92 protein-coding genes, 2 tRNA genes and 1 riboswitch (1 of these 95 only partly in view) are annotated in these 101,349 nt (G+C 64.4%); of the genes, 57 read left to right on the top strand and 37 right to left on the bottom strand.

Translation table 11 applies throughout. From position 1 onward, the window contains the following. Positions 1-198 precede the first annotated feature (198 nt). Positions 199-1,215: a UDP-glucose 4-epimerase GalE gene (gene galE, locus ACIQT2_RS03920; RefSeq protein WP_400329446.1), complete on the bottom strand. Its 1,017-nt coding sequence runs from the start codon at positions 1,213-1,215 to the stop codon at positions 199-201. A gap of 80 nt (positions 1,216-1,295) precedes the next feature. On the opposite strand from galE, the gene ACIQT2_RS03915 reads away from it, so the two are divergent. Next, positions 1,296-1,922 (top strand): TetR/AcrR family transcriptional regulator, encoded by a 627-nt coding sequence (locus tag ACIQT2_RS03915; RefSeq protein WP_402943748.1) that lies wholly within the window; start codon positions 1,296-1,298, stop codon positions 1,920-1,922. 90 nt (positions 1,923-2,012) lie between these two features. Then, positions 2,013-2,624: a hypothetical protein gene (locus ACIQT2_RS03910; RefSeq protein ID WP_402943746.1), complete on the top strand. Its 612-nt coding sequence runs from the start codon at positions 2,013-2,015 to the stop codon at positions 2,622-2,624. A gap of 7 nt (positions 2,625-2,631) precedes the next feature. Here ACIQT2_RS03910 and ACIQT2_RS03905 read toward each other — a convergent pair whose 3' ends face one another. Both ACIQT2_RS03905 and dapD read right to left on the bottom strand, forming a co-directional pair. Further along, on the bottom strand, positions 2,632-3,474 hold the full coding sequence (locus ACIQT2_RS03905; protein ID WP_402943744.1) for a hypothetical protein: 843 nt from the start codon (positions 3,472-3,474) through the stop codon (positions 2,632-2,634). 13 nt (positions 3,475-3,487) lie between these two features. Further along, a complete protein-coding gene (gene dapD / locus ACIQT2_RS03900; protein WP_402943742.1) occupies positions 3,488-4,513 on the bottom strand; it encodes a 2,3,4,5-tetrahydropyridine-2,6-dicarboxylate N-succinyltransferase in 1,026 nt (341 codons plus the stop codon). 107 nt (positions 4,514-4,620) lie between these two features. Here dapD and dapE point away from each other — a divergent pair, with 107 nt between their 5' ends. Continuing rightward, positions 4,621-5,745 (top strand): succinyl-diaminopimelate desuccinylase, encoded by a 1,125-nt coding sequence (gene dapE, locus ACIQT2_RS03895; protein WP_402943740.1) that lies wholly within the window; start codon positions 4,621-4,623, stop codon positions 5,743-5,745. A gap of 76 nt (positions 5,746-5,821) precedes the next feature. On the opposite strand, the gene ACIQT2_RS03890 is transcribed toward dapE, so the two are convergent. From ACIQT2_RS03890 to ACIQT2_RS03875, 4 genes are all read right to left on the bottom strand, one after another. Then, complete coding sequence (locus ACIQT2_RS03890) at positions 5,822-6,736, bottom strand: amino acid ABC transporter permease (RefSeq protein WP_402943738.1); 915 nt, start codon at positions 6,734-6,736, stop codon at positions 5,822-5,824. After that, a complete protein-coding gene (locus ACIQT2_RS03885; RefSeq protein WP_400329461.1) occupies positions 6,733-7,383 on the bottom strand; it encodes an amino acid ABC transporter permease in 651 nt (216 codons plus the stop codon). Before ACIQT2_RS03885 ends, ACIQT2_RS03890 begins: the two co-directional genes overlap by 4 nt. Positions 7,384-7,478: 95 nt before the next feature. Beyond that, positions 7,479-8,357 carry a glutamate ABC transporter substrate-binding protein gene (locus ACIQT2_RS03880; protein WP_397322182.1) on the bottom strand — a complete coding sequence of 293 codons (879 nt, stop codon included), beginning with the start codon at positions 8,355-8,357 and terminating at the stop codon, positions 7,479-7,481. A 75-nt stretch (positions 8,358-8,432) separates the two neighbouring features. After that, the gene (locus ACIQT2_RS03875; protein ID WP_397322184.1) at positions 8,433-9,188 is read right to left on the bottom strand and encodes an amino acid ABC transporter ATP-binding protein; all 756 of its coding nucleotides are present in this window, start codon (positions 9,186-9,188) and stop codon (positions 8,433-8,435) included. A gap of 163 nt (positions 9,189-9,351) precedes the next feature. Here ACIQT2_RS03875 and ACIQT2_RS03870 point away from each other — a divergent pair, with 163 nt between their 5' ends. From ACIQT2_RS03870 to ACIQT2_RS03855, 4 genes are all read left to right on the top strand, one after another. Then, positions 9,352-10,185: a TIGR00730 family Rossman fold protein gene (locus ACIQT2_RS03870; RefSeq protein WP_400329466.1), complete on the top strand. Its 834-nt coding sequence runs from the start codon at positions 9,352-9,354 to the stop codon at positions 10,183-10,185. Between the two features lie 18 nt (positions 10,186-10,203). Next, complete coding sequence (locus tag ACIQT2_RS03865) at positions 10,204-10,545, top strand: DivIVA domain-containing protein (protein WP_400329468.1); 342 nt, start codon at positions 10,204-10,206, stop codon at positions 10,543-10,545. Beyond that, positions 10,542-11,804: a hypothetical protein gene (locus tag ACIQT2_RS03860; RefSeq protein WP_402943734.1), complete on the top strand. Its 1,263-nt coding sequence runs from the start codon at positions 10,542-10,544 to the stop codon at positions 11,802-11,804. Before ACIQT2_RS03865 ends, ACIQT2_RS03860 begins: the two co-directional genes overlap by 4 nt. Positions 11,805-11,987: 183 nt before the next feature. Next, on the top strand, positions 11,988-12,155 hold the full coding sequence (locus ACIQT2_RS03855) for a DUF3117 domain-containing protein (RefSeq protein ID WP_064721643.1): 168 nt from the start codon (positions 11,988-11,990) through the stop codon (positions 12,153-12,155). Positions 12,156-12,257: 102 nt separating this feature from the next. Here ACIQT2_RS03855 and ACIQT2_RS03850 read toward each other — a convergent pair whose 3' ends face one another. Beyond that, complete coding sequence (locus ACIQT2_RS03850; RefSeq protein ID WP_400329474.1) at positions 12,258-12,890, bottom strand: O-methyltransferase; 633 nt, start codon at positions 12,888-12,890, stop codon at positions 12,258-12,260. Positions 12,891-13,139: 249 nt separating this feature from the next. On the opposite strand from ACIQT2_RS03850, the gene sigE reads away from it, so the two are divergent. The 3 genes from sigE to ACIQT2_RS03835 all read left to right on the top strand — a co-directional run bounded on the left by sigE (position 13,140) and on the right by ACIQT2_RS03835 (position 15,106). Beyond that, the gene (gene sigE, locus ACIQT2_RS03845) at positions 13,140-13,763 is read left to right on the top strand and encodes an RNA polymerase sigma factor SigE (protein ID WP_400269721.1); all 624 of its coding nucleotides are present in this window, start codon (positions 13,140-13,142) and stop codon (positions 13,761-13,763) included. A 163-nt stretch (positions 13,764-13,926) separates the two neighbouring features. After that, positions 13,927-14,676 (top strand): hypothetical protein, encoded by a 750-nt coding sequence (locus tag ACIQT2_RS03840; RefSeq protein ID WP_402943731.1) that lies wholly within the window; start codon positions 13,927-13,929, stop codon positions 14,674-14,676. A gap of 31 nt (positions 14,677-14,707) precedes the next feature. Next, complete coding sequence (locus tag ACIQT2_RS03835) at positions 14,708-15,106, top strand: Sec-independent protein translocase TatB (protein ID WP_400329480.1); 399 nt, start codon at positions 14,708-14,710, stop codon at positions 15,104-15,106. An 11-nt stretch (positions 15,107-15,117) separates the two neighbouring features. Here ACIQT2_RS03835 and ACIQT2_RS03830 read toward each other — a convergent pair whose 3' ends face one another. The 3 genes from ACIQT2_RS03830 to ACIQT2_RS03820 are packed head-to-tail and all read right to left on the bottom strand — an operon-like array spanning position 15,118 to position 18,242. Next, positions 15,118-16,245, bottom strand: a complete 1,128-nt coding sequence (locus ACIQT2_RS03830) for an Mrp/NBP35 family ATP-binding protein (RefSeq protein WP_400329482.1) — start codon at positions 16,243-16,245, stop codon at positions 15,118-15,120. Positions 16,246-16,249: 4 nt separating this feature from the next. After that, positions 16,250-16,966 carry a DUF1003 domain-containing protein gene (locus ACIQT2_RS03825; RefSeq protein ID WP_402943729.1) on the bottom strand — a complete coding sequence of 239 codons (717 nt, stop codon included), beginning with the start codon at positions 16,964-16,966 and terminating at the stop codon, positions 16,250-16,252. Next, the gene (locus ACIQT2_RS03820) at positions 16,959-18,242 is read right to left on the bottom strand and encodes a magnesium transporter MgtE N-terminal domain-containing protein (protein ID WP_400269726.1); all 1,284 of its coding nucleotides are present in this window, start codon (positions 18,240-18,242) and stop codon (positions 16,959-16,961) included. Before ACIQT2_RS03820 ends, ACIQT2_RS03825 begins: the two co-directional genes overlap by 8 nt. Positions 18,243-18,318: 76 nt before the next feature. Between ACIQT2_RS03820 and ACIQT2_RS03815 the strand changes: the two genes are divergently transcribed. Beyond that, positions 18,319-19,110, top strand: coding sequence for a general stress protein (locus ACIQT2_RS03815; protein WP_400329488.1), 792 nt, complete (start codon positions 18,319-18,321; stop codon positions 19,108-19,110). 65 nt (positions 19,111-19,175) lie between these two features. On the opposite strand, the gene ACIQT2_RS03810 is transcribed toward ACIQT2_RS03815, so the two are convergent. Next, positions 19,176-20,750 carry an aminopeptidase P family protein gene (locus ACIQT2_RS03810; protein ID WP_400329491.1) on the bottom strand — a complete coding sequence of 525 codons (1,575 nt, stop codon included), beginning with the start codon at positions 20,748-20,750 and terminating at the stop codon, positions 19,176-19,178. A gap of 80 nt (positions 20,751-20,830) precedes the next feature. On the opposite strand from ACIQT2_RS03810, the gene ACIQT2_RS03805 reads away from it, so the two are divergent. Next, positions 20,831-21,676 (top strand): PHP domain-containing protein, encoded by an 846-nt coding sequence (locus tag ACIQT2_RS03805; protein ID WP_400329494.1) that lies wholly within the window; start codon positions 20,831-20,833, stop codon positions 21,674-21,676. A 55-nt stretch (positions 21,677-21,731) separates the two neighbouring features. On the opposite strand, the gene ACIQT2_RS03800 is transcribed toward ACIQT2_RS03805, so the two are convergent. The 3 genes from ACIQT2_RS03800 to ACIQT2_RS03790 all read right to left on the bottom strand — a co-directional run bounded on the left by ACIQT2_RS03800 (position 21,732) and on the right by ACIQT2_RS03790 (position 26,096). Then, a complete protein-coding gene (locus ACIQT2_RS03800) occupies positions 21,732-22,655 on the bottom strand; it encodes a DNA-methyltransferase (protein WP_400329497.1) in 924 nt (307 codons plus the stop codon). A gap of 8 nt (positions 22,656-22,663) precedes the next feature. Then, entirely contained in the window at positions 22,664-24,352 is a 1,689-nt protein-coding gene (locus tag ACIQT2_RS03795) for a DEAD/DEAH box helicase (protein ID WP_400329500.1), read from the bottom strand. Positions 24,353-24,629: 277 nt separating this feature from the next. Further along, positions 24,630-26,096, bottom strand: a complete 1,467-nt coding sequence (locus tag ACIQT2_RS03790; RefSeq protein ID WP_402943724.1) for an RNB domain-containing ribonuclease — start codon at positions 26,094-26,096, stop codon at positions 24,630-24,632. Positions 26,097-26,137: 41 nt separating this feature from the next. On the opposite strand from ACIQT2_RS03790, the gene ACIQT2_RS03785 reads away from it, so the two are divergent. Then, on the top strand, positions 26,138-26,806 hold the full coding sequence (locus ACIQT2_RS03785; protein ID WP_400329505.1) for a ferritin-like fold-containing protein: 669 nt from the start codon (positions 26,138-26,140) through the stop codon (positions 26,804-26,806). On the opposite strand, the gene thiE is transcribed toward ACIQT2_RS03785, so the two are convergent. Continuing rightward, the gene (thiE, locus tag ACIQT2_RS03780) at positions 26,803-27,468 is read right to left on the bottom strand and encodes a thiamine phosphate synthase (protein ID WP_402943720.1); all 666 of its coding nucleotides are present in this window, start codon (positions 27,466-27,468) and stop codon (positions 26,803-26,805) included. The two genes, ACIQT2_RS03785 and thiE, sit on opposite strands and share 4 nt — an antisense overlap. Before the next feature lie 27 nt (positions 27,469-27,495). Beyond that, positions 27,496-27,615, top strand: a riboswitch (TPP riboswitch). Between thiE and thiO the strand changes: the two genes are divergently transcribed. The 3 genes from thiO to ACIQT2_RS03765 all read left to right on the top strand — a co-directional run bounded on the left by thiO (position 27,608) and on the right by ACIQT2_RS03765 (position 29,901). Continuing rightward, complete coding sequence (gene thiO, locus ACIQT2_RS03775) at positions 27,608-28,867, top strand: glycine oxidase ThiO (RefSeq protein ID WP_402943717.1); 1,260 nt, start codon at positions 27,608-27,610, stop codon at positions 28,865-28,867. (Overlaps the previous riboswitch by 8 nt.) Beyond that, positions 28,864-29,100 carry a sulfur carrier protein ThiS gene (gene thiS, locus ACIQT2_RS03770; protein WP_400329514.1) on the top strand — a complete coding sequence of 79 codons (237 nt, stop codon included), beginning with the start codon at positions 28,864-28,866 and terminating at the stop codon, positions 29,098-29,100. The genes thiO and thiS overlap by 4 nt, the downstream gene beginning before the upstream one ends. 3 nt (positions 29,101-29,103) lie before the next feature. Continuing rightward, positions 29,104-29,901 (top strand): thiazole synthase, encoded by a 798-nt coding sequence (locus ACIQT2_RS03765; protein ID WP_400329517.1) that lies wholly within the window; start codon positions 29,104-29,106, stop codon positions 29,899-29,901. A 90-nt stretch (positions 29,902-29,991) separates the two neighbouring features. Here the strand turns inward: ACIQT2_RS03765 and ACIQT2_RS03760 are convergent, their stop codons facing one another. From ACIQT2_RS03760 to ACIQT2_RS03750, 3 genes are read right to left on the bottom strand one after another with little or no spacing between them, the layout of a single operon-like run. Continuing rightward, positions 29,992-30,294 (bottom strand): hypothetical protein, encoded by a 303-nt coding sequence (locus ACIQT2_RS03760; protein ID WP_400269738.1) that lies wholly within the window; start codon positions 30,292-30,294, stop codon positions 29,992-29,994. A gap of 35 nt (positions 30,295-30,329) precedes the next feature. Next, complete coding sequence (locus tag ACIQT2_RS03755; RefSeq protein WP_397322213.1) at positions 30,330-30,554, bottom strand: DUF3107 domain-containing protein; 225 nt, start codon at positions 30,552-30,554, stop codon at positions 30,330-30,332. A gap of 50 nt (positions 30,555-30,604) precedes the next feature. Further along, a complete protein-coding gene (locus ACIQT2_RS03750; protein WP_400329521.1) occupies positions 30,605-31,339 on the bottom strand; it encodes a TetR/AcrR family transcriptional regulator in 735 nt (244 codons plus the stop codon). 6 nt (positions 31,340-31,345) lie between these two features. Here ACIQT2_RS03750 and moeB point away from each other — a divergent pair, with 6 nt between their 5' ends. Together moeB and ACIQT2_RS03740 are read left to right on the top strand one after the other, a co-directional pair. Continuing rightward, positions 31,346-32,545, top strand: coding sequence for a molybdopterin-synthase adenylyltransferase MoeB (gene moeB, locus ACIQT2_RS03745; RefSeq protein ID WP_402943713.1), 1,200 nt, complete (start codon positions 31,346-31,348; stop codon positions 32,543-32,545). 38 nt (positions 32,546-32,583) lie between these two features. Continuing rightward, positions 32,584-33,570 carry an SDR family NAD(P)-dependent oxidoreductase gene (locus ACIQT2_RS03740; protein WP_402943710.1) on the top strand — a complete coding sequence of 329 codons (987 nt, stop codon included), beginning with the start codon at positions 32,584-32,586 and terminating at the stop codon, positions 33,568-33,570. Positions 33,571-33,621: 51 nt separating this feature from the next. Here ACIQT2_RS03740 and ACIQT2_RS03735 read toward each other — a convergent pair whose 3' ends face one another. Further along, complete coding sequence (locus ACIQT2_RS03735; protein ID WP_400329530.1) at positions 33,622-34,944, bottom strand: glutamyl-tRNA reductase; 1,323 nt, start codon at positions 34,942-34,944, stop codon at positions 33,622-33,624. A 158-nt stretch (positions 34,945-35,102) separates the two neighbouring features. Here ACIQT2_RS03735 and hemE point away from each other — a divergent pair, with 158 nt between their 5' ends. The 10 genes from hemE to ACIQT2_RS03685 all read left to right on the top strand — a co-directional run bounded on the left by hemE (position 35,103) and on the right by ACIQT2_RS03685 (position 46,365). Continuing rightward, positions 35,103-36,218: a uroporphyrinogen decarboxylase gene (gene hemE / locus ACIQT2_RS03730; protein ID WP_402943706.1), complete on the top strand. Its 1,116-nt coding sequence runs from the start codon at positions 35,103-35,105 to the stop codon at positions 36,216-36,218. 6 nt (positions 36,219-36,224) lie between these two features. Beyond that, positions 36,225-37,679: a protoporphyrinogen oxidase gene (gene hemG, locus ACIQT2_RS03725; RefSeq protein ID WP_402943704.1), complete on the top strand. Its 1,455-nt coding sequence runs from the start codon at positions 36,225-36,227 to the stop codon at positions 37,677-37,679. A gap of 72 nt (positions 37,680-37,751) precedes the next feature. Further along, positions 37,752-38,453 carry a hydrogen peroxide-dependent heme synthase gene (gene hemQ / locus ACIQT2_RS03720; protein WP_400329538.1) on the top strand — a complete coding sequence of 234 codons (702 nt, stop codon included), beginning with the start codon at positions 37,752-37,754 and terminating at the stop codon, positions 38,451-38,453. Beyond that, the gene (locus tag ACIQT2_RS03715; protein WP_400329541.1) at positions 38,450-39,673 is read left to right on the top strand and encodes a ferrochelatase; all 1,224 of its coding nucleotides are present in this window, start codon (positions 38,450-38,452) and stop codon (positions 39,671-39,673) included. Before hemQ ends, ACIQT2_RS03715 begins: the two co-directional genes overlap by 4 nt. After that, positions 39,670-40,668, top strand: coding sequence for a hydroxymethylbilane synthase (hemC, locus tag ACIQT2_RS03710; protein ID WP_400329544.1), 999 nt, complete (start codon positions 39,670-39,672; stop codon positions 40,666-40,668). Before ACIQT2_RS03715 ends, hemC begins: the two co-directional genes overlap by 4 nt. Beyond that, a complete protein-coding gene (locus ACIQT2_RS03705; RefSeq protein WP_402943699.1) occupies positions 40,655-41,533 on the top strand; it encodes a uroporphyrinogen-III synthase in 879 nt (292 codons plus the stop codon). The genes hemC and ACIQT2_RS03705 overlap by 14 nt, the downstream gene beginning before the upstream one ends. Next, positions 41,530-42,510 (top strand): porphobilinogen synthase, encoded by a 981-nt coding sequence (gene hemB / locus ACIQT2_RS03700; RefSeq protein WP_400329550.1) that lies wholly within the window; start codon positions 41,530-41,532, stop codon positions 42,508-42,510. The genes ACIQT2_RS03705 and hemB overlap by 4 nt, the downstream gene beginning before the upstream one ends. Next, the gene (locus ACIQT2_RS03695; protein WP_402943696.1) at positions 42,510-43,601 is read left to right on the top strand and encodes an LLM class flavin-dependent oxidoreductase; all 1,092 of its coding nucleotides are present in this window, start codon (positions 42,510-42,512) and stop codon (positions 43,599-43,601) included. The genes hemB and ACIQT2_RS03695 overlap by 1 nt, the downstream gene beginning before the upstream one ends. 53 nt (positions 43,602-43,654) lie before the next feature. Next, the gene (gene hemL / locus ACIQT2_RS03690; RefSeq protein WP_400329556.1) at positions 43,655-44,974 is read left to right on the top strand and encodes a glutamate-1-semialdehyde 2,1-aminomutase; all 1,320 of its coding nucleotides are present in this window, start codon (positions 43,655-43,657) and stop codon (positions 44,972-44,974) included. Positions 44,975-45,087: 113 nt separating this feature from the next. After that, positions 45,088-46,365, top strand: a complete 1,278-nt coding sequence (locus ACIQT2_RS03685; RefSeq protein WP_402943693.1) for a glycoside hydrolase family 3 N-terminal domain-containing protein — start codon at positions 45,088-45,090, stop codon at positions 46,363-46,365. A 77-nt stretch (positions 46,366-46,442) separates the two neighbouring features. Here ACIQT2_RS03685 and ACIQT2_RS03680 read toward each other — a convergent pair whose 3' ends face one another. From ACIQT2_RS03680 to ACIQT2_RS03665, 4 genes are all read right to left on the bottom strand, one after another. Continuing rightward, the gene (locus ACIQT2_RS03680) at positions 46,443-47,180 is read right to left on the bottom strand and encodes an amino acid ABC transporter ATP-binding protein (protein ID WP_400329562.1); all 738 of its coding nucleotides are present in this window, start codon (positions 47,178-47,180) and stop codon (positions 46,443-46,445) included. Continuing rightward, positions 47,177-47,941 carry an amino acid ABC transporter permease gene (locus ACIQT2_RS03675; protein ID WP_400329565.1) on the bottom strand — a complete coding sequence of 255 codons (765 nt, stop codon included), beginning with the start codon at positions 47,939-47,941 and terminating at the stop codon, positions 47,177-47,179. The genes ACIQT2_RS03680 and ACIQT2_RS03675 overlap by 4 nt, the downstream gene beginning before the upstream one ends. A 12-nt stretch (positions 47,942-47,953) precedes the next feature. Continuing rightward, entirely contained in the window at positions 47,954-48,904 is a 951-nt protein-coding gene (locus tag ACIQT2_RS03670) for a substrate-binding periplasmic protein (RefSeq protein ID WP_400330593.1), read from the bottom strand. Positions 48,905-49,228: 324 nt separating this feature from the next. After that, a complete protein-coding gene (locus tag ACIQT2_RS03665) occupies positions 49,229-49,939 on the bottom strand; it encodes a 3'-5' exonuclease (protein WP_402943688.1) in 711 nt (236 codons plus the stop codon). A gap of 65 nt (positions 49,940-50,004) precedes the next feature. Here ACIQT2_RS03665 and ACIQT2_RS03660 point away from each other — a divergent pair, with 65 nt between their 5' ends. The 3 genes from ACIQT2_RS03660 to ACIQT2_RS03650 are packed head-to-tail and all read left to right on the top strand — an operon-like array spanning position 50,005 to position 57,253. Next, positions 50,005-50,421 carry an MGMT family protein gene (locus ACIQT2_RS03660; RefSeq protein WP_400329571.1) on the top strand — a complete coding sequence of 139 codons (417 nt, stop codon included), beginning with the start codon at positions 50,005-50,007 and terminating at the stop codon, positions 50,419-50,421. Further along, on the top strand, positions 50,418-53,747 hold the full coding sequence (locus ACIQT2_RS03655) for an ATP-dependent helicase (RefSeq protein ID WP_402943685.1): 3,330 nt from the start codon (positions 50,418-50,420) through the stop codon (positions 53,745-53,747). Before ACIQT2_RS03660 ends, ACIQT2_RS03655 begins: the two co-directional genes overlap by 4 nt. Then, positions 53,744-57,253: an ATP-dependent helicase gene (locus ACIQT2_RS03650; RefSeq protein ID WP_402943682.1), complete on the top strand. Its 3,510-nt coding sequence runs from the start codon at positions 53,744-53,746 to the stop codon at positions 57,251-57,253. Before ACIQT2_RS03655 ends, ACIQT2_RS03650 begins: the two co-directional genes overlap by 4 nt. A gap of 72 nt (positions 57,254-57,325) precedes the next feature. On the opposite strand, the gene ACIQT2_RS03645 is transcribed toward ACIQT2_RS03650, so the two are convergent. Continuing rightward, complete coding sequence (locus tag ACIQT2_RS03645) at positions 57,326-58,519, bottom strand: macrolide 2'-phosphotransferase (protein ID WP_402943679.1); 1,194 nt, start codon at positions 58,517-58,519, stop codon at positions 57,326-57,328. Positions 58,520-58,687: 168 nt separating this feature from the next. Between ACIQT2_RS03645 and nudC the strand changes: the two genes are divergently transcribed. The 3 genes from nudC to ACIQT2_RS03630 are packed head-to-tail and all read left to right on the top strand — an operon-like array spanning position 58,688 to position 62,399. Continuing rightward, a complete protein-coding gene (gene nudC / locus ACIQT2_RS03640; protein WP_402943677.1) occupies positions 58,688-59,677 on the top strand; it encodes an NAD(+) diphosphatase in 990 nt (329 codons plus the stop codon). 8 nt (positions 59,678-59,685) lie between these two features. Continuing rightward, positions 59,686-61,806 (top strand): ATP-dependent DNA helicase UvrD2, encoded by a 2,121-nt coding sequence (locus tag ACIQT2_RS03635; RefSeq protein ID WP_402943779.1) that lies wholly within the window; start codon positions 59,686-59,688, stop codon positions 61,804-61,806. After that, positions 61,806-62,399, top strand: a complete 594-nt coding sequence (locus ACIQT2_RS03630) for a M48 family metallopeptidase (RefSeq protein ID WP_402943674.1) — start codon at positions 61,806-61,808, stop codon at positions 62,397-62,399. Before ACIQT2_RS03635 ends, ACIQT2_RS03630 begins: the two co-directional genes overlap by 1 nt. A 44-nt stretch (positions 62,400-62,443) precedes the next feature. Here the strand turns inward: ACIQT2_RS03630 and ACIQT2_RS03625 are convergent, their stop codons facing one another. Next, positions 62,444-63,880 carry a zinc-dependent metalloprotease gene (locus ACIQT2_RS03625; protein WP_402943671.1) on the bottom strand — a complete coding sequence of 479 codons (1,437 nt, stop codon included), beginning with the start codon at positions 63,878-63,880 and terminating at the stop codon, positions 62,444-62,446. 211 nt (positions 63,881-64,091) lie between these two features. Between ACIQT2_RS03625 and ACIQT2_RS03620 the strand changes: the two genes are divergently transcribed. The 5 genes from ACIQT2_RS03620 to ACIQT2_RS03600 all read left to right on the top strand — a co-directional run bounded on the left by ACIQT2_RS03620 (position 64,092) and on the right by ACIQT2_RS03600 (position 69,712). Further along, positions 64,092-65,228, top strand: a complete 1,137-nt coding sequence (locus ACIQT2_RS03620; RefSeq protein ID WP_402943668.1) for a PDZ domain-containing protein — start codon at positions 64,092-64,094, stop codon at positions 65,226-65,228. A 129-nt stretch (positions 65,229-65,357) separates the two neighbouring features. Then, positions 65,358-68,354, top strand: coding sequence for a UPF0182 family protein (locus ACIQT2_RS03615; protein WP_400329594.1), 2,997 nt, complete (start codon positions 65,358-65,360; stop codon positions 68,352-68,354). Positions 68,355-68,485: 131 nt separating this feature from the next. After that, positions 68,486-68,559: transfer RNA gene (locus tag ACIQT2_RS03610), tRNA-Met, on the top strand. A gap of 165 nt (positions 68,560-68,724) precedes the next feature. After that, a tRNA-Met gene (locus ACIQT2_RS03605) sits at positions 68,725-68,798 on the top strand. A 116-nt stretch (positions 68,799-68,914) separates the two neighbouring features. Continuing rightward, positions 68,915-69,712: a GntR family transcriptional regulator gene (locus tag ACIQT2_RS03600; protein ID WP_402943665.1), complete on the top strand. Its 798-nt coding sequence runs from the start codon at positions 68,915-68,917 to the stop codon at positions 69,710-69,712. Between the two features lie 93 nt (positions 69,713-69,805). Here ACIQT2_RS03600 and ACIQT2_RS03595 read toward each other — a convergent pair whose 3' ends face one another. Together ACIQT2_RS03595 and ACIQT2_RS03590 are read right to left on the bottom strand one after the other, a co-directional pair. Next, a complete protein-coding gene (locus tag ACIQT2_RS03595) occupies positions 69,806-70,594 on the bottom strand; it encodes a PspA/IM30 family protein (protein ID WP_400269764.1) in 789 nt (262 codons plus the stop codon). A gap of 118 nt (positions 70,595-70,712) precedes the next feature. Continuing rightward, positions 70,713-72,767: a TPM domain-containing protein gene (locus ACIQT2_RS03590; RefSeq protein WP_402943663.1), complete on the bottom strand. Its 2,055-nt coding sequence runs from the start codon at positions 72,765-72,767 to the stop codon at positions 70,713-70,715. Between the two features lie 333 nt (positions 72,768-73,100). Here ACIQT2_RS03590 and ACIQT2_RS03585 point away from each other — a divergent pair, with 333 nt between their 5' ends. The 6 genes from ACIQT2_RS03585 to ACIQT2_RS03560 all read left to right on the top strand — a co-directional run bounded on the left by ACIQT2_RS03585 (position 73,101) and on the right by ACIQT2_RS03560 (position 79,695). Beyond that, complete coding sequence (locus tag ACIQT2_RS03585; protein ID WP_402943660.1) at positions 73,101-74,846, top strand: trypsin-like peptidase domain-containing protein; 1,746 nt, start codon at positions 73,101-73,103, stop codon at positions 74,844-74,846. Positions 74,847-75,094: 248 nt separating this feature from the next. Further along, entirely contained in the window at positions 75,095-75,910 is an 816-nt protein-coding gene (locus tag ACIQT2_RS03580; RefSeq protein ID WP_400329778.1) for an electron transfer flavoprotein subunit beta/FixA family protein, read from the top strand. 15 nt (positions 75,911-75,925) lie between these two features. After that, the gene (locus tag ACIQT2_RS03575; RefSeq protein ID WP_402943656.1) at positions 75,926-76,879 is read left to right on the top strand and encodes an electron transfer flavoprotein subunit alpha/FixB family protein; all 954 of its coding nucleotides are present in this window, start codon (positions 75,926-75,928) and stop codon (positions 76,877-76,879) included. A gap of 4 nt (positions 76,880-76,883) precedes the next feature. Next, on the top strand, positions 76,884-77,663 hold the full coding sequence (locus ACIQT2_RS03570) for a PIG-L deacetylase family protein (protein WP_400329783.1): 780 nt from the start codon (positions 76,884-76,886) through the stop codon (positions 77,661-77,663). Positions 77,664-77,737: 74 nt separating this feature from the next. After that, positions 77,738-78,283 carry a gluconokinase gene (locus ACIQT2_RS03565; RefSeq protein WP_402943653.1) on the top strand — a complete coding sequence of 182 codons (546 nt, stop codon included), beginning with the start codon at positions 77,738-77,740 and terminating at the stop codon, positions 78,281-78,283. Beyond that, the gene (locus tag ACIQT2_RS03560) at positions 78,280-79,695 is read left to right on the top strand and encodes a gluconate:H+ symporter (RefSeq protein WP_400329789.1); all 1,416 of its coding nucleotides are present in this window, start codon (positions 78,280-78,282) and stop codon (positions 79,693-79,695) included. The genes ACIQT2_RS03565 and ACIQT2_RS03560 overlap by 4 nt, the downstream gene beginning before the upstream one ends. An 81-nt stretch (positions 79,696-79,776) precedes the next feature. Here ACIQT2_RS03560 and ACIQT2_RS03555 read toward each other — a convergent pair whose 3' ends face one another. The 4 genes from ACIQT2_RS03555 to ACIQT2_RS03540 form a co-directional block, all read right to left on the bottom strand. Further along, positions 79,777-80,628 carry an anti-sigma factor domain-containing protein gene (locus ACIQT2_RS03555; protein ID WP_402943650.1) on the bottom strand — a complete coding sequence of 284 codons (852 nt, stop codon included), beginning with the start codon at positions 80,626-80,628 and terminating at the stop codon, positions 79,777-79,779. A 1-nt stretch (position 80,629) separates the two neighbouring features. After that, positions 80,630-81,235, bottom strand: a complete 606-nt coding sequence (gene sigK / locus ACIQT2_RS03550) for an ECF RNA polymerase sigma factor SigK (RefSeq protein ID WP_400329794.1) — start codon at positions 81,233-81,235, stop codon at positions 80,630-80,632. A gap of 187 nt (positions 81,236-81,422) precedes the next feature. Continuing rightward, positions 81,423-81,890, bottom strand: a complete 468-nt coding sequence (locus ACIQT2_RS03545) for a tRNA (cytidine(34)-2'-O)-methyltransferase (protein WP_397322269.1) — start codon at positions 81,888-81,890, stop codon at positions 81,423-81,425. 45 nt (positions 81,891-81,935) lie between these two features. After that, on the bottom strand, positions 81,936-82,871 hold the full coding sequence (locus ACIQT2_RS03540) for a J domain-containing protein (protein WP_402943647.1): 936 nt from the start codon (positions 82,869-82,871) through the stop codon (positions 81,936-81,938). A gap of 121 nt (positions 82,872-82,992) precedes the next feature. Between ACIQT2_RS03540 and ACIQT2_RS03535 the strand changes: the two genes are divergently transcribed. From ACIQT2_RS03535 to ACIQT2_RS03520, 4 genes are all read left to right on the top strand, one after another. Further along, positions 82,993-83,916, top strand: coding sequence for a diacylglycerol/lipid kinase family protein (locus tag ACIQT2_RS03535; RefSeq protein WP_402943644.1), 924 nt, complete (start codon positions 82,993-82,995; stop codon positions 83,914-83,916). 45 nt (positions 83,917-83,961) lie between these two features. Continuing rightward, entirely contained in the window at positions 83,962-84,639 is a 678-nt protein-coding gene (locus tag ACIQT2_RS03530) for a hypothetical protein (RefSeq protein ID WP_402943641.1), read from the top strand. A 63-nt stretch (positions 84,640-84,702) separates the two neighbouring features. Next, positions 84,703-85,383 (top strand): helix-turn-helix transcriptional regulator, encoded by a 681-nt coding sequence (locus ACIQT2_RS03525; RefSeq protein WP_402943638.1) that lies wholly within the window; start codon positions 84,703-84,705, stop codon positions 85,381-85,383. Between the two features lie 26 nt (positions 85,384-85,409). Beyond that, positions 85,410-86,633 carry a cysteine desulfurase family protein gene (locus ACIQT2_RS03520; protein WP_402943635.1) on the top strand — a complete coding sequence of 408 codons (1,224 nt, stop codon included), beginning with the start codon at positions 85,410-85,412 and terminating at the stop codon, positions 86,631-86,633. Positions 86,634-86,643: 10 nt separating this feature from the next. Here ACIQT2_RS03520 and ACIQT2_RS03515 read toward each other — a convergent pair whose 3' ends face one another. After that, entirely contained in the window at positions 86,644-87,897 is a 1,254-nt protein-coding gene (locus ACIQT2_RS03515) for an NAD(P)/FAD-dependent oxidoreductase (RefSeq protein WP_402943632.1), read from the bottom strand. 165 nt (positions 87,898-88,062) lie between these two features. Between ACIQT2_RS03515 and mnmA the strand changes: the two genes are divergently transcribed. Then, positions 88,063-89,202, top strand: a complete 1,140-nt coding sequence (gene mnmA / locus ACIQT2_RS03510; protein ID WP_402943629.1) for a tRNA 2-thiouridine(34) synthase MnmA — start codon at positions 88,063-88,065, stop codon at positions 89,200-89,202. 325 nt (positions 89,203-89,527) lie between these two features. After that, a complete protein-coding gene (locus ACIQT2_RS03505; protein WP_402943627.1) occupies positions 89,528-90,781 on the top strand; it encodes a hypothetical protein in 1,254 nt (417 codons plus the stop codon). Positions 90,782-90,805: 24 nt separating this feature from the next. Here the strand turns inward: ACIQT2_RS03505 and ACIQT2_RS03500 are convergent, their stop codons facing one another. Next, positions 90,806-91,633 (bottom strand): caspase domain-containing protein, encoded by an 828-nt coding sequence (locus tag ACIQT2_RS03500; protein WP_402943624.1) that lies wholly within the window; start codon positions 91,631-91,633, stop codon positions 90,806-90,808. 319 nt (positions 91,634-91,952) lie between these two features. Between ACIQT2_RS03500 and ACIQT2_RS03495 the strand changes: the two genes are divergently transcribed. The 4 genes from ACIQT2_RS03495 (at position 91,953) to ACIQT2_RS03480 (ending at position 97,484) form a co-directional block, all read left to right on the top strand. Then, entirely contained in the window at positions 91,953-93,581 is a 1,629-nt protein-coding gene (locus tag ACIQT2_RS03495; RefSeq protein ID WP_402943621.1) for an ABC transporter substrate-binding protein, read from the top strand. A 125-nt stretch (positions 93,582-93,706) separates the two neighbouring features. Beyond that, entirely contained in the window at positions 93,707-94,798 is a 1,092-nt protein-coding gene (locus tag ACIQT2_RS03490) for an ABC transporter permease (protein WP_402943618.1), read from the top strand. A 2-nt stretch (positions 94,799-94,800) separates the two neighbouring features. Further along, a complete protein-coding gene (locus ACIQT2_RS03485; protein WP_402943615.1) occupies positions 94,801-95,781 on the top strand; it encodes an ABC transporter permease in 981 nt (326 codons plus the stop codon). Next, positions 95,778-97,484, top strand: coding sequence for an ABC transporter ATP-binding protein (locus ACIQT2_RS03480; protein ID WP_402943612.1), 1,707 nt, complete (start codon positions 95,778-95,780; stop codon positions 97,482-97,484). Before ACIQT2_RS03485 ends, ACIQT2_RS03480 begins: the two co-directional genes overlap by 4 nt. 2 nt (positions 97,485-97,486) lie before the next feature. Here ACIQT2_RS03480 and ACIQT2_RS03475 read toward each other — a convergent pair whose 3' ends face one another. Then, entirely contained in the window at positions 97,487-98,143 is a 657-nt protein-coding gene (locus ACIQT2_RS03475) for an NADPH-dependent F420 reductase (protein ID WP_402943609.1), read from the bottom strand. Positions 98,144-98,291: 148 nt separating this feature from the next. Between ACIQT2_RS03475 and ACIQT2_RS03470 the strand changes: the two genes are divergently transcribed. Further along, positions 98,292-98,681 carry a chorismate mutase gene (locus tag ACIQT2_RS03470; protein WP_400329835.1) on the top strand — a complete coding sequence of 130 codons (390 nt, stop codon included), beginning with the start codon at positions 98,292-98,294 and terminating at the stop codon, positions 98,679-98,681. A 2-nt stretch (positions 98,682-98,683) separates the two neighbouring features. Beyond that, on the top strand, positions 98,684-99,712 hold the full coding sequence (locus ACIQT2_RS03465) for a hypothetical protein (protein ID WP_402943606.1): 1,029 nt from the start codon (positions 98,684-98,686) through the stop codon (positions 99,710-99,712). Here ACIQT2_RS03465 and ACIQT2_RS03460 read toward each other — a convergent pair. Together ACIQT2_RS03460 and ACIQT2_RS03455 are read right to left on the bottom strand one after the other, a co-directional pair. After that, positions 99,709-100,419, bottom strand: a complete 711-nt coding sequence (locus tag ACIQT2_RS03460; RefSeq protein ID WP_402943604.1) for a DUF4166 domain-containing protein — start codon at positions 100,417-100,419, stop codon at positions 99,709-99,711. The genes ACIQT2_RS03465 and ACIQT2_RS03460 overlap by 4 nt on opposite strands. A 15-nt stretch (positions 100,420-100,434) precedes the next feature. After that, positions 100,435-101,349: the 3' portion of a DUF58 domain-containing protein gene (locus ACIQT2_RS03455; protein WP_402943601.1), read on the bottom strand. The gene runs 378 nt beyond the window's last position; the window shows 915 of its 1,293 coding nt (coding positions 379-1,293); the start codon falls outside the window, past its right edge; the stop codon is at positions 100,435-100,437.

Raw genomic sequence — 101,349 nt, 5'->3', positions numbered from 1 at the left:
CCCCCCCCCCCCCCGCCCCCCCCCCCCCCCCCCCCCCCCCGCCCCCCCCCCCCCCCCCCCCCCCCCCCCCCCGGGGGGGGGGGGGGGGCCCCCCCACGTCGTTAATCGCCGCGGGGCAAAAGGCGCAGGACAAGCATCGCGAGGTCACTTAGCGCCATCAGGCGGCCCGTCATGGGCTCTAAGTGACCCCGCGTTGGCTTAGGACGCGTTGTACCCGTAGGGGTTGTTCTTCTGCCAACGCCAGTGGTCCTCGCACATCTGGTCCACGGTCTTGGTGGTGGACCATCCGAGGTCGGCCAGTGCCGAGGAAGCGTCGGCCCAGAAGGCAGGGAGGTCGCCTGCCCGGCGCCCGGTGATCTCGTAGGGGATCGGCTGCCCAACGGCCTTCTCGAAGGAGCGCAGGACTTCCAGTACGGAGGAACCCTTGCCCGAACCGAGGTTCCAGCGGCGCACACCGGCGCGGGTGGCGATGTGGTTCAGCGCTGCGACGTGTCCATCCGCGAGGTCCACCACGTGGATGTAGTCGCGCTGGGCGGTGCCATCCGGGGTGTCGTAGTCGCCGCCGAAGACCATGAGTTTCTCGCGGCGACCCACGGCTACCTGGGCGATGAACGGCACAAGGTTGTTCGGGATGCCCTGGGGGTCTTCGCCGATCCGGCCGGAGGGGTGCGCGCCAACCGGGTTGAAGTAGCGCAGCAGTGCTATGTGCCAGCGGTCGTCCGCGTTGCCAAGGTCGGAGAGGATGTCTTCGATCTGTTCCTTGGTGCGGCCGTAGGGGTTGTTGGCGCCGATCTCCATTTTTTCGATGTAGGGGATCGGGTTGTGCTCGCCGTAGACGGTGGCCGAGGAACTGAAGACGATGGAACGGACGTTGTGCTTGTCCATGGCGCGGAGCAGGTTCAGGGTGCCCACAATGTTGTTGTAGTAGTAGGCGAGCGGTTCCTGGACGGACTCACCGACGGCCTTGAGGCCGGCGAAGTGGATCACGGCGTCGATCTGGTGCTGGTCGAACACGGCCTCGACGGCGGGTTCGTCCACCAGGTCCACCTCGTGGAAGGCGGCGGTCTTGCCGGTCAACTCGGAGACCCGGCGCAGCGACTCTTCGCTGGAGTTCACGAGGTTGTCGAGGACGACGACGTCGTGGCCGGCTTCCTGGAGGGACAAAACGGTGTGCGAACCGATGTAGCCGGTGCCACCCGTGACAAGAATTTTCATGGTGTCTACGCTATCCGAAAGTAGAGGCACGCCGCTCAGTGTTGAGCGGTGTTGAAGCACGTTCGTGCTAGAAAATACTGGTGCCCAAAATTGTTGATGCCGAAGCCCGGCGCCAGGAAGTCGTCCAAGCAGTATTCCGCATCATAGCCAGCGACGGCTTGGAAAGGGCATCCCTCCGGGAAGTGGCCGACGAGGCAGGGCTGGCCGTGGGCTCCGTACGGCACTACTTTTCCAGCAGCGACGAACTCTTGGTGTTCTCTTTTGGAACCGTTATCGACCGCATCACGGCCCGCCTCGAGGCCGCGCTGGATACTGTCCGGGATCACGCCGCAGGCAGCCCGGAACGCCATGCCTCCGTACTCAATCTCTTGGGCCAGTTCCTTCCCCTGGACGAGGAATCCGCCGTCGACGCCTGCGTCTGGATGGCGTTCCGGCATGCCGCCCGCATCAACCCTGTGTTTGCCGCCGAGGCGGAACGCAGCCACCGGTCCGTCGCCGCCGTCGTGGGTCAACTCATTGTCCTCCTGAGCCCGGGGGAGGCCGGAGCGCCGCAAAACCTGGTGACCGAGGCCGAACGGCTGCTCGCCACCCTGGACGGACTGTGCATGCACGCGTTGCTGCAGCCGGAGTGGATGACGGCGGAAATGTGCAGTGACGTGTTGACGGCCCACCTGGCAGTCTTTGACGCTGTTCCTGCCGCCGGCTAGGCCAAAGCGGTTGCGCCTCCGCCGTTAACGTGGCGGCGCTTCGGGAATAGACTGGGACATGTCGGGAACCTGCCCAAGGGAGGAATTCGGATGCATGAGTCAGGCGGCCCGGGATGGCGCATCACCATGGACACGTCCGGGCCGATGCTCATCGCGTTGTACTTGCGTGATGTGGCCGGACTCGACGGTGCCGGAAAACCGATGCTCTCCCATGCTTCTCCCAAGGTCCGCCACGCCGACCACAGCCACCTCACCTCGGACGTTGGCGGCATCAGTGCGTTGAAGACAGAGTGGGAGGCCTGGTGGGAGAAGCTCGTGAAGTCTTATCCCAAACCCGCACTGGAGTTGGCGCCCCCGAGCTTCAAGGCCTTCGGAAATTCCCCTGCCCTCCAGCGCGTCCTGCAAGCCCATTTCGGTTCGGCCCTGGGTTGGGCCACCGACAGGATCGATGAATACGCGGACATGGAGGCTGCCCGCGAAGCGAACGGGATCACGAGCGTCCTCAACGAGATGGTGGAGGACCGGTTGCTGGAAGTCGGCCGGAGGTCGCGCGATTTCGATCTAACCATCATCGAGCTGCCCCTCAACGAGCCGCGCGCCTGGTACCTCGAACCCAGCACCATGATCATGAGCCACCGGCTGCTGTCGCAGCCCGACGTGTTCCGGAGCTACGTCCAACCGGTGGTTGAGCTGCTCGCCTGACCAGACGTTAGGTGGTGGGGGCCGAAACCGTGATGGTCAGCGTATCCGACGGCGCTGCCGCGTCGGTCCAGCCGTTGCGCTTCTCCCGATTCCAGGTGTGCCCGGCTACGTCCACTTGTGTGATGGACAGTTCCTTGGCATTCGCCACGGCCCAGTGCCCGATCGCCCAGGCCTGGGTCCCCGTCACGTCCACATGCACCGAGCGTCCCTCGACGCTGCTCGCCTGGGCGCCGAACGCCGTCGTGAGTTCATTGACGACGGCGGCAGGGTCACCTGCCGCGTCGGGCATCCGGAGTTCGCAACTCAAAGCGGACTCGGAATGGCCCGTCAGTGCAGAGGCAAAGGCGCGGCCCATGGGCTCATGCTGCGCGTAGGCGCGGGGGAACGCGGATCGCTGGACGGCCTGGGCAGCTTGGGTTACTTCCATGCTCTCGTAGCCCGGGATCTTTGCCAGTCCGTCGTAGAAGGCGTTGGCCGCATACACAGGGTCCATGACCTGCGCCTCGGTGCCCCAGCCCTGCGATGGCCGTTGTTGGAAGAGCCCTCGGGAATCAGGGCCCGCCTCGTCACCGTAGTTGATGTTGCGCAACCGGGATTCCTGCATGGCCGTGGCGAGGGCGATGCTCGCAGCACGAGGAGGCATGCCGCGGCGGACGGAGATGGCCGCGATAAGGGATGCGTTGGCGGATTGGTCGGTAGCGAGTTCGTAACTCTCAGACCCCACCACAGCGACGCAGCGCTCCGAGACAAGGGTCTCGGAGCGCTGCAGCACTGCGACTATTGCGTAGATGGCGCCTGCCACGAGGGCCAAGGCCAACACCGCCACGATGGCGCGGCGCAAGCGGCGCATGGTTTCTCTCCCCCTAGTTGGCGTGCAGAGCCTCGTTCAGTTCCACGGTCTGGCCTGCCCGCGGCAGGACCTCAACGCCACCGGTGGTGGAGTTACGGCGGAACAGGAGGTTTGGAACGCCGGAGAGTTCGACGGCCTTGATGATCTTGCTGGTGTCCTCGCCGTTCTCGTCCTTCGGGCCCGGAACACGGACGCGGGTGCCAGCCGTGACGTACAGTCCGGCTTCGACCACGGAATCGTCGCCGATGCTGATGCCAACGCCGGAGTTGGCGCCGAGCAGTACCCGCTCACCGAGGGCAATCTTTTCCTTGCCGCCACCGGAGAGCGTGCCCATGATGGACGCGCCACCGCCAACGTCCGTGCCGTCCCCTGCCACAACACCCGCGGAGATACGGCCTTCAACCATGGACGTGCCCAAGGTGCCGGCGTTGAAGTTCACAAAGCCCTCGTGCATCACGGTGGTGCCCTCGGCCAGGTGTGCACCCAAGCGGACGCGGTCTGCGTCGGCAATACGAACGCCGGTGGGAACCACATAGTCCACCATGCGCGGGAACTTGTCCACGCCGTAGACAACCACATTGCCGCGCTTGCGCAGGCGGGCGCGCGTCAGTTCGAAGCCTTCCACGGCTGCAGGGCCGAAGTTGGTCCACACGACGTTGGGCAGCTTGCCGAAGACGCCGTCCAGGTTGATGCTGTTCGGCTTGACCAGGCGGTGCGAGAGCAGGTGCAGGCGGAGGTAGGCGTCGGCGGTGTCTGCCGGGGCGGCGTCCAGATCGATCTGAGCAAAGACAACCTTCTGCTCCGTGCCCCGGTCGGCATCCTTGCCTTCTTCGGCAAGGGCGGTAAGGGAGGGGTCGGCGTTTTCAACGTCGCGAAGGGTTTCGGCGGCTACGCCCAGCGACGGGGCCGGGTACCAGACGTCCAGAACGGTGGCTTCCCCGGAGGCCGAGGTAGCGATCGTGGCGAGGCCGAATCCGTAGGCCGATCGGTCGTTAACGGGCGCGCTTGCGGGCACAGCAGAAGAAGCAGTTTCAGTCATGGGGCCAAGTGTATCGATCACGTGCAGCGCGGCTGAAACCCGTTCCACGGACTGGGAGGTCGCATTTCCCGTCGAAGGGGTGAACGCCATGGCGTTAAGGTGGAAGGGTGACCCCGAACCCTGCACCTGCCCTCCTTGACCTGCGCCAGGATGTCGCTTTGCTGACGGCCGCGCTCATCGACGTGAACAGCGTCTCCGGGAACGAAACCGAGCTCGCCGACGCCGTGGAATCCGCCCTGCGTGCGATTCCCCAGTACACCGTGGTGCGCGACGGCGACGCGATCATTGCCCGGACTGAACTGGGCCGCTCTGAGCGGGTCATCCTGGCTGGCCATCTGGACACGGTTCCGCTGCCCACCGTACCGGGCTCGCTGGGGACCGTTCCAGCCACCTGGGAGTCGGGCGTCCCGGGCGAGGGTGTGCTCTACGGCCGCGGGACCACGGACATGAAGGGCGGCGTCGCGGTCCAGCTTGCGCTGGCGGCGACACTGTTCGACGGCGGTCGGCAGCCGGACAAGGATGTCACCTTTGTCTTTTATGACCACGAGGAAGTGGAAGCGGTGAAGAGCGGTTTGGGCCGCTTGGTCCGCAACCATGGGGACCTGCTGGACGGCGATTTCGCAATCCTCCTGGAACCGACGCACGGAACCGTGGAGGGAGGCTGCAACGGAACCAGCCGTTTCGAGGCCACCACGGTGGGCGAGACGGCACACTCTGCCCGCGCCTGGATGGGCAGCAATGCGATCCACGCGGCGGCGCCCATCCTTGCCCGGCTGGCTGCCTATGAGCCACGGACCATCAATGTTGACGGCCTGGAATACCGCGAAAGCCTTAACGCCGTGAAGATTAACGGCGGTACTGCCGGCAATGTGATCCCTGACCGCTGCGTGGTGGAGATCAATTACCGCTTCGCACCGGACAAGACACCGGACCAGGCCGAGGCGCACGTCCGCGAACTCCTGGAGGGCTTCGACGTCGTCCGCACCGACGCCGCAGCCGGAGCGCGCCCTGGACTGAACCACCCTGCCGCGGCGTCCTTCGTTGCCGCAGTGGGAGCCGAGCCCAAGCCCAAATACGGCTGGACCGACGTCGCGCGTTTCAGCGAGTTGGGCATTCCGGCGGTGAATTTCGGACCGGGCGATCCGCTGCTGGCGCACAAAGACAACGAACACGTCGACGCCGACGCCATCCGTGAGTGCCTCCGCGCGCTGCGGACGTGGCTGGGACAGTAGACACCGAACGGCTGAAAGACGAGGAGGGGTCCCCAGCCATGCGGCTGGGGACCCCTCCTGATTGCCCGGGTGGCTGCTACTTGCTTGGGCCTGAAGTATCTTTGTGCTCCGGCGCCGGAACCACATTCTGGGCATCGGGATCGTTGCCGGTGCCTTCAAGGCCTGTGCGGATTGTTGCTGGGGCAACCCCTCCCGCCGCTTTCCTGGACCCGCGGCGTTCAATCCAGATGGCAATCCGGGACACCGTGAGGTTGATCAGGATGTAGATGGCGGCACCCACGAAGAACGCGGGGAACAGGAAATCGGGGCCAAGGAAGTCGGCCATGATCTGGATCTTGCGGAGCAGTTCCTCGTAGCCGACGATGTAGCCCAGTGAGGTGTCCTTGAGGAGCACCACGAGCTGGGCCACCAGGGACGGAAGCATCCGCCGGGTAGCCTGCGGGAACTCGATGATCATCCGCGACTGGAAGCTCCGCAGGCCGATCGCCAAACCGGCCTCACGCTGTCCCTTGGGAAGCGACTGGATACCGGCCCGGAGGATCTCCGCGAAGATGGCCGCGTTGTAAAGGACCAGGCCCGCGACGACTGCGACGAACTGGCCGGTGGCGAAAACCAGCAGCACGAACAACATCATGAGGACCACGGGCATGCCGCGGAGGAACTCCAGGACAACCTGCGTTGGAACCCGGATCCAGGAAATGAGCGAAATCCGGAGCAGGCAGAGGGCAATCCCGAGGGGGAACGCGATGACGGCGGCCACTGCGGCTGCCACCAGCGTGGACACGATGCCCTGGCCGATCAGGTTCCAGACGTCCGGAGCCATGGGGCCGTAGAAGATTTCCCAACGGTCGGCGTCGAAAATTCCCTGCTGCGCAAGAGTCGTGACCGCCAGGGCAAGGACGCCCAGGATGATCAGGATGCCGGCAGCGGATCCGAGCAGCGAATAGAGGCGGGCCTTGGGGCCGGGGACGTCGTACAGGACCGATGTCATCGGGCAATCGCCACCTTTCGTTCGACGAAGTGCGCAAGGAGACCAAGTGGCACGGTGATCAGCAGGTAGAAGAACGCGACGCCGAGCAGGATCCACAGGACCTGGTCGCCGTAGTCATTGGAGAGCTTGCGGCCGTAGCCGAAGAGTTCAAGGACAAAGAAGGCGCCGGCTACCGATGAGTTCTTCACCAGGGCGATCACAATGTTGATCAACGGCGGAACCACCGTCCTGAGGGCCTGCGGGAGGACGATGAAACCCAGGACCTGGGTGAAGGTCATTCCGATGCTTCGTGCCGCTTCGGCCTGGCCCACGGGAACGCTGTTCACACCGGAGCGGACGGCTTCGGCGACGAACGCTGCGGTGTACGAGCTCAGGGCAATGATGGCCGCGACCTCGAACTGGTCGAATTTGATGCCAAGCCGGGGAAGGACAATGGCGGAGAAGAAGAAGATGATCGTCAGCGGAGTGTTTCGGGCGACTTCCACGTAGAACATGCTGAAGCCGCGCAATGCAGCAACAGGCGAAACCCTCATGGCGGCGAGGATGGTGCCCACGATGAGGGCGATGACTCCGGAAATGACGGAGAGATAGAGGGTGCGGAGAAATCCGTCCCAGTATTGGGGGAGGCTTGCTATGACGGCGTCCATGGCTTCCTTTGGCTGCAGCTAATCACGGAACAGGGTCCTTGGTTTCAGTAACTGCCGCCGCCCTGTGAGGAGCGGCGGCAGTTACCGGACACCGACTAGTAGCGGTTGATGGCAGGAAGTTCAGGTGTGGTCTTGATGACCTTGCCTGCCGTTGCTTCCCAGGCCTTCTTGTAGTCGCCATCCTTCTGGAGGGCTTCCAGCTGGTCGTTGATCCAGTTGCGGAAGGTGGTGTCGTCCTTCTTCAGGCCGATGCCGTAGGGCTCCTTGGTGAAGGTCTCGTCCGAGGCGAGCTTGAAGGCGTCCGGTTCCTTGTCCACGTAACCGGCCAGGATCACGTTGTCCGTGGTCACTGCGACAACCTGCTTGTTGCGCAGCGGCTCCAGGCATGCGGTGTAAGTAGCGGCCGGAACAACTTCAGCACCGTACTTTTCGGCGATGGTCTTGGCAGGGGTGGAGCCGGTCACGGAGCATACCTTCTTGCCCTTGACGTCCTCCGGCTTGGTGATGGAGTTGTCATCCTTGTTCACCAGCAGCGCCTGGCCTGCCTCGTAGTACGGTCCGGCGAAGGAGACCTTTTCCTTGCGGGCGTCGTTGATGGTGTACGTGGCGATGACCAGATCCACACGGCCCTGCTCGATGAACGATTCGCGGTTCTGCGAAACGGTCTCGACCCATTCGATCTTGTCCGCGGGGATGCCCAGCTTGGCTGCAATGGCCTTGCCGATTTCAACGTCGAAACCAACAGGCTTGCCGTCCAGGCCCTTCTGGCCGAAGAGCGGCTGGTCGAACTTGGTGCCGATGGTGATCTTCTGGGCCTTGTTGAGCTTCTCCATGGTGGTGCCGGCTTCAAAGCTCGCCGAGGCAACCGGGGGAGTGGTGGAGCTCCCGCCACCACCGCAGGCGCTGAGCGAGAGGGCCAGCGCAGCTGATGCGGCGACCAGGAGGGACTTCCTCCGGGTGAACAGAGACTTCATGACGTTCCTTTCATTGATAGGCCGCTTTACGGCCGGGTGCGTTTCCTTGCGGCCTGGGTGCGGGCCGGCAGGGAGCTAGTGGGTCAGGAGTTTGGACAGGAAGTCCTTGGCGCGGCTGCTCTTCGGATTCGTGAAGAATTCCTCGGGCGCCGCGTCCTCGACGATTTGGCCGTCTGCCATGAACACCACGCGGTCAGCCGCTTTCCGGGCAAATCCCATCTCGTGGGTGACCACGATCATGGTCATGCCTTCCTTGGCGAGCTGGATCATGACGTCCAGGACCTCGTTGATCATTTCGGGGTCCAAGGCCGAGGTGGGTTCGTCGAAAAGCATCACCTTGGGCTTCATGGCCAGCGCGCGGGCGATTGCGACACGTTGCTGCTGGCCGCCTGAGAGCTGCGCGGGAAGCTTCGGTGCCTGATGCCCAACGCCTACACGCTCCAGGAGCGCCATGGCCTCGCGCTCCGCGGTGCCTTTGGCTACGCCCTTGACCTTGATGGGGCCCAGGGTGACGTTCTCCAGGATCGTCTTGTGGGCGAACAGGTTGAAGGACTGAAAGACCATTCCGACGTCGGCTCGCAGGTGGGCGAGTTCCTTGCCTTCTTCGGGAAGCTTCTTTCCGTCGATCGAGATGTCGCCGTCGTCGATCGTTTCCAAACGGTTGATGGCACGGCACAAAGTGGACTTACCGGAACCGGAGGGTCCGATGACCACTACAACCTCACCCTTCTTGACCTGAAGGTTGATGTCTTTGAGGACGTGCAATTGACCGTAGTGTTTGTTGACGCTGTTCAGGGAGACGAGCGCATCGCCGGACACTTGAGTAGTCATAGCTCGAATCTAGCGAACAAGTAAGTAAATATGACCACGGTCACGGCAAGTTCTTTCAGATCGTGACTGAACAGAAACCTGCTTTCCAGCGATATATCAGACTGCAATGCAAACACACGGGTCAACGGGCAGTGCACCCCTGCAATAGCGCTAGCCTTGGGCAATGAGTATCAGCCAGCACCCAGTTCCCAGCCCCGACGCGAACGGTCGCGTGGGGAGCAGCGCGCCACTTCCATCACCGGTTGCGCCAGCTAAACACAAAGGCCCACTGGAACTGCGACGGAAACAGGCTGACACCGGTATGTCCGACCAGCATTTGCTGGACACCAGCGGCGCCGGACAGTTCATTCATACGGACCCGTGGCGCGTGTTGCGCATTCAAAGCGAATTCGTCGAGGGCTTCGGTGCGTTGGCAGACATTGGTCCCGCGGTGAGCGTTTTTGGCTCTGCCCGGACACGCCCCGGAACCGAGTACTACGAAATGGCCGTGGATGTAGGCCGGAAATTGGCCGAAGCCGGGGTGGCTGTCATCACCGGTGGCGGACCGGGCTCCATGGAAGCGGCCAACAAGGGCGCCGTCGAAGGCAATGGCGTCTCAGTGGGCCTCGGCATTGAGCTGCCCTTCGAACAGGGACTCAACCAATGGGTGGACCTGGGTATCAACTTCCGTTACTTCTTCGCCCGGAAGACGATGTTCGTGAAGTACGCGCAAGGCTTCGTGGTTCTCCCCGGCGGACTCGGCACCCTCGACGAGCTCTTCGAGGCCATGGTCTTGGTCCAGACGCGAAAGGTCACGTCGTTCCCGATCGTGCTCCTGGGGGTCCGCTTCTGGGGTCCGATGATCGAATGGATCCGGGACACGCTGGTTGCCGAAGGCATGGTGTCTGAGAAGGACCTGGATCTCATCCAGCTCGTGGACGATCCTGCGGACGCCGTGCATCGGGTGCTCCACGGAACGCCTTTGCCGACGCCCACAGGGGAACAACGCCCGGAGTAGGGATTCCTTTCTGGCACGATGGTCCCTGTGAGCTTTTTCCTCGTGTTTCTCGCAATCGTCCTCGTCGGGGCGGCGTTGTTCTTTGGCGCAGGGATTGTCCGCGGCCGTTCCTTGGGAGCGGGCCTGGACGATCCCACGCCCAATCTGCCCCCGGTCCTCCTTCCGGGGCAGGCCGACGCCACCGACGTTGACGACCTGCGTTTTGCCCTTGGGCTGCGGGGATACCGCATGGACCAAGTGGACCAGGTACTCGACGAGCTCCGTGACCAGTTGCTCGCCAAGGACCGTGAGATTGAGCGGCTCAAAGGCCTCCTGCCCACGGATCCGGACGGCGATGGATCTGTGCGGGCAGCGCAATGAGTGTTCCCCTTCCGCCTGCGCCCGCCGCGGAGGGTGTCACAGCCCGTCTCGGCAAGGTCGTGTTGCGGGCCGGCAACCTGGTTGCCGGCTGGCCGTGGTGGGTCCAGGTGGCCTTGGTGTATCTGGCCGCAAGGCTAGTCAGCGCAGCGATCTTTGCGGCCGCCGCCATTCATCAAGGGACCAATCCGTGGTTCCCGCCGGCGCCGGATTACTGGAAATTCATCACCATCTGGGATGGTCGCTGGTACCAGCAGGCCGCCGACAACGGCTACCCCTCGGAGCTGCCCGTTGACCAGAACGGCGTGGTCAAGGAAAACGCCTGGGCGTTCTACGCACTGTTCCCTTTCCTGGCGCGGGGTGTTGGCGCCATCACCGGACTTGGCACACTGCAGTCCCTGACGGCGATCGCAATGGTTGCGGGGTTGTTCGCCGCTTTGGTGATTTTTAAGCTGTTCCGGGAAGTGACGGGCCGGCGTGCCGCCATGTGGGGTGTGGTTTTCGTTTCCACGTTTCCCATCTCTCCGATCCTCCAGGTCCCCTACGCGGAGTCGTTGAACCTGCTCTTGTTGGCAGCTTCGCTTTTGTTGGTGGTGCGGCGCCGCTACGTTGCGGCCATCCCGGTGGTAGTCCTCATGTGCTTTTCGCGGCCAACGGGTGTTCCCTTTGCTGCAATGCTTGGGCTGCTCCTGCTGTGGCGGCTATGGCGGCGGTTCGGCCCGGCACGGCAAAGCGACGCGGCCACGTCGAAGGGGTCGCTGTGGTCCCTGGCTGTCCTGGTGTGCATCACCGGAGCTGCCGCGCTGGCCTGGCCGGTGATTGCCTGGGCCGTGACGGGTGATCCCGCGGCTTATACGCGTACTGAGACCGCCTGGCGGGGCGATGAGCTGGTCCCCTTCAAGCCGTGGTTTGATACGGGACGCATGCTCTTCGGCCCTGTCCTGGGAGTCCTCGCCCCGTTCGTCTTTGCCGGCCTCTTTGTGTTGGCCATGGTGTCCAAGCCCGTCCGGGCCTTGGGAATGGAGCTGCGGCTTTGGTGCGCGTGCTACATGGGCTACCTGTTGGTATTCCTGCATCCGCAGACCAGTACGTTCCGGATGCTGCTGCCCCTTTTTCCGTTGGCCCTGGGTGCCGCACTGCTTTCGAAATCAAAGGCATACCGCGGCGCCGTGGTGGTCATGTTCCTGCTCCTCCAGATCGTCTGGGTGGTGTGGCTTTGGGCCTGGGCGCAATTGCCCGGAGGCGGGGACTACCCGCCGTGAATTAGTCCATTGATTCGCTACGGGCGGGTAAGTACGGGATAATGAAATACGAGCAAGGACAAAAGCACCGAAAAGTGCCCGGCCAAGGCGGCCTCCCAAGCGTTGCCGCCGGCTGCAATTGCGACGCGGATCCAGCCCGGCCGGGTTGGGCGTGACTTGGGACAAATGGAGGGGATTTTCCTAATGGCGGCTATGAAACCACGTACTGGCGACGGCCCTATGGAAGTGACCAAAGAGGGACGCAGCCTGATTATGCGTGTGCCGCTCGAAGGCGGTGGGCGGCTTGTCGTCGAGCTCAATGCCGCAGAAGCGGAGAACCTCAAGGAATGCCTGGTGGGCGTTACCGAATAGATGCACAAAAACATGGCCCGGCGCATGCCGGGCCTTGTTTTTGTTTAAGCATGGTCAGTTTGTTTTTGCCGGGCGGTAATCAACGCCCGGAAAGCCGAATTGCTATTTCTTGACCGCTACCAGAAGGCCGTCGCCGGTGGGAAGCATTGACGAGACCAGGCGGTCGTCATCGCGAATGGTCTTCCCAACCTGTCGCAGGACTGCCGTGGTGGCCTCCCGCGCAGCGGGATTGGAGACCCTGTCCTTGTCCAGGGCATCGTTGATCACCAGGGTGCCCCGCGACTTGAGGAGCCGCACGGCTTGGTCCACGTAGCGCGGAAAATTCGGCTTGTCGGCATCGATGAAGACCAGGTCATAGGCGTTGTCGGTCAGTCGGGGGAGGACATCGGCGGCCCGGCCGGAGATGGTGCGGATCCGGTTTGCGGGGGATCCGGACTCCAGGAAGGCCTCACGGGCGGCCTTGAGGTGTTCGACGTCGACGTCGATGGTGGTCAGCACAGCTTGCGGCCCCAGCCCGCGCAGGAGGCAAACACCGGAAACGCCGGCGCCCGAGCCAACTTCCACCACTGTCTGCGCTTTTGATGCCGCGGCCAGGACCGTGAGGACGGCGCCCACGCCCGGACTGACCGGGCTGACGCCCAGTTCAAAGGACCGTTCGCGGGCACGCAGCAAGACCTCGTCCTCAGCAGGCAGGTTTTCTGCATAGGACCAGCTGGTTGACTTGTCGGCACTCATGAAGGGATCCGCTTTCCGCGTGGAGGGGGTTTTCCCTACCAGACTACTGTGTTCCGGCCTGCAAACCGGGCGGTCGTGGTCCGGCGGAGGCTGTGTCCGCGCAGGAGGCCGGGCCCCGGATTGCGCTGTGCGGGGAATGTGCAGCCCGATCAGGAAATTCCCAGACAACCCTGACATGATATTTATCCGTTCACCCACGCGTTGAGCGGCACCGGACTCCGGTGAACCACAGTTTGAGGGGAGTGGACGATGCCGGCATCGCATGCTGCGCCAGTCCAAACATCGGAAAGCCACGAGGCCGCTGCTGAATGGGTTATGCCCAGCTGGGAGGAAGTGGTCACGAACCACTCCGCCAAGGTGTACCGCCTCGCCTATCGCCTGACCGGCAATAAGTTCGACGCCGAAGACCTCACCCAGGAAGTCTTCGTCAGGGTGTTCCGCTCGCTGGAGAACTTCAAGCCCGGAACCCTGGACGGTTGGCTGCACCGCATCACCACCAACCTGTTCCTCGACCAGGCCCGCCGCAAGAGCCGCATCCGCTTTGATGCCCTTGCCGAAGACGCTGAGTCACGGCTTCCCGGCCGCGAGCCGGGACCGGAGCAGAGCTTCGAGCACAACAACCTGGACCTGGATGTCCAGCGCGCCCTGGAGGAATTGCCGCCGGACTTCCGCGCCGCCGTCGTTCTTTGCGATCTTGAGGGTCTGTCCTACGACGAGGTGGCCGAGGCGCTGGGCGTGAAGCTGGGCACCGTCAGGTCTCGGATCCACCGCGGCCGTACCATGCTCCGCGAGAAGCTCGCCCACCGCGACCCGAGGTCGGCAGGGGCGCGCAAGCCGCGCTTGAAGATGCCCCGCATCGCCGGCATCCTCTAGGCAGTCGATGCCGGAACGCCACTCGGTACCGGGGCCTCCGCCCCGGCGCAAAATCGCTGACCTTCGCCATTCCCGGAACCCCGGGCACCTGGACCAATGCACGGATTGCCGCCTGGCCCTCAGGCGTGAGCAACAGTATCTGGAGCGCCTGCGGGACTCGGCTGTGCCCCAGGCCAGTGAGGACCTGACGCAGCGGCTCCTGCAGCGGACGCAGCACTTGGCCGGCGAGTCCGATTCACCTTTCGATGACCTGCGGCCGGCCTCCGCCAGCTGGAGGGGTCTGCGCCTTGCCGGTGTCGCGGCCGGCACGCTGGCCGTGAGCGCTGGTGCGTTGGCAATGTCCGCCTACGCGGTGGCCGGGGATCCCATTCCGGAGGCACGCGCTGCGGCCAGCGGCAGCGTCGCTTCGGTGGCAGGGGCCGTGACGGGTGGTCCCGCGGAACTCATGGTCGAGCAAGGGACCAAGACGGTCCGGGCCGTCAGCCTCGGGCCGGAGCAGCTCGCCTCGCTTCGTGAACAAGGATGGGCTTGCCCGGAGTTGTCCGCGATGGGCTTCCACGTGATATCCGCGGAGGCGACGCTCCACAACGGGCACCCAGCGGTGGAGCTCAAGCTGGAAAGCAACGGACATCACGCCACCGTCCTGGAAGAGCACTTGCCCACGGCATCCCAGCCAACAACGGCGCAGCTCACCCTGACCCAGGGAAGTCCCTGGGGTGCCGTGTACCGGACTCCCTCGGGGATCCTCAGCTATTCCTCGGACCTGCCCGCGGAGAAGGCCGATGACGCCGTCCCCGAACTGGTCCGTGCCGCCGATGCCATGGCGGCCAGTTCGGAAGTGCCAGCCGCAGAGACGTGGTCCGACAGGCTGCTGCGCGGCCTCAGGACCTTGCTGCGCCCTGCTGGTTTATGAGCGGCTTCACAGACAAGGTAATCTTCGTAGCGTGTTTGGAATCAACGGTCCGGAGTTCATAGTCCTCCTCATTATCGGCGTACTCGTCATCGGTCCCAGCCGTTTGCCCGAATACACTCAGAAGCTCGCCAACCTGGTGAAGGAAGTGCGCCGGATGGCCTCCGGGGCCAGGGAGCAAATCAAGGAAGAAGTCGGCATCGACATCGATGAAGTCGACTGGAAGAAATACGACCCCCGCCAGTACGATCCCCGCAGGATCATCAAGGACGCGCTCTTCGAAGAGGATTCCAAGCCCTTGAGCGCAGGTGCTCCCGCCGCCACTGCCGCGGTAGCGGCCGCAACTGCTGAAACAAGGCCCCAAGCGCCGGCCCGCGTCATCGAGCGCCTGGCCGAGGGCGAGGCCGCCCCGTTCGACACCGAGGCCACCTGACCCGTAGAGCGTCAGCGGGGCTGGATCCCGAGCGACATCCCCGAGAGTCCACGTGGACGGGCTGCGAGCTTGCCGGCAATGTCCTGCAAGGCTTTGGCAGCAGTGGTCTGCGCTTCAGCGAGGACTACCGGCTTGCCCTCGTCGCCGCCTTCCCGGAGCCGGATGTCCAAGGGTATCTGGCCAAGCAGGGGAACGTCGGCGCCGACGGCAGAACTCAGCCGCTCAGCGAGTGCAGCGCCACCGCCGCTTCCGAACAGTTCCATGCGGCCGCCGTCGGGCATGTCCAGGAAGGACATGTTCTCGATGACGCCGGCCACTTTCTGCCCCGTCTGGGTGGCGATGGTGCCGGCCCGTTCAGCGACGTCCGCCGCGGCTGCCTGCGGTGTGGTGACCACGAGGATTTCCGCGTTCGGCAGGAGTTGCGCCACGGAGATCGCGATATCACCGGTTCCCGGAGGCAAATCCAGGAACAAGGCGTCGAGGTCGCCAAAGTAGACATCCGTGAGGAATTGTTCCAGGGCGCGGTGCAGCATCGGCCCCCGCCAGGCGACGGGCTGGTTTCCCGCCACGAACATGCCGATCGAGATGACCTTCACACCGAAAGCCACCGGGGGAAGGATCATGTCGTCAACCTGCGTTGGCTTCTGGGTGATGCCCATTAGAGCCGGCACGGAGAAGCCATGGACGTCCGCGTCCACGATGCCCACGCGGAGGCCTTGCGCGGCCAGCGCGCTGGCCAGGTTGACCGTGACGGAGGACTTGCCCACGCCGCCCTTGCCGCTGGCCACGGCGTAGACCTTGGTGAGGGACTCCGGTTTGGTGAAAGGGATGCCGCGCTGCCCACCGGGACCGCGGAGCTGTTCCTTGAGGGCATCCCGCTGTTCCGGCGTCATGACCTTGAGTTCCACCTCGACGCCGGTGACTCCCTCCACGCTGGAGAGGGCCGCAGTGGCATCGCCGGTGATGGTTTCGCGCAGCGGGCAGCCGGCGATCGTCAGCAGGACCACCACGTGGACCACGCCGTCGCTGCCGGCGGAGACGGACTCGACCATGCCCAACTCGGTGATGGGGCGCCGGAGTTCGGGGTCGATGACAGTCGCCAGGGCAGCATGAAGCGACTCGGTGGATGCGGTACTCATGGGGTCAGGCTCGGCTCTCGGGGTGTTCAGGTGCTGATTTGCTGCTGGAGTGCTGCGGGCCGCTCCGTTGTGGGCGGACCTTGGGGATTTGCTGGGTCCGGGGTCCGCGCGACTTGTCACGTTTTTCCTTCAGCTTCTCCTTCACCCGTTCGCGTGGCGACTCGCCGTCCTCCGCGGCCGCTTCGCCTTCCCTCAGTTCCTCCTGGGCATCGATGATGTCCTCGAGGAGGCTGCGGAGCTCGGCGCGGACATAGTCGCGCGTGGCTACCTCGCGCAGCGCGATGCGCAGCGAAGCGAGTTCGCGGGTGAGGTACTCGGTGTCGGACAGGTTCCGTTCTGCCCGCTGGCGGTCCTGCTGCAGCGAGACGCGGTCCCGGTCATCCTGCCGGTTCTGGGCGAGGAGCAAGAGGGGAGCTGCGTAGGACGCCTGCAGGGAAAGCATGAGCGTCAGCAGCGTGAAGCCCAACTCCATGCGGTCGAACTGCCAGTCCGTGGGTGCGAACGTGTTCCAGGCCAGCCAAAACACACAGAAGATGGTCATGTAGACCAGGAATTGCGGCGTTCCCATGAAACGGGCGAAACCCTCTGTGGCGTTGCCGAACGCATCCGGATTGGGAGAGAACTTGGGCAGGATCCGCTGACGGCCGCTCAGGGGTGTGTCCAGGCTGCTTTCCGAACGTCCCGATGACTTGGTTGAACGGGTGGCGTTGTTATCAGCCAATGCGGCCTCCGAGTTTCCTTATAGGGGCGTCGTCCTCGTGGGCGCGCCAGTCATCCGGCAACAGGTGATCCAGCACGTCATCAACAGTCACCGCCCCCACAAGACGGCCGTCGTCGTCGACGACGGGAAGCGAGTTGAGGTTGTACGTGGCCAGGGTCCGGGCTACTTCGCTGATGTGGGCCTGGTCCGAGAGTGGTTCCAGGTTCTTGTCCACCAGGTTGCCCAGGGGCTCCGGGGGAGGGAAACGCAGGAGTTGCTGGATGTGCACGACGCCCAGGAAACGGCCGGTGGGCGTCTCCAATGGCGGACGGGCAATGAAGATGGAGGACGCCAGGGCGGGAGAGAGTTCCTCCCGGCGGACGTGCGCCAAGGCTTCGGCCACCGTTGCCTCAGGTGGAAGGATGACCGGAACGGGCGTCATCAGGCCACCGGCGGTGTCCTCGTCGTATTCCAGGAGACGGCGGACGTCCTCGGCTTCTTGGGGCTCCATGAGCTGAAGCAGTTCCTCGGCCTGCGCGGAGGGAAGCTCGGCCAGGAGGTCGGCGGCGTCGTCCGGGTCCATTTCTTCCAGGACATCGGCGGCACGCTCAACGTCCAGGGCGGAAAGGATCTCCACCTGATCGTCTTCCGGGAGTTCCTGGAGGACGTCGGCAAGGCGTTCGTCCTGCAGTTCGCTGGCCACCTCGAAGCGGCGCTTGTCGCTCATTTCCTGCAGCGCTTCCGCGAAGTCGGCCGGCTTGAGGTCCTCGTGGGTGGCAACGAACTGGGTTGCGGCCTGGGGTTCGTTGCGGGCACCCGTCTGCGCGTCGGCCCAGTCGATGATGAGGGTTTCGTTGCGGCGCAACCTGCTCAACGGGGACAGCGAGTGCCCGCGGCGGACGAAGAGCTTGCTGACGAACCAGTCCTTGGAACGGTGCTGGTCCATGGCGATGTCCTCGATGGTGGCGTCGCCGCTGCCATCGGCCAAAGTCACGCGGCGGTCGAACATTTCCGCCACCACCAAGGTTTCGGCGCCGCGTTGCTCGAAACGCCGAAGGTTCACCAGGCCCGTGCAGATGATCTGGGTCTGGTCGATCGAGGTAATGCGGGTCATGGGTACGAAAACGCGCTTCTTGCCCGGAACTTCAACCACGATGCCCACCACATGGGGTGCTCCGCGTGTTCCCCTCGCGAGCACCACCACATCACGCAATCGGCCCAGACGGTCGCCCAAGGGGTCGAAGACGTCCAAACCGAGCAGGCGCGCGACAAAGACGCGTGAGGGATGTGTGCTCATGTTTACAGGCTACCGAGTCTGCTCTCTTTTAGCTGAATTCCAGCCTCCGCACATGTCCATGCGACACAATGAAGCTATGTCAAACATTTTTGGTGGTCCAAAAGCCGTTGAGGAATCCCGGAGCGTCCCCCAAGGAGACACCGTGGGCTCATACACCTCCTACCTGGATGCCCAGAAGGCGGTGGACTATCTGGCCGACCAGCAGTTCCCTGTGCAGCTGGTGTCCATTGTTGGCAACGACCTCAAGATGGTGGAGCGGGTCACCGGCCGCCTGAGCTATCCAAGGGTTGCCCTTTCGGGTGCTTTGAGCGGCATGTGGTTTGGCTTGTTCGTTGGTGTCATGCTCTCTTTTTTCACGCCTGGGGGCGGTCCGTTCTCCATCATCACCTCGGTGCTGATGGGTGCGGCTTTCTTCATGCTGTTCGGCATCGTCACCTACGCCACGCAACGTGGAAAGCGCGACTTCACCTCGACCAGCCAGGTGGTGGCCACCAACTATGACGTGATCGTCGCCTTCGAAGCGGCCCACGAGGCACGGCGCCTCCTCCAGCAGCTGCCCATGAACCCGTCCCAGGCAGCCACCGGACAGGCCCGCAACTACAACCCCCAGAACACACCGTTCCAGCAGCCCGGGCAGGAGCCCGAGCGTCCGTCCACCTGGAACGACCCCTATGGCCAGCGTGCGCCGCAGCCGGGCGAACAGGAACCGCGTCCTGCGCAACCCGCGCAGAACCCTGCGCCTTCACCCATGCGCTACCCGGACCTTCCCGACGGCCGTCCGCAGTACGGCGTACGGGTCACGGAGGGGCAGAACGCGCCGGAACAGGGAGCGCAGCAGAACGGCGACGGCGATTCCGCCAAGCAGTAGCAGCCAAATACACAAGAAAAGGCCACCGGTTCTCCGGTGGCCTTTTCTTGTGTGCAGCGGAGTTCCTAGCTTTCGGTCTCCTGGTAGATACCGGCCATCCAGGACTCGACGTCGTCGGCCTTGCGGGGCAGCGCGGCGCTCAGGTTCACGGGCCCATCTGCGGTCATGAGGATGTCGTCCTCGATCCGAACGCCGATGCCGCGGTACTCGGCAGGGATGGCCAGGTCCTCTTCCTTGAAGTACAGGCCGGGCTCGATTGTGAACACCATGCCTTCGGCCAGCACGCCGTCCAGGTAGAGTTCCCGCTTTGCCTGGGCGCAGTCGTGGACATCCAGGCCGAGGTGGTGGCTGGTGCCGTGCGGCATCCACCGGCGGTGCTGCTGGCCCTCCGGGCTGATGGCCTCTTCGACCGATACGGGCAGCAGGCCCCACTCAGCAAGCCGCTCGGCCAGTACCGTGGTGGCCGCCGTGTGGATCTCACGGAACTTCACACCCGGCCGGGCCGCTGCGAACCCGGCATCGGCGGCGTCGAGCACGGCTTCATAGACCTTGCGCTGGATGTCGGAGAATGTGCCGTTGGCCGGCAAAGTACGCGTGACATCGGCGGTGTAGAGCGAATCGGCTTCAACACCGGCGTCGAGCAGGAGGAGGTCCCCGGCGTCGACCGTTCCGGTATTGCGGTTCCAGTGCAGCACTGTTGCGTTGTTGCCTGACGCGGCGATGGTGTCGTAGCCGAGTTCGTTGCCCTCTTCGCGGGCGCGGGCAAAGAAGGCACCTTCCACCACGCGTTCGCCGCGCTTGTGGGTCAATGCGCGGGGGAGGGCCCGGACAACGTCGGCAAAGCCCTCAACCGTGGCGGCCACAGCGATCCGCATCTGCTCGATCTCCCACTCGTCCTTGACCAGGCGGAGTTCGGAGAGGGCTTCACTGAGCTTCTCGTCCAGGGCATCGAGTTCGCCCAGGTCCAGGTTCTCCGGATCCTTGGCAGTGTTGTAGCGTGCGGTGTCCACCAGGGCGTCGATGTTCTCATCCACCTTGCGGACCAGCCGGATGGAGATGCCGCCGATTTCGGGTGCGCCGACGTTCTTGGTGATGGCCATTTCCAGTTCGGAGATGTGGGCCGTGGGCAGGCCGAGACGCGCCTGGAACTCGGCGAGGGTGGGACGTGCCCCAATCCAGAACTCGCCTGCGCGTGAGTCGGCGTAGAACTGTTCCGTGTCCCGGCCGGCGAGCGGACGGAAGTAGAGCGTGGCTGTGTGGTGTCCGCCGTCGTCGCCCTTGCCTTCGGCCACTGGCTCAAGGATCAGGACAGCGTCCGGCTCGTGGTCCAGGCCAAGGCCGGTCAGGTGCGCGAATCCGGAGTGCGGGCGGAAGCGGTAATCGCAGTCGTTGGAGCGGACCTTCAACGGTCCGGCCGGAACTACGAGCCGTTCGCCCTTGAACAGTTCGGAAATGGCACGACGGCGGCGCGCGGCGTGGTCGGCAACGGCGTCGCGCGCAGGGGTCACCTGCGGGGCGGGCGCCCAGTTGCTGGCCATGAACGCCTTGAAGGCATCGGAAGTGGGCCGCTGGGAGCGGTTGTTGACGCGCTCCTGCAACGGCTGGGACACAGAGTTCTGGGTGTTTTCGGCATCGTTCACCGTTACATCGTCCCACCAGTTCCGTGAGGAGGCCAACGCCGCAACCGGCCAAGCAAGCCCGCATCCCATAGGCTGGGAAAGTGAGGATAGACCTGCATGCGCACTCGAATGTTTCAGATGGAACAGAGACTCCGGCCGGGGTCATGGAATCGGCCGCGGAGGCGGGCCTCGACGCGGTGGCGTTGACGGACCACGACTCCACCGATGGCTGGGCGCAGGCGGCGGCCGCGGCCCGGGCGCAAGGTGTGGCGTTCGTTCCCGGCATGGAGATCTCGTGCCGGACTGAACTGGGCATCAGCGTGCACTTGCTGAGCTACTTGCACGATCCCGCACATCCCGGTCTCCTGGAGGAGATCACCAAGTCCCGGGATGCCAGGCTCACCCGTGCCGAGCGCATGGTGACGTTGTTGTCCGAGGACTATCCGCTCACGTGGGACGACGTGATCCACCACGTGGCACCGGGAGCCACTGTGGGCCGTCCGCACATCGCCGACGCCCTGGTGGCCGCCGGCGTGGTGGCGGACCGATCGGAAGCCTTCGCTTCCATCCTCACCTCGCATTCGCGCTACTTCGTCCAGCACTACGCACCCGACCCGGCCATCGCCGTCGAACTTGTCAGGGCGGCAGGAGGCGTTCCTGTCTTTGCGCATCCCGTAGCGGCGGCACGCGGCCGCATCGTGGGGGAGCAGACATACCGGGAAATGATCGACGCCGGGCTGCTGGGCCTCGAGATCGACCACCGGGACAACCCGGAGGAGGGACGGGCCTTCCTCCGCCGGCTGGCGGCACGGCATGACCTGCTCATCACGGGTTCCTCCGACTACCACGGCACGGGCAAACCAAACCTGTTGGGCGAGAATGTCACGGACCCGGGCGTTCTGGCACGGATCGAGGAACTGGCCACGGGCTGCGCGGTGGTCCGCTGACGGACCTTTGGTTGCTCGCGTCCGTGGTGGGGACGGGACTGCGAGCCTGCTGCTGTCAGCCCTTGCCGTGCAGATGATCGCCGACGCTGTGCAGGCCTTCGCCAAGGGAGCCGCCTGAACCCTCCGGAAACAGCGCCTTGCTGCCCAGTCGCTTGCGCATGACCTCGATCGCCTGCTCGTTCTGGTCCACGCACACGAACTTGCGCCCCATCTTGGCGGCTACGGCGCCAAGGGTTCCGGAGCCGGCAAAGAAATCCAGGCACCAGTCACCCTTGCGGCTGGAAGCGGCAACCACGCGGCGGACCAGGCCCTCCGGCTTCTGGGTGGGGTAACCGGTCTTTTCGCGGCCGGTGGGGGAAACGATGGTGTGCCACCAGACGTCCGTGGGAAGCTTGCCGCGCTCGCGCTTGGCCGGGGTGACCAGCCCGGGAGCCATGTAAGGTTCACGGTCCACTTCTTCGTTGTCGAAGTGGTACTTCGTGGGGTTCTTGACGTACACCAGGATGTTGTCGTGCTTGGTGGGCCAGCGGTTCTTGGCCCGTGCGCCGTAGTCGTAGGCCCAAATGATTTCGTTCAGGAAGCATTCGCGGCCGAAGATTGCATCCAGCATCACCTTGGCGTAGTGCACCTCGCGGTAGTCCAGGTGGAGGTACAGCGTGCCGTCATCGGCAAGGAGCCGCCACGCCTCCACGAGCTTGGGTTCCAGGAAGGACCAGTAGTCGCTGAAGGCGTCGTCGTAGCTGTGCAGGGCACCCTTGATGGTGTCGTAGGAGCGGCCCTTGAAGCCCACCCGGTCGCCGTCGCCGTCGGCGTTGCGCACCATGCGGGTTTCCTGGCGGCGCTGGACCCTGCCGGTGTTGAACGGCGGGTCCACATAGATCAGTGTGAAGGCGCCGTCCGGCAGCGTGGGGAGGAAGTCCGCGTTATCCGCGTGCACCACCAGGTTGCTGCCGTCCGGCGCCCAAACAGTTCCAGCCATCTGCCGTGTCAGGCCTCGGTGTTGGCGGGCGTGGTGCCGGACGCGTCGCCGGACACCACTTCGCCGTTGCGGCGGCGCGTGCGCGTACGGCGCGTCCGTGCGGGCTTCTCCGAGGTGCTGTCTGCTTCGTTGCCTGCCGGTGCGCTGGTGGACGTGTCGCCGTTTGAGGTACGACGGCGGCGGGTGCGGTTGCGTCCGCCCTCGCCCTTGGTTTCGGCCGACGCGGCATCGCCGGACTTGCCTTCGCCGGACTTGCCGGAGCGGCTGCGGTCCCGGCCACCTTCGCGGCCTTGGCCGCGGGAACGGGAGTTCTTCTTGCCGGTCTCGCCGAGGTCCTCCAGGACTTCAGCGTCGACGCCGGCCAGCGTCCGCTTGGCGCGGGGCAAGCGGCCCTTGGTGCCCTCGGGAATGTCCAGGTCCGTGTACAGGTGCGGCGAGGAGGAGTAAGTTTCCACCGGCTCGGGAACGTTCAGTCCCAGTGCCTTGTTGATCAATGCCCAGCGGGGTACGTCATCCCAGTCCACGAAGGTCACAGCGGTGCCCTTGTTGCCTGCGCGGCCGGTGCGGCCAACGCGGTGGAGGTAGATCTTCTCGTCTTCAACGCACTGGTAGTTGATCACGTGGGTGACGTCTTCCACGTCGATGCCACGGGCGGCAACGTCCGTTGCCACGAGGACGTCCACTTTGTTGTTGCGGAAGGCTCGCAGAGCCTGTTCGCGGGCGCCCTGTCCGAGGTCACCGTGGATGGCGGCGGCGGCGAAACCACGGTCGACGAGTTCCTCGGCAACCTTCGCGGCGGTGCGCTTGGTCTTGGTGAAGATGACCGTTCGGCCGCGCCCCTTGGCCTGGAGGATGCGGGCTACCACCTCGGTCTTGTCCATGCTGTGCGCACGGTAGATCAGTTGGCGGATGTCCCGCTTGGTCAGGCCCTCATCGTTGGGGTCCGCTGCCCGGATGTGCGTCGGCTGCGTCATGTAGCGGCGGGCCATGGCGATGACGGGGCCGGGCATCGTTGCGGAGAACAGCAGGGTCTGGCGTACTGCCGGAGTGCCGGCGATGATCGTTTCAACGTCCGGCAGGAAGCCGAGGTCCAGCATCTCGTCGGCCTCGTCCAGGACCACCATCTTGACGTTCTTCAGGCTGAGGTGGCGCTGCTTGTAGAGGTCGATCAGGCGGCCGGGGGTACCAACGACGACCTCGACGCCCTTCTGCAAGGCTTCGATCTGGGGCTCATAGGCACGGCCGCCATAGATGGTGGCGATGCGGGCGTTGCGCTTCCGGGAAGCCGTCTGGAGATCGTTGGCCACCTGGACCGCGAGTTCACGCGTCGGCACGATCACCAGGGCCTGGGGTGCGCCCGGAACTGCCAGCTTGGCGTATCCGGGATCTTCCTTGCCTTCGATCCGCTGCAGGACCGGGATGCCGAAGCCGAGGGTCTTGCCCGTACCGGTCTTTGCCTGGCCGATGATGTCGTGGCCCCCCAGCGCCACAGGCAGCGTCATGGCCTGGATGGGGAAGGGGTGGGTAATCCCGGCATCGGAGAGGGACTCCACAATGTCCGCACGCACATTGAAGTCGGCGAACGATTTTTCTTCGATCTCGTGGGGCGTCTCATCCGAGGTGATCGTTTCCTCGGGTTCGATTGATTCGGTTCCGGTGGAGTCCGTCAGGACTTCATGGGTGTGCAATTCACTCACAGGGAGTTTCCTTATTCATTTGGGCATTGGCGCTGCATGCTCAACGGCGGCGGCGAAGCCGTACCGGAGCACGAACGGGCGCGCAAGCAATTCCAGTGGAAGCCGATCGCGGGCTATCTAAGTACTGGCACTGGTGACCAGCGGGCACATCTCAAGATCGCGTAGGGGCGGGCTTGTTGAGTTCAAAAATTAACTGAATCAACGACCGGGCATCCATTACTACAGGCCAAGTCTATCCTCTGGCCGTCCCAAACCCCGGATCGGCACCGTGGCGGCTTCACGCGACCAGGGCGAAACGGATTTCCCTGCTGGCAATATCGGCCTTCACCAGCCTCACCCTGACCTGGGTGCCGGACTCAAGCTCACCGTCGCACCGGGCCGTGATGGCCGGTTCCTGGATCTGGATGGTGCCGTACGGTCCGTTGCCGTTCCCGTTGCCGTTTCCGTTGGATGGTTTGGATCCGGAGATCACCACGGCATCGAATTCTTCACCGATGTGGTTGGCCACCAGGGCAGCCTCCACCGTGTCCAGGGCCAGGCGTTCCAGCTTCCCGGCCAGTTGGTCCGAGGACGCCATGATCTCCGGGAGCGTAGGAAGTGCTTCGCGGGCCCATTGAGGGATGTCGTGTCCGCCGCTCAGCGCTTCGCAGATCACCAGGACAAAGCGGTCGATCAGGCGGCGAAGCGGAGCGGTGGTGTGTGCATACGGCGCCCCGATGGCCGATTGGATGACATCCTCCGGGACCTCGCCATCGAATGGCGTGTACCCGGCGCCCCGGAACAGCGTGCCTGCGGAGTGCAGGATGGCCAGTTGCTTGGGATCGGAAGCATCAAGGGTACGCAGGTACTCGCCATAGGTGATGTCGCCGTCCCACGGTTTGCCCAAGGCCTGGGTTTGCCGCTTGAAATGAAGCAAGGAGCGCTCGTCCGGCGCGGGCATGGTGCGCAGGATCCCTACCTTGCCGTCGAGCATCATGCGGGCCGCGGCCATGCCCGTCATGAGGGAGATCTGGGCGTTCCAATCCTCCACGGGAAGCGAAGGGGCAGCCACAATCCGGTACCCGCCGCCACCAGTCGCCTGGACGATCTCCTGCTCAGGCATGTTGAGGCTGGCACCACCACGCTTGCGTTCCAGCTCCACTCGTTTCAGTCCGACCTCCTTCAGCAGTTGGAGGACAGGAAGGGCCGAGCCGGAATCTATCTGCTCCTGGGCACCCTTGTAGCTCAGCTTCGCGCGGCTCCGGACCTTGGCGCGCGCGACGGAGACGGACACGACGTCCGCTTTTGCATCAAGGTCGAAGTCCCACACGAACGCCCCGCAATCCTGCCCGGCCAGCAGGCTGCCGGCATGCTCGCTGATCACCTCCGGGTGGAGGGGAATCCGGCCGTCGGGAGCGTAGTAGGTCTGGCCGCGCTGCCTGGTTTCCGCGTCCAAGGCTCCATCGGGCACAACAAAAGAGGGGACGTCCGCAATGGCGTAAAGGACTTTGTAGCCTTCGCCTGAATGGTCGATGAAAAGGGCCTGGTCCAAGTCGGTGGAAGTGGCGGGATCAATGGTGACGAAAGGAACGTCGAGCAAATCCCGGGCGGGGAGTTGATGGTGTTCAACGGCCGCGCGAGCCTCAGCCAACGCATCGCCGGGGTACTCGCCGGGCAGTTCCAGCTCGGTCCTGAGCGCAGCCAGGGACTCCGCGAGCTGGTCGGAAGAATCGTCGACGTTGGGCGCTATCCGATGATGTGACACGAAAGTCAGACTAGCCCGAATTCGACGGATAGTCTTGGAACATGGGCACCTCCACAGGCCGCAACGACTCCCCGGGACAGCTCGCCGCCGGGCTGCTGGGTGCCATGGCCTACGGGGAGTTGTCCGCCTTTGGCCGGTTGTCCTCCGACTCCCGGTTGGCACCGACGCTTCGCGAACGGGCCATGCTGGCGAAGATCGCTGTTGGCGCCTTCGGAAACTATGCCGTGATCAGTGGCAGGCTCACCGAAATGGGGAACGACCCTGAGGACGCCATGCTCCCGTTCCAGGGTTCGTTCGACCATTTCCACGAGCGGACCCCGCCGGGAGACTGGTTCGAGTCGGTGACGAAGGCTTATGTCATCGACACCGTATCGGCGGACTTTTACCGAACGGTCGCCGGGTTCCTCGATTCCGGGATCCAGCATTTCGTCCAGCAGGTTTGCTCGGCCGATCAAGCTACCGAAGCCCTGCGGATCCTGCTGCGCCGGGCCCTGCGGGATGACCCCCGGCTGGCTTCGCGGCTCTCGCTCTGGGGCCGCCGGATTGTGGGGGAGGCCCTCACCCAGGCCCAGCGGGTGGGCTTGGAGCACCCGGACCTGGGACCACTGTTGCGCGATGGACACGGATCCCGTGCCGCAGTCCATCAGCTCACCGCAGAGCTGGCCGAACGGCACGGGCGCCGCATGACGGGGCTTGGGCTGACGGCCTAGGCCGCGTCGAGCGCCGAAAGCAGCGCCCGCGCGGCCGCCGTCGGGTCCTCCGCCTCGGTGATGGCGCGGACCACCACGATGCGGCTGGCACCGGCGGCAACTACTTGCTCCACATTTCCAAGGTCAACCCCACCAATGGCGAACCAGGGCAGGTCCACCCCGGCTTGTTTTACGGCCTCCGCGGCATATGTGACCAAGTCCAGCCCCACAGCAGCGCGGCCCGGTTTGGTGGGTGTCGCCCAGAGCGGGCCTACGCAGAAGTAGTCCAGGCCACCAGGTCCCTGGGAAGCGGCCACAGCCGCGTCCACCTGCTCGGGCGAGTGGGTGGAGAGGCCGATTGTTTCCTCGACCGGGAGCAGCTCCCGGGCCGCCCCCAGAGGGATGTCCTTTTGGCCGATGTGGAACACCGGAGCCCCGGAAATACGGGCAACATCGGCGCGGTCGTTGACGGCCCAAAGGCGTCCGTGGCGGCTGGCAACCTTGTTCAGGACCTCCAGCAGTTCCAGTTCTTCGGCAGCCTCGAGCGTCTTGTCGCGGAGCTGGATAATGTCCACTCCGCCCTCGAACGCGGCGTCCACAAAGTCTTCGAAGTCGTCCTGCCGCCGGCGGGCGTCGGTGCACAAATACAGGCGGGCAGGGGAAAGGAGATCAGGCTGGGTCATGCAAACCAGAGTAGTTCCTCTAAACTGGGCACGTACTGCGGGAGCCGCGACGATCGTCTTTATGACTGTCCGGCTGAGAGGGCTTCAGCGCCGACCGCTTGACCTGATCCGGCTAGTACCGGCGTAGGGAAGGGAATCCATGGCACAAGCCATTCACGCAGACGTCGCCGTCATCGGCGGCGGCGTCATTGGACTCGGAATCGCGCATGAGGCGCGACGCCTGGGCCGTTCGGTGGTCCTCATCGATCCGGCACCGGCAAGTGGAGCAACCTTTGCCGCTGCCGGCATGCTGGCTCCCGTCAGCGAGCTCCATTACCAGGAGGAAGATCTCCTGGAACTCATGCTGGAATCGTCGCGGCGCTGGCCCGCCTTCGTGGACAGCCTCGCCGGGTCGAGGGAAGCCGCCGGATACCGCACGACGGCGACCATCGCCGTGGGTGCCGACGCCGCCGACCGCCGTGCGCTCGCGGACCTCCGGGCAGTCCAGGTGGCTGCGGGACTCCAGGTGGAGCCACTCCTGCTGAGGGATGCCCGTGGGCGGGAGCCGTTGTTGAGTCCGCAGGTATCCTGCGCGTTCCACATACCGGCGGACCATCAAGTGGATCCCCGCAAGCTGGCGGCGAGGCTTCTGGCCGGTTTGGCTGCCCACTGTCCCGCCGATACCAGTTGGATCGAGGGGACCGATTCCGGCTTCCACCTCCGGGAAACGGCCGTCCGCCTGCTCTGGGACGAAGGACGCGTAGCCGGCGTTGAATCCAGCAGCGGCAGGCGGGTCTCGGCCAAGGAAACAGTCCTTGCCAATGGCCTGGACGCTGCAACCGTCAACGGCCTCCCGGAGCAGCTCCATCTCCCGTTGCGGCCGGTCTACGGGGACATCCTCCGGCTCCGTGTCCCGGAATCCCTGCAGCCCCTTGTCACGTCGACCATCCGCGGAATGGTGCGGGGTGTGCCCGTCTACATCGTTCCCAGGGAGGACGGGACCGTGGTAGTCGGGGCCACCCAACGCGAAGACGGATTGTCTGCCAGTTCCAACGCCGTCTCGGCCGGCGGCGTCTACCAACTCCTGCGCGATGCCCAGGTCCTTGTGCCCGCCGTCGCAGAACTGGAACTCCTCGAAGCGACAGCCCGCGCCAGGCCGGGAACTCCGGACAATGCACCGTTGCTGGGACGGGTGGCCGGTGCCGGGGGGGAGGTCCAGGGCCTGATTGTCGCCACGGGCTTCTTCCGGCACGGAGTTCTCCTGACGCCCGTGGCTGCGGCCATCGTGGGCGGTTTGATGACCGGCCCGGCCGATCCCAGGTGGTCACGCTTCAGGCCGGACCGCTTTGCCCCGCAGGGAAGTGCACCCGCCATCCATACCTCCCCTCATACCGGACCATTCACCAAGGAATCAGCATGAACATCAAACTCAACGGAGCAGACCACGCAGTAGTGGACGGCGCCTCCGTCAGCACCCTCGTGACGTCCGTCACCGGCCGCGCACTGGACCACCGCGGACAGGCGGCCGACGGCGGCAAGCTGGGCGTCGCCGTCGCACGCAACTCGGAAGTGGTGCCGCGCAGCCAATGGGCCGCCACGGACCTCGCTGAAGGCGATGAACTGGAACTCGTTACCGCAGTCCAAGGAGGCTGAACCGTGACCACAACAAGCACTGAAACCCGGATTGACCCGTTGGTCATTGACGGTGTTGAGCTCTCGTCCCGTCTGATCATGGGAACGGGAGGCGCCCCCAGCCTTGAAGGCCTCGGAGCCGCGCTCCTGGCATCCGGGACGGAACTGACCACCGTGGCCATGCGGCGCTACTCTCCAGCGGAGGCAGGGTCGCTGTTCCAGCTCCTGGTGGACAACAACATCCGGGTGCTCCCCAACACTGCAGGCTGCTTTACGGCCAAGGACGCGGTGCTGACGGCCGAACTGGCCCGCGAGGCATTGGAGACCGACTGGGTCAAGCTTGAGGTCATCGCGGACGAACACACGCTCCTTCCCGACGCGGTGGAACTCGTGGAGGCCACGGAACAGTTGGTGAACCGGGGCTTCAAGGTCTTCGCGTACACCAACGACGATCCGGTGCTGGCCCTGCGCCTGGAGAACCTTGGTGCCACCGCCGTCATGCCGCTTGGCGCGCCGATCGGAACAGGCCTGGGTATCCTCAACCCGCACAACATTGAGGTCATCGTCTCCCGCGCTTCTGTTCCGGTAGTCCTGGACGCGGGCATCGGCACGGCCTCCGACGCGGCGCTTGCCATGGAGTTGGGGTGCGACGCCGTCCTCCTGGCCACCGCCGTGACCCGGGCCCAGAACCCGGCCCTGATGGGTGAGGCTTTCAAACACGCCGTCCTGTCCGGCCGGTTCGCCCGTCAGGCTGGACGGATTCCCCGGCGGGAGCATGCCCTGGCGTCCTCTGCCATGGAGGGCCGCGCAGAGTTCCTCTGACGTGGAAACTCGTGTGGCCACCGCCCAACGGCGGTGGCCACACGAGTTTAAGGAACCGGAACTTTATGGGACCGGAACGTCCGGGACTGCCTAGAGGCGCAGGGCCTTGGTCAGGGCCGTAGTATCCCGCGAGGTGCGCGTACGGCCCAGGTAGACCACAGCGCCTGCCGCGGCAGCTGTGCCCAGCACGATGGGCAGCACATAGGGAATCCACGTCAGCCCAGGCTGGTAGCCCAGGCCGGCCGCGATGAAAGCCACCCAGGCCAGTGCGCCGATGCCCAACGAAACTCCGGCCGGCAGGGCAATGCCGTACTTGCCGTGTCGTTTGTCATTTGCCCACACCAGGAAGCCGGTGGCGACAGTCGCAAACGCAACAACGACGAGTGAAAGCATGGGGACTCCTTAGCGGCAGTAGTCAGGGCAAAGTGTCAGAGGGCGCCGAAGCCCACGCGCCGGACTTCTTCGGCGCCGATTTCGACGTAGCCCAGGACGCTGCCGGGAACGATCACCTGGCGGCCCTTGTCGTCCGTCAGCCGCAACTCGGAACCCTTGGAGAGGGCGTCCGCAACGAGCTTGGCGACCGCGTCAGCGTCCAATGCGGATTCGAGCACAATTTCACGGCCGACGTTCTGAATGCCGATCTTTACTTCCACAGCAAGGCCTCCAAGCCAATCAAGAATTAGGTCAGTCCTTTATTTGTAGCCTAGGACTCTTTGGGGAATCGACTGATTCCGCGCCAAGCTAAACGATAGATCAGATCGCTGGCCACATCGAGGTCCAGGTTTCCGTCCGTTTCGAGCCAGTACCGTGCGCTGACCTGGGCCATTCCGGCCAGGCCGCGGCCCAGCAGTTGCGCTTCCAGTGGGGGGAGCTTGGTGTCTTCGGCAATGACATGGGCCACGGCATCCGCAAAGGTCTTGTTGAACGTTTCCAGGCGGGAACTGACATCGGGATCGTTGATCAGGTCCGACTCGAAAACCAGCCGGTGCGCTTGGTCGTCGTCCGCAATGAACTTGTAGTAGGCGCGCATGACGGCCTTGACGCGCTCCTTGTTGTCCGAGGTGGAATTCAAGGCGGTGAGCATCAGTTCGGTCAGCGCGGCGAGATGGCTGTCCAGGAGCGCCATGTACAGCTCCCGCTTGGAGGGGAAGTGCTGGTAGAGCACCGGCTTGCTCACATGGGCGGTCTCAGCGATCTCATCCATGGCGGCACCGTGGAAGCCGTTGGACACGAAAACTTCCAGGGCAGCGTTGAGCAATTGCGCGCGGCGTTCGTCCCGCGGCAACCTTGCTGAGCGCGGTGAACCAGTCCGTTCCTGCTTTGCTGGTGCCCCATCGTTTGCCCGTGCGCCGTCAGCCACAGTCTGCCGCCTTTCCTTTGCAGTTATGACCACTGTACCGGTGGGTAATATGACCGGGCGGCATCGGCAGGCATACATTGGGGTATGGCCTCAATTCTTGCCGCCCACACTGCGCCCGCGGTCCTGCCGCCCCTCGTTGAACCTGCCGCCGGACTGTCGCCGGCCGAGGTGGAACGGTACTCCCGGCATCTCATCATTCCGGAAATTGGAGCCGTGGGCCAACGCAGGCTTAAGAATGCGAAAGTTCTTGTCATAGGCGCCGGTGGGCTCGGTTCGCCGGCCCTCCTGTATTTGGCCGCAGCGGGCGTCGGTACGTTGGGAATTATCGACGACGACGTGGTGGACCTCAGCAATTTGCAACGCCAGGTGATCCACGGAGTCAAGGACGTTGGCATCCCCAAAATAGAATCGGCGCGTAACGCCATTGCCGAACTCAATCCGCTGGTCAAGGTAGTGCTGCACAATGACCGCCTTGATTCCTCGAATGCGTTGGACCTCTTTGCGCAATACGACCTCATCCTGGATGGCGCGGACAATTTCGCAACCAGGTACCTCGTTAATGACGCCGCCGCGATCCTGGGCAAGCCCTATGTGTGGGGTTCCATTTTCCGGTTCGACGGACAGGTAAGCGTCTTTTGGGGCGAGCACGGCCCTACCTACCGCGACCTGTACCCTGAAGCGCCGCCAGCGGGCTCCGTGCCGTCCTGCGGCGAAGGCGGTGTCTTCGGCATGCTCTGTGCAGCCGTTGGCTCCCTTATGGTCACCGAGGCAGTCAAGCTGATCACCGGCGTCGGGCGTTCCCTTCTGGGCCGCGTGGCGCTCTTTGACGCCCTGGGTGGCAGCTGGCGCGAAATCAAAGTGTCCAAGGACCCGGAAGCCGAGCCGATCACCGAACTGACCGACTACGAGGCTTTCTGCGGTGTTACCCCTCCGGCGCCCGCCGACCAGGCGCACACGGTGACGGCCACGGAATTGGCGCAGATGCTGGCCGACCGCGAGGCAGGTAAACGGGACTTCGATCTGGTGGATGTCCGGGAGTCCGGCGAATACAGCATCGTCAACATCGACGGCGCCGTACTGATCCCGCAGGGCCGCATCCTTTCGGGCGAAGCCTGGGTGGACCTGCCGCAGAACCGGGACATCGTGTTCCACTGCAAGGCAGGAACACGCTCCGCAACAGTCCTGGAGGCTGCCCGCAAGGCCGGGTACGACCGCGTCAGCCATCTCGACGGCGGTATCCTCGCCTGGGTTCGGGACGTCGAGCCGGAGAAGCCCGTCTACTGAGCATTGCCGGAGCGCTCCCATGTCTGGGAAGCTCAAGCATGGGCGAAGAAGCGACGCAGACGCAGCAACACCACCTCGGCTCGGGTTTCGGCCACTACTCCACCGCGGCAGAGGTGATTTCAGGGATCGACCTCTCGGGTAAGTCCGCCATCGTTACGGGAGGATACTCGGGACTCGGTCTGGAAACCGTACGGGCCCTGGTTTCGGCCGGCGCGCAGGTCACGGTCCCTGCCCGCCGGGTGGAACACGCCCGGTCGGTGCTCGCCGAGGCGGGCCTGGATGGCGTATCCGTTGCTCCTCTGGACCTTGCTGACCAAGAGAGCGTCAAGGCCTTCGCCAAGCACTACCTGGCAGATCACCACACTCTCGACATCCTCATAAACAACGCCGCGATCATGGCCAGCCCGGAGCAGCGCGTGGGACCCGGGTGGGAGGCGCAGTTCGCCACCAACCACTTGGGGCACTACACCCTGGTGAACCTCCTATGGCCGGCTCTGGCGGCAGCAGGATCTGCGCGGGTTGTCTCCTTGTCCTCAACGGGCCACAAGCTATCCCCTATCCGCTTCGATGACATGGACTTCGCCGGAGGCTATGACAAATGGAAGGCGTATGGCCAGGCGAAGACCGCGAACGCCCTCTTTGCCGTGGAACTGGACCGCTTGGGCCAGGCCTCCGGGGTGCGGGCGTTCGCTGTGCATCCGGGCGGGATCATGACAGAACTCCAGCGCCACTTGCCCAAGGAAGAGATGGTGGCGGCGGGCTGGATGGACGCCGAGGGGACCGTGCGCGAGGGATTCAAGACCCCTGAACAAGGCGCCGCCACCTCTGTGTGGGCAGCCACCTCACCCTTGCTGGCTGGGAAGGGTGGCGTGTACTGCGAGGACTGCGATGTGGCCGAGCCCACCGACCACCAATCGCCGCTGGCCCGGTACCAAGGTGTTGACGCGCATGCCGTGGACCGGGATGCTGCGCGGACGCTGTGGGAGAGGTCGGCCGGGTTGACCGGAGTCAACGCCTTCGCCTGATTCCGGAGAACCCGGGCGCGGCGGGGCCCTGTTAAGGCGCTTTCGGAACGTTCAGGCGCTTTCGGAGCGCAGTTGCTGGTGATCCACGGGGCACTCGGCCGCGGCCGGGGCGGCCTGCGGCTGCTCCACCTGGATGCCGTACAGGGCCTCCAGTGCGGCCACGTAATCATCCTGTTGGCCGTTGGCTGCCAATTCGCGGGCGCGGACCGTGGGAACGTGCAGCAGTTGCTTGACCATCCGACGGAGGGCGAACTCCACTTCCTCGGCTGCAGCTGTGCAACCGTGCCGGGCACGGACTTTCTCCATCTCGGAGTCGAGCACGTTCATGGTGTGGCGGCGGAGGGCGACAATGGCCGAATCGATGGAACGCGATTCACGTTCGGCTTCGAAAGCCTTGGCCGCTCCGCTGACAATCGCACTTGCCTGGGTCAGGGATTCGGCCTGTTCCTGGGGTGCTGCGAGACGGACCGATTCAAGCGTCAGGAGTTCCACGCCGTCGAGTTCACCCACAGCGGGATCGAAGTCATGGGTGAGGGCGAGGTCGATGGCGATCAAGGTTTTGCCGGAAGAGGCCCGGACCCTGGCGAGGTCGGCGGCCTCCACTCGGGTGTCCGAGCCGCTGCAGCCGATCATGACGTCCGCCGCCGCGACAGCAGCGGGGAGGGTGTCGGCGTCGAGCGCTGTTCCACCCCGGGTTGCCACGAAGCCTTCGGCGCGGCCGGAGGATGAGTAGACCGAAACGTCGGTACAACCACGTTCGCGAAGCAGGGACATGGTGGCGCCCGCGTAGGCTCCGGTACCGAAGACCACCACCTTCTTGGCTGTCCAGTCGTCGGTGTCGGAGAGATCAGTTGCGAGATCGAGGGCCACGGAGACGATCGAGAGCCCGCGCGAGCCAAGGGCAGTCTGCGCTCCGACGTCCTTGGCGGTCTTGGAGGCGGCCTGGAACAGGCGGACAAGGCCGGAACTTGCGGTGCCTTCCTGCTGGGCGGTGATCAGGGCGCGGCGGACCTGCCCGGCGATCTCGCGCTCGCCCACTACTGCCGAGTCAAGGCCCGCGCTCACCGCGAACAGGTGGCGCGTGACGTCAGGGCCGGCATGGGTGCTGAAAGAACGGGAGACGAGTTGCTCGTTGAGGCCACTGAGTTCGCTGATCTGCGAGACGAGGGCCGAGCGTGCGGCTTCGACGTCAGCACCATGGCTGGTTTCGCCGTAAATCTCATAGCGGTTGCAGGTAGCCAGGACTACGGCGCCGGACACAACGGGGGATCCGGTGAGCGCAGCGGAGGCAAGACCGGATGAACCGTTGCTCAACTGAGCGACGGTCTCAAGATCGATGTCGGCGTGTGTAGCCACCAATGAGAAAAGAACCACAGCAACCCAATCATAGCTTTTTCGTAGCCCGGTAGAACAATGTACCGCCGTGGCGATCCACACCATCAGGGGTGACTCCCGCCACTGTGGGGCGCAACGCTTGGGACATGACAGCCTGTCGTTATCTTTTGCCCCGGATTTTCGGCACAATCGAAGGCATGACTTCTAGCGCGGCAGCATCCAACAATACGGCCCTCAATGCTCCTGCGGGCAACCTCGGCCCCGGGCACCCGTTGAATGACGGCCGTACCTCAGACTCGCCGCTCATCACCGCCTACCGCGGCGGCACGCCGTCCCGCAGGCCGGTGTGGTTCATGCGCCAAGCCGGCCGATCGCTGCCCGAGTACCTGAAGGTCCGCGAAGGCGTGGCCATGCTGGACTCGTGCCTGCGGCCGGAACTCGCCGCCGAGATCACCCTGCAGCCCGTCCGCCGCCACGACGTGGACGCCGGCATCTTCTTCTCGGACATCGTGATTCCGCTCAAGCTCGCCGGCGTTGGCGTGGACATTGTTCCCGGCGTGGGTCCGGTCCTGGACAAGCCGGTCCGGACAGCCGAGGATGTCGCGGCCCTCCCGGAGCTGACATGGGAAGCCCTGGAGCCCATCCGCGAAGCCGTCCGCCTGACCGTCGCCGAACTGGGCAAGACCCCGTTGATCGGTTTTGCCGGCGCGCCGTTCACCCTTGCCGCCTACATGGTTGAAGGCCGCCCGTCCCGCGACCACCTCGGCCCGCGGACCATGATGCACGCGGACCCCGAGACCTGGCAGGCCTTGGCGAATTGGGCCGCCGACGCCTCGGGCCTGTTCCTCCAGGCCCAGCTCGAAGCCGGCGCTTCCGCCGGACAGCTGTTCGATTCCTGGGCCGGCTCCTTGGGCTTGGCCGATTATTCCAAATTCGTTGCTCCGGCATCCGCCCGGGCGCTGGACCACGTCCGGGGACTGGGTGCGCCGCTGGTGCACTTCGGAACGGGAACATCGGAACTCCTGGTGGCCATGCGGGACGTTGGCGTGGACGTGGTTGGCGTGGACTACCGCCTGCCGCTCGACGAGGCCAACCGCCGCCTCGGTGGCACGGTTCCCTTGCAGGGCAACATTGATCCCGCCCTTCTCTCCGCGCCGTGGGAGATCCTGGAAGCCCACGTCCGCGAGGTCATCGAGGCGGGCTCGCATGCGCCTGGCCATGTGCTGAACCTGGGCCACGGTGTTCCGCCCGAAACCGACCCCACCGTTCTGACGCGGTTGGTGGAACTCATCCATTCCATCCCGGCCAAGTAGCACCCCATGCGCGGGGGACACGCTAAATCCCTGGGCCCGTCCGCCGTCGTCGTTGGCGGCGGAATCTCAGGGCTGGTGGCCGCGAGGGAACTCGCCATGGCGGGGACTGCGGTCACCGTCCTTGAAGCTACTGTGTCGTGGGGTGGCTGCGTTGGTGGGCACATGGTGGCTGGCCTGTCGTTGGACAGCGGAGCCGAGTCCTTCGCCACACGCTCCACGGCCGTGGCGGATCTTGCGCGGGAGCTTGGCCTGGAATCGCGGATAGTCGCTCCCCATCCCGGGGGAGCCTGGGTGCAACTGCCCGAGGGTGCCCGTGAACTCCCCAAGACCGGTGTGCTGGGAATTCCCGCGAATCCGTGGGATCCCGAGGTCAGGCGTTCCCTTGGTTTCACAGGGGCGCTCCGTGCCTCCCTGGACCGGTGGATGCCCGCCTCGGTGGGAACTTCTTCCGATGTCACCAGCGTTTCGGAGTTGGTCCGTGCCCGCATGGGCAAGACGGTCCTCGAACGGCTGGTAGCGCCGGTGGTGGGTGGCGTGCACTCGGCAGACCCCGCGCTGCTGGACGTGGACATGGTGGCCCCGGGCCTGCGCGCCGGACTCCGGAAGCATGGTTCGTTGGCCGCCGCCGTGGCCAGCCAGCGCCAAGCCGCCCGTGGGACCGGTTCCGTGCCCGCCAAGGCGGGTTCCGCCGTCGGAGGCCTGACCGGTGGGATGCACACGTTGGTGACCGCGCTGGTCAAGGACCTCCGGGACCGTGGCGTGGACTTGCTTACGGACAAGCGCGTGGCCTCCGCCCGAAAAACCTCCCACGGTTGGCAGGTCACCGCGGGCGGGGAGGCGTACGACGCCGATCGGCTGGTGGTCGCCCTCGGTGGTCCGGCCGCCGTCGGGCTGCTGGAGGATTCATTGCCCGGCCTGACCGCCCTGCGCCCTGGGCCCGGGCCTTTGGTCAGCCTGGTGACGCTCGTGGTGGATCTCCCGGAACTGGATGGACGGCCAAGGGGCACGGGAATCCTGGTGGCACCGCAGACCGCGGGAATCCGTGCGAAAGCCCTCACCCATGCCACGGCGAAATGGGATTGGCTGGCTGAGGAGGCCGGCCCTGGAACCCACGTGGTGCGTCTCTCTTACGGCCGGATGGAGGATTCCGGGGCGCCGGAGGCGGCGCTGGATGACGAGAACCTGTTGTCGGCGGCCCTGGAGGATGCCTCAGCGCTTCTCACGGTTCCGGTGTCCCGCACGGACATCCTCGATTGGGATGTAGTGCGCTGGGCGGGCGCGCTGCCGTTTGCCGCCGTCGGTCATAAACAGCGCGTAGCCCAGGTGCGCAAAGTGGTTGGCTCTGTCGATGGATTGACGGTGGTTGGCGGCTGGCTGGCTGGCAACGGCCTCGCCGCGGTGGTCGCGGACACGCGCGCGCAGGTGGCGCCGCTGCGGGCCGAGGATCCCACTATTACGTGATTTATGTCACTTCTACGCCGTGTAGAACAAATCCATTTCGACTTAGCGGCCCGCGCGGGGCAAACTTGAACCATGAGCCACACTTCTGCCGAATCTGTCACTAAAACTTCTGAAAACGAAGAACAGTTCTTCACGCTCTGGACCGTCTTCAAGCGCTCAGCCGACGTCCTGCGCAGCGGCGATGCCGCGCAGGAATTCGAATCACTGGTCGAAAAGCTCGCGGTGGACGGCGTGGTCCTGCGGGGCAGCTACGACGTTTCCGCCATGCGCTCGGATGCGGACATCATGGTGTGGCTCCACGGTGCCAAGCCCGAAGACCTCCAGGCTGCAGTCCGCTCCATCCGGCGCAGCAAGCTGTTCGCTGGAACGGAGATCGTGTGGTCGGCCATGGGCGTGCACCGCGAGGCCGAGTTCGCCAAGAGCCACGTTCCTGCCTATGCCCGTGGCGTCGAGCCCAGCACCTGGCTGTGCGTCTACCCGTTCGTCCGCTCCTACGAGTGGTACCTCCTGCCCGCCGAAGAGCGGGGCAAGATGCTCCGCGACCACGGCCTCCTGGGCCGCGAATTCCCGCAGGTCATCTCCAACACCGTGTCCTCTTTCGCGCTGGGGGACTGGGAGTGGATCCTCGGCTTGGAGGCGCCCGAACTGGTTGACTTGGTGGACCTGATGCGCCACCTGCGCGCCACCGACGCCCGTAACCACGTGCGCGAAGAGATTCCCTTCTACACCGGCCGCCGCGTCACGGCTGCCGAGATCGCCGAGGTCCTCGCATGAGCGGGCTGTCCGTCTCCACCGAACTGAACCAGGTCACCGAACGCGGCCGCCAGGAAGCGAAGCACTACGACGCCGTCCTGCTCGCATCCTTCGGTGGGCCCGAAGGCCAGGAAGACGTCATTCCCTTCCTGCGCAACGTCACCCGCGGGCGCGGCATCCCCGACGAGCGCCTGGAAGAGGTGTCGCACCACTACCGGGCCTTCGGCGGCATCAGCCCCATCAACCAGCAGAACCGCGAGTTGAAGGCAGCCATTGAAGCCGAACTCGCCAAGCGCGGCATCGAGCTGCCGGTACTGTGGGGCAACCGCAACTGGGACCCGTACATCGCGCCGGTTTTGCAGGACGCCTACGACGCCGGCCACCGCCGGATCCTGATGCTCACTACCAGCATCTACTCCTGTTACTCCAGCTGCCGCCAGTACCGCGAAGATATCGGCATCGCCCTGACGGAAACAGGCCTGGACGGAAAACTGGAAGTGGACAAGATCCGCCAGTACTTCGACCACCCCGGAGTGGTGCAGCCATTCCTGGAGGGGACGGCCGCCGGCCTCGAGGAAATCCGTGCCAAGCTTTCCGCTGCAGGCGTTGCCGATCCCGACTCCGGCATCCGTGTCCTGTTCGCCACGCACTCCATTCCTACCAGGGACGCGGAGGCCGCAGGCCGCTCCGAGGACGAGCCCCGCGACTTCGCGGAAGGTTCCGCCTATGCCGCCCAGCACCTGGCCAACGCCAAGGCCATCATGGACACCGTGGCTCCGAACGTCGCCTGGGACCTCGTTTACCAGTCGCGTTCGGGAGCGCCCCACATCCCTTGGCTCGAACCGGACATCAATGACCACCTTGAGGAAATCGCGCCCGAGGGTGTCCGCGGCGTGGTCATTGTTCCCCTTGGTTTTGTCAGCGACCACATGGAAGTTGCGTGGGACCTGGACACGGAAGCCTTGGAAACCTGCAAGAACCTGGGCATCGAAGCCACCCGCGTTCCCACACCGGGAACGCACGCAGCCTTTGTGTCAGGACTGGTGGACCTGATCTGCGAACGCACCCTTGAGAACAACATCGCCGACCGTCCGCACGTGACGGATCTCGGACCCTGGTACGACGTGTGCCGTCCCAACTGCTGCGAAAACTTCCGCGGGGCCAAGCCGGTCATCGCCGAGGTCGGCTCCAGCATTGGGATCGGACATGAGGCCTACCCCGCCCCGGAGGCCAGCAAGTGACTGTTCGCATCGGCACCAGAGCCAGCAAGCTGGCCCTGACGCAGACCCAGCAGACGGCGGACCAGCTGGCCGCCGTCGGGGGCTTCCCCGTGGAGCTGGTCCACATCCGGACCGAAGGCGACGTCAGGACCGGATCGCTGTCCCAGATGGGTGGCACCGGGGTCTTCGTTGCCGCGTTGCGCGATGCCTTGCTCATCGAGAGCTGCGACGTAGCCGTGCATTCACTCAAGGACCTCCCCACCGGGGCAGCCGTTGGATTGAGCATCGCCGCTACGCCGCCGCGCGTGGATGTGCGGGACGTCCTGTGCGCCCGGGACGGATTGACGCTGGCGGAACTTCCCGGTGGCGCCAAAGTGGGCACTGGATCGCCGCGGCGCGCAGCGCAGCTTCGTGCCGCCCGTCCGGACATCGAGGTGCTGGATATCCGCGGAAACGTGGACACCCGCCTCAACCGGGTACCCGGGCTGCCCGGCAATGCCGTGGACGAGGTGGTGGAGGGCAAATCGAACGACCTTGACGCAGTAGTCCTCGCCGCCGCCGGACTCGAACGCATGGGGCGGCTGGATACGGTGTCCGAATTCTTCGATACCTCCGTGATGCTGCCTGCCCCAGGCCAGGGTGCCCTTGCCATTGAGTGCCGCACGCCCGACGCGCCACAGCGTGACGGCTCCGTGGACGGCGGCAATGTGGTGCTGGCCCAGGCCCTGGCGGCGTTGAACGACGACGACACCCGGCTTGCGGTCACGGCCGAACGTGCCGTACTGGCCAGGCTCGAGGCCGGATGTGCCGCCCCCGTGGGTGCCTATGCGTACCGCAAGGGCAGCATGTTGCACCTGGAAGCCGTGGTCTGCGCCGTGGACGGGACCCGTACTGTGCGGGAAAAGAAGGCCACTGATGGCCTGACCGAGGTAGGCGCCACGTTGCTGGGCATCGAGGTTGCCGAACAACTGCTCGCGGCCGGTGCCGCTGAAATTGCGGACCTTGCTGCCTCCTGAACCCATGGCTGCCGCGGGCTTGCGGGGTCGGCGTGTCCTGATCACCAGGAGCGCCGACCGTGCCCGCACGCTTGCTGCCCTGCTGAGGAGCAAAGGGGCCATACCGTTGGTCCTTCCCCTGATCGACTTTGAGCAGGCCACCGACCAGGCCTCCTTGGATTCTGCCTTGGACACGCTCGCCAACGGCGGCTACGAGTGGCTGGTAGTCAGCAGTACCACCACGCTGCGTGTCCTGATCGGGAAGGCAGCCGAACGCGGCACTACGGCTTCGCAACTGGTGCCTGCCGGCACGAAAGTGGCCACCGTTGGTTTGTCATCACGGCGGGCACTCGAAGCCGCTGGGCTTCCCGTTGACCTTTGCCCCACCGGAGAACAGTCCGCCGAAGGCCTTCTCGAGGTGTGGGACTCGCCAAATGCGCGGATCTTCCTGCCCCAAGCGGATATCGCCTCGCCACGCTTGCGCGAGGGACTGGCAACCAAGGGTGCCTCCGTTGACGCAGTTACTGCCTATCACACGGTCGAGTACCCGGCCCATGATTCGCGGCGGCTGACAGCGGAACTGCCTGCCGCCGTCGGACTCTCCGGTGACGGTCTGCCGCCGCAACTGACGGCTGAAGCCGTGAAGGCGCGGCTCGGCGCCGGGGCACTGGACGCGATCGTCGTTGCCTCCCCGAGCGCGGTGCGCCGGATCGCCCAAGCCCTGCTGCCGCTTGGGGCCTGCCGCCTGGTTGCGATCGGCCGCCCCACCGCCGCCGAGGCCGCCCGGGTTGGCCTGCCGGTGGCAGCAACCGCCAACGAACCCACGCCGGCGGGCATTGCGACCGCCCTGGAAACCATCTTCGCCAACGAAGGGAACCCCCAATGAGTTTTCCAAACCACCGCCCCCGCCGCTTGCGCACCACCCCCGCCATGCGACGCCTCACCGCCGAGAACCGTCTGGCGCCTGCAGACCTCATCCTGCCCGCCTTCATCCGGGAGGGCCTGACAGAGCCCAGCCCCATCACCTCGATGCCCGGGGTCGTCCAGCACACCACCGACACCCTCAAGCGGGCGGCAGCAGAGGCCGTGGAATTGGGCGTTGGCGGCATCATGCTGTTCGGAGTCCCAGCCGTGCGCGATGCCAGGGGAACTGCTTCGCTGGATCCCGAAGGCGTGCTGAACAAGGCCATCCGGGACGTCAAAGCCGAGGTGGGCGATGCTTTGGTGATCATGGGCGATGTGTGCCTGGACGAGTTCACCGATCACGGCCACTGCGGAGTCCTGGACGCCAACGGTTACGTGGACAACGATGCCACGTTGGAGATTTACGGACAGATGGCCGTTGCGCAGGCGGAGGCCGGCGCGCACGTGCTGGGCCCTTCCGGAATGATGGACGGCCAGATCGCCGTGATCCGCCAGGCGCTCGAGGAATCCGGCCACAAGAACACTGCCATCCTGGCCTACGCCGCCAAGTACGCGTCCGCCTTCTACGGCCCCTTCCGGGAAGCTGTCGACTCCCAGCTTAAGGGCGACCGCCGCACCTACCAGATGGACGCCGCGAACCGACGCGAAGCGATTCTCGAAGTGGAGTTGGATCTCGAAGAAGGAGCCGACATGGTCATGGTGAAGCCTGCCATGAGCTACCTCGACATCCTTGCCGACGTAGCGGCCATGAGCCCGGTGCCTGTCTCGGCCTACCAAATCTCCGGCGAGTACGCCATGATCGAAGCGGCCGCCGCGAACGGCTGGATCGACCGGCGTGGGGCCATCACGGAATCCGTGCTCGGCATCAAGCGGGCCGGTGCCGATACCGTGCTGACCTACTGGGCCTCCGAACTGGCAGGCTGGCTGAAGGAGTCCTGATGACCCTCACACCGTCCGATCCCACGGCGCCGGTGGGTGCTGGACGCATCCTCCTGGGCCTGAACACTTTTGGCGACGCCGGGCTTGATGCCGAGGGAAATCCCAAGGAACACGCCCAGGTGCTGCGCGAGCTTCTGGAAGAAGCCAAGCTGGCGGACGCCGTCGGAATCCATGCGTTTGGCGTGGGGGAGCACCACCGCCGCGATTTCGCGGTGTCAGCACCTGAAGTCTTCCTGGCGGCGGCCGCCGCGGTGACGTCGAGGATCCGGCTGGGAACCGCCGTGACGGTCCTGAGCTCCGACGATCCCATCCGGGTGTTCCAGCGCTTTGCCACGGTTGATGCCCTTTCCAACGGACGCGCCGAAGTGATGCTCGGCAGGGGATCGTTCGTCGAATCGTTCCCCCTGTTCGGGCTCGATCTGGCCGATTACGAGGTCCTGTTCGAGGAAAAGCTGGACTTGTTCCACAAAGTCCGCGCGCAGAAGCCCGTGCACTGGGAAGGTCGCACCCGGCCCAACGTCAATGGACTCCAGGTTTATCCCCGCCTGCAGCACCATCTGTTGCCGGCCTGGATCGGGGTGGGCGGGACTCCCGAATCCGTGGTGCGGTGCGCCGAATACGGCTACCCGATCATCTTTGCCATCATTGGCGGAGAGCCGCGGCGATTCGCGCCACTGGTGAACCTCTACCGGGACGCCATGGCCAGATACGGCCACCCCATGCGGCAGATCGCGACGCATTCGCCTGGTTTCATCGCCGACACCGATGAAGCCGCCCGCGAGGAGTTGTTTCCGCACTGGCTCGAACAACGCAACCGGATCGGCGCCGAGCGAGGCTGGGGACCGGGAAACCGGGGGGAGTTCGACGCCATGTGCGGCCCGGAAGGCGCACTGTACGTGGGTTCCCCCGAAACTGTGGCCCGGAAGATCGCCTTGCTCAAGAGCAACCTCGGCGTGGACCGGTTCGACCTCAAGTACAGCAACGGAACACTGCCGCACCAGTCCATGCTCCGCTGCATCGAGTTGTACGGGACGGAAGTTGCGCCCCGCGTCGCCGAACTCCTGGACGAAGCGGAAGCAGACGCGGGCTGAAGCCTGGCGCCGATCCAGCAGGCAGCTCCACCATCACTGAAAGAATAGGAACCATGACTTCAAACACCCCTGTGTCCGACCAGCTCTTCGACCGCGCCCAGTCGCTGATGCCCGGCGGGGTCAACTCGCCGGTCCGTGCTTTTGGCTCCGTGGGCGGAACACCGAAGTTCATGGTCTCGGCCAAGGGCGCCTACCTTACGGACGCCGATGGCAAGGAATACGTGGACCTGGTCTGCTCGTGGGGTCCTGCCCTCCTCGGCCATGCGCACCCGGCAGTGCTGGATGCCGTGCACGCGGCCGTGGACCGTGGCCTCTCATTCGGCGCTTCCACTCCGGATGAGGCCAACCTGGCGGCCCTCGTCAAGGAACGGGTATCCGCCGTCGAGCGTCTCCGCATGGTTTCCACCGGTACCGAGGCGACCATGACGGCCGTCCGCCTGGCCCGCGGTTTCACCGGCCGCAACCTCATCATCAAGTTCGCCGGCTGCTACCACGGCCACTTGGACGGCCTCCTGGCATCCGCCGGTTCAGGGGTGGCCACTCTTGCCCTGCCCGGCTCTGCCGGCGTCACGGCCGCGGCCGCCGCGGAGACCCTGGTGCTGCCCTACAACGATCTCGCCGCAGTTGAGGAGGCATTCGCAGCGCACGGCAGCCACATCGCCGCTGTGATCACCGAGGCGGCCCCGGCCAACATGGGCGTCGTTACTCCGGCCGAAGGCTTCAACGCAGGACTGTCCCGGATTACCAAGGAACACGGGGCCCTCCTGATCCTGGACGAAGTCCTGACGGGCTTCCGCACGGGCTACGCCGGCTACTGGGGCCTGACCGGTCGCCAGGAGGGTTGGGCACCGGACCTGCTCACCTTTGGCAAGGTGATTGGTGGCGGAATGCCGACGGCGGCTCTTGGCGGCCGCGCGGATGTCATGGACTACCTGGCACCGTTGGGTCCCGTTTACCAAGCCGGAACGTTGTCCGGGAACCCTGTTGCCATGGCAGCCGGGGTCGCCACGTTGACCCACGCAACACCCGAGGTCTATGCCCACGTTGATGCGCGCTCCCTGGAACTCTCGGCGGCCCTTTCGTCTGCGTTGGACGCCGCCGGAGTGGACCATTCCATCCAGCGGGCAGGGAACCTGTTCTCTGTCTCCTTCGGCACCTCCGCCAACGGAGTCCACAATTACGCGGACGCGCAGGCCCAGGAAGTCTTCCGCTACGCGCCGTTCTTCCACTCCATGCTGGAATCCGGCGTGTACCTGCCGCCGTCCGTCTTTGAGGCCTGGTTCCTGTCCGCGGCACACGACGATGCTGCGATGAACCGTATTTTTGACGCGCTTCCGGCTGCAGCCAAGGCTGCTGCCTCCGCCCAAGCCTAGGCTGGGACTTCGGCGCCTTCGAAAGTTGCAGGCAGCAGCTTTCGAAGGCGCCGTTTGCGTAGGCGGGGTAGGCTCGTAGGGGAAACCCAACCCCAACGAATCAACGGTTTACCATGCGTACCACCAAGACAATTGCATCGCTCAGCTCTATCCTTGCGGCGGCAGGAGTGGTCGCGGTAATGGCCTCGGGATGCACCGTCAGTGGGGGCAGTCCCGCTCCATCGGAATCACCTGGTCCCTCATCGACGTCATCGACCCCGCCCACTGGTTCAGCCGCTGCACCGTCCGGCACGGCGCCGTCCCCGCAGCCGACCCCCTCCGCGTCGGCCGTATCGCCTCCGGGAACCCAGGATGCAGCTACCCGGCAGCTCTCTTCCCTGAGCCTCGAGCAGCGGGTAGGGCAGCTGTTCATGGTCGCGGCCAAAGCCACGGGTCCCGAGCCTGCGACCATGGAGGCATTGGCCAAGTACCACGTGGGCAACGTGTACCTCAGCGGACGCAGCAAAGCCGGAGCAGCCGCGACGGCCGCTGTGGTGGCTTCCTTGAACGCCACGGTCTCGCCGACCACCACCGGAAACCTGCCCTTGTTCGTAGCCACGGACCAGGAGGGCGGAAACGTGCAGGTTCTCTCCAGTCCCGGGTTCTCCGCCATACCGTCGGCCGTGGCCCAGGCCGGACTCGGGCCGGACAAGCTGCGTTCCAGCGCCGCCCTGTGGGGGAGGGAACTTCGAAGCGCCGGGGTCAACGTGGACCTGGCACCTGTCCTTGACACGGTGAAGAGCGCGGAGTTTGCACCATCCAACGGTCCGATCGGCCGCTTCCAGCGCCAGTACGGCTACACGCCCGACCAAGTGTCGGTGCTAGGGAACGCCTTTGCCCAAGGCTTGGCCGATGCCGGGGTGGCCCCCGTCGTGAAGCACTATCCTGGACTGGGCCGGGTGGTTCCCAACACGGACGTCAGCAAGGACGTGCGCGATACCGAAACGACCCGTACGGACCCCGCCTTGGCGCCCTTCAATGAAGCCATCCGTGGCGGTGCCCAGTGGGTCATGTTGTCCAACGCCTACTACGACCGCATTGACCCTGCCAATATTGCGCCGTTTTCACCGGTGGTGATGGAAACGATGCTCCGGACGGACGCAGGGTTCAAAGGAATCATCCTTTCCGATGACATGTGCAGTGCCGCGCAGCTGGAACCATGGACCAGCGCAGAGCGGGCCACCAACTTCTTTGGCGCCGGTGGCACCATGATGGTTTGCGCGGACCCTGCACGGATCCCAGAAATGCACCAGGCCGTAGTTCGGAAGGCACAGACGGATCCCGCGTTCCGGGCCAAGGTGGATGCCGCAGCCCTGGCTGTACTGCAGGTCAAGGCCACGGCCAGGCCTTAAACGGCGAATCCCCGGCCTCCGCTGGTCCGTGGGGACCGCCGCGGAGGCCGGGGATTCGCTGTGTGCGTCGGCTGCGTTTAGAGCACGTCCGAGAGGAAGCCCTGCAGGCGTTCCGTCCGCGGATCAGTGAAGAGCTGTTCCGGTGGACCGGACTCAACAACGACGCCGGCATCCATGAAGGTCACCACATCCGAGACGTTCCGTGAGAACCCCATCTCGTGGGTCACCACCACCATGGTCATGCCGCCCTGGGCCAGGTCCGTCATGAGGGCCAGGACGCCCTTCACGAGCTCCGGGTCCAAGGCGGACGTGGCCTCGTCGAAGAACATGACCTCGGGCTTCATGGCCAGTGCACGGGCTATGGCCACGCGCTGTTGTTGCCCACCTGAAAGGTTGGCAGGACGGGAGTCGGCTTTATGCTTCAAACCCACAAGGTCCAGTTGGCTCAGGGCCTCCACGCGGGCTTGGTCCTTGGACATGCCGCGGAGCTTGCGCAGGGCCAACGTGATGTTCTCCGCGACGGTCTTGTGCGGGAAAAGGTTGAACTGCTGGAACACCATGCCGATGCGGCGGCGCAGCTCGTCAGGGTTGTCCTTCAGCACGGACTTCCCGTCAAGCAGGATGTCTCCCTGATCGGGTTCGATCAGTCGGTTCATCACCCGCAGCAGCGTGGACTTACCGGAGCCGGATGGTCCAATGACCGAGGCCGTGGTGCCCTTTTCGACGTGGAGGTCGATTCCCCGCAGGACGTGGTTGCTGCCGAAGGAAAGGTGGATGTTCTTCGCGGTCAGTGACCCCGAGGTGAACTCGCTCATGCGTGGGCTCCCTTCCCGACGACGGCGGCTGCGTCGTCCGGTTCTTTCTTCTCAGGCCGGCCTGAGCGCAGGCGGGCGTCAATCCAGTTCACCAGGTGCGTGAGCGGAATGGTCATGGCCAGGTAGAAGATGGCTGCTGCCACGTAGGGGGACAGGTTGCCGCTGTTGGCTGCCAGGTCCTTGCCGATCTGGAAGATTTCCCGCTCGCTGGCCAGCAGGCCAAGCATGAACACCAGGGACGATTCCTTGATCAGGGAGATGAATTGGTTGACCAGGGCCGGGAGTACCCTGCGGATCCCTTGTGGGACCACCACCAGGCGCATGGATGCGCCGTAGCCGAATCCCAGGGCACGGGAGGCTTCCAACTGTCCCTTGTCCACGCTCTGGATGCCGGAGCGGAAGATTTCGCCAATGTAGGCGCCGGACATCAGCGACAACGCGGCGATGGCCATGGGGTAGGGACTGGTGGAGCCCGTCAGTTGCCGGATGATGGGTCCGAAACCAAAACCGATCACCAGGATGGTCAGTACCGGCGGGAGCCCGCGGAGAATGTCCGTGTAGATGCGGGCAACCCACCGGGCTGCAGCGTTCCGGGAAATCCCCATGAGGGCAAGCAGCATCCCGATCGCTGTCCCGATGATTCCGGAGACGACGGCCAAAACGATCGTGTTGGGCAGGCCAACGGCGAACATCTTGGGGATGACTTCGCCCATCAACTGCCAGTTGAAAAAGGTGTCAGCTAATTGCTTGAGGATATCCATGGAACGTCCGGTTTACTTGGCGGGGAGCTGGACGGCCTTGCTGCCCGGCTTCCAGCCCTGCGGGGTTTGCTCGGCGGCCGTCGGACGGTCCTTGTACCACTCAGCAGTCAGCTTGGTCCAGGTGCCGTCGGCGATCACGGCGTCCAGACCGGCGTTGAGCGCGTCCATGAGGGCCTTGTTGTCCTTGTTCACTGCGTAGGCGGTGAAGTTCTGGGTGTTGACAACCTTTTCGGCGATCTTGGTGTTGTCGCCTTCCTTGACCTGGCCGTCGGCCTGCTGCGAGGGAGCAACCCAGGCGTCGATCTGGCCGTTCTTCACGTTGCCGTAAACGGTGTTGTAGTCCGGGAAGCGGACCGGCTCGATCTTCAGGGTGTTGGTGACGTAGTCATCCTGCACCGTGCCCTGGACGACACCAATGCGAAGGCCTTCCTTGAGGTCGGCGAAGCCGGTGACCTTCGCGTCGTTCTTGGTGACAACTGCCATGTAGCCGAAGTCGTAGCCGTTGGTGAAACCAACCGTCTTACGGCGTGCGTCGGTGGTGGAGATCGAGGAGGATCCGACGTCGAACTGCTTGTTTGCCACCTGGGAGAGGAGCGCGGAGAAGTCGGTGGACGCGAACTCGACCTTGAGGCCCAGCTTGTCACCGATGGCGCGCAGGAGCTCGTTGTCGTAGCCGGTGAACTTACCGGACGGGTCGATGAAGATGTTCGGCGGAGCGTCGGAGAGAGTGCCCACGCGGAGCGTTCCGTCGGTGATGAGGCCGAGCTTGGACTTGTCGATCTTATCGATCGGGGTAACGTCCGCAGTGGTGTACTTGTCCAGCGTCTGCTGGTCGCTGCCCGCAAGGGCGTCCGTAGCTGAGCTGCTGGGCTGGGAAGAACCTCCGCCACAGGCTGCGAGGGAGATCACCAGGGCTGCTGCGACGGGGGCGGCAGCCAGCCACTTGGGGGCTTTGAATTTCATGAAGAAATCACTTTCATCGATGGTCACGGAGACGTTACGCGGTGGGCGGGGAACGTGGCAGCGTCTGGATGTTGGCTGCCCTAGCAGACTTCAACCCGCCAAACTTAATTATGTCACCACGCCGCTAGGAGGCCGTGAATCGAACAAGTGATTGCTCCAATTCACTTGTGCCGAATATAAGCATCGATGATTGCAGTGTTGGCCCTGGTGTGTTCACGCTGTTGGCCAGTCTGGGAAATCGGCGCCGGTTCGCTGCGTGTTCCGGAGTTCCCGAAAATCATGTGACTTGCGTCGCAAGTCTTAACCTGCCCGCTGGGCTCCGGTTTAGAACCCGCCGCGGCTGGCGTCCTCCGGCGGCAGGACCGGCCACTCGCCTTCGATGACCGCAGTGGGCTTGCTCCGCCGAAGGTACTGCTGGAAGTCCGCTGCTTGCGACGCAGCCCAGTCCACTTGCAAATGGTGCAGCTTCGACGCAGGCATGTGCAACTTGGGGAACTTCCCGGCCATGGCATCCAGGACCCGGAGGGTGGCCAGGGCATCCGCGGCAGAGGTATGGGCGTTGTCCAGGTCGATGCCATATTCCTCGCACAGAGCAGTCAGCGTCCGCTTGCCTTTCCTGAAGCGGTCCACTTGCTTGTTCATGACGTACGGATCCAGCACCGGGAAGCGGCTCAATTGGGGCACGCCGTGGCGTGCCGACTCCGCCGCGAGGACCGTGAAGTCGTAGCTGGCGTTGAAGGCGATGACCGGGGTGCCGGCGTCGAAAAGTTCCTGGAGGACGGTGGCGACTTCCCGGGTGACGTCTGCTGCGGGGCGCCCCTCCGCGCGCGCTTTGGCAGTGGTGATCCCGTGCACTTCGCTGGCCTCCACCGGGATTTCCACGCCGGGATCGGCCAACCATTCGTGTTCCTTGACCAGCCCGCCATGTTCGTCAACAACGGTGATGGATGCAGTGACAATGCGGGCGGAACGGGAATTCTTCCCTGTGGTCTCAAGATCGAATGCTGCACGGGGGAGGGTATTCCAGGAACTCATGGTTTCAAGCTACCGGCTGGCTCCGACACTATTGGGGACGACACTCCTGCAGCTAGGCTGATCACATGCGGATGGAGTACGTGACGGCGGTTCTCGCCGTGGTGGACCTCATTCCGCCGGGTGCCGCGGTTTCCTACGGCGACGTCGCAGAGCTCCTCGGATCGGGTGGTCCGCGGCAGGTTGGAGCCGTGATGAGCCATTACGGCAGCTCCGTTTGCTGGTGGCGGGTCCTGCGGGCCAGCGGCGATGCTCCGCCCGGGCATGAGTCGGAAGCGCTGCGGCACTACCTTGAGGAGTCCACTCCGCTGCACGGTGCGCACGGGGAATTCCTGCGGACCGGTGAGGGTCGCTGGCGGGTAGACCTCGCCTCTGCAAGGTGGTCGCCCACGGAGTCCGATTTCGACCATCTGGATGTGATCTCGGACCAGTTGGAGCGTCAGCTCCATATTTTGTCGGTGCCCGATGATGAAATGACTGTGTGACCGCAACAGCTTCCAAGAACCGGGGGAACCCGTCCGCACTGCGCCTGCTTCCGCCGCGCGAAGTCCACTTTGAGGCACCGGCATTGTCCGCGGACCAGCAAGCTGTCGTGTCCTTGGCCAGGGGAAGCGGCCCGGTCCTGGTGCCCGGTGGGCCCGGGACGGGCAAGTCCACCGTGCTCGTCGAGGCGGCGGTGCGGCGTGTCATTGAGGATGGCCTGGATCCGGAAAACATCCTCATCCTTGCTCCCGGAAGGCATGCTGCCGCGGCGCTGCGGGACACCTTCACGGGACGGCTCGCCCGCAGTTTGAGTACGACGCCGGCACGCACCTGGGCGTCGTACGCGTTCGATGTCATCCGGCGCGCCAAGGCGGAGGGCATCCTGCCCCTGCCGCGGCAACCAAAGCTGCTGTCCGGTCCGGAGCAGGACCTCATTATCAAGGAGTTGCTGGAAGGGCACCTCCGGCCCGGCTTCGAGCTGCCCTGGCCGGACGATTTGTCGGCTGCCCTTCCCACCCGGGGATTCCGGCACGAGATCCGGCAGTTGTTCGATCGCATCATCGAGTCCGGCAGAACAGCGGAGGACCTGGCGGCACTTGCCTACGACTGCGGACGGCCGGACTGGATTGCCGCCGCCGAACTCTACCGCGAGTACAGGGACGTGCTGGATTTGCGCATGCCCGAGGCCTTCGACCCCGCGGGAATCATCACCACCGCGCGCCAGATCTTCCAGGATTCGCCGGCCTTCCTCGCCGCCGAGCGTGACCGCCTCCACCTGATCCTGGTGGACGACGCCCAGGAGTCCAACCCGGCTGTATTCGAACTCCTCGCCGATATCGGTGAAAACAAGGACATCGTGGTGACGTACTCGCCGGATACCGTCGTGCAGGGTTTCCGTGGGGCGCGTCCGGACCTCGTGGCTGATCTTCCGTCACTTGTGGGCGGTCCCCTCGAAAGTGTCCGGGTTCGCCCGCTCGGGATCACCCACCGGCATTCCGTCCATGTGGCGGAGGCTTGGAACCGTGTCGCTTCGCGGATTTCGCAGCGCTCCGGCGGCCGGCTGGCGCGCCGCCTGGACCAGCCCCCAACCGCCGGACCCACCGCGTCCATGGCAGGAGGCCGTCCGGGCGCTGGAGGAACCGGCACAGTGGAAGGCCACATACTCCCGTCGGCCGTCCACGAACTCCGGTATGTCGCCCAGCGCATCCTGGAAGCCCAGTTGCGGGACGGCAGGGAGTTCAGCCACATCGCGGTGATCGTCCGCAATGGCGGACAGATTTCGCAACTGCAGCGGTACCTGAGCGGCCAAGGGATTCCCGTGCGGGTGCCGGTAGCTGATTCCGCCGTGCGGGACGAGGTTGCGGTGCGCCCACTCCTGCAGGCCTTTGCGGTGGTCCTCGATCCGGCCACGCTTACCCCTGAGTCTGCTGTATCCCTCCTGACCTCCCGTCTTGGCGGTGCCTCCGCCATCGAGCTGCGGCGGCTTCGCCAATCCCTGCGACGCGAAGAGCTGCAGGGTGGCGGGGGGCGTTCCAGCGATGCCCTTTTGGTGGAAGCCTTGCTGCAGCCGGGCTCGCTCGCAACCTTGGGCGTCGAGGCCAGCGCGGCCCGTCGCCTGGCCCGGATGCTGGCAGCAGGAACCGCTGCTGTCAAAGAACCTGGCGCGAATGCCGAATCCGTCCTGTGGGCGTTGTGGCACGCCACAGGCCTCGCGTCGCGGTGGTCGGAAGCAGCGCTTGAGGGCGGCAACGCCGGAGCCCGGGCAGACCGGGACCTCGACGCCATGATGGCCTTGTTCCATACAGCGGAGCGGTTCGTTGACCAGCTGCCTGGGTCCGGTCCCGAACAATTCCTGGAGTACTTGCTGAACCAGGAGCTGCCTATGGATACACTCGCTGCCCGTGCCCAGCTTGAAGAATGTGTTGAGTTGTTGACGCCGGCCAGCGCTGCCGGTCGCGAATGGCCCGTGGTCATCGTCGCCGGGCTCCAGGAGGGTGTCTGGCCCAACACGCGCCTCCGCGGCGAACTGCTGGGCAGCACACTTTATGCGGATGCCGTGGAGCACGGCGTGGAGTACGCCCTGGGACGAGGGCCCTTGAGCAGGCTCCGCGATATCCGGTACGACGAACTCCGGTCCTTCTCCACTGCGGTATCCCGTGCCCGCGAAGTCCTCATCTGCACGGCTGTCTCGTCGGAAGACGAGCAACCGTCCGCCTTCCTGGACTACGCCGCGCCTTTGCCCTCCGGCGACTTCCAGCGGGAGTACACGCCAGTGGACCGGCCCATGACGCTTCGGGCACTCGTAGCCGAACTCCGGCAGCATGCCCAGGCCGTGGAACCCGGCGTGGGCGAACCTTACCTGGCACGGGACGCTGCGAGCGTCCTGGCGCAACTCGCGGCGGCCGAACCGCCTGCTCCGGGGGCACATCCGGATTCCTGGTGGGGGCTCGCCCCCTTGAGTTCGGAGGAGGCCATCGTTCCGGTCGGCGGGACCGTCAGTGTCTCGCCGTCAAAGGTCGAAGCTGTCCACAAGTCGCCCCTCGACTGGTTTGTCCAGGCTGCCGGCGGGGAAGCTGCCACCGACTTCGCACGCAGCCTCGGAACACTGGTCCACGGCATCGCGCAGGAGTTCCCGGAGGCATCGGGTGCCGAATATGTCGCTGAGCTTGTCCGCCGGTGGCCAACCTTGGGCATGAAGGACAACTGGGAGGGAAAGCTCGACTTCCAGAGAGCCGAACTCATGGTCCGGAAGTTGGCGCAGTACGTGCTGGTCATGAGGAGCGAAGGCCGGTCCTTGGCAGGTGTTGAGCACGACTTCGAAGTTCGGCTTCCGGATCTCACCCTGCCAGTCGAGGAGACAGATTCCGCGGAGCCGGCTGTTCGTCATGCCGTCCTGCGGGGGCAGGTGGACCGCTTGGAGATTGACGCCGAGGGCCGCCTGGTCATCGTCGATTTGAAGACCGGCAAACGTCAGCCTGGCAAGGCAGAGGTGGCCCGTCACCCGCAACTCGGGGCCTATCAGGCTGCGGTGCTGATGGGGGCCTTCCAAGACCGGGAGGGAATGGCCGCTGACAGGTCGAACGCACCCGGCGGAGCAGTACTCGCACAACTCGGCACCAAAACAAAGACGCCGGTGGTCCAGCAACAGGAGGCGTTGGACAGTGAGGACAATTGGGCTGAGCCCATGGTCACCGGTGCCGCGCACCTGATGGCGGGGGCTACGTTCGAGGCCAGGCACGATCCCGGCAAGAGTGGACATGGCGGACACGGCTGCCGATTGCCCGATGTGTGCCCACTGTGCGCCCGAGGAAAGCAGGTAACGGAATGACGCTCGACCTCCTGGACGGAGCAGGTCCTTCCAAGGCCGGCGGTATCGATAACCCCGGCGAACAACTTCCGGTTCTTTTTTCGCCGGACGAACTCGCCGGAATCCTCGGTGAAAAGAACCGGCCTACGGCGGAGCAAGCAGGCATCATCGAGTCCCCGCTGGCCCCCCGATTGGTGATTGCCGGCGCCGGTTCCGGCAAAACCGCCACCATGGCCGACCGCGTAGTGTGGCTCGTGGCCAACGGCTGGGTTCGCCCGGAGGAAGTTCTTGGGGTTACCTTCACCCGGAAGGCTGCCGGGGAGTTGGCCAGCCGGATCCGTGCCAAGCTCGCCACACTCCAGCGCTTTGCGGCGGCAGACGACGGCCGGCTCGGCTTTCCACCCGGCCTCGCCGAGGCCGACGATCTTGAGCCGAAGGTCTCCACTTACCACTCGTACGCCAGTGGCATCGTGTCCGATCATGGCCTGCGACTTGGGATCGAACGCGACGTCGTGCTGCTGGGCGGAGCACAGTCGTGGCAGTTGGCCAGCGAGGTGGTAGAAGCCTACGACGGCGACTTTGAGCACTTTACGGCAGCCAAGTCCACGCTGGTCAACGCCGTTATCCAGTTGGCCGGGGAATGCGCCGAACACTTGCAGGAACCCGGCGTGGTCCGCGAGTGGATTTTGGACCGCGTGTCCGGTTTTGAGCACCTTCCGTATGTTGCCGGCGCGGCTAAGAATTCAACGCAGGGGGCCAGGGACCTTTCGTCGATGCTCCGTACCCGCGCGAGCGTGGCCGACATGGTGGTCCGTTACCAGCAGGCCAAACGGCAACGCGGCGTCCTGGACTTTGGCGACCTCGTTGCGCTGGCGGCGCGGATCGCTACTGACATTCCACTGGCAGCCGCAACGGAGCGGGCCCGCTACAAGGTGGTGTTGCTGGACGAGTTCCAGGACACCTCGCACGCACAGCTTGTCCTGTTTTCCCGCCTTTTCGGCAAGGGCCACGCGGTGACCGCGGTGGGAGACCCCAACCAGTCAATTTATGGCTTCCGGGGTGCCTCGGCCGGGCAGCTGTTCCACTTCGTGCAGGAATTCCCGGTGCGGACCACGGATCCCGTGTCCGGTGCCGCGTCATTTACCGTCGCTCCCACGTCCTTCCTGACTACGGCATGGCGCAATGGCCGCACCATCCTGGAGGCAGCAAACACCATCGCCGCGCCGTTGAACAAGGCTGCGGTTACGGGAGGTCCGGCGGGCGATCGGGAGACCTCCGCCGTCGTTCGGGTTCCTTCGCTGGTCCCCAGCCCTCTCGCTGCCGAAGGCAGCGTGGTGGTTGGCCGCTTTGGGACCGACGAGGACGAGGCCGCAACGATCGCGAGGGATATCCGACGCTATCAGCGGACCGTGTTCGAAGAGGAAAAGGACGGTACCCCTGTCAAGCCCACCATGGCTGTCCTGTGCCGGCGGCGTGCCCAAATGGAGCCCCTTCGCCGTGAGTTCGAACTCCAGGGGATTGACTACCAGATTGTGGGCCTGGGCGGTCTCCTTGATACCCCTGAAATCGTGGACCTGGTGGCCACACTCAGAGTCCTGGCGGATCCGGGTCGCTCCGACTCCTTGATGCGCCTGCTGGCCGGCGCCCGCTGGCGGATTGGCCCGGCTGACCTCATGGCACTGGGGGATTGGTCCAAATACCTTGCCCGCAGGCGCTCCAACCCGGACATCCACACGGCCTATCCGGACGATGACGAAGACCCGACTGCTGTCGTAGTGGAGAGCGACATTACCGACGCCGCCAGTTTGGTGGAAGCCTTGGACTTCCTGCCGCGGCCAGGTTGGACGTCGGGGCACGGCCGCTCGCTGACTGACGTGGCCTTGCAACGCTTGCAAAAATTGTCCGCCGAATTGCGCTCGTTGCGCAGCTACATCGGTGACGACCTCACCACGCTCCTGGGCGAAGTGGAACGTGCAATGCTCCTGGATATCGAGGTCGCCGCCAAACCCGGAACCAGCATCCATCAGGCACGCCGCAACCTGGACGCCTTCCAGGATGCGGCCGCCGGTTTCCTGCAGACCTCACAGCGAATCGACCTCCTGGCGTTCCTGTCCTGGCTGGAGGCCGCTGCCTCGGAGGAAGGGGGCCTGGATGTCGCTCCCGTGGAGGCCAACCGGGAGGCTGTCCAATTGTTGACGGTCCACGCTTCGAAAGGGCTGGAATGGGACGTGGTGTTTGTTCCCGGCCTCAACGCCGGGGCTTTCCCCAGCAACAGGGACTCGCGGTGGAGCAGCGGGGCGGCCGCGTTGCCCTGGCCGCTCAGGGGCGACCACGCCGACCTTCCGCAGTGGGACCTGGACCAGCCCGACCAAAAGGGCTGGCTGGACGCTGAAAAGGTGTTCAAATCGGAGGTCCAGCACCATGGTGAGGCCGAGGAACGCAGGCTGGCGTATGTGGCATACACCCGTGCAAAGTTCGTCCTGTGGGTCTCGAGCGCCGCGTGGAACGGCTCCAGGGCAGGAATTGCGGAGATGTCCGCCTTCCTATCCGAGCTCGGGCCGCTGGCCGGGGAGAACGGCCCGGCCAGCATTCACCCTGAGTCCGTTGCGGAGGAGTCCCTGCCGGATTCGAGCCCGCTGACTGCAACGGTTGAGGTGGCGCTCTATCCCTACGATCCCCTTGAGGGGCCGTCGGACCCGCGTACGGGGAAGAGGCTGCGGTTGGTTCCCGGTCGGCGTGCCGGCATGGACCTCGCTGCCTCGGCTGTCCGCGCCCACCTGGACCAACCCGAAACGGCCTCACCCACCGTGGACCCCGGCGGCAGGGCCGCCCGCTGGGTCCATGAGGCGCAACTCCTCATGGACCGGCAACGGCAATCCAGCACCCATCGCGACGTTCATCTGCCGAGCCATATTTCAGCCTCGCTCTTTGTCGATCTGGGAGCAGACCCTGCCGCCGTCCTCGCCCAGCTCCGCAGGCCGGTTCCCCGTGAACCGGGCATCTCGGCCCGGAAGGGGACTGCCTTCCATGCATGGGTCGAGGAGTATTTTGGCACCACCGGCATGCTTGATCTCGATGAGGCTCCCGGGTCGGACGCGCATATCGATGAAGCCTACGGACTTGATCAGATGGTTGAAGCCTTCAAGCAGTCCGAGTGGGCCCACCGGGCGCCGGCGTTCGTGGAAGTACCTGTCGAGACAAAAATCGGTGACGTGGTGGTCCGTGGACGGATTGACGCTGTGTTCCGTGACGCCGATGGTCGGTGGCAACTGATTGACTGGAAAACCGGCCGTCAGCCCGCCGGCAAGCAATTGGCTACCCGGGCCGTGCAGTTGGCCGTTTACCGGCTGGCCTGGTCACGGCTCAAGGGCGTGCCGCTGGAAGATGTCAGTGCAGCCTTCTACTACGTCGCGGAAGACGCCGTGGTACGTCCACATGACCTTGGGCAGGCAGCCGACCTTGAAGGAATCATCGCGCGCGCACTCACCCATCATGGCCCGGGTCATCCAGCAGGGCAGACCCAGTAGCGGAGGCCCACTAGACGGAGGCCGGGCAGTTCTGCCGGGACCTCCTGAACCAGTTGGCAAGTGACGTGGGTTTCAGCCCCTCAGTGGGGTCACGTTCACTACGCTGATGGCGGCCGTGGACGTGTCTTCCGGACCAGCAGCGTCATCCGGGTCCCCGACTGCTGAGTGGCCGGACGTTGCGTCGGCCTTGGCTGGCTGTTCCCCTTCCGGGACCGGAGCCACGGACACCGGGGCGGAACCGTCATCGGGAATGGCTGCGACGCTGACCGCCGGCAGAACGCCGTCGGGTGATCCCGTGGGCATGGCCTCTTCGGCAGACGCGCGCTCTGCGCGTTCGGTTTCGTCCAGCCTTGCCTGTTCTTCGATGTCGTCGGCAAGGGACTGGAGCATTGACTCAGCCTCCGCGGTCATCTCCTCGTGCCCGGCGGCCATGGCCTTGACCAGGTATTGGGCCAGGGCGAACTCGGCGAGCAAGGCCGCCCGCCGCAGCAGATGGCCGTCCGGCGTCTCGCGTCGGACCTGGGTGTACCGTGCCAGGACCGCGTCGATGAACGGCGCTTCGTTGGAGGCCACCAGCCAGGCGAAGTCGTCGGCGGGGTCTCCGATCCGGAGATCCGTCCAGCCGGTGACAGCGGTCACGGCGTCGTGCTGAACCATCAGGTTGTCTTCGTGCAGATCTCCATGGACCACCGAGGGATTGAAGCGCCACAGCGCCACGTCCTCCAGGGCGTGCTCCCAGCGCCGAAGCAGCGCCGCCGGGATCTTGCCGGTGGTTGCGGCCTGGTCCAACTCGTTGAGCTTGCGTTGGCGGAACTCGTTGGCCGAGTAGCTGGGCAGATCGGAGCTTGTGACCAGCGCCAGCGGCAGGTCATGGATCGCTGCCAGGGCAGAACCGATGTCCCGGGCGAGGTCCGCGTTGCCGGCGGACAGTTCCTCAATGGAGAGCGTGGCACCCTGCAAATGGGCATAGACGAACGTCGTCAGGTCCCCTTGCCGCACGGTCCCGGCGATGGTGGGCACGTGGAACGGCAGTTCAGCCCTGATGGCCGGGGCGAACGCGCGGAGGATCATGAATTCAGATTCCAGCCGGGTGCTTGCCTCGGGATGGCGGGGAGATCGGACACGCCACCGCTTGCCTTCCGCGTCAAGCAACAGCGCCGAGTCGAAGTCGGCGTCGTCATCGGAAGAATGAGCCGTAGCCGTCGGCGCCAATCCAGGCACCGCCGCAGTTGCTACAGCGGCCAGTTCAAGCGGTGTTCTTCTCACGTCTCCAACGGTAGATTGAGCGGAGCCGATGGCCATGATGCAGTGCGGCGAGTCTCCAGATCCGTAGCAAAACAGGACTTCAGGCCACCTCGAAGCGACTGTCCGGCCGTATCCACATCAAGGGCCCGCCAAATGTTCTTTGTCGGCATGAGTCAGTACGGTAGATACATGAGCTACACGGAGTCTCCTGCGCCGGCCAATCACCTCATGGACACTGTCCTTCCAGTGCGTCCTGCCGTGGTGGACCGTGGCTCGGGTGCCCGCCTCAAGCCTGGCATGGTGGAGGACCTGATCGCCTCGGGAACCGCCCAGGCCATGGTCATTTCGCAACGCAAGGCCCTTGTGACGGAGCAGGGGCTCTGGTTCGGTGATGCGCTCCGCCTGTGGGAGGCCCTGAACCTGGCGGAAGACAACCCGGCGACTGCAATCTACCTGGGCGCCACCTTGGGTCCGTCCTCCCTTCCGGAAGGCAGCGCAGTGCTGCTGTTCACGGTCGCTCAACCCCCGGCGCCCGGCACTTCGCTCACACCGGCTGACGCTCAGTGGGCGGGCTTCCGCGAAGTCGCCGGAAGGCTCGACGCCAGCGATACTGCTTTGTTCATCGAAGCCAGCGCCATCAGCAACTGGCATGCAACACATACACACTGCCCGCAGTGCGGTACTCCTACGGACCTGGAAGCAGGCGGGTGGGTGAGGCGCTGCCCCAGGGACAACTCCGAGCACTACCCCCGGACGGACCCGGCCATTATTGTCACGGTGGTGGGCCCGGATGGCCGTCTGCTCTTGGGCGGCGGCGGTCCCACGGACGCGAAGAATTACTCCACCCTGGCCGGATTCGTCGAGCCGGGCGAATCCCTGGAGCAGGCCGTGGTCCGGGAAATCGGGGAGGAAGTCGGTGTCCGCGTGACCGCGTGCCAGTATCTGGGCTCGCAGTCCTGGCCGTTCCCGGCTTCGCTCATGTTGGGTTTTACGGCCACCACCAGCGATTCCGTCGCCAAGCCCGACGGCGTCGAGGTCACCCGTGCGCGGTGGTTCAGCCGCGAGGAACTGCAGGCGGCCGTGCTGAGCGGTGAAATCACCATTTCCACCAGGCTGTCCATCGCACGGTCCCTGATTGAGCATTGGTACGGCGGCGTCATCGAAGACCTCCAGCCGTGACTCAAGCTATGGTTGACGCCGACGGTTCGCTGGAAGAACGAATACTCGGTGGTTTGGACGAGGAACAGCGGGAAGTCGCCGGCACCTTGACGGGCCCCCTCTGTGTCCTTGCCGGTGCGGGCACGGGCAAGACGCGGGCCATTACCCACCGGATCGCCTATGGGGTGCACTCGGGGGTGTACTCCCCGCAAAGGCTGCTGGCCGTTACGTTTACGGCACGGGCCGCGGCCGAGATGCGCAGCAGGCTACGGGATCTCGGCGTTCCCAACGTCCAGGCGCGGACCTTCCACGCTGCGGCGCTGCGGCAGTTGCAGTTTTTCTGGCCGCAGGCAATCGGCGGAACCTTGCCTAACCTGTTGGACCACAAAGCCACCATGATCGCCGAGGCCTCGCGGAGGCTCCGGCTCAGCACGGACCGTGCTTCCATCCGGGATCTTGCCGCAGAGATTGAATGGGCCAAGGTTTCCATGCTGACCCCGGCGAACTACCTTGAGAACGCAAAGGACAGGGGCACCCCCGGCGGTTTCGACCTGACGGCCGTCTCCCGGGTGTTCCAGGCTTACGAGGACATCAAGACGGACCGCAACGTCATCGACTTTGAAGATGTGCTGCTCATTACCGTGGGCATCCTGCAAGAGGATCCGAAGGTGGCGGCCACGGTCCGGGAACAATACCGGCATTTCGTCGTGGATGAATACCAGGACGTTTCACCGCTCCAACAGCGGCTCCTGGATCTTTGGCTGGGCGGCCGTGACGAGCTGTGCGTGGTGGGTGATGCCAGCCAGACCATCTATTCATTCACGGGAGCTTCCCCGAAGCACCTCCTCGGATTCAAGGCGCAGTATCCACACGCCACAGTGGTCAAGCTCGTCCGCGATTACCGCTCAACGCCCCAGGTAGTGAAACTGGCAAACGACCTCCTCGGTTCCAGGCGCAGCGGCGGGCCGGTGGCAGATGCCGCGTGGGCCCCGCCGCTCAAGCTTGTCGCGCAGCGGCCTTCCGGACCCGAGCCACGTTTCCTTGAATGCCCGGACGACGAAGCCGAAGCTGCAGTGGTTGCCGGCAAGATCCAGGAATTGCTGGATGCCGGTGTCAAGGCAAGCGAGATTGCCATTCTCTTCCGTACCAACGGCCAGTCAGAAGCCTATGAACAGGCCTTGGCATCGGCCGGCATCGGGTACCAGCTCCGCGGCGGCGAGAGGTTCTTCGCCCGAAAGGAGGTCCGCGATGCCATCCTGCAGTTGCGGGCCGCTACCCGGGCCATCCAGGAAGGAACCCCGGAACCCCTGGGCCAGCTTGTCAGGGACATCATTGCCTCCCTTGGTTACACGGACACAGCCCCGCATAGCGGTGGGGCCCTCCGGGAGCGCTGGGAATCGTTGGCTGCCTTGGTGGCCTTGGCTGACGAACTTGCTGTCAGCCGGGGGGAGTCCTTCAGCTTGGCGGAGTTCGTCAATGAGCTGCAGGAACGCTCCGTTGCCCAGCATGCTCCCACCGTCCAGGGAGTCACTCTTGCCTCCTTGCATGCCGCGAAGGGCCTGGAATGGGATGCCGTTTTCCTGGTTGGGCTCAGCGAAGGACTCATGCCCATATCCTTCGCGGATTCTCCCGAAGACGTGGATGAGGAACGCCGGCTGCTGTATGTCGGAATCACCCGTGCGCGGGAACACCTCAATCTGTCGTGGTCGGCAGCCCGGACACCGGGTGGCCGGGCCAACCGCAAGCCGTCTCGGTTCCTTGACGGCCTTCGCCCTGATTCTGTCGCATCGGCGAACGCCAGGAGTCGCGCGGGTGCGCCGCGTCGAAAAGCCGCTGCACCGGCGTCGTGCCGTGTCTGCGGGAGCATGCTCGCCACCGGAGCCGAACGCAAAGTGGGGCGCTGCAACCAATGTCCCCCCAGCTATCAGGAACAGACCTTCGAAGCGCTCCGCCAGTGGCGTCGCGAGGAGGCCCAATCGGCAGACGTGCCCGCTTACGTGGTTTTCACCGACGCCACTTTGACGGCCATAGCGGAGGCGCGGCCGGAAACCCTGGAGCAATTGGCGGGACTCGCCGGAGTGGGGCCGTCGAAGCTGGAGCGCTATGGGGAGGCCGTGTTGGAGGTACTGACTGAAAGCGCAGAGCCCTGATGGCGGACGAGATTCCCCCTCGCACCGATGACGGCGCTCCCGTCATAGTGCGCCGTTCCGCGCGCCGTCGGCGCACGGTCGCAGCTTTTTGGGAGGACGGCAATGCGGTTGTGGCCATCCCCGCCAGTTTCACCAAGGCGCAGGAACGCGAATGGGTTCGCCGGATGTTGGCCAAGCTCAAGGCCAAGGGCGAACGCCGGGGGAGCGGCGACGGGAGAAGGCGTCCGTCGTCGGACTCTGCTTTGGCGCAGCACGCTGCCCTGTTGTCCCGCACCTACCTCGGTGGCCGCGCTGTTCCGACGTCGGTCCGCTGGGTGACCAACCAGAACTCACGCTGGGGCTCGGCTACCCCGTCCGAGGGCACCATCCGGCTCTCGCACAAGCTGCAGCCCATGCCCCAGTGGGTTGTCGACTATGTCCTGCTGCATGAACTGGCGCATCTTCTGGTGGCCGGGCACAACGCTGCGTTTTGGCGTCTGCTGGAGGCCTACCCGGAAACGGAAAGGGCGAAGGCGTTCCTCGAAGGCGTGAGCTTTGCCACCTCCCGCGGCTTGGGCGAAGGCCCCGCCTCGGTGGACACAGACGAGGATTAAGCAGCAGTGGCCGCCCGGTTTCCCGGGGCGGCCACTGTCAGGCGCTATTTGGAGGGCGCTTCAGGTTCTCCCTCATCAGGGCCGGCGCCGCCGGAAGGTTCGTCGGACGGCGAGTCACTGCCCGCTTCATCCGAAGAGTCGTATCCACCGCTCAGGAGCTTTTGCAGAGCATCGTCCACTTCACTGTCGCTCGCTTCCGCCAGGCGGCGGCGTTCCGAGAAGCCCTTGGGGTCGTCCAGGTCCTCGCCCGTTGGCAGGAGGTCCGGGTGGTGCCAAATGGCGTCCCGTCCGGCAATCCCGCGTTCTTCCTTGAGCGTGGCCCACAGCGTCGCAGCGTCACGGAGCCGTCGGGGCCTCAGTTCCAGTCCTACCAGGGAAGAGAACGCGTGTTCCGCAGGTCCGCCGGTAGCGCGCCGGCGCCGCACCATCTCGCGCAGTGCAGTGGCGGACGGCAACAACTTTTCGGTGGCTTCCGCGGTGAGCTCGTCAACCCAGCCTTCCACCAGTGCCAGCGCCGTTTCGAGCTTTTCGAGGGCGGCCGTCTGGACCGGGGTGCGTTCGGGCGTGAAGACACCCTGGGACAGGGCTTCCTGGATACCCTCGGGGTTGCTGGGATCCAGGTCCCGGGCCAGGTCTTCGATCCGGGACATATCGATGTGGATACCGCGGGCGTAGGCTTCGATGGCGCCCAGCAAATGTCCGCGGAGCCAGGGAACCTGGACGAACAACCGGGCGTGGGCGGCTTCGCGGACGGCCAGGAACAGCCGGACATCGTTCTCGGGCAGGCTGAGTCCTTCGCCGAACTTCGCAACGTTGGCAGGCAGCAAGGCCATTTCCAGGTCGGCGAGCGGGACCCCGATGTCCGTTGAGCTGACCACTTCCGCAGACAAGGCGCCGATCGCCTGGCCCAGTTGCATGCCGAAGATGGCTCCGCCCATGTTTTGCAGCATGGACGATGCGCCGCCCATCATGGACTTCATTTCTTCGGGCAGTTGCTGGCTGAGTGCACCGGAGAGGGCATTGGCGATGCTGTTGGCTACGGGTTCGGTCAGCCGCTTCCAGGTGCCCAGGGTTGCCTCGACCCATTCGGCGCGGGACCAGGCCCGGCCGATCAGGCCGGTCGAGGGGAGGTCCGTCACGGGATCGAGCCAGAGTTCCGCCAGGCGGAGGGCTTCATCGATCTCGCGCTTTTGCGTCGAGTTCACGGAGGGGTCGCTGCCCGCGGCGGCGACGCGTCGGGCGTTCTCGTGGGCCAGTTGCCAGTTGACGGGCCCTTCGGAGGTGGAACTCATCATGGCCTGCACCTGGGCGAACATCTGCTGCAACAGTTGCGGATCGTTGGGCAGTCCGGCCGCTTTGGCGAGTTCGGCGGGATCGATGTTGCCCATTCCCTGGCCGCCCATCAGGTTCTGCAGCATTTCTGCCAGAGGGTCCTTGGGGTTGTCATCGTCGTTTGACGGGTTGTTGGGGTTGGTAGACATGGTGCCGCCGATCGTCGAACTGGCTGGTGATCACTTTCACCGTACCGCGCAGGGGAGGGGCTGTCTGCCTGCGGGCGGCGTAGTTCGCTGTAGGCAAAGCAGCCTTGCAAGGTCCGGACCGCGTAGTGTGGATGCTTGGTATGTTCCCTGTGCCGCTGCCGGCGGCAGGAGCGAAACTGCCGTCACGCAGTGCCGGCTGAGAGAGGCCTCAATGCTTACTTCGCCCAGTCCCGAGGGCTCGGTTGACCCGCGTCAAACGCCCGACGCCGAACCCTCCTCTGCGCCAGCGTCACCGCCGGGCAGCAGCCGCTACATGATCATGATCGTGTCCGGCCTCCTTGCCTTGGGGCTCGGTCTAGGCGCCGCTGCGTTGCCTGTTCCCTACGTGGTGGAATCTGCCGGCCCCACCTTCAATACCTTGGGCCAGGACGGCGACAAGCAGGTCATCACCATCTCGGGACGCGAGTCCTTCCCGGCGAAGGGCAATCTGGACCTCACCACCGTGGTGATGACGGGAGGTCCGAAGAGCCCGGCAACCATCTTTGACGTCTTCCGTGCCTGGTTGGACAAATCCAAGGCCATCTACCCGGAGGAGCTCATCTATCCCAAGGGGACAACTGCGGAGCAGACCGTCCAACAAGGCGAGATCGCCATGGAGACGTCCCAGGAAAACGCCGTTGCTGCAGCCCTGCGGGAGTTGGACATTCCGTTCGAGCAGCGTCTTACCGTCGCGGGTCTTTCGGATGCTTCACCATCCGCCGGCAAAGTCCAGGACGGGGACCGGTTGGTCTCCATCAACGGCAAGCCGGTCACATCCATGAGCGTCATCCAGACGGAGTTGTCAGCGGGAGCCGGGGCTCCGGCAACGGTTGTGGTTGAACGGAACGGTTCGGTTGTCACGGAAACCGTGACGCCAACCAAGAACTCCAACGACCGATACGTGCTGGGGGTCCTTCTTTCCAGTGATTTCACCTTCCCGTTCGATGTGAAGATTTCGCTGGACAACGTTGGCGGACCGAGTGCCGGGATGATGTTTGCCCTGGGGATTGTGGACAGCCTGACGCCGGGGGACATGACCGGCGGCAAACACGTGGCCGGAACGGGAACCATTACCGCGGACGGTGCCGTGGGAGCCATTGGCGGGATCGCGCAGAAAATGATCGGTGCCAGGGACCACGGGGCCACCATGTTCCTTGCCCCTGCAGCGAATTGCGCCGACGTGGTTGGTCATGTGCCTGATGGTCTCCAAGTGGTCAAGGTGGAAACACTGGCTGATGCCACCACTGCCGTGGAACGGCTCGGCAGCGGCAAGGACACGTCAAGCCTTCCCACCTGCACAAACAACTAGACTGGCGGTGGAACTTAGCTCCACCGCCACTCGTGGCATATATGACGGCTCTGCCTGCACCCAGCGGTGAAGCTGTCAAAGCACACGCACACCGACTTTTAACTGACGACCACCAATGAGGTACAGAGTTTGTCCCGTCCCGCCAGCTCCAGCCCGCCCGGAAGATCGCCGCTGAGACGAGGTGCCCTGACTCCGACGCTGATCGTCGTAGCCGTGGCGGTCGTCGGTTTCATATTCTTCGCCAACGTGTGGACAGATGTCCTGTGGTACCAGCAGTTGGGCTTCTTCGAGGTTTATATCCGCGAGAACCTTGCCCGGATCCTGACGTTCCTGGTTGGCTTCGCCATGATGTTCGCGGCCGTCTTCTTCGCCATCCGGATCGCGTACCGCTCACGCCCGGTCTATGCCCCTGACGCGGAGTCGCGCGACAACCTCAACCGGTACCAGGCGCAGCTCGAGCCGGTACGCCGCGTGGTCATGATCGGCCTGCCCATCCTCTTCGGCCTTTTTGCCGGGAGCGCCGCAGCCAGCCAGTGGCAGAAGGTCCTCCTGTTCTTCAACCAGGAACCGTTTGGCCAAACTGACCCGCTGTTCAACATGGACATCAGTTTCTACCTCATGTCCCTGCCCTTCCTGGGCTTCATCACCGGATTCCTCATCAGTATCGCGGTGGTTGCCGGAATCGCGGGCATCCTGACGCACTACCTCTACGGCAGCATCCGCCTCATGGAGCGGGGAATCTTCACCAGCCGGGCTGCGCAGATCCACATTGCCGTAACGGGCGCGTTCTTCCTGCTGCTGCTCGGCGTCAACTTCTGGCTGGACCGTTACACGACGGTCCAGAGTGCTTCGGGACGTTGGGCTGGTGCGCTCTACACCGATGTGAACGCCGTGGTTCCCACCAAGGCGATTCTCGCAGTGGCCGCCGGCCTCGTAGCCATCCTGTTCATCGTGGCAGCGGTCATCGGCCGCTGGCGCCTTCCGGTTATCGGAACGGCCATGCTGATCATCACGGCCATCCTTGCCGGAGGCGTTTATCCATGGGTCATCCAGCAGTTCCAGGTACGCCCGTCCGAAAACACGCTGGAGCGGGAATTCATCGGCCGCAACATCAACATGACCCGGGCTGCCTATGGCTTGGACAAGATCGATGTATCGGCCTATAACGCCACCACCACTGCAACGAGCGGTGCCTTGGCCAAGGACGCGCAGACGGCCGCCAACATCCGTCTCCTGGACCCGAACCTGATCTCGTCGGCGTTCTCCCAGCTTGAGCAGTACCGCCCTTACTACCAGTTCCCGCAGACGCTCAACGTAGACCGCTACACGGTCGACGGGAAGGTGCAGGACACTGTCATCGCTGTTCGCGAACTGAACCCGGATGGCCTGAGCGCCAACCAGCAAACCTGGGTCAACCGGCACATTGTCTACACGCACGGTTACGGCGTGGTGGCCGCAAAGGGCAACAAGTTCACCGCCGACGGCAAGCCGGATTTCCTTCAATCGGGAATTCCTTCCAGCGGTGTCCTGGGTAACGACTCCAGCTACCAGCCGCGCATCTACTTCGGTGAAAACTCGCCGGAATACTCCATCGTGGGTGCTCCGGAAGGTGCCCCGCACCGTGAGCAGGACCGTCCGGCCGGCAGGGAAGGCAGCGGTGAAACCCAGTACACCTTCACCGGCAACGGCGGGCCGAACGTCGGAAACTGGCTGAACAGGATCCTGTACTCCATCAAGTTCCAGTCTTCGGACCTGCTGCTTTCCGACGGCGTTAATGAGAAGTCGCAGATCCTTTACGACCGCAACCCGCGCGACCGCGTCGAGAAGCTGGCACCGTACCTCACCGTGGATGGAAATGCCTATCCTGCCGTAGTTGACGGACGCGTCAAGTGGATCGTTGATGGCTACACCACCAGCCAGTACTTCCCGTACTCCCAGCCACAGCAGCTCCAGAACGCTACTGCCGACTCGCAGACGAGTGCCGGACGCACTGTTGCCCTGCCCAACAGTTCGGTCAACTACATCCGCAACTCGGTCAAGGCCACGGTGGATGCCTATGACGGCTCGGTGACGCTCTATGCGTGGGACGACCAGGACCCCATCCTCAAGGCCTGGCAGAAAGTCTTCCCCACCACGTTGAAGCCGTTCACTGAGATGTCCGGTGACCTTATGAGCCACGTCCGGTACCCGGAAGACCTCTTCAAGGTCCAGCGTGAACTGCTGGGACGCTACCACGTCACGGATGCGGACAGCTTCTACCAGAACAACGATGCGTGGAGCGTTCCGAACGATCCCACGGTGTCCGAAGCAGTGAAGCAGCCGCCGTTCTACATGTCCCTGCAGATGCCGGACCAGGACAAGCCTGCTTTCCAGCTGACGTCCTCCTTCATCCCGCAGACGGTGAACGGCAGTGCACGGAACATCTTGTACGGATTCCTTGCCGCTGATTCCGACGCCGGTAACGTCAAGGGGGTCAAGGCCGACAGTTATGGCCAGTTGAGGTTGCTCCAGCTGCCCACCGACACGCAGGTCCCGGGTCCGGGCCAGGCGCAGAACAAGTTCAACTCCGATCCCACAGTTTCGCAGGCCCTGAACCTGCTGCGGCAGGGTGCCTCGGATGTCTTGAACGGCAACTTGCTGACCCTGCCGGTTGGCGGCGGCTTGCTGTATGTGCAGCCGGTTTACCTGAAGTCGACCGGTGAGACCTCCTACCCAACGCTGCAGCGCGTCCTGGTGGCGTTCGGCGACAAGATCGGCTTTGCGCCGACATTGGATGAAGCCCTGGATCAGTTGTTTGGAGGCAACTCCGGTGCCACAGCCGGCGACTCGGACAACAACGGCCAGACCCCGGCCACTCCGCCGGGGACAACCACCCCGCCGGAAGGCAGCACGGATGCCAAGGCAGACCTCAAGGCAGCCCTCGATGAGGCCAACAAGGCAATCGTGGATGGCCAGGCTGCCCTCGCCAAGGGTGACTTTGCGGGCTACGGAGACCAGCAGAACAAGCTGTCCGCGGCCCTTAAGAAGGCCCTTGACGCTGAAACCCGGCTGGGTGTGACGCCCGCGCCGACGGCTACCCCCAGCGCCACTCCAAGCGCGACGCCGTCTCCCTCGCCGAGCAACTAGCCCGGCAACGATTCACTGAGGCAGGTGCCCGTTCCTTTCAGGAGCGGGCACCTGCTGCATGTGGGGGAGATGCACATCACGTAGCCAGGATTTGGTCTCCCATTCACCGGACGGTAATGTTGTTCTTGCGACGCGGGGTGGAGCAGTTCGGTAGCTCGCTGGGCTCATAACCCAGAGGTCACAGGTTCAAATCCTGTCCCCGCAACTGGAGAAAAAGTCCGGATCAGCACATGCTGATCCGGACTTTTTGTTTGCGTGGAGAATGCTCCTCGAACATCGTCGGGCTGAATGATGGTAAACGTGATCTGCGGCACGATGGCGCCGAAGTGGTCAAAACCGCAGTCGCCATAGGGTAAAGTTGTTTGAGCGACGCGGGGTGGAGCAGTTCGGTAGCTCGCTGGGCTCATAACCCAGAGGTCACAGGTTCAAATCCTGTCCCCGCAACTGGGAAAGGCCCGGATCAGTATTAACTGGTCCGGGCCTTTGTTTTATCCGCACAGTCTTGGTGCCGGCATCATGTTCCCGCCGGCAACGGGGCATGTCACACCAGGAAGGTCCGCATGGTCAAAGAAGACTACGACGCCGTACCCGAACCCCAGGTTCTGCAGAGGGACAGCCCAGTGGCCGTGTACCAGCAGGTAGCGGACGTTTTGACAGATCAAGTGAGCCGGCTGGAGCCGGGATCGCGCATCCCTACCGAAGAGTCGTTGATGGACCAGTACGGGATCAGCAGGACCACCGTACGGAGGGCCATCGAAACCTTGGTGGCAAAGGGCCTGTTGGTCCGCCGCCAGGGCAAGGGAACCTTTGTCATGGCCCAGCGGCCCGTGCGGATGCTGAACCGTCTGGCACCCTTCATGGAGACGTTTACGGCTGCCGGAATGAAGACGGTCAAGGGCTTGATCGAATACAAGTGGATGGAAAAGGACCGGACCGTTCCAGCCAAGCTCGTATCCGACGACAACCTGGTCCTGGTTATTCGCCGATCGTACTCCAGCGCCGGATGGCCCTATGCGATTGCAGAGATCTTCATTCCATCCCACATTGGCCGCCACATCAGCCTCGCCGATGCGGAGAAGAACTCCATCTACCAGGTGATCCAGGACAGGACCCTGAAGCCGCTCCAGCGGGCCGAAATCACCGTGACCATGCATGCACCCCCTGAGCACCTTGCTGATGCCCTCAACGTGCGGGGCTTCCCCATGGTGCCGCGCCTGGAGCGGACCACGTTGGGACCCGATGGCGAAGTCCTGGAATGTACCGTGACGTACTTCCATCCCAAGGGGTTTGAGATCCGGGCTGAAGTTGCCACGGAAGCAAGCCCCGGGGCGGACAATGCAGGAGTGCCCGCGAGCTAGTCCCGGCGGTCGGTTGGAGGGCCAGCGCAGGCCTTTTAAACGGCGAATGGCCGGGTCCAACAGAACCCGGCCATACGCATGGGACTTGCGGAGTCAGAGCTTGTCGAAGTCTGCCTCGTCGATGGTGGCACCGGAGGCTGCAGGGGCCCCGGCACCGAGGGCAGGCTTGCTGCCACCGGACTTGAGCGCTGCCAGGCGGGCCTCGATTTCCGTCTGCTCACCCAGGTCTTCGAGCTGGTTGAACTGGGCGTCGAGGCTTGAAGCCGCCAGCTCCTGCTGTCCAAGGACCTTGGCTTCTTCCCGGCGGATCTTTTCTTCGAAACGGCCAACCTCGCTGGTGGGGTCCATGATGTCGATGCTCTTGAGGGCGTCGTGCACCTGGGACTGGGCAGCAGCGGTCTTGGAGCGGGCCACAAGCTCGTTGCGCTTGGCGGTGAGTTGGTTGAGCTTGTTCTTCATTTGGTCGAGGCCGCTCTTGAGCTTGTCCACAACCTCGGTCTGGGAAGCGATGCTCGGTTCGGCCGCCTTGGCTTCGGATTCAGCCGTCATCTGGCGCTGGATGGCAACCTTCGCCAGGTTGTCGAACTTCTGTGCGTCTGCGGCGTCGCCGGCCGCGCGGTACTCATCGGCTTTTCGGGAGGCTGCGAGAGCCTTGTTGCCCCAATCCTGGGCGTTCTTGACGTCCTCGTTGTAATCGGCCTGCAGCATTCGCAGGTTGCCGATGGTCTGGGCAACGGCTGACTCGGCCTCGGCAATGTTGTTCGTGTAGTCGCGGACCATCTGGTCCAGCATCTTCTGCGGGTCCTCGGCCTGGTCAAGCAAAGAGTTGATGTTTGCCTTGGCCAGTTGTGCGATCCGACCGAAAATGGACTGCTTAACCATGGTGTTGCCTTTCGTCCTGCTCAGTGGAGCCCACTGAAATCAGTGATCAGTTGTTGTACCGCTTCTACATGGGGCGGGAACCCCACCTAGTTTGTGCTGGCCGGAACCAGTGTGGTGCCTAGAAGCTGCCGGAGTCGCCGCCGCCGAAGTCTCCTCCGCCACCGCCCCAGTCGCCTCCGCCGCCTGAGTCGCCGCCGAAGAAGCCGCCGCCTCCACCGCCGTCGCTGTGGCCACCGCCCCAGCCGCCGTGGCCGCCGTTAAGGATGGAGTTGATGAGGATACCGCCAAGGATGGCGCCGCCGAGGCCTCCGCCTCCGCCGCCTCCACCGAACATGCCGCCCCGGCCGTAGCCTTGGTCGGCATAGCCAAAGTGGTCAACGTCCGCCTGAGCCAGTTGAGCCGCCTGCGCCGCAAGCGAGTGTGCCTGCTGGGCGTAGGTCAGGGCAGTCACAGGATCGTTGCGTGAGATCGACAAAGCGTAGTCGAGGTTCCGCTGGGCTTCTGCCAGACGGGTCCTGGCTTCGGTCCCCACCCCTCCGCGGCGTGCAGTGATGTAGTCCGATGTGGCACTGATCTGTGCCTGTGCTGCCATGATGGTCTGCTGCAGGGATGCCTGGGCACGACGCGCCTGCTCTTCCTGGTCCCGAATGCCGGAGAGGGACTGGTCCAACGCCTGGTGTGCTGTCTCCACTCGGTTGAGCGTTGCCAAGGGATCGATCCGGCCGCCTTGGATTTCTGTCTTGACCTGCGCCAAGGCCGCTTCGACGCCGGCTACCGGTCCGGCAAGTTCCGGGTGCTGGCCGGACTGGATCATGGCCCGCGCCTGGGCCAGGTCCTGGCTTGTTTCGGCAACGGCGCTCTCCAAGGACGTGCGGGCCTCGTCCAGGCTTCCTGCGGTCTTGGAAATGGCGTCGATCAGCACGTTGGTCTGGTGCAGGCTCTCTTCTGCGGCGCGAACCGCAACGGCGGCCAGGCTGTTCTCGCCCGAGCCAAGCTTCTCCTGCGCTGTTGCGGCTGCGTTGTTCACGAAGGCCAGGCGTTCCTTGGCCTGCATGATGTTGTCCGAGACCTGCGCGACGGCCGAGTCGGCATACTTGGCCCGGAGCGTCTCCAGCGACTGTTCCGCAGTCGCAATTTTCGCATCTGCCTCACGTGCGCCCTCCGTGACCGCAGCCAGGGCCTGGGGCGCGTTCTTTTCCAGTTCGCGCAGCGAATCGAAATCGGACTTCTGGTCCCGTAGCGACGCCAGGGCAGCTTCGGAGCGGCGGATGATTTCGCCGAGCCAGCTCCGCTGCTGTTCCTCGGTGTCCGGAATGTGGTCATCGAGCTGCTGCTGCAGCTTGAAGGACTCAGTCATGTGGCCCTTGGCTTCCTGCAGGGCCTTGGTGAAGTTGCCGATCGCGGCGTCGCCGTACTGCGCCTGCGCGAAGCCCAGCTCCTGTTCGCTGGACTTGATGGCATCGTCCGCTTCGATGAGCAGAGAGCCGCTCTTCTGCCGGAGTTCCGGGATGCTGAGGCCGGCCAGGGGATCGAGCTGTTCGCCCTGGGGTCCGTAACTGGCGCTGGAGGCCTGGCCGGATTTTTTACGCCGGTTGCGGAGGTACAGGTACGTGCCCACGCCACCGGCCGCAACGACGCCGACACCCACCAGGACGCCTGCGCCTGCGTTGCCGCTCGGCACGGTTCCGCTGCCACCGCCGGCCGCGTCACCAATGGCGGCCGCGGTGTCGATGGCAGCCTGGGCATAGTCCTTCTTGCCCGCGCCAAGGTTCGCTGCGATGGCGTTCTGGGTGATGTTCGTCCGCTTGGAGTAGATGGAACTCGCGGAGTTGGGCGCAAAGTAATATTGTCCGGCGGTCGAGATAGCCAGGAGAACGTCAGCCTTGCCCATCTTCTTGTTCGTTGCGACAGCCTGCCCCCACTGTGCAGGATCCGACGGGTTCTCGAAAGAGTTCACCGTCACCACATAGAGGTTGTACTTGTGGTCCTTCAGCGTCTTCTGGATGGCGTCCTGGACTTCGCCCTTCCGGCTGCCGAGGACGTTGGCATCATCGACGATGTTTTGGCCCGATGGTATGGTGACCGGATCAGCGGCCCACGCCGCGCCGGCCGGGAGGGCCAGCACTCCAGCCACGCCAATCACGGCGAGTACACGTTTCACTATTGACCGCATGTGCAACCCTTCAGCACGTCTGCGACTGGAACAGGGCGAACCAATCGTCACAGAATGCTCAGCGCCCCCACGCATGGTGTGTAAAGCCGCAGGTCGCTGTGGCAATTCCTCTTGATTCTATGGTGCACCTGATACCCCGTCCACCGGGGTGAATATGCCACCAGCGAAATGAAGGAGAAAGCCCGAAGGGTCGCGCGTTGAAGCAGGAATCCAGGTCCCAGCGACGCCCGCCGCCGAACCCATTCAGGCTTTCAGGAAGCTCCCAGCGAACGTCCGAAATTGTTCCAGTAAATAGGGCCATAGTTAGGGGAGACGAGAACGAAAGGAAGTCCCATGACGGAGAACCCAGCACAGGGCGCCGCTTCGGAAAACCGCGAGCCGAACGAGCCGCGCGATCCTGCCGCCAGCACTTCGGATGCAACTCCCACACAGCAGCAGCCCGGCTGGAACTCCGATCAGCGAACGGGGTCCCAGCCCACCACGCCGATGCCGGCATTCCAGCCGCCGGCTGCTGCGAAGGCCGAGGCTCCGGAACCGAACCCCAACGGCGGCCAGGAAGCCAATCGTAACCATAATGCGGCGTCCGGGGAGCCAGCTGCGTCCCACCCCCATACGAGCGCGGCGCACCAGGGTCAGCCACAGCCGCCCTATGCAGGTCACATGTACCAAGGGGGCAGCCAGCGCCCGGACTATCCACAGCACCATCCGTTCTACGGTTCCGGTCAGAACCCAGGAACGCCCGGGCAGTCCCAGGGCGGCCAGGCTCCGGGGCCCCAGGGCCAAGCACATTTCAACAGCATCCCAGGCGGGCCATACGGAGCCCAGCAGGGACAGGGCATGCACCAGGCTCCCGGCCAGCACACAGCGGTAGCCACCAAGCGCAAGCCCGTCTTCGGCGTGGGCACCCTGGTAGCCAGCATCCTTGCGGCAGGCCTGGTGGGCGGCGGCGTCGTGGCCGGCAGCAACATGCTGTGGGATCAACCAACAACCACGTCTTCGAGCAGCGGACAGTCCAGCACGGTCATCGTCAATAACAAGGACGACGTCAACGCCATTACGGCGGCCGCTGCGAAAGCGTCGCCCAGCGTGGTGACCATCAAGGCCACCAGCGGCAACGAAGGTGGCACGGGCTCCGGCATCATCATTGACGACCAAGGCCACATCCTGACCAACACCCACGTGGTCACGCTGGACGGTGCTACGTCCAATGCAGCCATCGAGGTCCGTACCAGCGACGGCAAGGTCCTCAAGGCGACAGTGGTGGGCACCGACCCCCTGTCCGACCTCGCTGTCATCAAGGTTTCGGATGCCTCGGGACTGGTTCCTGCCACTCTGGGCGACTCTTCCAAGGTCAACGTGGGGGACACCGCAGTGGCCATCGGCGCGCCGCTCGGCCTGACGGGAACGGTGACTGACGGCATCGTTTCCACCCTCAACAGGACCATCAGCGTGGCGTCTTCCGCAGCGCCCAAGGACGGTTCGGACAACTCCCAGGGCGGTGACCAGGGCTTCCAGTTCGCTCCTCCGGGAGGCGGGCAGAGCCAGAGCACCAGCAACGAGGGGTCGATTTCCATCAACGTCATCCAGACCGATGCCGCGATCAACCCGGGCAACTCCGGTGGTGCCTTGGTGAACAGCAAGGGTGAAATCATCGGCGTCAATGTGGCCATTGCTTCGGCTGGCAGCAGCTCAGCCACGTCGTCCAGCGGCAACATCGGTGTTGGCTTCAGCATCCCGATCAACCACGCCAAGAGGGTGGCGCAGGAAATCATCGATTCGGGCAAGGCCAGCCACGGCCAGTTCGGTGTCTCCGTCCGGGCCAAGTCCTCGACGGGAAGCGACTCTGGCTTCTCGGTTGGCGCCGAAGTTGCTTCCGTGACCAGCGGTTCCGCTGCAGCCAAGGCAGGCATCAAGGTCGGCGATGTGATCACGAAGTTCGGCGACTACGCCATCAGCGATCCCAACCAGTTGACCGCCGCCGTGCGTGAACAGTCGGCGGGGGCAAAGGTGAAGGTCACGATCGTCCGGAACGGACAGTCGCAGGACGTCGACGTCACCCTGGATGCAGCCCAGCAGTAACGGGCACCTGCGGATTCAGCCGCATCTCACGAACGAACCAACGACGGCGGGCCGCACCCCAAGAGGTGCGGCCCGCCGTCGTGCTTTACCGGCCAGTGCGCTTCCCAAGGCGACGAAACAGGCGTTAACGCCGCCATGGAATTTTGCGGGCAATATGCTTAGCTAGGGGAAGCCCACGTGTTGGGCAATTTCACGGCCACGCTTTGAAGGTTGGCCGTCCACAAGCATGGAAGGCTGCTTCGAAGACAGTGGAAGACACATTGAAGATTGTGGTCCTGGTCAAGCACGTCCCGGACGCGCAGTTCGACCGGCACATCACCGGACCAGGCAACACCACCGATCGTGACGAGAGCATCTTGTCCGAACTTGACGAGTACGCCCTGGAGGCAGCGCTGCAGCTGGCCGAAGAACGCGGCGGCGCAAAGGCGGGCAACGAGGTCATTGCCTTGAGCATGGGCCCATCCGGAGCGGTGAATGCCGTGAAGAAGTCGCTTCAAATCGGTGCCTTCTCTGGCGTCCACCTGAGCGACGAGGCCTTGGCGGGCTCAGACGCGGCCGCCACGTCGCTGGCGCTTGCCGCCGCCATCCGCCACCTGTCCGCGGACGGCCGGCCCGTTGACCTGGTTCTCACCGGCATGGCTTCCACGGACGGCGAGACGTCGCTGGTTCCGGCGCAGCTCGCTGAGCGCTTGTCCCTGCCCCAGGTGACGTTCGCCTCCAGCCTGGAGGTGAACGGCCGCACCGTGGTGGCCCGCCGCGATACCGGGCTCCACTCGGAGACCATCGAGGCACAGCTGCCCGCTGTGGTGTCCGTGACGGACCAGATCAACGAGCCGCGGTACCCGAATTTCAAGGGCATCCTGGCCGCCAAGAAGAAGAAGATCGCTTCCCTGTCGCTCGCGGACATCGGCGTCGAGGCCTCGCAGGTGGGGGCCGCGGGTTCCTGGACGGTGGTGGAATCGGCTGAGGCACGCCCGCCGCGGAGCGCCGGAACCATCATCACCGACGAAGGCGACGCCGGCATCAAGCTGGTCGACTTCCTGGCCGCACAGAAGCTGCTCTAAAGGGGACCCCAAACCATGGCAAACGCACTTGTATTCATTGACAACCCCGGAGCTGCACTCAAGAAGAGCAGCCTGGAGCTCCTGACCCTTGCCCGGAAACTGGGGGAGACCGCCGTCGCCATCAACGGTGACGTGGCCGACGACGTCGCCGGCGCCTTGGGTGCCTACGGCGTCACCACGATCTTCCTGCCGTCGTCGGACGATCTTGGCGAGTACCTTGCCGGACCCAAGGCCGCCTACCTGGCTGCGGCAGTGGGAGCCTCCGGTGCCACCGCCGTGCTGCTTGAGAACTCGCCCGAGGCCAAGGAAATTGCCGGCCGTCTCGGCATCAAGCTCAGCGCGGGCGTCATCACGGACGTCGTGGACGTGGAAGCGGACGGCACGGCGCACAAGTCCGTCCTCGCAGGCTCCTACACCACCACGGCGAAGGCGACCACGCCTGTGTCCGTGTACTCGGTGAAGGCGAACACGGTTGAACCCGAGCCGGCTGCCGTTGCTGCAACGCCCGCCACGGCCACGGTGGAGGTACCTGGCGACGCTGCGGCAGGTTCTGCACGGATCTCGTCGCGGTCGGACAAGCCTGTCAGCGGACGCCCGGAATTGAGCGAAGCCCGCATCGTGGTGGCCGGCGGCCGAGGCGTTGACGGCGACTTCGGTCCTGTCGAAGAGTTGGCTGATGCGCTCGGCGCCGCAGTCGGCGCTTCCCGCGCAGCGACGGATGCGGGCTGGATCGGCCACGACGCGCAGGTAGGCCAGACCGGTGTGACGGTCTCGCCGCAGCTTTACATTTCGGCTGGCATTTCCGGTGCCATCCAGCAAAAGGCCGGCATGCAGACGTCCAAGGTCATTGTTGCCGTCAACAAGGATGCCGAGTCTCCCGTGTTCGAAATAGCGGACTTCGGCATTATCGGGGACCTCTTCAAGGTCTTGCCGCAGGCTACGGCCGAGATCAAGAAGCGGAAAGGCTGATCCTTTGACTTCTGGCGTTTCGTCAGCACAGAGCCCGTTCAACACCTCCACGGAGCGTGTTGAGCGGGTGCTTTGTTTTACTGCCCATCCTGACGACATCGATTTTGGAGCGGCAGGGACTATCGCTGCGTGGACTGCCGCGGGAGTCCAGGTCAGCTACTGCATCATGACCGACGGCGACGCCGGTGGCTTCGATCCGGTGGACCGGGAAAGAATCATCGAGCTCCGGGCCGAAGAACAGCAGCGTGCGGCCGCGCTGGTGGGCGTGCATGACATCCACTACCTCCACGAACGTGACGGCTACCTGGAACCCACCCACGAGGTCATCAAGCAAGTGGTCAAGCTGATCCGCGAGATCCGTCCGGATATTGTGCTGACCATGCATCCGGAAAGGAACTGGGACCGGATCCAGAAGAGCCACCCGGACCACCTTGCAGCGGGAGAGGCCGTGACCCGCGCCGTCTACCCGGCCGTGGAAAACCCCTTCGCCTACCCCGAACTCGCAGAGGCCGGACTGGGGGCTTTCAAGCTGCCGTGGCTGTGGTTCATCTCCAGCCCGGAGGCCCTCGAGAATCACGCAGTAGACATCACGGAACACGTTGACGCCAAGCTGGACGCCATCAGGATCCATGCGAGCCAGCACCCGGACATCGAGGGGATGGAGCGCGTGGTCCGTGGAAACCTGCTGGCCAACGGACAACGTGCAGGGCTTCCGGAAGGACGGAGCGCGGAGCGGTTCCACGTGGTGGCGATCAACGGTTCCACCACCATCGCAGGCTTCTAGTATTGCCCTCCTGTAACCCCTGCCATATGCTTGACCTCGGTTAAATCATATTTATTTGAGGAAGGCAGACTTTGATGGCGAAGACTGCACAGCAGCCGGTCCTTGTGATCATGGGAGTTTCCGGCTCGGGAAAATCAACCGTTGCCGGCGTCCTGGCGGGAAAGCTCGGATGGGACCTTGCCGAAGGTGACGATCTCCACCCCGAGGCAAACGTAGCCAAGATGCACTCCGGACAGGCACTCACGGACGAGGACCGTTGGCCTTGGCTCGAGATCATTGCCGCATGGATCCGGAAGCGCACGGAAAGCGGAACGCCGGCGATCATTACGTGCTCGGCCCTGAAGAAGAAGTACCGCGACGTGCTTCGCGGAGAAGGCGTCGTGTTTGTGTTCCTCCAAGGCAGCAAAGACAAGATCTCGGACCGCCTGGCCTCCCGCCACGGCCATTTCATGCCGCCGTCGCTCCTGGAATCCCAGTTTGAGGCTCTCGAAGAGCCCACCGAGGAGGAGAGCTACATCTCCTTGTGTGTCTCGGCGTCGCCCGCTGAGGAAGCGGAGGAAGTGATCGAACGGCTGAGGCTTCTGCCCGCCGCCAAGGGCACCGAATCGACTGCCCTGTGATTGGGCTGAAGACGGCAACGCTGGTGCCCGCAGAGGTCCAGGGATGGACCGGCCACGACACACAGCTCCTGGTGGTGGCGGCCCTGGGAATTGCGCTCATCGTCGTCCTGATCGCGAAACTGAAACTGCACCCCTTCCTGGCCTTGGTGCTGGGTTCGGCCTTCGTTGGCCTTGCCTCCGGCGTTGAGCTCGGAAAGGTCATCACCAACTTCGAAGACGGCGTGGGCGGGGTCCTCAAGGAAGTGGGGCTCCTGATTGCCTTGGGCGCGATGCTCGGCAAGCTCCTGGCCGACTCCGGGGGAGCGAACCGCGTGGTGGACACGCTCATCGCCAAGGCGAGCGGCAACAAGCTGGTCTGGATGATCACCTTGGTTGCGGTCATCATCGGCCTGCCCATGTTCTTCGAGATCGGCCTGGTGCTCCTCCTCCCGGTGATCGTGCTGGTGACGCAGCGTTCACAGATGAAGCTGATGCGCATCGCCATCCCCGCCCTGGCCGGCCTGTCGGTGCTGCATGGACTCGTGCCGCCGCACCCGGGACCCCTGATCGCGATCAGTGCCGTGAAGGCCGAATTGGGGACCACCCTGGCCCTGGGCATCCTGGTGGCGATCCCCACGGTGATCATTTGTGGTCCGTTGTTCTCCCGGTTGGCTGCCCGATGGGTACCTGTGGACGCGCCCGCTGTCGCCGGCGGCATCGACACCCAGCACAGTGCCGACCTCAGTGACGTCAAACGGCAGCCATCGTTCCTTGTGACGCTGCTGACCATCATCTTCCCTGTGGTCCTCATGCTGTTGAAGGCCTTGGGCGGCATCATCTGGCCGGATGCTGCCACTGCACCGGCCATCAGGATCTTCTTCGACTTCGTGGGCCAGCCCCTTGTTGCCATGACGCTGGCCGTGCTGGCGGCAATCGTCACCTTCGGGTACGCGGTGGGTTTCACGGGCAGCAAGATCACTGCCAAGCTTGGCGACAGCCTGGGACCGATCGCGGCCATCCTCCTGATCGTGGGTGCAGGTGGTGGTTTCAAGCAGACCCTGATCGGCGCGGGCGTGGGGGACGCCGTCAAGAAATGGGCCGAAGGCGCCAATATGTCCGTGTTGGTCCTGGGCTTCATCGTCGCAGTGGCGCTCCGCCTCGCCACAGGATCGGCAACAGTGGCCACCGTGACCGCCGCCGGAATCGTGGCGCCCCTTGCAGGCAGCCTTAGTCCTACGCATGCGGCCTTGTTGGCTTTGGCGATCGGTGCCGGCTCGCTGTTCCTGTCCCACGTGAACGACGCCGGCTTCTGGCTGGTCAAGGAACTCTTCGGCCTGACGGTTGGTCAAACCTTCAAGACCTGGTCCGTGATGGAGACCCTGATCTCTGTTGTGGGTTTCGGCTTCGTGATGCTGTTGTCGCTCGTTTTGTAGCGACGCCCTTCGCAACGCAGAGTACGACGGCGGCCGTCCCGTGGGTGGGACGGCCGCCGTCGGGCTTTAACGCGGGTGGACTCAGGCGGCGCCCAAGGGAACCACCACGACAGGAGCGGAGGTGGGCTCCTTGGATCCGCCCGTGGGCTCAACCGTGATGGCTACCGATGAGGCCGATGACAATCCCTTCACAACGGCAGGCTTTGAAAGGCTTTCGGCATCCATGGTGCCCTGCGAAACCGGCGCGGAACCATCCTTCGGTAGGGTCCACAACTGATAGACCTTGCCACTCGGGGCAGGAGACACACCGTTCATGAGCACCACGAACGAGTCCTTTGCCGAGGAAGCGGAGATCGTGGCGGTGCCGCCTCCGGGAACGTCCGCAGTCTTCTTCTGGACGTCCTGTGCCTGCAGGACCTGGTTGATGGGATCGTTCTGTGCAGAAACATGGGCGCCGACGCCGACGCCTGCCACCGCGATCGCGGCCGCGGCGGCAGCGCCGACGATCCATGCCCGCGCTCCTGCCATCCCGCGGCGTTCCTTACGCTTGAGCCGCGCACTGGCGAGATCGGCGACGGCCGCACCTCCGGACGGCTCTCCGGCGGACGGAGCAACAGGCTCCGCAGTGGACGGCGCTGCGGTTGAGGACTGCGCGATCTTGTCCATGATGGAATCGAACAAGGCGGCGGGGGGCTCTTCCTCCGGTGCAAAGCTGACGGCCAGCGTTTCGTGTGCCTGGCGAACTCTCTCCCGGAACTCCGGACCCTCGGGTGCGTCCCTGACGTAATCGTCGATCAGGACACGCTCTTCCTCGGTCAAGGCGTCCAAGGCGTAAATTTCGGCAAGTTCGAGGACCCGGCCCTCGGCAAGGTCGGTTGCGATGTCGTTCGCGAACATTTTGCGGATAAATCCTCCACCGGTGTTTTCACTCATCTCAGCCCACCCCCAAGCACGTCTTGAGGCGCAGGAGGCCGTCCCGGATCCGCGACTTGATGGTGGGCACGGCTGCGCCGAGCCGTTCGGCAACCTCGCGGTAGGTGAGGCCGCCGTAGTAGGCCAGTCGGACAGACTCCTGCTGGGTTTCGGTCAACGTTCCCAAGCAGCGGCCCACGGCCTCGGCTTCGAGGTTGGTTCCGGCTTCTTCGGCTACCACGTCGCGGTCGGGATCCTGGCTGGAAGCGCCGTAGCGCGCTTCCCTGTCCGTGGCTGCCTGCACGGCACGGACGCGGTCGATGGCCCGGCGGTGTGCAATGGTCATCAACCAAGCCAACGGTGTTCCTGCGCCGCGGTCGAACTTCGCGGCGCCTTGCCAGACCTGCATGAAGACTTCCTGGGTTGCGTCTTCGCTCAGTTCGGGATCGATCAGCACCCGCCTCGCCATGCCGAAAACCCGCCTGGAGGTCAGCCGGTAAAACTCCGCGAAGGCTTGCTGGTCTCCGGCAGCGATCAGCTCAAGGAGGCCTGACAACTGCGAGTTCAGGTCGGTTGCGGGCCCAGCGGCCTCGAAGACCGGGGGGCCGGGGGTGTTGGGGGTGTCCATTACTGTCCAGCATATGTGGTCGGCTTTGAAAGCGGCAGGACGGCCCTCCGGCGTGGTGGGCAAAGTCGTGCGGTTGACCACCACAGCCACCTGTCTCTCCAACAGACTCACTTGGGCTCCTCATCCGCAATCCTTGGCCGGAATTCTCCTGCACCCGTTATTCGGCGCGGCGGCCCGCATGGATGGGTTAGATTTTGGCCCCGGCGAAGCCGTTCTGGCGCCATGCCTCGAAGACCGCGATGGAGGCTGCGTTGGCAAGGTTGAGCGAGCGAAGCGAAGGAAGCATCGGCAGCCGCACCCGTGCGGTGACATGCGGATCCTGCTTCAGCCAGGCCGGGAGGCCCACGGACTCAGGCCCGAACATCAGCACATCGCCTTCGCGGTACTCGATGTCCGTATAGGACGTTTCGCCGTCCGATGTGAAGGCAAAGACCCGGTCCGGCTGAAGGGCGTCCCAGGCGGCGTCGATATCCTTGTGGACCGTGACCACAGCGAGGTCGTGGTAGTCCAAGCCTGCGCGGCGCAGCTTGGCATCGGAGAAGTCGAAGCCGAGTGGCTCCACCAGGTGCAGTTCGGCGCCGGTGATGGCCGCGAGGCGGATGGCATTGCCGGTATTGCCTGGAATTTCTGGGGTGTGGAAGAGGATACGGAACACTGGTCCATCCTATCCAGTCCGGGGCGTGCAATCGGGTGGTGCGGGTTACTGATGCATGCCACGCAACAATCGTGCCAGCACAGGTACCACCACCGTGTTCGGCGCCGGACCGGAACTGAGGAACTGCTTGAGGCCCCGGGCCAGGCCCGCGCCGTTGACCACTTCAATGCCGGACTCCGGGGCTTTCCCATAGTGGTCGATCACTGGCTCGTGCAGGTTGCCGTCAGGGCTGTGCAGGACAACCCACCCCGTAACGTTCAATTCGGGAAAGATGTCCTGCATCTGCCGGACTATGTGGCCAAGCTGCGGCGGCGCGATGGTCCTGCCGCCATGGCGCAATGAATGGCCGTTCCAGGCGTAGGCACCCTTGGGCAGCAGCATGGATCCGACCAGTGCAAGCCGGTATCCGGACAGTACGGCGTGGTCTATGTGGCTGTTATCCGAGGGGGAACGCAGGCCGTTCACCAAGCGTGCTGCCGGAATGGCCGACAGGACCTGCCGCGAAATGAGCTGCACGGTGCGCAGTTCGCGCTGGATCCGGGCCTCCGCGCCAAAGATGCCGCGTTTGCGGGGAATCCCATGGACCTGCAAAGCGGCTTCCGCCTTGGAAATGAGGGGAACGTCATGGGGGTCATCGAACGGTGGCACGTATACGGCGGGGTCGCCGGCGGTGTTGCGCTGCTGCTGGGGGCGCCTGACACCCGCGGCAGTGGCCGGCCCGCGATCGCCGGGACCTGCGTCATGGCCGGGGACGGAGCCTCCGGTTGCCCCGGCTGCATACCGGCGGTCGTATTCCGCCCGGCGCCTCGGATCGATCAGGGTCTCGTAGGCCAAGGTCACCCGACGGAACGCTTCAGCCTCGCCGCCGTGATCGGGGTGGGCCTTCCTCGCGGCCTTGCGGTAGGCCACCTTGATTTCTTTGTCTGTCGCAGTGACGGGCACACGAAGGACTTGATAGTGCGAACTGCTGCCCTCGGCCAAGCACGGGCCCTTCTCTAGGTTCGGTTGTCCGCCCCGGGAGGGCGGTACGTGCCAGTTTATCCAGCCACTCCATGAACGTTGGCAAGGGGCCCAGTGGTTCCCGGCTGGCATAATTCCTGCTGTGAACACTCCGGCCCCGCCCAACAGCCGCAGGCCCGGAAAGCTTGCCCTCGCCATCAACCCGGCTGCTTCATTCGGCCGCCTCCCGAACGCCGGGGACCAGGCCGCCGCCTTTTTCCGCGCCGCCGGTACCGACGTCGTCGTGCTCCAGGACGTCAGCTTTGAAACCCTGCGGAAGCGAGTGAACCAAGCGGTCGATGCGGGCATCGAAGCCCTTGTCGTGGTGGGTGGGGACGGCATGGTCAATCTCGCCGTGAACGCGCTCGCCGGAACCGACGTTCCCCTGGGCATCGTCCCGGCTGGGACCGGCAACGACGTCGCCAGGTCGCTGGGACTGCCCCTCGAAGACATCGCGGCGGCGTGTCGCGTAGTGCTTGACGCGTTGGGCGCGGGTGGTCGCCGGATTGACCTGGCACGGACCACGTCTGCCTCCGGGGTCGCGTATTTTGCCGGGGTGCTTTCCGCAGGCTTTGATGCCGCCGTGAACGAACGGGCCAACTCCTGGCGCTGGCCCCGCGGCAGGAACCGGTACAACCTGGCCATGATCCGGGAACTGGCTTCCTTCCGGCCCATCGACTATGTGGTCACGGCGGACGGCCGGCAGTGGCACCAGCGCGCCATGTTGATGTCCGTTGCCAACGGGCAATCGATCGGAGGTGGCATGAGGATTACTCCGGACGCAGCTCCTGATGACGGCGAACTGGACCTCTTCGTGGTCAAGCCGCTATCCCGATTGGCCTTCCTGGCGGTCTTCCCCAAAGTCTTTACTGGCCGGCACACAGGACATCCGGCGGTAGAGATTCAACGTGCCAAGCGCGTGCGGCTCGAGGCCACCGGGGTCAGCGCCTATGCCGATGGAGAGCGGATTGCGGAGCTGCCTGTCGAGGTTGAGGTGGTTCCGGGAGGATTGCGTGTCCTGGCCTAGCGCGTCGGTAGACTCAGATCGGGCAGGGACGGCGAGTGAGGAGCAATGGTGGTACAGAACGTTCGACGGCGGCTGCTCGCCTTGGGGGCGGTGGCAACCACCGGTCTGCTGATGGCCGGATGCAGCGTCAACGTACCTGATCCTGCGGCTCCGAAGCCTTCACCGGCTGGGTCCACCCTGTCCACGCCCACCATCACCCCTGGCCACGATGCAGCCGCCGTGGCGGCCAAGGACCTTCCCCTCGTCGCTGGCGGAACACTGGTGCCGGGAGAACCGGTCACGTATGCCAGCAGGCTTGAGGAGGTTCCGGGATGGTCGGTGGTCCACGCGGGGCTGCAGGGTGAGAACCGTTACGCGAAAGCCGATGGCTGCGTTGCGCTGGCCAGGATCACGGTCAACCAGGGTCCATTGGTGGTTCCCGGAGACGATGTTGCCTCCACCAAGGTACTGTTCCAGTACCTCGACGCCGGGATCGATCCGGAAAAGCTGAAGGCGGCCACCCTGCGCTGGGGGCAGGACTCAGAAAAACCCCAGCGCTCCGTGGAATTGCTGGCCTTGGAGTCGGCGTCGACCGCCGGAGGAAAACCTGCCTCGGTGATGGCCAGGCTGTTCAGCGGCACCGCGTCCTCTGTGTATGTCTCGATTGCCTGCCCGGATGCGTCCGCCCTGGCCAAGGCGAAGGCAGACGTCCAAGCCCAGGTGGTCATCGTTCCGCCGTCCTGACGGCTGCTGAAAGCAGCCCTTCAAATAATCAATGAGATTTGTTTTTAGAGATATCCTGTTCCCGTGGGCACGACGGGTCCTTCGTGGAGCAGGAGAATCGCCGCCATTGCGGCGCTGGATGACGGCAACCGCCGGGCACTGTATGCCTATGTCCTGGATGCCGGCGGTGCGGTGGGGCGGGATGAGGCGGCTGAGGCCATGGCCCTTCCCCGCAGCACGGCGTCCTTCCACCTGGACCGCTTGGTGGAGGAAGGTGTGCTGAAGGTCGAGTTCCGGAAGGCCCCGGGCAGAGCCGGGCCCGGCTCGGGCAGGCCCGGGAAGTTCTACCTCGCTGCCATGGACGAAGTCAGCGCATCGATCCCGGAACGTCACTATGACCTGGCCGGGGATGTCCTGGCCTCTGCCGTTTCGGAATCCGTCAACGAAGGGACTCCAGTCAAGGAAGCCCTCTTGGCGGTTGCCCGACGCAAAGGTGGCGAGGCCGGCCGGCAGGGTGATTTCCTTGTCGCGTTGACAGACATCGGATACCAGCCCACGGAGGATCAGGGTGGGTACCGTCTCCTGAACTGTCCGTTCCACCGGCTTTCGAGGAACCACCAGGACGTGGTGTGCACCATGAACGGGGCTTTCCTGAAGGGTGCTGCTGCGGCCTCGGGACAGGACCCGGACTGCGTGGTGCCGGATGAAGGTCCGGGCCATTGCTGCGCCCGCATCGCCAATGCCGAGGCTCCTGCCCGGGCTTGAGGGCGCAGCGTCGGTAGAATTGCAGGGTGCCCGTATACCTTGACCACGCCGCAACCACCAGCATGTCGGCCGAAGCGCTTGCTGTCATGACCCGCGAATTGGCGCGGACCGGCAACCCCTCCTCGCTGCACGGCGCGGGACGGCGCGCACGCCGAACCGTCGAGGACGCCCGCGAAACGCTGGCTGCGGCCGCGGGCGCCCACCCATCCGAGGTCATCTTCACCTCGGGCGGCACTGAGGCGGACAACCTTGCCGTCAAGGGCCTCTACTGGGCCCGGCATGACGCGGACCCGCGCCGCCGACGGATCCTGTGTTCCGCCGTCGAGCACCATGCTGTCCTGGACACCGTGGAATGGCTCGAACGCCACGAAGGCGCCGAGGTGGTGTGGCTGCCCGTCGACGGTGAAGGCATCGTCCATGTGGAAGCCGTGGAACATGAGCTGAGCCGGGATCCGGAATCGGTTGCCCTGATTACTGTCATGTGGGCGAACAACGAAGTAGGCAGTGTCCAGCCCGTCGCGGAAATCGTCGGGTTGGCCGCGCCGTATGGGGTTCCGGTGCACAGCGATGCCGTGCAGGCCTTCGGCTCCTTGCCAGTGGATTTCCGTGCGTCCGGGCTGGCAGCAATGTCCGTGTCAGGGCATAAGATCGGCGGCCCTGTGGGTGTTGGCGCGCTCTTCCTTGGACGCGCCGTGACGTTGACCCCGGTCCAACACGGCGGGGGACAGGAGCGGGACGTCCGGTCCGGAACGCTGGACACACCTGCCATAGCTGCCTTCGCGGCCGCTGCCGCCGGCGCGGTGCGGAACCTTGCCGCGGAGTCTGAGCGGCTGTCCGGCCTTCGCGACCGGTTGATCGCAGGCGTTGGAGAAGTGGTCCCGGAGGCCGTCCTTCGCGGTGCGCGAGGCGAGGGCAGGCTCCCCGGGAATGCCCATTTCACCTTCCCGGGGTGCGAGGGCGATTCCCTGTTGTTCCTTTTGGACCTGGCCGGCGTGGAATCCTCCACGGGCTCCGCATGCACGGCGGGAGTGCCCCGGCCATCCCACGTCCTCCTGGCCATGGGCCTGGAGGAAGATGAGGCACGGGGTGCGCAGCGCTTCACGCTGGGCCACGCGTCCACCGAAGCGGATGTTGACGCCCTGCTGAAGGCGCTTCCCGAAGCCTGTGCGAGGGCGCGCCAAGCGGGCATGGCGGGGCACGAATCGAGAATCCAGACGGCCGCTACGGAAGCCCGCAACCCGGGTCGCTGAATTGCGCAAACTAGGCGCCAGGCAGGAATTCCTCCAAAGGGATGCCCGGATCGGTCAGACGATGGACATCGACGCGATGCCTGCCGGAAATCAGGGCCTTGATGGGCTTCTGCACCCGCCGCTGGTTGACGCTCATGCCGGCCACCACCTGCTGGGCTCCTTGCCCTCTGTCCCTTAGCCAGAAAGCAATGTAGCTTTCGTCCTCAAGGGAGCCCCGGATCACAGGGTCCACGTCGGCGGCAAGTGAGGGAAACCCCGAATATTCCATGCTCAGGCTGAACTGGTCCGTATAGAAATAGGGCACAGCGTCCAGGACGGCGCCCTGCCCCAGCATGGACCGTGCTGCTACCTTTCCACCGTTCAAGGCGTTGGCCCAGTGCTCGCTGCGGTGGTGCTCACCAGTGAAGGGGTGCAGCGAATTCGCCACGTCTCCGGCCGCAAAGACATCCGGCGCGCTGCTTCGAAGGGAGGCGTCAACCAGGATGCCATTCCGGAGTTCAAGGCCTCCGGCCTCGGCGAGTGCCGTGTCAGGAACGACGCCGACGGCGATGACGACGATGTCTGCGGGCAAGGAGATGCCTGTGTTGGTGCGGACGGATAAGACGCGGCCGTCCTGGCCCTCGATGGAGGCCGCGCTGGCCGGGAGGTGGAATACGACACCGTGGTCCTCGTGGACTTTTTGGAACCGTGCGCCCAAGTGGGCGCCAATGGCAGCGCTGAGCGGCACGTCCTCGAGCCCAAGCAGGGAGACTTCGTTGCCATAACTCCGCGCTGCGGCCGCCAACTCCATGCCAATCCATCCGGAGCCAACCATGACCACCCGTTGTCCGCCTCCTTGCAGCAATGAGCGCAAGCGGACACTGTCCTGGTACGTCCGGAAAGTCATCACGCCTTCAAGTTCATTGCCCGGCAGCTGGATATGCCGGGGCTGGGCGCCCGTGGCCAACAGGAGCGTGGCGTACTCGATGTCTTTCCCGTCCATGAGCGTTACTGTGTGCCCGGCTGCATCGAGCGCTGCTGCCGGGTGGTCCATGAGGAGCTCAACACCGTTGTCCGCGTACCAGTCCCCAGGTGTCACGTCCACGGCGTCGTCCTCCGCCTTCCCGAGGAGGAATTCCTTGGACAGGGGTGGGCGCAGGTAGGGAATCCTGCCTTCAGCGGCCACCAGAGTGACGGGACCTTCGAAGCCTTCGGTGCGCAGGGTCTTGGCCGCAGTGGCTCCGGCGAGCCCGCCGCCCACTATGACCATCCGTTCCGTTGCCATATGCATCGCCTCGTTCTAAAACTGATGAACTTGACTTTAGAAGTGGCGGCGCCCACAGTCAAGGGAATTTAAGGGCACCATGGCGTGTTCGGCTAGAATGGATGGGCGCGCCGTCTGACTGGCGGCGGAAACCCTGGAGCAATCCATGACACACAGAAAGCCAGCATGCGAGTACTTGCAGCAATGAGCGGCGGAGTCGACTCCGCCGTGGCAGCCGCCCGGGCCGTTGAGGCCGGACACGACGTCGTCGGAGTGCATCTGGCGCTGTCCCGCATGCCAGGAACGCTCCGAACCGGTAGCCGTGGCTGCTGCACCATTGAGGACTCCCGGGATGCGTGGCGTGCCAGCGATGTCCTCGGAATCCCTTACTACGTGTGGGACTTCTCTGAGCGCTTCAAGGAAGACGTCGTCCAGGACTTCATTGACGAGTACGCGGCCGGACGAACGCCCAATCCCTGCATGCGCTGCAACGAGCGCATCAAGTTTGCAGCTTTGCTGGAGAAGGCCATCGCCTTGGGCTTTGACGCCGTCTGCACGGGTCATTACGCCAAGGTGATCGAGGACGCGGACGGCAACCGCGAACTTCACCGCGCCGCCGACTGGGCCAAGGACCAGAGCTATGTCCTCGGTGTCCTGACCCACGAACAGCTCAAGCACTCCATGTTCCCGCTGGCGGACACCCCCTCCAAGGCCGAAGTCCGCGCGGAAGCGGAGCGTCGCGGCCTGTCGGTTGCCAACAAGCCGGACAGCCACGATATTTGCTTCATTTCCGACGGCGACACCCGGGGCTGGTTGGCCGAGAAGATCGAGATGACCACCGGCGACATCGTCGATGAGACTGGCACGAAGGTAGGCGAACACCCCGGCGCGAACGCCTTCACGGTTGGCCAGCGTCGCGGGCTCAAGCTCGGGCGCCCCGCCGCCGATGGCAAGCCCCGCTTCGTGTTGGAAATCCGACCCAAGGAAAACAAGGTGGTGGTGGGTCCGGAGGCGTTGCTCGCCATCGACGAAATCCGCGGCATCAAGGTTTCGTGGGCGGGCCTGCCCATTGCGGAAGTGTCCACGGGCGTCGATTTCGATTGCTACGCCCAGGTGCGGGCACACGGCGACCCCGTTCCCGCCACTGCCCGGGTTGAGAAGGTGGCGGACGGGGACGGCGTGGAGCGGGCCGGGCTGGTAGTCACCTTGGAGGATTCCCTCAGGGGCGTCGCCCCCGGGCAGACCGTGGTCCTGTACCAAGGCAGCAGGGTGCTCGGCCAGGCGACCATTGACGCGGCCCGGTCGCTGCAGAGGGCAGCCCTCTAGATCATTGCCTCCGTATGGCGGGACCCGCATACTGGCCTAAGCAGCTGAACCGCTGCGGTGTTGTGGGGTCCGCATTCGGGACGGCGATGACTGTGGCATTTCCAAAGAAGAGCCCGGGAGACATCAAGGCCGGGCAGATGGTCTCGGTGACTGTTCTGGCCGAAGGGCCCCTTGGGACCGACGGCGGGCCACCGTTGACCGCGCAGGTCCGTATTCCGGTGGAGCGGCTCCGGCGCGGCCCTACCGGCCACCGTTATGCGGTGCACATTAGGAAGTGGCGGGGTACCACTGTGTCTCCAGTGACCCTGACCAGCCACGGCGATCCGTGGCAGCTTGTTTCCGAACCGCCGCCGAGGCCAGGGACCTGGTGACTGCGACGGACACCGGCTACGAGCGCGGCACCAATATCATCCGCTTCGGATCAGTGGACCGCATGGGGTACAAGGTTCCCACGGCATTGTTCCGGGACATCGTGGCCCACGAAGTCACCCACGCCATCCTGGACGGATTCCGGCCGGCCTGGGCGGACCAGCTCGCCACCATCGAACAACTTGCCCTCCACGAAGCACTCGCGGATCTGGTGGCCATACTGCAGGTGTTTTCGTCCTGGGAAGTGGTGTACCGGCAACTGGAAGCAGCGGCCGGCGGGTTTGAAGCAGGGCAGGTGGTGGACGACGCCGTGCTGCAGCGCTCGCTGTTCGACTTCGCCCGGGACCTCTTCGCCCGCGGTCCGTTGCGGGAACCCTTCGTGGGGGCGGTTCCCGAGGACTGGCAGGAGTTGGAGGAGCCGCACGCACGCGGGGCCGTGGTGGTGGGCGCGGTCCTTCGTGCTGTCCACAAGCTCTGGTCCGAACGGAACGCCCGATTCGGCGACAACCAAAGCCTGCAGCAGAAAGCCGAATCGGGATCCATCGTGGCAACCCGGGTCCTGCGCATGGTGATCCGTGGCCTGTCGTACATGCCGCCTGTGGACGTTGGCTGGCGCGACCTCCTTCGCGGAATCATAGCCGCGGACCTGGACATGGTCCCGGAAGATCCGCACGGGTACCGGGAGACGCTGCAGGCCGAGTTCTCGGCGATCGGCGTTCGAAGGGTGTCCCTGAACAACATCAGCGGAGTGGACAACTACCAGGGCCTGCGATACCCGATCCGGCTGTCGGCCCTTGGCTCTGATCCGCAGGAAGTCCAGCGGTTCGTGTGGGAGAACCCGCGGCTGCTCGATGCCGCGCGGCTGGAACGCCGGACGCCTTTGAGCTCAACGCGGGTGCGGACCTCCGAACGGGTTTCGCCGGACGGTTTCATCATCTCCGAGATCGGTGCCTCCTTCATCCAGACAGTGCGGATGAGCCGGCGGGAGGCTTATGTTCGCCTGGGGTTGAAGACGCGCCGGGATTACGTGGACATCCGTGGTGGCGGCCTTTTGAGGTTCGACGCCGGTGGGAGGCTCGTTTACGCCGCCCTCAAACCTGTGATGGATCGGGACAGGCAAACGCTCCAATTCCGATCCGATGTGCAACGGGACGCCGAGGAAGCCGCATCGTCGGGAGTGCGGAACAAGTTCCACGGCACGGGGGACTGAGCCCCGAGCCGGGACGGGCCGCCGTCAGCTGCCCCACGCGGCCTTGCGTGCCGCCGTCGTGCCTTCCAACTGGGCGACTTGATCGAAGTTGCCGGCCTTGAGGCCCTTGCTGACGAGCTTGAGGATCTCTGCGCGGCCAAGCGTGGCGTCGCTCCTCAGGGATTTGACGAAGTGGTAGGTGAAGGCGCCGTTGTAACGCCCGTCGATCAAGGCATCGGCGGCAGTCTGGTCCGAACGGCAGGCCGCCATCAGCACGGGTTTGGACAGCTTGGCTGACTTGACCATGTCCCGCAACGTGCGCGAATCGTTGAACTCAGTGGCAATGACGGCCCGGGGCGTGGGCGCCGGGAGGAATCGGGGTCGGCGTCCAGGAACCAGGTCCAGCGATTTCAGGCCGGTGCCGCTGTGGCAGGTATCAAGGACAACATCCATGCGGATGCCGTCGGGCAGGCTGGCGAACACGTCCGCCAATTCGTCATCGGCGATGACGGTGGCAGGATCCCACGCGTCCCCGGTGTTGTTGATGTCGTAGCAGGCGAATGCCTCGTCCAGCCGATCGGCCTCATCGCCGTTGGTGTCCGGAATCTGGGTTCCATGGCTGGAGAAGGTGAAGACCAAATGGTCTGCCTCTCCGGTCGTGGCCGCCTCAACAAGTTTGCTGAGTCCTGCCATGACCGCCTTCTTGGTGGCCTTGGCGTCTCTGAGCACGGTGATGTCAGACGCTGCGAAACCGTACTTCTCAGCCAGGAGCGTGGACAGGTCTTCTGCGTCGTTGACGCAGCCCTGGAGCCAGCTGGATTGAGGCAGGAACTTGAATTTGTTGATCCCTACGCAAAGGGCTGACTTGCTCATGTGGCTGTCCTTCGGACTCGGTGCTGCATTCCCCATCGTGGCGGCCCCGCAAACCACCGCCCGGATACTGTCCACGTGGCCCATTCATGCCGTGGCACAGCGCTTGCCAACTCGACACTAAAGATATTCCGGGGCAGGGGCGCGGGCAATGGGCTATAACGATCGGCGGAAGCTACTAGTTGGTAAATTTTGTGTCTCGAATCCCCGTATCGGGGGTTCCGCACCGTCGAAGTCTGATTGAATCGTGGAATCAAATGTGTGCGCCGTCACAAATATCCGACGGCGGCGCGCCGAATCCATCGAACAGAAGGTTCACCAGATGGCACTGAAGAAGAAGGCCCTGCACGGCGTTATCGCGCTCGCGGGCGTTTCCGCACTGGCGTTGACGGCATGCACCGGGCCCTCGGGCGGCGGGAGCTCCTCCGCGCCGGCTGCTGCCGGACCCGTCGCCTACGGCACCACCGACAAAGTCACTGCCCTTGACCCCGCGGGGTCCTACGACAACGGTTCATTCATGGTGATGAACCAGATCTACTCCTTCCTGCTGAATTCCAAGCCGGGCGGGGCCGAGCCGGTGCCGGACCTGGCGGAATCGTCGTCGTTCACGGCACCCACCGAGTACACCGTCAAGCTCAAGCCAAACCTGAAGTGGGCCAACGGGCACACCCTCGACTCAAAGGACGTAAAGTTCTCCTTCGATCGCCAAGTGGCCATCAACGATCCCGCAGGTCCCGCATCGCTGCTGACGAACATCGAGAGCGTGACGGCGCCGGATGCCACCACCGTCGTGTTCAAGCTCAAGCAGGCCAACGACCAGACGTTCTCCCAGATCCTCAGCAGCCCCGCTGCGCCGATCGTTGACGACGAAGTCTTCCCGGCGGACAAGCTCCTTTCGGACGACGACATCATCAAGGCCAAGGCGTTCTACGGCCAGTACACCATTGACAGCTACAAGAAGAACGAGCTGGTCAGCTTCAAGGCGTTCCCTGACTACCAGGGCGTCCTTGGCAAGCCGGCCAATGACGAAGCGACCATCAAGTACTACGCGAGCACTACCAACCTGAAGCTGGACATCCAGCAGGGCAACATCGACGTCGCCTTCCGCAGCCTTACCGCGACCGACGTCGACGACCTCAAGAAGGATTCCAAGGTCAAGGTCCTCACTGGCCCGGGCGGCGAGATCCGCTACATCACCTTCAACTTCGACACAATGCCGTTCGGAACGAAGGCGGCCGGGGCTGACCCCGCGAAGGCCACGGCAGTACGCCAGGCCATCGCCAACCTCGTGGACCGGCAGGCGATTGCGGACCAGGTCTACAAGGGCACATACCTGCCGTTGTACTCGAACGTTCCGAATGGCTTCCTCGGCGCCAACGAGTCGTTCAAGGACGCCTATGGCGACAACGGCAAGCCAAGCCTGGACAAGGCCAAGAAGGTCCTCACCGACGCGGGAATCATGGACAAGGTTGCGTTGAACCTGCAGTACAACCCGGACCACTACGGCAGCTCCTCCGGCGACGAGTACGCCATGATCAAGGAGCAACTTGAGAAGTCCGGTCTCTTCACGGTCAACCTGCAGTCCACCGAGTGGGTCACCTACAGCAAGGCCAGCCGCGCCGACGAATACCCGCTGTTCCAGTTCGGCTGGTTCCCGGACTTCAGCGACGCGGACAACTACCTGACCCCGTTTTTCCCCGAGGGCGGCTTCCTCAAGAACCACTACAACAACGCCACCGTCAACGAGCTCATCAGCAAGCAGCTGACCGAGTCGGACAAGTCCAAGCGTGAAAAGGACATCCAGGATGTCCAGAATGCCCTGGCCAAGGATATTTCCACCCTGCCTCTGCTCCAGGGCGCGCAGGTGGCCATCGCAGGAAGCGGCGTGAACGGCGTCGACAAGACGCTGGATGCTTCCTTCAAGTTCCGTCTCGGAACCATTTCCAAGTAACCACTCCTCCAAGACCAAAGAGGGCGGGACACCCATCAGGTGTCCCGCCTCCTTTGCTGACTCATCGTCGTCAGTACGCACGAGCCAGTCCCGCGCAATCCACGGGCAGGAAACACAGGTAACACATGACAACTCTCATAGATGTGCCCGACGCCGAACCCGGCATCGTCGCTCCGAAAAGCAAGACCAAGTCCGGGGGAGGGCTTGGGAGATACATCGTGGTCAGGTTCTTCCTGATCATCCCCACGGTCTTCATCCTGGTGACCCTGGTCTTCTTCCTGATGCGGGTCATCGGTGACCCCATCACCGCAGCCCAAGGCGGACGCCTTCCGCCTGATGTCCTGGCGCAGCGGATCCACGACGCCGGCTATGACCGGCCAGTCCTGGTCCAGTACTTCGAATACCTTGGCCAATTGCTCACTGGCAACTTCGGCACCACCATCACGGACCGCCGGCCGGTGGTGGAGGTGTTGTTCACCTTCGGAGCCGCAACCCTGGAGCTGAGCATCAACGCACTGATCGTGGCGCTTGCGGTAGGCATCCCGCTGGGCATGGTGGCCGCGCAGCATCGTGACAAGGCCTCCGATGCTTTCCTGAGGCTCTTTGCGATTCTCTGTTATGCAACACCCGTGTTCTTCTCGGGACTCCTGTTGAAGCTGACCTTTTCCGTGTGGCTCGGTTGGTTCCCCGTAGCGGGGCGCGCGTCCACGCGCACTGAATTGACCATGAGCAACCTGGCGGCGCCGTCGGGAATTTACTGGCTGGACGCACTGCGCAGCGGCAACTTCACGGCCTTTGGTGACGTTGCCTCCCATGCTGTGCTCCCTGCCGTCGCCCTTGGCCTGCTCACTGCGGGGGTCTTTCTTCGACTGGTGCGGACCAATGTCATTGGCACACTGGGCAAGGACTACGTCGAGGCGGGCCGTTCCCGCGGTGTCAGCGAGTTCCGGCTGGTCACCAAGCACGCCTACAAGCCCGCACTCATCCCCATCATTACTGTCATGGGACTCCAGATCGCCCTCATGCTGGGCGGTGCCATCCTGACGGAGACGACGTTCGAATGGAAAGGGCTGGGGTACCAGCTGGTGCAGTACTTGAACGCGCGCGACTTCGTGGCCGTCCAGGGCATCGTGGTTCTCCTGGCCGTCATCGTCGCGGTCACCAACTTCATCGTGGACATCATTGCCGCGCTCATCGACCCCCGAGTGAGGTACTGACCATGGCTACTCCCGAACTGGCTGCACCCAAGCAGCCTCTTTTCTCCCGGCTTCCCGTGGTGTCGCACCTCAGGAAGAGCGTGGGCCTCCAACGGGGCATGCTCGTCACCGGGGTGCTCCTGAGTGGGCTGTTCGTGCTGACGAGCATCTTTGCGCCGCTGTTGGCACCCTATGGGTACTCCCAACTCAGCGATGCCTCGGGTTCGTTCCCCACGCAGCAGGCACCCAGCGCCAAGCACCTCCTGGGCACCACCGTAGGCGGCTACGACGTCCTTTCGCGGGTCCTTTGGGGCTCGCAGACGGCCGTGACCGTGATTGTGGTATCCGTGGCCATGTCCCTGTTCCTTGGCGTTGCCCTTGGCCTGCTCAGCGGCTACTTCGGAGGCTGGCTTGACCGAATCCTCGTAGTGGTGGCCGACGCCATTTATGCCTTCCCCACCTTGCTGCTGGCCATCGTCATCTCGATCGTTATCAGCCGGGGGCAATCCAGCTTCTGGGGCGGCATCTTCTCGTGTGCGTTTTCCATCACGGTGGTGTTCGTACCGCAATATTTCCGGGTGATCCGCGCAGAAACCATCCGCCTCAAGGCCGAGCCTTTTGTGGAATCGGCCAAGGTCCTGGGTGCTTCCAGCATCCGCATCATTGGGCGCCACATCTTCAAGAACGCCACCAGGACGCTGCCGCTCATGTTCACCCTCAACGCCTCCGAAGCGATCCTCACGCTGGCCGGCCTGGGCTTCCTCGGGTTCGGCATTGAGCCCACGTCCGCCGCCGAGTGGGGGTTCGACTTGAACAAGGCGCTGGCCGATACATCCTCAGGAATCTGGTGGACCGGCGTCTTCCCCGGCATAGCCATAGTCCTCACTGTCCTCGGCCTGACCTTGGTTGGAGAGAGCATCAATGACCTCAACGATCCGCGGATCCGGGGTCGCAAACGCGCCGGGGGAACCGCTCCGGCGCCGGTAGAAGCAGGTAAGCCATGACCACCAACCTCGGAAACATTACGGACCAGGGCGGCGCCACGGAGCCGGTCCTTGCGATCGAGCAACTGCAAGTCACCTTCGCCACCGATGCCGGGGACGTCCACGCGGTGAAGGATGTCAGCCTCGACGTGAAGGCCGGCGAGGTAGTGGCCATCGTGGGGGAGTCCGGATCAGGCAAGACCGTCACGGCGAAGATCATCCTTGGCCTGCTGCCGGAGACCGCCATCAGTTCCGGCGCCGTGGTGATCAAGGGCAACAACGTGATCAGTCTCGGGAAGCCGGCCCTGCGGAAGATCCGGGGCCGGGACGTTGCCATGGTTTTCCAGGAACCGTCTACGGCCCTGAATCCCGTCTTCACGGTGGGATGGCAGATTGCCGAGGGCATCCGCGCCCACGCCAAGGACGGGCATCGCGTTTCCGCCAAGGAAGCCAAGGCGCGCGCCACCGAGGCCCTCCGGAAGGTGGGTATCCCGGATCCGGAAACGCGGGTGGACTACTACCCGCACCAGTTTTCCGGCGGCCAGAAGCAACGCGTCGTCATCGCCGCCGCCTTGGCATTAAACCCGGGGCTCATTGTGGCCGACGAGCCCACCACCGCTTTGGACGTCACGGTACAGGCCGAAATCCTCCAGCTCCTGCGTGAGTTGCGGGACAACTACGGAACGTCGATCGTGCTGATCACCCACAACATGGGCGTGGTGGCGGACCTGGCGGACCGTGTGGTGGTGATGTACCAGGGTGATGTGGTGGAGGAGGCCCCATCACGGGTGCTGTTCGCTGAACCCCGCGAGGAGTACACCCGGAAGTTGCTCGCCGCCGTTCCCCACTTGGGCCGCAACTCGGCGTCCGAAGGTGCCCGGGCCCGCCTCCACCAGGACGGAAAAGTGCTGGTGGAAGCCAGGAACCTCACCATTGAATACCCAGGCCGTTTTGGCCGCTACGGTTTCAAGGCCGTGGACGACGTGAGCTTCACGGTGTCCGAAAACGAGGTCTTCGGCCTGGTGGGTGAATCGGGGTCCGGCAAATCCACCATTGGCCGCGCGATCGCCGGTTTGACCAGGGCGACCGGTGGCAGCTTGAAGGTCCTCGGCTACGAGATGCTGGACTTCAAGGAGCGGACGTTCCGCCCGCTGCGCAAGGACATCGGCTTCGTGTTCCAGGATCCGGCAGCGTCCTTCAACCCCCACCTCACCATCGGTGAGTGCGTCGCTGAACCGCTCCTCATCCATACCAAGCCGAGCGCAGCACAGGCGAGGAAACGGGTAGGCGAGCTGCTCGAGTCAGTCCAGTTGCCGGCGTCGTACGCGCAACGCTACCCGCACGAGCTGTCCGGCGGGCAGCGGCAGCGCGCTTCCCTGGCGAGGTCGCTGGCATTGAGCCCCCGGCTCCTGATTGCCGACGAACCGACTTCTGCGCTTGACGTTTCGGTACAAGCCAAAGTCCTGGACCTCTTCAAGGACATCCAGGAAGAGTACGGTTTCGCGGCCCTCTTCATCAGCCACGACCTCGCCGTGGTGGACATGCTCTCACATTGGGTCGGCGTGTTGTACAAAGGCCAGCTTGTGGAGCAAGGGATCGGCAACCACGTCATGGGCGCGCCGCAGCACGACTACACCAAGCGGTTGATCGCCTCGCTGCCGGTACCGGACCCGGAGGAGCAGGCACGACGGCGGGAGGCGCACCGGGCGCTGCTGGGCGGCTGACGCTACTCGGACACAATCCCGATGTTGAACATCTTCCCTTGTGGCTGCTGCATGAAGATGCGCAGCCACAGGGGAAGCCACATTTCCATTCCCCGGGCGGCGTCCAGTCCACCAAGGTCGCGGATGTGTTCCTGGGGCCAACCAAAGGCCTGCAGCAAGGCGGAAACTGTGGCCTTGGCCCCGGCGTCGTTGCCGGCCATGAAGATATGGTGCGCTCCAGGCAGGCGCCCGGGCTCCACCATGACTGGCGCGCTGACCGTATTCAGGGACTTAACCACGCGAACGCCGGGATAGGTGCGTTGGATGGTTTCGGCGATGCTGTCCGTATTGCACACCGTCAGCGTCGGCGGGAAGCCGCTGGAGTTGTCCAGGCCGTTGGATACGTCCAGGAGGACCTTGCCGTCCAGGTTCGCTTCGCCGGCCTCGGCAAGCGCCGCAAGGCTCACCGCTCCGGGGGTGGCATTGACAACCAATTCGGCGCCTGCCGCGGCCTGCGAGAAGGATCCTGCGTGCCCGAGGCCTCCGGCATCCTCCGCCCAGGCGAGGCCTTTGGGATTCCCCGGTTCACGGGAACCCATGGTGACCTCGTGGCCCAAGGACACCAACTTTCCGGCGAGGGCGTGCCCCACCATTCCCGTTCCCAAAACGGCGATCTTCATGGGAGCTCCTTTGCCGATCCGCAGGTGATGGAGCCCATTGTGCACCCGATTGCGTGGCGGCAACACTGCCCTTCCTGGTGTCCCGAAGAAGCTTCGCCGGGAGGTAACAACAACGGAGCCACCAGCCGCACACCATAGACTGGGAGGCATGACCGAGCAGAGCAACGCCCTTCCCGATGACACCGAATCCTTCGACCCGGCAGCGAGTTCCCTGTCCGGCCAGGTGGACCGGGGAATCATGGAGGAATTGCTGTCCATCCGGTCCAGCATCGACAACATCGATGCCACGTTGGTGTTCCTGCTCGCCGAGCGGTTCAAGGCCACCCAGAAAGTGGGCATCCTCAAAGCCACCCACAAGCTTCCTGCCGGGGACCCGGGCCGGGAGGCGGCACAGATCGCACGGTTGCGGCGCCTCGCCGAGGACGCCCACCTGGATCCGGCCTTTGCCGAGAAATTCCTGAACTTCATCATCAGTGAAGTCATCCGGCACCATGAGGCGATCGCCGAGAACCACCAGATCTCCAGCCAGCAGGCCTAGGCGTGGCGGAAACGCACCCTCTGCGGGCCAGTGCCACGGCTCTTGGCCCGTGGCCGGGAAATGACTTTGCGGAAGCCCTCCGAACCATCCGCGGGGAGCTGGGCGAGCCGCACCTTCCCTTCCTCCCTGAACTGCCCGGCCGCGGTGTTGGTTCCGACGCCATAGGTCGGACCGGCAGCCTGTTGGTGGATTTGGCCATCGACGTCCAACCGCATGGCTGGCGGCTCGTGGACAGGCCCGGAAAGGACCACCTGCGGGCACGGTCGGCCCTGGCGTCGGACATCAACGTCCTTGCCGACGTCGCAGGAGCAGAAGACGTTTCGGCCACGGAAGTGAAGGTCCAATTGGTGGGACCGCTCACCCTGGCCTCGGAACTGTACCTGCACAGCGGCGAGCGGGCGCTCCTCGACTACGGTGCGCGTCGTGACATTGCCGGGTCCTTGGCTGCCGGAGTGGCCGATCACGTGCAGAAGATCCGCGCAGCGGCCCCCGGGGCCGGTATTGTGGTCCAACTGGATGAACCTGCCATTGCTGCAGTGATGGGCGGAACCATCCCGACGGCGAGCGGTTACCGGACCTTGCGGTCGATCGCCGGGGACGAAGTCAGCTCAGCATGGCGGCTGGTGCTCGACGCACTTAAGGAGGCCGGCGTCGTCGAAACCGTTATTTCGGTACCGGAGATCGAAGCGCCGATCGAACGCATCCTGTCAGCGGGAGCAGACGGTGTCGCCGTCCCCCTGAAAGCCTTGACCACACGCCAGTGGGAGCACTTGGCCGCAGCCGTGGAATCCGGCAAGCGGGTGTGGGCGGGCGCCCTGCCTACCGACGGCCCGTCTTTGCCGCGGACAGCGGACATCGTGGAACGCCTCTGGCGGCCTTGGCGGCAGGTGGGCCTGCCGGCATCGGCGCTGTCCGGGCTGCGGGTAACCCCGGCGACGGGCCTGGCACACTTGAAACCTGCTGAGGCCAAGAGAGTGCTGACCAAGCTGACACACGTCGCGGACGGACTGGACCAGCTGGCCCAGGGCTAGATCCGTTCTTCCCACCGGTCAGGCTCGGCATAGCGGGGCAGGGCCGTTCCGGGCGCGCTCCCCGGGAGGTAGAGGACCAGCCGGTAGTCGAAGCGGCCGGCGTACACGAGGACCAAACCAACCTGCGGCTGGATCACCTTGACCTGGATCCGGTGCTTGCCTTCGGCTTCGTCCCACCATTGCTCGGCATAGGCGCGCGCGTCGAGGGCGGCCGGCAGGGGAATGCGAAGCGGACCCAGGAAGAGCCGGCTGGCCTTCGACACGCCACGCAGCCTTCCTTCCGGAGTGACACTGACCTCCAGGTCTGTGACGAGGCGCCGGTAGCGGCCCAGATGGTCCACGAGCCTGTCCGGCTGACCCGTCGGACCCGCGATGGCGCTGGTGGTGTCGTGGAACAGCCGGGTACCGGAAGGGAAATGGATCTCGCGTCGCGCAGTCAGCGCCGGCCGGCCAAAGGGGTCCACGTGGGCATGGTTTTCGATCCGGAACGGAATGCCCTCTCCGTATTCGGGAAAGAAGGCCTCTTCGTTGCCCGTCAGGGCAAGCAAGGGTCGGAGCCATTTCTGCCGGCAGCCCACCACATCGAACACTCCTTGTCCGATCCCGTAGGTGCCGGAGCCTGCAGCGAGGGAAAAGTAGTCGCGGACTTCCGGCTGCAGGCGGTCAAAGTCGCCGCGCAGAGCCAGTTGGTAGATGGCGTCGCCCATGGCGTGGAGTCCTTCCTAGAGGCGTCCGGCAGCTTTGAGCCGGATGTAGGTGTCAGCGAGGTGGGGAGGCAGGTCTTGTGGATCTGCGTCCACCACTTCTGCCCCCAGCTGCCGGAGCTGTGCCGTGACGGCTGCCCGTTCCAGCAGGGACCGTTCGGCGGCCGCCGAACGGAAAACCTGGCTCGCTGTCGAACGTTCTTCCTTCATCGTGGCAAGCACGGGGTCACGGACCGACGCCACAATCACCACGTGCTGGGTAGCCAGCTGGGCAACCAAGGGGAGCAGGCCCTCTTCGGGGGCCCCGCCGTCGAGCGCGGTCAACAGGACCACCAGCGAGCGGTGGGCCGAAACGGCCCGAACCTGGCCAGGGATCTGCTGCCAGTCGAGTTCGATCAGTTCCGCATCCAGCGGCGCCATGGCCTGGACAAGTTGTCCCAGGAGGTTTCCCTTCGACGCCGATTCCACCCGTGCGCGGAGCCGCCTGTCGTAGGCGAGGAAGTCCACGCGGTCCCCGCCGCGTTCAGCGAGGACCGCCAAGAGCAGGGAAGCTTCGATGCCCGTGTCCAACCGCGTCTCGTCCTCGATCCGCGCGGCGGCCGTCCGGGACGTATCCAGGACAATCACCACGCGGCGGTCCCGCTCCGGCCGCCAGGTGCGGACAACAACGGAGCTGCGCCGGGCCGTGGCGCGCCAGTCGATGGAACGGACATCGTCCCCGCGGACATAGTCCCGGAGGGAGTCGAACTCGGTGCCGGCACCGCGGATCTGCACAGCCGCCCTGCCATCGAGCTCACGGAGCTTCCGCAGCTTGGAGGGCAGGTGTCGTTTGGAATGGAACGGCGGAAGGACCCGGAGGTGGCCGGGCAGCGGCCGGGTCCGCTGGCGGGCGGCGAGCCGCAGTGGCCCATGGGAGCGGACGGTCACGTGCGG

The sequence above is a fragment of the Paenarthrobacter sp. NPDC090522 genome, from assembly GCF_044769225.1.
GTDB lineage: Bacteria > Actinomycetota > Actinomycetes > Actinomycetales > Micrococcaceae > Arthrobacter.
This window is presented reverse-complemented; position numbering and strand designations above follow the sequence as displayed.

Bases quoted from the DNA above. Each gene is read 5' to 3' on its own strand.
- ACIQT2_RS03855 (WP_064721643.1), top strand. From the start codon at position 11,988: ATGGCGGCTATGAAACCACGTACTGGCGACGGCCCTATGGAAGTGACC.
- ACIQT2_RS03500 (WP_402943624.1), bottom strand. From the start codon at position 91,633: ATGAGCAAGTCAGCCCTTTGCGTAGGGATCAACAAATTCAAGTTCCTG.
- ACIQT2_RS03785 (WP_400329505.1), top strand. From the start codon at position 26,138: ATGGGCACCTCCACAGGCCGCAACGACTCCCCGGGACAGCTCGCCGCC.
- ACIQT2_RS03480 (WP_402943612.1), top strand. From the start codon at position 95,778: ATGACCACCAACCTCGGAAACATTACGGACCAGGGCGGCGCCACGGAG.
- ACIQT2_RS03475 (WP_402943609.1), bottom strand. From the start codon at position 98,143: ATGAAGATCGCCGTTTTGGGAACGGGAATGGTGGGGCACGCCCTCGCC.
- ACIQT2_RS03815 (WP_400329488.1), top strand. From the start codon at position 18,319: ATGTCAAACATTTTTGGTGGTCCAAAAGCCGTTGAGGAATCCCGGAGC.
- mnmA (WP_402943629.1), top strand. From the start codon at position 88,063: ATGCGAGTACTTGCAGCAATGAGCGGCGGAGTCGACTCCGCCGTGGCA.
- ACIQT2_RS03800 (WP_400329497.1), bottom strand. From the start codon at position 22,655: ATGGCTGGAACTGTTTGGGCGCCGGACGGCAGCAACCTGGTGGTGCAC.
- thiE (WP_402943720.1), bottom strand. From the start codon at position 27,468: ATGACCCAGCCTGATCTCCTTTCCCCTGCCCGCCTGTATTTGTGCACC.
- thiO (WP_402943717.1), top strand. From the start codon at position 27,608: ATGGCACAAGCCATTCACGCAGACGTCGCCGTCATCGGCGGCGGCGTC.
- sigE (WP_400269721.1), top strand. From the start codon at position 13,140: ATGCCGGCATCGCATGCTGCGCCAGTCCAAACATCGGAAAGCCACGAG.
- ACIQT2_RS03865 (WP_400329468.1), top strand. From the start codon at position 10,204: ATGGTCCCTGTGAGCTTTTTCCTCGTGTTTCTCGCAATCGTCCTCGTC.
- ACIQT2_RS03595 (WP_400269764.1), bottom strand. From the start codon at position 70,594: ATGGTTAAGCAGTCCATTTTCGGTCGGATCGCACAACTGGCCAAGGCA.
- ACIQT2_RS03565 (WP_402943653.1), top strand. From the start codon at position 77,738: ATGGCGAAGACTGCACAGCAGCCGGTCCTTGTGATCATGGGAGTTTCC.
- ACIQT2_RS03620 (WP_402943668.1), top strand. From the start codon at position 64,092: ATGCTTACTTCGCCCAGTCCCGAGGGCTCGGTTGACCCGCGTCAAACG.
- ACIQT2_RS03460 (WP_402943604.1), bottom strand. From the start codon at position 100,419: ATGGGCGACGCCATCTACCAACTGGCTCTGCGCGGCGACTTTGACCGC.
- ACIQT2_RS03575 (WP_402943656.1), top strand. From the start codon at position 75,926: ATGGCAAACGCACTTGTATTCATTGACAACCCCGGAGCTGCACTCAAG.
- ACIQT2_RS03635 (WP_402943779.1), top strand. From the start codon at position 59,686: ATGGTTGACGCCGACGGTTCGCTGGAAGAACGAATACTCGGTGGTTTG.
- galE (WP_400329446.1), bottom strand. From the start codon at position 1,215: ATGAAAATTCTTGTCACGGGTGGCACCGGCTACATCGGTTCGCACACC.
- ACIQT2_RS03860 (WP_402943734.1), top strand. From the start codon at position 10,542: ATGAGTGTTCCCCTTCCGCCTGCGCCCGCCGCGGAGGGTGTCACAGCC.
- nudC (WP_402943677.1), top strand. From the start codon at position 58,688: ATGAGCTACACGGAGTCTCCTGCGCCGGCCAATCACCTCATGGACACT.
- ACIQT2_RS03680 (WP_400329562.1), bottom strand. From the start codon at position 47,180: ATGAGCGAGTTCACCTCGGGGTCACTGACCGCGAAGAACATCCACCTT.
- ACIQT2_RS03625 (WP_402943671.1), bottom strand. From the start codon at position 63,880: ATGTCTACCAACCCCAACAACCCGTCAAACGACGATGACAACCCCAAG.
- ACIQT2_RS03665 (WP_402943688.1), bottom strand. From the start codon at position 49,939: ATGAGTTCCTGGAATACCCTCCCCCGTGCAGCATTCGATCTTGAGACC.
- hemL (WP_400329556.1), top strand. From the start codon at position 43,655: ATGACTTCAAACACCCCTGTGTCCGACCAGCTCTTCGACCGCGCCCAG.
- ACIQT2_RS03470 (WP_400329835.1), top strand. From the start codon at position 98,292: ATGACCGAGCAGAGCAACGCCCTTCCCGATGACACCGAATCCTTCGAC.
- ACIQT2_RS03750 (WP_400329521.1), bottom strand. From the start codon at position 31,339: ATGTATGCCTGCCGATGCCGCCCGGTCATATTACCCACCGGTACAGTG.
- ACIQT2_RS03910 (WP_402943746.1), top strand. From the start codon at position 2,013: ATGCATGAGTCAGGCGGCCCGGGATGGCGCATCACCATGGACACGTCC.
- ACIQT2_RS03820 (WP_400269726.1), bottom strand. From the start codon at position 18,242: ATGAGCACACATCCCTCACGCGTCTTTGTCGCGCGCCTGCTCGGTTTG.
- ACIQT2_RS03685 (WP_402943693.1), top strand. From the start codon at position 45,088: ATGCGTACCACCAAGACAATTGCATCGCTCAGCTCTATCCTTGCGGCG.
- ACIQT2_RS03495 (WP_402943621.1), top strand. From the start codon at position 91,953: ATGGCACTGAAGAAGAAGGCCCTGCACGGCGTTATCGCGCTCGCGGGC.
- ACIQT2_RS03870 (WP_400329466.1), top strand. From the start codon at position 9,352: ATGAGTATCAGCCAGCACCCAGTTCCCAGCCCCGACGCGAACGGTCGC.
- ACIQT2_RS03670 (WP_400330593.1), bottom strand. From the start codon at position 48,904: ATGAAATTCAAAGCCCCCAAGTGGCTGGCTGCCGCCCCCGTCGCAGCA.
- ACIQT2_RS03490 (WP_402943618.1), top strand. From the start codon at position 93,707: ATGACAACTCTCATAGATGTGCCCGACGCCGAACCCGGCATCGTCGCT.
- ACIQT2_RS03675 (WP_400329565.1), bottom strand. From the start codon at position 47,941: ATGGATATCCTCAAGCAATTAGCTGACACCTTTTTCAACTGGCAGTTG.
- ACIQT2_RS03555 (WP_402943650.1), bottom strand. From the start codon at position 80,628: ATGAGTGAAAACACCGGTGGAGGATTTATCCGCAAAATGTTCGCGAAC.
- ACIQT2_RS03590 (WP_402943663.1), bottom strand. From the start codon at position 72,767: ATGCGGTCAATAGTGAAACGTGTACTCGCCGTGATTGGCGTGGCTGGA.
- ACIQT2_RS03650 (WP_402943682.1), top strand. From the start codon at position 53,744: ATGACGCTCGACCTCCTGGACGGAGCAGGTCCTTCCAAGGCCGGCGGT.
- hemE (WP_402943706.1), top strand. From the start codon at position 35,103: ATGACTTCTAGCGCGGCAGCATCCAACAATACGGCCCTCAATGCTCCT.
- thiS (WP_400329514.1), top strand. From the start codon at position 28,864: ATGAACATCAAACTCAACGGAGCAGACCACGCAGTAGTGGACGGCGCC.
- ACIQT2_RS03585 (WP_402943660.1), top strand. From the start codon at position 73,101: ATGACGGAGAACCCAGCACAGGGCGCCGCTTCGGAAAACCGCGAGCCG.
- ACIQT2_RS03885 (WP_400329461.1), bottom strand. From the start codon at position 7,383: ATGGACGCCGTCATAGCAAGCCTCCCCCAATACTGGGACGGATTTCTC.
- ACIQT2_RS03530 (WP_402943641.1), top strand. From the start codon at position 83,962: ATGGTGGTACAGAACGTTCGACGGCGGCTGCTCGCCTTGGGGGCGGTG.
- ACIQT2_RS03850 (WP_400329474.1), bottom strand. From the start codon at position 12,890: ATGAGTGCCGACAAGTCAACCAGCTGGTCCTATGCAGAAAACCTGCCT.
- hemG (WP_402943704.1), top strand. From the start codon at position 36,225: ATGCGCGGGGGACACGCTAAATCCCTGGGCCCGTCCGCCGTCGTCGTT.
- ACIQT2_RS03715 (WP_400329541.1), top strand. From the start codon at position 38,450: ATGAGCGGGCTGTCCGTCTCCACCGAACTGAACCAGGTCACCGAACGC.
- dapD (WP_402943742.1), bottom strand. From the start codon at position 4,513: ATGACTGAAACTGCTTCTTCTGCTGTGCCCGCAAGCGCGCCCGTTAAC.
- ACIQT2_RS03890 (WP_402943738.1), bottom strand. From the start codon at position 6,736: ATGACATCGGTCCTGTACGACGTCCCCGGCCCCAAGGCCCGCCTCTAT.
- ACIQT2_RS03660 (WP_400329571.1), top strand. From the start codon at position 50,005: ATGCGGATGGAGTACGTGACGGCGGTTCTCGCCGTGGTGGACCTCATT.
- hemQ (WP_400329538.1), top strand. From the start codon at position 37,752: ATGAGCCACACTTCTGCCGAATCTGTCACTAAAACTTCTGAAAACGAA.
- hemB (WP_400329550.1), top strand. From the start codon at position 41,530: ATGAGTTTTCCAAACCACCGCCCCCGCCGCTTGCGCACCACCCCCGCC.
- ACIQT2_RS03875 (WP_397322184.1), bottom strand. From the start codon at position 9,188: ATGACTACTCAAGTGTCCGGCGATGCGCTCGTCTCCCTGAACAGCGTC.
- ACIQT2_RS03880 (WP_397322182.1), bottom strand. From the start codon at position 8,357: ATGAAGTCTCTGTTCACCCGGAGGAAGTCCCTCCTGGTCGCCGCATCA.
- ACIQT2_RS03630 (WP_402943674.1), top strand. From the start codon at position 61,806: ATGGCGGACGAGATTCCCCCTCGCACCGATGACGGCGCTCCCGTCATA.
- ACIQT2_RS03740 (WP_402943710.1), top strand. From the start codon at position 32,584: ATGGGCGAAGAAGCGACGCAGACGCAGCAACACCACCTCGGCTCGGGT.
- ACIQT2_RS03515 (WP_402943632.1), bottom strand. From the start codon at position 87,897: ATGGCAACGGAACGGATGGTCATAGTGGGCGGCGGGCTCGCCGGAGCC.
- sigK (WP_400329794.1), bottom strand. From the start codon at position 81,235: ATGGACACCCCCAACACCCCCGGCCCCCCGGTCTTCGAGGCCGCTGGG.
- ACIQT2_RS03600 (WP_402943665.1), top strand. From the start codon at position 68,915: ATGGTCAAAGAAGACTACGACGCCGTACCCGAACCCCAGGTTCTGCAG.
- ACIQT2_RS03760 (WP_400269738.1), bottom strand. From the start codon at position 30,294: ATGCTTTCACTCGTCGTTGTTGCGTTTGCGACTGTCGCCACCGGCTTC.
- ACIQT2_RS03485 (WP_402943615.1), top strand. From the start codon at position 94,801: ATGGCTACTCCCGAACTGGCTGCACCCAAGCAGCCTCTTTTCTCCCGG.
- ACIQT2_RS03695 (WP_402943696.1), top strand. From the start codon at position 42,510: ATGACCCTCACACCGTCCGATCCCACGGCGCCGGTGGGTGCTGGACGC.
- ACIQT2_RS03905 (WP_402943744.1), bottom strand. From the start codon at position 3,474: ATGCGCCGCTTGCGCCGCGCCATCGTGGCGGTGTTGGCCTTGGCCCTC.
- ACIQT2_RS03830 (WP_400329482.1), bottom strand. From the start codon at position 16,245: ATGAGTACCGCATCCACCGAGTCGCTTCATGCTGCCCTGGCGACTGTC.
- moeB (WP_402943713.1), top strand. From the start codon at position 31,346: ATGGCCTCAATTCTTGCCGCCCACACTGCGCCCGCGGTCCTGCCGCCC.